Origin of the sequence: Streptomyces sp. R41 (assembly GCF_041053055.1) — a bacterium.
Lineage (GTDB): Bacteria > Actinomycetota > Actinomycetes > Streptomycetales > Streptomycetaceae > Streptomyces.
Window position 1 is genome coordinate 1589151 of the sequence record NZ_CP163443.1, and the last position, 114214, is coordinate 1703364.

Sequence of the window (114214 nt, forward strand, 5' to 3'; positions counted from 1 at the left end):
CCTGCGCATCCTCGCCGGGCTGGACCGCGACATCGAGGGCACCGTCCTCGTCCCGCGGCGCAAGGCCGTCGCGTTCCAGGCGCCCCGGCTCATGCCGTGGAAGAAGGTGTGGCGCAATGTGCTGCTCGGTCTGCCCGGAAAGCCCGAACGCGCCGTCGCCGAACAAGCCTTGACCGAGGTCGGCCTCACCCACCGCTCGGACGCCTGGCCCAAGACGCTCTCCGGGGGTGAGGCCCAACGCGCCTCACTGGCCCGCGCGTTGGTCCGCGAGCCGGATCTGCTGCTGCTCGACGAGCCGTTCGGCGCGCTGGACGCGCTGACCCGGATCAAGGCGCAGCGGCTTGTCGGCGAGCTGTGGCAACGCCGGGGCTGCGCCGTCCTGTTGGTCACGCACGACGTCGAAGAGGCGGTCCTGCTCGCCGACCGCGTCCTCGTGATGGACGACGGCGTCATCGCGTACGAGACGAAGGTCGAGTTGGACAGGCCGCGCGACATCACCGACCCCCGGTTCGCCGCCCTGCGCGCCGGGCTGCTGGAAAGGCTCGGCGTCGACACCGCGGCCGAAGCCGCCTGAAGCCCCGATTCCCCCTCCCAAGCCCTCAGTTCAACCCGAACGAACGGAACCACCATGCGACGACGCCTCGCCCCCGCCGCCCTGCTCCTCCCGCTGGCCCTGCTGCTCACCGCCTGCGGCGGCAACTCGGCGGCCGACACCTCGACGGGCACCGACGGCAAGGGGTCCCTCACGCTCAACGTCGGGGACCAGAAGGGTGGTTCCGAGGCGGTGCTGCGCGCCGCCGGAGAGTTCAAGAACCTCGACTACAAGATCAAGTGGTCGACGTTCACGTCCGGTCCGCCACTTCTGGAGGCCGTCAACGCGAAGGCGGTCGACATCGGCGGCGTCGGCAACACGCCCCCCGTCTTCGCGGCCGGCGCGGGCTCGAAGATCTCCGTGGTGGCCGCCTGGCATGGTACGTCCAAGGGCGAGGCCATCCTCGTACCGAAGAACTCGTCGCTGAGGAAGCCCGAGGAGCTCAAGGGCAAGTCCGTCGCCGTGGCGCAGGGTTCGTCCGCGCACTACCAGCTGATCGCCTCACTCAAGGAGGCCGGGCTCACCCTGAGCGACGTCAAGGTGAAGTATCTGCAGCCAGCCGACGCGCTGGCCGCGTTCACCAGCGGCAAGGTGGACGCGTGGGCGGTGTGGGACCCGTACACCTCGCAGGTGCTTGAGGCCAAGCAGGGCCGGATCCTGGCCGACGGCGACGGCGTGGTCAATGGGCTCAACTTCCAGGTGGCGGCGCCGACCGCCCTCCAGGACAAGAAGAAGGCCGCGGCCATCAAGGACTATCTGGAGCGGCTGCGGCGCGCCCAGGACTGGGTCTACGACCACCCGGAGGCATGGGCCAAGGTGTGGGCGAAGGACACCGGGCTCCCGTACGAGGTGGCGCTGGCCTCGGTGAAGCGCACCAACGCGAGCCGTATCGCGGTCGCGGTCGACAAGCCGCTCATCGCCTCCGAGCAGGCGATCGCGGACAGCTTCACCGGTCTGAAGCTCATCCCCCGCAAGGTCGACTTCGCCGACTTCGTGGACACCCGGTTCAACGGCAGCCTGCCGCCGTCCACGACCACGCCCCGCGTCTTCAAGGAATCCTGATGACCGTCCATCTCCACTGGTTCCTGCCGACCGGCGGCGACGGCCGTACCCTCGTCGACCGGCACGCGTACGCCTCCAACGACGTCGACCGCGCCCGGCCGGTCAACGGGGTCCGCGCGCCCGACATCGAATATCTGGCCCAGATCGCCAAGGCCGCCGAGCAGTTGGGCTTCGAGGCGGTGCTCACTCCTACCGGTACCTGGTGCGAGGACGCCTGGCTGACGACGGTGGCGCTGGCCCAGCACACCGAGCGGCTGAAGTTCCTGGTGGCGTTCCGGCCGGGGGTCATCTCGCCGACGCTCGCGGCGCAGATGGCGGCGACGTACCAGCGCATCACGCGCGGCCGGCTGCTCCTGAACGTCGTCACCGGTGGCGACTCCACGGAGCAGCGGCGCTTCGGCGATCATCTCGGCCACGATCAGCGCTACGCGCGCACCGACGAGTTCCTGTCGGTCGTACGAGGGGTGTGGAGCGGGCAGCCGTACGACTTCGAAGGCGCCCACTACCAGGTCGAGGGCGGGCTGACGGCGTTGCCGCCGGACCCCCTGCCGGAAATCTTCTTCGGCGGTTCGTCGGCGGCCGCGGGGCCGGTCGCGGCCCGGCACGCCGATGTGTATCTGACCTGGGGCGAGCCTCCGGCGCAGGTCAAGGAGAAGATCGGCTGGATCCGCTCGCTCGCCGAGCGCGAGGGGCGGACGGTGCGCTTCGGCATCCGGCTGCACACCCTCTCGCGCGACTCGTCGGCCGAGGCGTGGTCGACGGCGAACCGGCTGCTCGACGACCTGGACACGGACACGATCGCGGCCGCGCAGTCGGCACTCGGGCGCAGCGAGTCGGTGGGCCAGCAGCGCATGCTGGCGCTGCACGGGGGTTCCCGCGACGGGCTGGAGATCTCGCCGAACCTGTGGGCGGGCGTGGGGCTCGTCCGGGGTGGCGCGGGCACCGCCCTCGTGGGCAACCATGCCGAGGTCGCCGACCGGATCGAGGAGTACCACGCCCTGGGTATCGAGCACTTCGTACTCTCCGGGTATCCGCACCTGGAGGAGGCGTACTGGTTCGGGGAGGGCGTGATCCCGGATCTGGCGGCGCGGGGCCTGCTGCCCCGTACGGCCGCGGGAGGTGGCGCGCCCTTGCTGGTCGCGAGTGGCCGCTGACGGAGGTTCGTCGGCCGGCTCACAGCCAGCCACCCTCCGGGAAGATCCCGGACCCCGGTCCGGTTAGCAGATGCGTGAACAACACCGGGGTACGCGCGCGCGAAGTCGATGTCGTCGTCATAGGCGCTGGACAGGCCGGCCTGTCCAGCGCCTATCACCTGCGGCGCACCGGTTTCGAGCCCGAACGGGACTTCGTGGTGCTCGACCACGCGCCGCATCCCGGCGGCGCCTGGCAGTTCCGCTGGCCGTCGTTGACATACGGCAAGGTGCACGGGATGCACTCCCTGCCCGGCATGGAACTGACAGACGTGGACCCGGCGCGTCCGTCCTCCGAGGTCATCGCCGAGTACTTCGACCGGTACGAGCGCACTTTCGACCTGCGCGTACGGCGGCCGGTCGACGTCAAGGCCGTACGGGAGGGTTCCGGTGGACGGCTGCTCGTCGAGACCGACGACGGTATGTGGTCGGCGCGGGCGCTGATCAATGCGACGGGCACCTGGGACCGGCCGTTCTGGCCACGCTATCCGGGCCAGGAGACCTTCCGGGGGCGGCAGTTGCACACGGCGCATTACCCCGGTCCGAAAGAGTTCACCGGTCAGCGGGTGGTCGTCGTCGGCGGTGGCGCGTCCGGCACCCAGCATCTGATGGAGATCGCCCCGTACGCGGCGCAGACGACCTGGGTGACACGGCGCCCGCCCGTCTTCCGCGAGGGTCCCTTCACCGAGGAATTCGGCCGGGCCGCCGTCGCGCTCGTCGAGGAGCGGGTCCGCCAGGGATTGCCGCCCAGGAGTGTCGTCTCGGTGACCGGGCTGCCGCTGAACGACGCGATCCGGCAGGCTCTGGCCGACGGCGTTCTGGACCGCCGGCCGATGTTCGACCGGATCACGCCCGACGGCGTCGAGTGGGACGACGGTCGTCGCGTGGATGCCGACGTCATCCTGTGGGCGACCGGCTTCCGGGCCGCCATCGACCATCTGGCGCCGCTGCGGCTGCGCGAGCCGGGCGGCGGCATCCGCGTCGAGGGGACGCGCGCGGTCGCCGATCCGCGGATCCACCTGGTCGGGTACGGGCCCTCGGCCAGCACCATCGGCGCCAACCGGGCCGGACGCGCGGCGGTACGGGACATCAGGCGGCTGCTGGCGGGAGTACCGGTCACCGTCTGATGCCCCGTACGGCGGCCTGATGCCTCGTACGGCGGCTCAGCCGGTGGGGGTGACCGTGGGGGTGACGGCCGGGGAACCGGCGGGCGAACCGGTGGGGGAACCGGTGGGAGCAGCGCTGTGGGACGCGCTGCTGCGGTTCCGGTTGAACTCGGCGACGTTCCTCTCGTGCTCCTCGTAGCTGGCCGTGAAGCGGGTGTCGCCCGGCTTGACCGTCACGAAGTACAGCCAGTCACCCGGGGGCGGGTTGGTCGCGGCGCGCATCGCGTCCTCGCCGGGGTTGGCGATCGGCGTGGGCGGCAGACCCATGCGCTGGTACGAGTTGTAGGGGTTGTTGAGCGTCGTGTCGTTCCGGGTGGTGTTCAGGGTGGAACGGTTCAGCCCGTAGTTGATGGTGGAGTCCATCTGCAGCGGCATGCCCCGCTCCAGGCGATTGAAGATGACCCGGGCCACCTTGCCCATGTCCGCCTTGGTCGCCGCCTCGGCCTGGACGATGCTCGCGATGGTGACCGCCTGATAGACGTTCATCGCGTTGCGCTGCGCCCCCGCGGCGACCGGAGCCTTGTTGAACCTCTGATTCGCGGTGTCGACCATGAACGACAGCAGCGACTCCGGAGTCGCCTTCTTGTCGATCGGATACGTCGCCGGGAAGAGGTAGCCCTCGGGGTTGCCCTCGGCGTCGTTCGGCAGCTTCAGGTTGGCCTTCCCGAGGGACTTCTTGGTGGTGCCCGCGGGTACCCGGAGGGCCTTGTCGACGGCCTCGTAGACCTGGCCGGACCGCCAGCCCTCCGGGATGACGAGGGACGAGGGGGACGCGTCCCCGCCGCCTCCCATGGTCAGCAGCGGCACCGCCACGGCGGTGGCCGCCACGACGGCTCCGGTCGCGATGAGGGCGACCCGGCCCCGGCGCGTCAGTCGAATCGTGCTCCGTGGCGGAGTGTTCATCTGCATGCGGGCACGTTAACGCGCCAATCCCGTCAAACCCGGCATATCGTCATCTTGTCGGCTCCAGTTGGGCGTCCCGGTGGACGAGGGCGGCATAGCGCCCTTCCAGCTCCAACAGCTCCTCGTGCGTGCCGCGTTCGACCGTGCGGCCGGAGTCGAGGACCACTATCTGGTCGGCGCCCCGAATGGTGGACAGCCGGTGCGCGATGGTGAGCGTGGTGCGGTTGGCCGACAGCGCGTCGATGGCCTGCTGGACGGCGTGCTCCGTGCGGGTGTCCAGGGCGCTCGTCGCCTCGTCGAGGATGAGCACCGGCGGGTCGCGCAGGATCGTGCGGGCTATGGCGAGGCGCTGCTTCTCGCCGCCGGAGAACCGGTGGCCGCGCTCGCCGACGACCGTGTCGTACCCGTCGGGCAGGGACGCGATGTGGTCGTGGATCTGGGCCGCGCGCGCCGCCGCGTGCAGCTCCTCGTCGGAGGCGTCCGGCTTGGCGAAGCGCAGGTTCTCCGCGACCGAGGCGTGGAAGAGGTACGTCTCCTGGGAGACGACGCCGACCGCGCGGGCGAGCGTGTCGAAGTCCAGGTCGCGGACGTCGACGCCGTCCAGCGTGACGCGGCCGCCCGTGACGTCGTACAGCCGGGGCACCAGATAGCTCAGCGTGGACTTGCCGGAGCCGGTCGGGCCGACGACGGCGAGGCTGCCGCCCGCGGGGACGGTGACGTCGATGCCGTCGAGGATCGGGCCGCTCTTGTCGTCGTAGCGGAACTCGACGTCCTCGAAGCGGATCTCGCCCTTGACCTGGTCGAGGTGGACCGGCCGCTCGGGCTCGGTGATGTCGATGGGCAGGTCGAGGTACTCGAAGATGCGCTGGAAGAGCGCGAGCGAGGTCTGGATCTGGACGCCCGTGGAGAGCAGGCTCACCGTCGGCCGGAACAGGCCCTGCTGGAGCGAGACGAAGGCGACGAGTGTGCCGATCGAGATGGCGGAACCGCCCACCTGGAAGGCGATGCCCGCGGCCCAGTAGATGACGGCGGGCATGGCGGCCATGACGATGCCGATGACGGACATGCGCCAGCGCCCCGCCATGTTCGACTTCACTTCGAGGTCGACCAGGCTCTCGGACTCCTCCGCGAAGGACTTCGTGAGCGAGTCGGCGCGGCCCATGGTGCGGCCGAGCAGGATGCCGCTGACGGAGAGCGACTCGGTGACCGTGGCGGCCATCGCGGCCATCTGCTTCTGGCGCTGGGTGGTGATCTTCTTGCGTTCATTGCCGACCCGGCGGCTGATCCACACGAACACCGGCAGCAGGAGCAGCGAGACGGCGGTGAGCCGCCAGTCCAGGGCGACCATCGCGACGATGGTGGCGACCACGCTGGTGAGGTTGGAGACCAGCGAGGTGGCGGTGGAGGTGACGGTCGCCTGCATTCCGCCGATGTCGTTGGCGATGCGCGACTGGACCTCGCCCGTGCGCGTTCTGGTGAAGAAGGCGAGCGACATGCGCTGGAGCCGGCCATAGACGGCGGTACGCAGGTCATGCATGACGCGCTGGCCGACGGTGGTGGAGATGAGGGTCTGCAGCACACCGAAGACGCTGGTGAGGACGGCGCTGAGAATCATGCCGAGCGCGAGCAGGCTCAGCAGGCCGGTACGGCCCTGGGGGATCGCGACGTCCAGGACCTCCTTCAGCAGGAAGGGCGTGGCGACGGAGACGAGGGACGCGGCGCCGACCAGCAGGCCGACGATCACGAGGCGGCCGCGGTAGGGCCGGAAGAGCTTCAGGATGCGGCGCACCTGCCGCGGCTGTTCCGCGTCGGCAGGTGGCGGGGTCCAGGTGGGTTGATCGGGACGCATGGGCTCCTACGGGTTGTGAGAGCGCCTCTCGGGGCGAGAGGCGACGACGACTGACGGAGCATAGCTCATTGTTACCTATACTCACAATGAACAAGGTCCTGATATTGTTCCCACATGACCACCCCCGATGCCGACGGCTTGCTCGCCGAGCAGCTGCTGCGGCTGACCCGCCGTGTGCACCGCATCCAGAAGCGCCATCTGGAGCAGCGCGAGCTGGGCATCACTCCGGCGCAGTCCCGGCTGCTGCGCACCCTCGCGCACTACAGCGCGCCGCCCCGCATGGCCGATCTCGCCGAGCGCCTGGAGGTGGTGCCGCGCGCCGTGACCACCCTGGTCGACGGCCTGGAGGCGAGCGGCAAGGTTCGCCGGGTCCCCGACCCCACCAACCGGCGGGTGATCCGCATCGAGGTCACGGACGAGGGGCGCAAGGCGCTGCGGGAGCTGCGCGGCGCGCGCCGGTCCGCCGCGGAGGAGATCCTGGCTCCATTGACGGACGAGCAGCGCGAGGTGCTCGGCGGGCTGCTGGACACCTTGGTGGACGGCGTACCCAGCGTGGAGCGCGGCTGCTGAAGCGGTAGGGGCCGCTGCTGAAGCGGGCTGCGAAGGAGCGGTGCGCGAGCCGTTGCTGGAGCCGCAGCCGCACACCCTGCGCCCCGCCCGGTGCCCCTAGGCCGCCGCCGACAGGGTTCCCGACGATCGAGCCCAAGGCACGCCCGAGCCCCTGCGCGGCGACCTGATCGCCCTAAGCGCAGGGCATGGGCCGCGAGGTGGTGTTCCGCGCCGCCGGCACCTCGCTCAACGGCCAGGCGCAGGGCGAGGACATCGTCGTCGACGTGCGCGGCCAACGGACCGGCTTCGAGGTCCTCGAGAACAGCGAGCGGGCGGGCATCGCGCCGGGTACTACCGTGGCCCGCGCCCACGCCGCACTGGCCGGGCACGGCGCGCATCGCGCCCGGTACGACCATGGCCCGCGCCCACGCCACACTGGCCCGGCACGGGCGCGTGCTCGGTCCCGACCCGGCGAGCGCGATCGCCCGCACCGTCGGCGGTGCCGTCGCGAACAATGCCTCCGGTATGACGGCGGACACCACCCGCAACGCGTATCGGACCCTGGCCTCGCTCACCTTCGTACTGCCGACCGGCACAGTCGTGGACGGCACCCGGCCGCGGCGCGGACCACAACTGCGCGCTCAGCTGTCGGCGGCGCCGAACCACTTGGGCAGCCGGCTCAGCGGATCCTGAGTCGGCCACCCACAAGGGGGCCGCGTTCGTGCGGTCACGCCCCTTCGACGCGCACCTTTCGGCGAATCGCATGTGCGAGGTGGGGAGGATCACGCGACGGGCCGCGGCTACTACTCCGTACTGCTGGAGTTGGAGCGCGCGACCCGTCCTGGGTACCTCAACCGACCTCGGGCGCGGGCTCCTTGGCCGCCGTCTGGGCGGGTACGTCGACCCGGGCGACCTGAGCGGCCGCGGCGGCCTCGGCCGGCTCGGGCAGAGCAGGCGCCTTCGCCTCCGCCCCTGCCTCCGGCCTGTCCTCGTCCTCCACGAACGCGATCTCCCCGTCCAGCACCTTCTTGGCCCGCTCCGTGTCGAGCGCGCCCTCCCAGCGGGACACCGCGAAGACCGCGACGCAGTTGCCGAGGAGGTTCGTGGCGACGCGCATCGAGTCCATGATCCGGTCGACGCCGAGGAGGAGCGCGACGGCTCCGGCGGGGATGACGCCGAGGGAGGACGCGGTCGCCGACAGCGCGAGGAACGCCGAACCCGGTACGCCCGCCATGCCCTTGCTGGTCAGCATCAGCACCAGTACCACGGTGATCTGCTGGCTCAGACTGAGGTCCACGCCCACGGCTTGGGCGATGAACACTGTGCCGATGGAGAGGTAGATCGAGGCGCCGTCGAGGTTGAAGGAGTAGCCCGTCGGAAGGACCAGCCCGACCGCGTCGTCCCGGGCGCCCGCCTGGCGCAGCTTCTGCATCATGCGGGGCATCACGGTCTCGCTGGACGCGGTGCCGAGGGCGAGCAGCATCTCCCCGCGGGTGTAGCGGACGAACTTCCACAGGCTGAGCCCGGTGACCAGCTTCAGCGCGACGGCGAGCAGCGCGAGGAACAGCAACGCGACCACGTAGCACAGGATGATCAGCTTGCCGTACGTCTTGATCACACCGAGCCCGTACTCGCCGACCAGGTGGACCATCGCGCCGAACACCGCGAGAGGGGCCAGTTTCATGATGAAGCCGACGATCGCGAAGACGACCTCCTGCACCTGCTCGATGGCGGGCAGGATCTTGGGCACCCTGGTACTGCCGAGGTGCAGCAGCGCGGCGCCCGTCAGGCAGGCCAGCACCAGGACTTGGAGCAGCGAGTTCTCGGCGAACGCGCCGACGGCGCTCTGCGGCAGCGCGTCCAGGATGAACTCGCTCGTCGAGGGCAGCGAACCGCCCGCCGTCTTGCTGTCGATCGCCGAGGCGTCGAGCTTCGACGGGTCGACGTTCATGCCCGAGCCCGGGCCGACAACGTTGGCGGCGATCAGACCCAGCAGCAGCGCGGCCGTGGACGCGACCTCGAACCAGATCAGGGCCTTGAGCCCGATCCGCCCGAAGGCCTTCAGATTGCCGGCCTTGGCGATGCCGACGACGACCACGCAGAACACGAGCGGCGCGATCACGGTCTTGATGAGACGCACGAAACCGTCGCCGAGCGGCTGGAAGGTCGTGGCCGTGTCCGGCCACAACCTTCCGACGACGATTCCGAGCACGAGCGCGCAGGCGACCTGCGCGAACAATGAGGTACGCAGTATGCGTGCGACGCGTCGCGGGGACGGTACAGGCGGCGGCACGGGGCACTCCTCCGAAAAGACTTCTGGTATGCGGAAAAGCGCTTCCGCGGCGATCACTATTGAGGAGTTCCCGATGCCGCCGGATACTTCTGTGTCACGCCCATGTAAATCATGGAACAGAGACACCGTCCCCTCTCAGGAGCTTCACCAGTCCTTCTCAGGAGTCTCAGCAGTCGCCACGGTCCTTGGTCAGCACTCCCTGAACGGTGGTCAGACTCCGGTCGTAGCACCCGGCCGAGCCGTACAGCCGGTAGCGCTCGCTCGTCGTACCGACCGCGTGACGCTGGTCGCGCGGCACGTTCGCCGTATACGTCGCGTCGCCCGTGTAGGTGTCGTCGAGCCGTGACCATACGGTGCGTCCCCCGTCGCGCGTCTCCGCGACGGCTGCCCGGTCACCGAGCGTCAGGACGGTCCGCAGTCGGTCGTCCGCGCCGAGCGTCGTCGTTCCGTCCATCGCGTACGTGCGTTGTGTGCGCGTCGTCCTGGCCGGTCCGCGTCCGTCGACGGTGACCGTCTCGTCGTCCGACCAGGTGGCCTTGAGTCCGTCCGTGTTCTCGCCGTCCGTCCAGCGGTGCACGGAGGTGTTCGCCAGCGTGCGGCTGACGGTGGTCTTCACCCGGCCGTGCGAGGTGTCGACGTAACCGGCGACCGTGAGCCGGTGCCCACCCTCGGTGTCGAGACGATTCTCCGAACCCGGCGTGTACGCCGATGAGTTGGCGAGTTCGCCCGCCTTGACCTCGGTCAGCGCACCGCTCACGTGCTCGCGCTTGGCGTCCTGCCAGACGAGGACGTTGACCGGGGTGCTCCAGCCGGTCTGCCCCTCGGGCACACCCACCACGGACACGTCGACCTGGTGCGGACGGCCGTCGTTGAGGAGCCCGGCGAAGGGTGTGAGGTCGTACTCGATGGGCTTGATGTCGAAGGCGCGCGGGCCCGGAATCACGTACCAGAGGAAGGGGTTGGACCAGCCGCCGGTCCAGACGGTCGGGAACGGCTCGGCGATACCGGCGAGTTGGCCGTCGACCTTGATCTGCACCTCGCGGTAGGGGCCTTTGTCCGCCTGGCAGGAGTACGACGCGGAGGTCGGCACCGTCAGATACCAGTACTCCTCGCAGCCGCCGCCGGAGCCGGTCACGTACACCTCGGCGACGATGCGTTCGCTGTTGCGCGGTGTGGTGAGGGTGCCGTTCTGGAGGGTGAGGACGCGGTCGGGGGTCCCCGGTGCCGAGTCGGCGGGCTTCTGCGCGGACTTCGCCTCGGAGTTCACGGCGGGGTTCGCGGCGGGCTTCCCGGCGGGCTTCTCGGCGGCGTAGAAGGTGAGCGTGGCCTTGACGTCGAGGACGCCGGTGTACGTGTCGTCGACGACGTTGCCTATGAGCATCTCGACGTCGCGGCTCCGCCGGAACGTGTCGCTGTAGCGCGTCACGTCCTTCTCGACGGACCACTGAATGCCGTCGGGCGAGGGTTCCGGAGTGGACGTACGGAAGATCTCGACCCCGCCGACGTGCAGATATCCGAGCCGGTCGAACTGCCGCCCCTTGACCTTGCCGTCGAACCGCAGCACGACCTTGCTCCAGCGGTCACCGCAGCCGGTCGGCGGCGTGTAGGTGCCCTTGTACGGCGTGAAGTCGCGGAACTGCGCCTCGGCGACCGTCACTTCGCAGGACTTGGTGTCGGGCTTGCTGATCGGTGGGGCGGCGGTCAGGGGGTCGTGCCAGTCGGTTCCGAACTCGGCGGGCGGGTCCGCGAGTTGGGTGGCCGAGACCGGGTTCGCCCCGAGGAAGGCGCTCGCCACGAGGGTCACCCCGGCGAGCATGGACATGATGAGCCGTCTTTTCATGTGCGGTGTTCTACGGGGCAGTTGGCCCGCCCCGCAATGGGCCGCCCCCCGCAATGAGCCGCCCCGCAATGAGTTACCTGGCGATGGGCCGCCACAGGCGGTGACGCCGGCGCTCGGCGCCGCGCCTCGTAGTGTCGCCGCGTCCACCACGACGACTGGGTGCTGTTTGGGGTTCGGATCTAGGTGGCGTTTCCCGTTCGGTTGGTTTGACCACCTGTTAGCGTGCGCGGATGGAAGACCTGGGACCCGTGGCTTGGCCGCCTGAGCCGATCAGGACCGAGAGGCTCGTGCTCCGTGAGCCCGAGACCCGGGACCGTGCGGCGTTCATCGAGCTGCTCGCCTCGCCAGAGGTGCACACCTACCTAGGCGGCCCCCGGCCGCGTGACGAGCTTGAGCGCGAGATGCCCGGGGCGCCCGAGCGGTGGCCCGGGAGCTTCGTCGTTGATCTCGACGGGTCGATGATCGGCCAGATCCTGCTCAGGAGAGCAACGGGGCACCGTCGCCCGGCTGCCGCGGGGAAGGCCGATCTCGGCTACCTGTTCCTGCCCCGGACGTGGGGATTCGGGTACGCGGCCGAGGCATGCGCGGCGGCGCTCGGCTGGCTCGCCGACGCGCTTCCCGGTGAGCCGGTGGTGCTCACCACCCAGACCGCCAACGTCGGCTCGATGCGTCTCGCAGCGAAGCTAGGGTTCGCTGAGGTAGAGCGGTTCGAGGCCTGGGGCGCCGAGCAGTGGCTCGGCATGTGGTCCCCGGTCACGCCGTCCAGTTGAGTTTGCGACGGAACCGCCGGGGAGTACCCGCCCCTCCACGCGCGAGCGGCCTGCAACCGCGACTTGCCCGCGCGCATGCCGGGCGTCACCTCCAGGGCCTGTCCGACGGATCACGCCGCGGCCGCGGGGGCACCGCAGGCCGCGGCGTGACCGATGAGCCTCGGACGAGCGTCAGAGCGGCTTGATGCGGGCCTTGAGCAGGCAGAACTCATTGCCCTCGGGGTCGGCCAGGACATGCCACTGCTCGTCCCCGGTCTGGCCGATGTCGGCCCGGCGGGCACCGAGCTTCAGGAGGCGTTCGAGCTCGGCGTCCTGGTCGCGGTCGGTGGGGTTGACGTCGATGTGCAGCCGGGACTTCCCCGGCTCCGGCTCGTCCCGGACGCTGAAGAAGATCGTGGGCTGCGGACCGCCGAACCCTTCCGGCGTCCCGATCTCCACGCAGCCCTCCTCGCGGCCGACCACGACGTAGCCCAGGACCTCGCACCAGAACTGCGCCAACAGTTCGGGGTCGCGGCAACCGAGCACAAGCTCACCGATACGACATGCCATAAAGAAACCTGCTCTCAGTCGACGGGCCGCCGGGGCCACGCGCGCAGCTCATGGGCTCTCAGCAGCGAAAACAACTCCGCGACACTACCGGACGAGGCAAGCATGGGAAAGATTTTTTCCGTGCCGAGGGCCTGTCGGGGCGGCCGGGCACGGCAGTTGGCCGGGCGGCCGACGTCGAGCGACCGGACAGGCCCTAGGCGTCCAGATCCGCCTTGTCCCCCATCACCACGACAGGATGCTGATGCGGGTCGAGCGTGCGCAGCAGATACTCCATGGCCGACTTGGACAGACTCACGCACGCCGACGTACCGCTGCCGTGGTCCATGTGCAGCCAGATTCCGCCGCCCTTCGACTGGCCCTCGGGCCGGGTCGGGTCGTTCGGCGCGGTGCCCTTGACGCGGTTGTAGTCGATGGCGATGACGTAGTCGAAGTCGTGCCAGTGGGACTTGGCCCAGTAGTGCGGGGCCTGGAAGGACGCCGACCGGGTGTACGGAAGCCGGGCGCCCGGGTCGGCGAGCACACCGCCCGCGTCGCTGAGCGTGAACACGCCCACGGGGCTGCGGTTGTCGCCCTCGTGGTGATCGTTGGTCCAGCCCTTCTTCCCGTTGTGCGCGGCCCAGCTGCGGGTCTTGTCCCACGTCGAGCCGTTCTTCGTGTACAGGACGACCGTGGACTCCGCGGAGTCCTTGCCCTCCCCGTAGACGGCGACGACCTGGCGGGAGTCGGACGGGATCCGCTGCCGCAACCGGTCGCCGACGTCGGGGATGCGTTTCAGGTCGACGGTACGCGCCGGGGGTTGGTCGGCCTTGCTGCCGGATCCTCCCTCGCCCTTCGCCCCGCTTCCGCCGCCCGAGCCGCCACAGGCCGAAAGGGCGGCGGCAAGGACACCACACGCCGCAGTGGCGAGCCCCGCACGCATCGCACCGTTCTTTCGCATACGGTCCATCGTCGCACCACCCACTTATAGGACTGATCCCCCTCCCCCGCTCCCCGTCCCGTCGCGGGCGGTTGGGCCGGTTCCTTTCCCTGCGGCGGAAAATCGTTTGCTTCCGACCACGCTGCGACGCGAACCTTTCACGGTTTGTTGCCGGCCTTCACGGCCGGCCGGTTGCCGACATCTCGGCTCCCTCCACCCCCTGACACGAGCCACTGGGACGTCATGCAGATTCAAGACCTTCCGTATCCCGACCCGGGTGTGCCGGACGCGCGCTCGGGTCCCCGATTCCTGCGGTGGCTCTTCCGGAACCAGCTCGGCGGGCAGTTCAAGGCCCTCGCCTGGGGCCTGCTGCACTTCGTGGCCGTCTCCGGGCTGCCGTTCTGCGTCGGCCTCGCCATCCAGGCCGTCGTCGACCGCTCCGGCACCCGCCTCGCCCTGACGGGCGGGCTGATGGTGCTCTGCGGCGCCTGCATCGCGCTGGGCGACACCATGCTGCACCGCACCGCGGTCACCAACTGGATCACGGCGGCCGCGCGCGTCCAGCAGCTGCTGGCCCGCAGGACCGCCCAGTTGGGCTCCGCGCTGACACGGCGCGTCGCGGCCGGTGAGGTCGTCGCGGTCTCCACCGGCGACGTCGAGAAGATCGGCTGGTTCGTCGAGGCTGTGTCGCGGTTCGTGGCCGCGGCGCTGACCGTGGTGCTGGTCTGCGTGGGTCTGGTGGTCTACCAGCCGGCGCTCGGCGTGATCGTCGCCGTGGGCGTGCCCGTGCTGGCGCTCGCCGTGCTGCCGCTGCTGCCCCGCGCCACCCGGCGCGCCGACTTCCAGCGCGAGAAGGCCGGACGCGCCACCGAACTGGCCTCGGACACCGTCGCGGGCCTGCGCGTGCTGCGCGGCATCGGCGGCGAGGAACTGTTCCTCGACCGCTACCGCCGCGCCTCCCAGGAGGTCCGCCGGGCGGCCGTGCGCAGCGCCCGGATGTGGTCGCTGATCTCGGCCATCCAGGTGCTGCTCCCCGGTCTGCTGCTGATCGCCGTCATCTGGCACGGCGTGCATCTGGCCCGCGACGGCAGGATCACGGTCGGCGAGCTGGTCACCGTGTACAGCGCGGTCATGCTGCTCACCTATCCGCTGCGGCACTTCGAGGAGATCGCCATGGCGTACTCCTTCTCCCGCCCGTCCGCCAAACGGGCCGCTCGGGTGCTGTCCCTGGAACGGGCCATGGACAGCGACGGATCCCGTTCGGCCGAGGTGCCGGAAGGCGATCTGTACGACCCCGCGACCGGGTTGCTCGCGCCGGCCGGGCGGCTCACCGCCGTGGTGTGCGGCGACCCTGACGCGGCCGGGCTGCTGGCCGAGCGGCTGGGCGGACACCCGTCCGAAGAGGGCACCTCGGTGCTCCTCGGGGGCGTACCGCTGGACGAACTGCCGCAGGACTCCGCCCGCAGCGCCGTCCTCGTCCAGGACAAGGACCCGGTACTGCTGTCCGGCTCGCTGCGCGAGCTTCTCGACGTGCCCGCATCGGGTTCCGTCACTGCCGAGGCCGCACTGGCCGCCGCGCAGTGCGGCGACGTCCTGGACGCGCTCGCTCAGGGGTCACTGGACGCCGAGGACCCGATGGACGCCCGGATCACCGAACGCGGACGCTCCCTGTCGGGCGGCCAGCGCCAGCGTCTCGCGCTGGCCCGGTCGCTGATCACGGACCCCGAGGTGCTCGTCCTGGACGAGCCGACGTCCGCCGTCGACTCGCACACCGAGGCGCGGATCGCCGACGGCGTCCGCGCCCTGCGCGCCGGGCGCACGACGGTGGTCTTCACCTCCTCGCCTCTCCTCCTGGACCACGCGGACCGCGTCGTCCTGGTCCACGAGGGCGAGGTCGCTGCGGTCGGCGTGCACCGCGAACTCGTGCACAGCGAACCGCGGTACCGGGCCGTGGTGACCCGGGAGACGGATGACGAGGCCGCTCTGGGCGACGTACTGGAAGCACTGGAAGAAATCGAGGAAACCGCATGATCGGCGTGGCGCCACCCGCGTACGACCCGGCCGCCCCGACGACGGCGAACACCCTGCCCGTCGGCGCGCCCGCGACCGTACGCGCCTACGTGAGCGAACTGTTCCAACGGCACCGCAAGGCCTTCCTGCTCCTGATCGCCGTCAACACCGTGGCCGTCGTCGCCTCGATGGCCGGGCCCTATCTGCTGGGTTCGGTCGTCGAGCGGGTCTCGGACCACGCCCGGGAGCTTCATCTCGAGCTCACCGTCGCGCTGTTCGTCACCGCGCTCGTCGTCCAGGCCGTGTTCGTACGAGAGGTACGGCTGCGTGGCGCCATGCTCGGCGAGCGGATGCTGGCCGATCTGCGCGAGGACTTCCTCGTACGGTCGGTGGGGTTGCCGCCGGGTGTCCTGGAACGGGCCGGGACGGGCGACCTGTTGTCCCGCATCACGACAGACATCGACCGGCTCGCCAACGCGATGCGTGAGGCCGTGCCGCAGCTGGCCATCGGTGTGGTGTGGGCGGCGCTGCTGCTCGGCGGACTCGCCGTGACCGCGCCGCCGCTCGCGCCCGCCGTACTGGTCGCCGTACCGCTGCTGGTGGTCGGCTGCCGCTGGTACTTCAAGCGGGCGCCGTCGGCGTACCGCTCGGAGGCCGCCGGTTACGCCGCCGTCGCCGCCGTCCTCGCCGAGACGGTCGACGCCGGGCGCACCGTCGAGGCGCACCGCCTGGGCGAACGCCGCATCGCGCTGTCGGACCGCCGGGTCAAGGAGTGGACGGCATGGGAGCGGTACACGCTCTGGCTGCGGTCGGTCCTCTTCCCGGTCATCAACCTCACCCATGTGACGGTGCTGTGCTCGGTCCTCATGATCGGCGGAGTCTTCGTCCTCCAGGGCTGGATCGGCGTGGGCCAGCTGACGACGGGCGCGCTCATCGCCCAGATGCTCGTCGACCCGGTGGGCCTGATCCTGCGCTGGTACGACGAGCTGCAGGTCGCCCAGGTCTCGCTGGCCCGGCTGGTCGGTGTCCGGGACATCGAGCCGGCCGCGGGCGACCCGGGGTTGGCTCCGAACGGGCGCGACGTGCACGCGGACCGGGTGCACTTCGGCTACCGAGCCGGAGTGGACGTGTTGCGCAAGGTCTCCCTGGAGGTCGCGCCGGGCACCCGGCTCGCCCTGGTCGGACCGTCCGGCGCGGGCAAGTCCACGCTCGGCAGGCTACTCGCCGGGATCTACGCGCCCCGGGACGGCCGGATCACGCTCGGCGGCGCCGAACTGTCCAGGATGCCCGCCGAGGAGGTGCGCTCCCACGTGGCCCTGGTCAACCAGGAGCACCACGTCTTCGTGGGCTCCCTGCGCGACAACCTGCTGCTCGCCCGGACGAGCGCCGACGACGCCGAGCTGTGGGCGGCGCTCGGCTCGGTCGACGCGGACGGCTGGGCGCGGGCGCTTGACGAGGGCCTGGACACCGAGGTCGGCTCGGGCGGGCTCGCGCTCACTCCGGCCCAGGCTCAGCAGGTCGCGCTGGCCCGGCTGGTGCTGGCCGACCCGCACACGCTGGTCCTGGACGAGGCGACCTCGCTCCTCGACCCGCGCGCGGCCCGCCATCTGGAGCGCTCGCTGGCCCGTGTCCTCGACGGCCGCACCGTCGTCGCCATCGCGCACCGGCTGCACACCGCGCACGACGCGGATGTCATCGCCGTCGTGGAGAACGGCCGGATCAGCGAGCTGGGCAGCCATGACCAGCTGGTCGCCGCGGACGGCGCGTACGCGGCGCTGTGGCGGTCCTGGCACGGGTGAGCGAGCCGAGCCCGGCGCGGCCCTGTCCAGGGCGGGGGCGCGCCGGCGCCCGTCCCCTTCTGTGGGGGGTCGGGCCGCGTCTTCTGTGGGGGGCCGCTTCGGCGTCCGGTCGTCCCTTCGTGGGCGGGCCGTTCCCATGGTCGGACCATGTGGCGTTGCGCGGTGCCGAAGGGGGGTGGAAGGCTGGAAGTGGACACCGGCTCGGGGGACTCCCGCGAACCACCCGGTTCGCGCGGTGCGACGCCTGTGTCCCGTGGCCCGCGCGCCCGCCGTCGAACGCGGCGGCAGCGGACCCCGCCCGCACCCCCTGGAGGTAGCCGTGGACAGCGCCGACGGATGGGGAGACGACGTCTACCAGCCCGACGGATCCGAGGTACAGGACGACGCGGGGCTGCTCGACGCCGAGGACACGCTGCTCGCCGACGGCGTCGGCGACCCCCTCGACCGGGGTTGGTCGCCGCCTGAGCGGCCGTGGGCGGTGGAGCACACCGGGGTGACCGCTGCGGAGCGCCAGGAGGGCGAGACCCTGGACCAGCGCCTCGCGGAGGAACTTCCCGACATCGCCGAACCCGACGGAGACGGCATCGGCGACTGCCAGGGCACCGATGGCGAACCCCTCGACAACGAGGTGGGCGACCTTCGCTCCGGCCGCCTCGTGGCTCCCGACGAAGGAGCGCACGAGGACGAGGAGAGCGGGCTCATCGCCTCGGACGTGGGCATCGACGGCGCCGCGGCCTCGGCCGAGGAGGCCGCCATGCACATCGTCGACGAGGACTCCCTGTCCGGCTGACCGATCCCGCCACTGCCCATCAAGGAGCCCCCCATGCAGCAGGACAAGCAGCCCGACTACCACCCTGTCGTCTTCCGCGACCGCGCCGCCGGGTACGCGTTCCTCACCCGCTCCACCGCGACGAGCGATCAGACCATCGAATGGGACGACGGCGAGACCTACCCGGTCGTGGACGTCGAGATCTCCTCGGAGAGCCACCCCTTCTACACCGGCAAGGCCCGCACCGTGGACACGGAGGGACGGATCGCGCAGTTCGAGCGGCGATACGGGGGTGGCGGGCAGGGAGCCGGCGGGGGCAACCCGGACTAGGGAGCGGCCGGACGTCCCGTGATGGCCTGCGGCCGCGTCAGGCACACCGCGTACACGACAGGCTACTGCGTGAGACCATGCACCGGGAGGTGTACGTGGTGGCCTGGGGGACTCGGGAGTTGCTCCAAGAGTGGTGGGAGGCGAGCACCTATCCGGTGCGTGTGCGCGAGAACTACCGTCGCTCCGCCGAGAGTTGGCTGATCCACTGCACCGAAGAAGACCTCGCGTGGGACAGGGTCGCGGCTCAGCACATCGCGCTGTGGGCACACCAGCCGGGAGCGCCGCACCGGTCGACCGCTCAGCGGGTCTCCGCGATTCGTTCCTTCTACGCCTACGCCGTACGGCAGAACGCGCTCCCGTACAACCCGGCCGCCCGCGGCCCCAGGCTGACCAGCAACGCACAGCTCACCCCCTCCCGCCTCGACCCCTGGCAGGCCGCGGTTCTGCTCGCCGCCCTCGACGAGCGCCGCCGGACCGACTCACCGCAGCCCCGGCTCGACCGGGTCTGCGGCTACCTGCAGGTCGGCCTGGGCCTACGGTCAGCGGAAATCCTGCGCATCACCCTCGACGACCTCATCACCACCCGTGACATCGCCGACGGCCCCGACACCTTGCGGTTGTACGACGCCGACGGCCGACAGCGCCTCGTACGGCTCCCAGCCCTCATCCGCGACGCCGTCCACTCCTATCTCCCCCACCGGCGTCGTCCTCGCGACACCACCCGCGGTGGCCCGCTCCTCACCAGCCGAGCGGGGATCAAGATCCCTCATCACTATTCGATCGATCTGCTGCGCAACGTGGCCACGGCGAGCGGACTGCTGCACGCCCCTCCCGCCACGGTCCACGTCGTTCGCCCACGAGACCCGTCTCGATCTCGGGCGTCCGACCTCAGATGACCTCGGGCGTTCGGCCTCAGATGACATTGAGCGCAGCCGCGCACCCCACCCCGCCCAGCAGCATGAACACCGGCATCAGCACCTTCAGCTCGACCCAGCTGCCCGCACGGAAGCGCATCGCCTTGGGCGGGCCGATCGGGTACCAGCGCTTGCGGCCGACGGGGATGGGCCACAGGATCGGGCAGCCGGACACCGTCAGCGCGTCCCCGATGTCGTGCACGAGGGCACCCAGGACGATCGGGAGCCCGAGCCACAGGTATTCCTGACCCGGCGCGGTGAACAGCCAGTCCGCACCGTTGCCCGGCTTGTCCAGCACCCCGGCGAGGATCCAGGCGCTGGTCGCGGCCAGCAGCCAGACCAGGATGTCGGCGCTGGAACCACGGGTCGCCCGCCACAGCAGACCCTCGATGGCGAGCACCATGTGGACGAAGAGGATGGCCAGGACCGCCCAGCGGCCGCCCGTGATCGCCACGACCGAGGTGCCCGCGCCGATCATCACCGCCCACAGCCAGGTGTGCGTCAGCGTGCGGTGGCCGCCGGAGCGTCGCGGGTCGCCCGGCTTCTTCGTCCCCTTGTAGACGGCGTACGAGAGCTTGTCGACGATCTCGCACAGGCCCCGTGAGAGCGGTCCGAAGGCGCGCGAGATGGTGGCCGCCTTGTGGTCCAGGTCGGGGGCGAGCGCTGCGCCGGCGCAGATCAGCGCGCCGACCAGGAGGACCGGCCAGGGCATGGTGTGGCCGGCCGCGGCGGCCGCCGCTCCGACGCCGAGCCAGGCCGCGGCTCCCGACAGTGAGTGTGCTGGTCCCATCATGGCCGTTCCCCGCCCCATCCTTCTTGTACCGCTGTCCAGTTACCCGTGCGCGCTGACGCTTCGTCGGCGCCACAGCGTAGCCTCCGTGATCTTCCGACCAGCATCCGATTCCCCCATCGAGCGGGTTGACAGGCAAGATGGGGGCGTGACCCTTATCGATCAGCTGCCGCAGACCGCAGATCCCGACGCCCTCTACGAAGCCTTCGAGTCGTGGACCGGGGAACGCGGTCTCACCCTCTACCCCCATCAGGAGGAGGCGCTGATCGAGGTGGTCTCGGGTGCGAACGTGATCGTCTCGACGCCCACCGGCTCGGGCAAGAGCATGATCGCGGCAGGTGCGCACTTCGCGGCGCTCGCCCGGGACGAGGTCACCTTCTACACGGCACCGATCAAGGCGCTCGTCTCGGAGAAGTTCTTCGAGCTGTGCAAGATCTTCGGCACCGAGAACGTCGGCATGCTGACCGGCGACGCCTCGGTGAACGCGGACGCGCCCGTCATCTGCTGCACCGCCGAGGTGCTGGCGTCCATCGCCCTGCGGGACGGCAAGCACGCCGACGTCGGCCAGGTCGTGATGGACGAGTTCCACTTCTACGCGGAGGCCGACCGCGGCTGGGCCTGGCAGATCCCGATCCTGGAACTGCCGCAGGCGCAGTTCATCCTGATGTCGGCGACACTCGGCGACGTCTCGATGTTCGAGACGGACCTGACCCGGCGTACCGGCCGCCCCACGTCGGTGGTCCGCTCGGCGACCCGGCCCGTGCCTCTCTCCTACGAGTACGTGCTGACTCCGCTCACCGAGACACTCACCGAACTGCTCGCGACCAAGCAGGCTCCCGTCTACATCGTGCACTTCACCCAGGCCCAGGCCGTGGAGCGGGCGCAGGCACTGATGAGCATCAACATGTGCACGCGTGAGGAGAAGGACCAGATCGCCGAGCTGATCGGCAACTTCCGCTTCACCACCAAGTTCGGCCGCAATCTCTCCCGCTACGTGCGCCACGGAATCGGCGTGCACCACGCGGGCATGCTGCCCAAGTACCGCCGGCTGGTGGAGAAACTGGCCCAGGCCGGTCTCCTGAAGGTCATCTGCGGCACGGACACGCTCGGTGTCGGTGTCAACGTCCCCATCCGTACCGTGCTGTTCACGGCACTGGCGAAATACGACGGCAACCGGGTCCGGACGCTGCGTGCTCGCGAGTTCCACCAGATCGCCGGACGCGCCGGGCGAGCCGGATTCGACACGGCCGGCTTCGTCGTGGCTCAGGCGCCCGAGCACGTCATCGAGAACGAGAAGGCTCTTGCCAAGGCGGGCGACGACCCGAAGAAGCGCCGCAAGGTGGTGCGCAAGAAGGCTCCCGAGGGTTTCGTCGGCTGGACGGACAACACCTTCGAGAAGCTCATCGGCTCCGAGCCCGAGCCGCTGACCTCGCGCTTCCGCGTGACGCATACCATGCTGCTGTCGGTCATCGCCCGGCCCGGCAACGCCTTCGAGGCCATGCGGCATCTGCTGGAGGACAACCACGAGCCGCGCAAGCAGCAGCTGCGGCACATCCGGCGGGCGATCGCGATCTACCGCTCGCTTCTCGACGGCGGCATCGTCGAGAAGCTCGACCAGCCGGACGCGACGGGCCGTATCGTGCGCCTCACCGTCGACCTCCAGCAGGACTTCGCGCTCAACCAGCCGCTGTCGACCTTCGCACTCGCCGCGTTCGAGCTCCTGGACCCCGAATCCCCCTCGTACGCCCTCGACATGGTGTCCGTCGTCGAGTCCACGCTGGACGATCCGCGGCAGATCCTCGCGGCCCAGCAGAACAAGGCGCGTGGCGAGGCCGTGGCCGCGATGAAGTCGGACGGCGTCGAGTACGAGGAGCGCATGGAGCGGCTCCAGGACGTGTCGTACCCCAAGCCGCTGGAGGAGCTGCTCTTCCACGCTTACAACACCTACCGCAAGAGCCATCCGTGGGTCGGTGACCATCCGCTGTCCCCGAAGTCCGTGATCCGTGACATGTACGAACGGGCCATGTCCTTCACGGAGTTCGTCTCCTTCTACGAGCTCGCCCGAACTGAGGGCATTGTCCTGCGCTACCTCGCCAGCGCCTACAAGGCCCTTGAGCACACCGTCCCGGACGATCTCAAGTCCGAGGACCTGGAGGACCTGATCGCCTGGCTGGGCGAGATGGTGCGCCAGGTCGACTCCAGCCTCCTGGACGAGTGGGAGCAGCTCGCCAACCCCGAGGAGATGACGGCCGAGGAGGCCCAGGAGAAGGCCGACCAGGTCAAGCCGGTCACCTCGAACGCCCGCGCCTTCCGCGTCCTTGTCCGCAACGCCATGTTCCGACGCGTCGAGCTCGCCGCTCTCGACAACGTCGACGAGCTCGGTGAGATGGATGCCGACGCAGGCTGGGACGCCGACGCCTGGGGCGAGGCGATGGACAAGTACTGGGACGAGTACGAGGACCTCGGCACCGGCCCCGACGCCCGCGGCCCGAAACTGCTGTCGATCGTGGAGGAGCCGCAGAACGGTCTGTGGCGCGTCCGTCAGACCTTCGCCGACCCGAACGGCGACCATGACTGGGGCATCAGCGCGGAGGTCGACCTCGCGGCCTCCGACGCGGAGGGTCGCGCCATCGTCAAGGTCACCGACGTCGGTCAGCTGTGAGCACAGGAGAATCCCACACATGACGAACCCGGCCGAGAGGCTCGTCGACCTGCTCGACCTGGAGCAGATAGAGGTCAACATCTTCCGTGGCCGCAGCCCGCAGGAGTCACTGCAGCGGGTCTTCGGCGGCCAGGTGGCGGGCCAGGCACTGGTCGCCGCCGGGCGCACCACTGAGGGCGACCGCCCGGTGCACTCGCTGCACGCGTACTTCCTGCGCCCGGGCCGACCGGGCGTGCCGATCGTGTACCAGGTCGAACGGGTCCGGGACGGGCGGTCGTTCACCACCCGCCGTGTCACCGCCGTGCAGCAGGGCCGCACGATCTTCAATCTGACCGCCTCCTTTCACAAGCCCGAGGTGGGGAGCTTCGAGCACCAGCTGCCGCCGGCCCGCGAGGTTCCGGACCCGGAGTCGCTGCCGACGGTGACGCAGGAGATCAAGGAACATCTGGGCGCGCTCCCCGAGGCGTTGGAGCGCATGGCACGGCGCCAGCCGTTCGACATCCGCTATGCGGACCGGCTGCGCTGGACCCCCGAGGAGGTCAAGGACGCCGAGCCGCGCAGCGCGGTGTGGATGCGTGCCGTCGGACCGCTGGGCGATGACCCGCTCGTGCACACCTGTGCCCTCACGTACGCGAGCGACATGACCCTCCTGGACGCCGTCCGCATCCCGGTGGAACCGCTGTGGGGTCCGCGGGGCTTCGACATGGCCTCGCTGGACCACGCCATGTGGTTCCACCGGCCGTTCCGCGCGGACGAGTGGTTCCTGTACGACCAGGAGTCCCCGATCGCGACGGGCGGTCGCGGACTGGCCCGCGGGCGCATCTACGACCTGGAGGGACGGCTGCTCGTCTCGGTCGTCCAGGAGGGGCTGTTTCGGGCGCTGTAGGGAAGTGTCCGAGCGTCCCAGGAGGGGCCTTCAGGGCGCTTTGGGGAGGTGCCCGACCATCCCAGTAGGACTCTTCAGGGTGCTGCCGGAAGGCGTCGGGCAGTCAGGCGTTTCTGCGGCGCAGCCACCCGAGCAGCCTTCGTGGCCTCTCGGACTCCTCCATGGTGATCCGATCTTCCCGAGCGGTCGGCCCCGGCCGCGGGACCACTGGTGGTGGCGTCACGAGTGGTGCGGCCACGGACGATGTGGCCACGGAAAGTGAGGCCTTCGGTGTCGGGCGAGGTGCTGGGCGTAGCTCTCGGGCTTCGGCGAGGGCCTGGCCCAAGTCGGCTCGGAGCCAGCTGATCTCATCGGGATCCTCGGCTGTCATGATCCGCGAGACCAGATGCGCGGCGGGAGAGTCCGGCGCGCCGCGGGAGGCCCGCTCGGGCCGGAAGCGGTTCAGGTAGGCACGCTCGTACGGATCCCTGACGATCTCCGCCACCTGAACGGGGTCGAGCAGGGATGCCACGACCGCGGCCCGCGCCCAGGCGTCCTCGGTCTGCCGCAGCAGGAATCCCATGTGCCGTCCCCGCCAGTTGCGCGGGCGCAGGTCCAGGCCGGCCTCCAGCTGGTCGCGGAGTCCCTCGGGCGTCCGGCCGCTCAGCAGCGGTACGTTCTGCTTGTCGGCCGCGAACTGCCGCAGCTCCTCGGCCAGATACAGCCACACCACAGCCCTGTAGCGGTTGAGATAGAACTTCACCGGCACCACCAGGCCCAGTCGCGCGAAGCGCGTGAACCTGGCGGCCGTCACACCCATGAGGGCGGCGCCCTCCGTGGTGCCGACGGCTTTGACGCGCTCCCGCAATGCCTCGGGAAAGCCGTCATCGGAGCGCACCCGGTCGATCTCCGCATGTGTGACGCGACGTCCGCCTCCGCCCTCGTCGGGGACGGTGCGGACGCATCCGAGGTGCAGGGCGAGGTCGAACTCGCCGCGCTTGAGCTCCAGTTCTCGTGCGGCGCGACTGAGCGACGATGTGGCGGACTGTGTAATCGTGTTGCCGGACATGGCGGTTCTCCCCCGTGGAGCGAGTTGCTCGCGCTGGCGTGCGCTTGCTTCGAGAAAAACCGTATCCGGCTCGGCGGACATCGCGGCGAGCCTGTGGATAACTTTGACCGTGGCGACGTATGCGCAGGTCAGAGGTCTACAGCGGGCGCGCTTTCCGGCTGCCGCGCGTCCACGCGGAGGTGCTCGCCGACGCGGTTGACGAGCAGCGTCATCTCATAGGCGACCTGGCCGATGTCGGCCTCCGCGGCGCTGAGGACGCACAGACAGCTGCCGGCGCCCGCGGCGGTGACGAAGAGCACCGCATCGTCGAACTCGACCATCGTCTGGCGCACTTGACCGGCGCCGAAGTGACGGCCGGAGCCCTTGGCAAGACTGTGCAGGCCGGACGAGACCGCGGCGAGGTGTTCGGCATCCTCGCGCCGCAGTCCCGTGCTCGCGCCCGTCACCAGCCCATCGTTCGACAGCACCAACGCGTGCCGTATGTGTTCGACGCGCTCGGTGAGGTCGTCCAGCAGCCAGCCAAGTCCCGTGTTCTGCGCCATGATCCGGTCTCCCCGTGGTGTCCTTCCCCCTGTACGGAGGATCTGACCAGCCAGCCTTCCCCACAGCCGCCGTCCGGGCAAGGAGGATGGGCGGCATGGCAGAGAAGATGACCGACGAGCAATGGCGGGCGTTCGTCTCGCACGGCACCCGCACCGGAAAGCTGTCCACTGTCCGAGCCGACGGCAGTCCGCATGTGACGCCGATCTGGTTTCTGCTGGACGGCGACGACGTGGTCTTCAACACCGCAAAGGAGAGTGTCAAGGGACGGAACCTGGCCCGGGACGGCCGGGTCGCACTGTGCGTGGACGACGACCGGCCGCCCTTCGACTTCGTCGTGCTGGAGGGACGGGCCGAGCTTTCGGAGGACCTCGACGAGTTGCGGCACTGGGCGGCGCGGCTCGGCGCCCGGTACATGGGCGAGGAGCGCGCCGAGGAGTTCGGGAAACGCAACGGGGTTCCCGGTGAACTCCTCGCACGCGTAAGGATCGAGAAGGTCCTGGCCTACGCCTCCGTGGCCCACTGAGAGCATCGGTCCGCACCGGAGCGGCCACGGCCCCCGGTGCGGTCGCTTTTCACATCAGCCGACGGAGTCGAGCAGCCGGGCGGTGTGCACCCGCCCGGCGTACTCGACGAGACGAATCAGCACCTCCTTCCCGGAGTCGCGGTCACGTGCGTCGCAGAGCACCACGGGCGTGCCACGGTCGAGGTCGAGGGCGCGGGACACGTCCTGGGCGCCGTAGGTGCGGGCACCGGCGAAGCAGTTGACGGCCACCACGAACGGGATGTGCCGGTGCTCGAAGTAGTCCACCGCGGGGAAGCAGTCCTCGAGCCGCCGGGTGTCCGCGAGCACGACGGCGCCGAGGGCGCCCTGCGACAGCTCGTCCCACAGGAACCAGAACCGGTCCTGACCCGGGGTTCCGAAGAGGTAGAGCGAGAGGCCGGACCTGATGGTGATGCGTCCGAAGTCCATGGCGACGGTCGTCGTGACCTTCTGGTCCACGCCGTCGGTGTCGTCCACCGACTGACCCGCCTCGCTGAGCAGTTCCTCGGTACGCAGCGGCCGGATCTCACTGACCGCGCCCACCAGGGTGGTCTTGCCCACGCCGAATCCGCCGGCGACCAGTATCTTCAATGCCAGGGCGGTCATCTCGCCACCCGAGGCGTCGGAGTTCTCGGAGACCATCGATCACTTCTCTCGGGAGTGCCGACAACGGTCGACGTCGGTACATCTGCGCGGGGCGTACGTCACTTCTGAGTAGGTGTGCGTCGGTACATCTGTGCGGGAGTGCGAAGTCAGCATCATGGCAACTGCGGCTCCTCTTCGAGGGATTGGACCGCAATCTGACCGTTCTGACCGGCTCGCGCCCATTCGGTGCCCGGATGGGGGCACAAAGAGGTCCAGGACAAGCCGAGGTGGTTCATCTAGAGCGCTCTCAGTCCCTCGATCACCTCGCGGAGAATCCGCTCGTCGGGCAGTTGCGCGGGCGGCACGGGGCGGCTGACGGTCACGCAACCCAGTTCAAGGAGGTCTCCGAGGAGCACCCTGACCACGCCCACCGGCAAGTCGGCGCCCGCGGCCAGTTCGGCCACCGATTGCGTCTCGATACGGCACAGTTCGATCAGCGCCCGGTGTTCCGGACCGAGCGAGGTGTCGTCGTCGACCCCGGGTGCGCCCGTGTCGAGCGTCACCAGGGCGATCAGGTCGAAGCGCACCCCGGTGGGTCCGGGTTTGGTGCGCCCGCCCGTCATCGCGTAGGGGCGGACAAGTGGTCCGGCCTCGTTGTCGTACCACTGACTGCCCGGCGTGTCCTCGGTCATCTGCACCGACCGTCCTCGGTCATCCGGCGGCGGGCGGCTGTGCGCCGACGCGCGGCGGCGTGTAGAGGTGCTCGCCGACGCGCTTGACCAGCAGCGCCATCTCGTATGCCACCAGGCCGATGTCGGCAGTGACGGCGGTGAGGAGGGCGAGGCATGAACCGTCCCCCGCCGCGGCGACGAACAGGAAGCCGTCGTCCATCTCCACCATCGTCTGGCGTACACCACCGGCGCCGAAGTGGCGCCCCGCGCCCTTGGCCAGGCTGTGGAAGCCGGAGGCGACGGCGGCGAGGTGTTCGGCGTCCTCGCGCCTCAGGCCAGTGGACGCGCCCACCGCGAGACCGTCGTTCGACAGCACCACGGCGTGTCGCACTTCGGCCACGCGCAGCACCAAGTCGTCCAGCAGCCAGTCGAGTTCGCCGGACCGCTGGGCGGCCCTCATGCTCGGGTCCTGGATCATGCGGGGTCTCCTTCGCTGCTGTCGCTGCCCGGTTCCGGGTCGGGGGTGGCACCGAGGCCGGGTGATCTGCCGCCGCCGCGTGCCCAGCCGTCGCGGTAGGCCGCCATGCGGTCCCGTACGAGTTCGGGGGTGCGCCGGTCGTCGCTCTGGGGACCCCGCGTTTCGGCCGGCTCTTCGGAGCGCTGTTCGCGCAGTTGGGGTGCGAGGCTCGCCTGCCGTACACGCCGTGGGAGGTCGTCGGAGCCTTCCGAGTCGTCAGGGGGACGGTGCAGCCGCAGCGTGGTGACTCCGGGTGGCGGATTTTCCGATGAGCCGTTCACGGGGACTTCGGGGGCTGCCTGTATCGGGGGCACCAGTGCGGGCCGCTCGGTGATGGCCTGGACGGAGTCCTGTTCCGGGGCGACCGACACGCGCGCGTACTCCCGTTCCGCGGGCCTGTCGGTGTCCGCTCTGCGGGGGGAACGTTCCGCCACGCCCCCGTGCAGCAGGGCCGTGGGCAGCAGAACGACCGCGGTGGTGCCGCCGTAGGGCGAGGTCCGCAGGTGCACCTTGATGCCGTGCCGTGCCGCCAGCCTGCTGACCACGAAGAGGCCGAGTCGGTCGCTGTCGAACAGATCGAGCGCTTCGGACTGCTCGATGCGCCGGTTGGCCTCGGCGAGCGTCTCCTTGCCCATGCCGAGCCCCCGGTCCTCGACCTCGACCGCGTAGCCGTTGCCGACCGGCTCACCGGTGATCCGCACCCGGGTGTGCGGCGGCGAGAACTGTGCGGCGTTCTCGACGATCTCCGCCAGGAGGTGGGTGAGGTCGGCCACCGCGGCACCGGCCACGGAAGCCTCGGGGAGCTGTCGTACCTCCACGCGCGCGTAGTCCTCGACTTCGGAGACGGCCGCGCGGACGACGTTCGTCAGCGAGACCGGCATGCGCCAGGCCCGGCCGGGCGCGGCTCCGGAGAGGATGATCAGGCTCTCCGCGTGGCGCCGCATCCGTGTGGTGAGGTGATCGAGCCGGAACAGGTCGCTCAGCTCGTTCGGATCCTCCGACCTGCGCTCCATGCTGTCCAACAGGCTCAGTTGGCGGTGCACGAGAACCTGGCTGCGGCGGGCGAGATTGACGAAGACCCCGGAGATTCCGCTGGCGAGTTCCGCGCGTTCGACGGCGGCGCGCAGGGCGGCTCGGTGCACGGTGCCGAGGGCCTCCGCGACCTGTCCGGTCTCGTCCTCCGCGGGCGGCCCGGACGGGGCCTCTGCGCGGACGTCGATCTCCTCCCCCGCTCGCAGTTTGCGCATGGCCTGCGGCAGTTTGCGGCGCGCGATCTCCAGGGCACTGTTGCGCAGACTCACCAATTCGACGACGAGGCCGCGTCCGATGCGTACGGAGATGACGAGCGACGCGACGACGGCAGCGAGTCCGAACAGGACCGCGGCACCGGCGGGGGTGAGCAGACCGCGTGTGAACGGGTCGGCCCGGTCCGCGACACCACGGCCCGCGTTCGCCTCGATCGTGCGCATGCCGTCCTGCACGCGCGCGTGGGCCGTGTTCCAGTCGGCCTCCGGCGCCGCGTCGATCGCTTTGCCACCGGGGCGGGAGACGAGCACCTTGTCCTCGACAGCGCGTACGTCGGCGTACGCGCTCCCCTCCACGAGGTCGTTCCAGTCGGCTCGTTCGGGCCCGCGCAGATCCGCGACGGCCGAATCGGTCAAGGTACGGCGGGTGTCGACGGCACCGGTGAACAGCCGCAGCCGCTCACCGTCGAGGCTCCCGGCGAGCCGGGCGCCGGCCAGCACCGCGTCCTCCTGGGCGAGTGCTTCCCCGGCCCGGGAGAATTCGAGCAGCACGCGCGCATCGGAGCCGAGGTCGGCGTCCTGGATGCCGGTGAGCGCGCCGCCCACGCCGAAGGCGGTCGAGATGGTCTTGGTGTACTGCCCGTACGCCTCGTCCCATCCGGTACGGCGGTCCAGCACGCCGGTGCGCACGGAGCGCAGTTGCTCGGCCCCGGTGACGAAGGCGTCGAGGCGCCCGGCCACTCCCGCGGGCAGGTCGGCACCGTCGGCGACGGTGTTGTCGTCGCCCAGTCGCAGCTTCGCCACCGCGCGGTCGGTGCGCCGCGCGAGTGCCTTGAGGCCGTTCGGCTGTTCAGCGGTGGGGTCGGTCGCGTAGCGGACGGCGGCCGCGCGTTCGGCCTGGAGGGCGGCGACGGCCGCGTCGACCGGGGCTCGGACCGTCGAGTCCACGCGCTGCAACTGTCGTAGCCGCGCGACGTCCTGGGCGGTGCTCACCGTGGCGTACGCCCACAGGGCGAGCAAGGAGATGACCGGCACCATCAGCAGGCAGACGATCTTGGCTCGTACGGTGCGGGGCCGGATGCGCCACCGTCCCGCGCGCGTGGGTGCCTCTGGCGCTGTCCCCGCGACGGTCTCCTCGGTATCCGCGCGCTCGTCGGCCGGCGGGCCGGCGTGCGCGCGGCGACCGCGCGCCAAGGGCTGGGGCGGCGGCTCGGCGCCGGCTGTGGGGGTCCTACGGGGTGTACGCATGGCCTCCTCGCTCGGAAAGGTTCGGGGCGTGCCTTCCGGTCCGTCGTGGCTCCGGGCCCGCCGCTAGCGGGCGACGCTCTCGACCGGCCGCTGGGCCGATGCGGATGCTTCGCGTTCGTCGGATGTCGGCGACAGCGCGACGAACGCCGATGTCAGGAAGAGATAGGACCCGAGGCCGACGGCGAGGGGGAAGATGAACTGCATCGCCGTGGCCCCGGGCAGGGCCTGTGCGGTTGGGCTGACGCGCACGCTCACCGCCATCATTCCGGTGTAGTGCATGCTGCTCACCGCGCCGCCCATGACGAGGGAGGCGACGGCGACCGCCACGGGCGACTTGATGTTGAGCGCCGCCCACAGGGCCGCGGTCGCCGCGACCACGGCGATCACGACGGAGAGCCCGACCAGGGCCGGGTCGTAGTGCACCTGGCCGTGCAGCCGCAGCGCGGCCATGCCCAGGTAGTGCATGCTCGCGACGCCGAGGCCGGTGGTGAGCCCGCCCAGGACGAGCGCACGGCCCCGGTCGCGGCCGTAGCCGACGGCGAAGACGCCCGCGCCGACGACGACCATGGCGACGAGCAGACTGAGGATGGTCAACGGCACGTTGTAGCGCATCTCTGTACCGGTGACGCTGAAGCCGAGCATCGCCACGAAGTGCATGGTCCAGATGCCGGTGCCGATCGCGGAGGCCGCGGTGAGGAGCCAGTTGCGGCGCGACCGCCCGGTGGCGCCGAGCGCGCGGACCGTGCAGCGCAGCCCCAGGGCGGCGCCTATACAGGCCATCACGTACGACAGCACGGGGGTCAGCCAGCCGAAGGCGGCGTGGTCCAGGTGTCCCATGGCCCAGGGACGCTAGTCCGGGCAGGGGCGCACAAAGGGGGCGCATTTCGAAAGCTGTTGGAATATGACAAAGAGATGTACCTGAACGATCGCGTCCCGCTCGAACGTGTGCGCCGCGACGTCCTTCGTGTCGGTGAGGGATCATGCGGAGCATGAGCGACGACCACACACACGTCCAGGAGTTCTTCACGGCCCGCGCGGCGGACTGGGACGAGCGGTTCCCCGACGACGGACCGGCATACGCGGCAGCGGTCGCCGAGCTCGGTCTGCGCGAGGGCGACCGCGTGCTCGACGCGGGGTGCGGCACCGGCCGCGCCCTGCCGCCGCTGCGAGCGGCCGTGGGGGCCTCCGGAGTGGTCGTCGGGGCCGATCTGACCCCGGCCATGCTGGAGGCCGCCGTACGGGCCGGACGGGACCGGGACGGGCAGTTGCTGCTCGCCGACGTCGCCGGGCTTCCGTTTCGCGCGGAGTCGCTGGACGCGGTGTTCGCGGCGGGCCTCATCGCGCACCTGCCGAACCCGGCGGAGAACCTCGGGGAGTTGGCACGCGTGGTGCGGCCGGGCGGCACCCTCGCGCTCTTCCACCCGATCGGCCGAGCGGCGCTCGCGGCCCGGCAGGGCCGGCAGATCACCCCCGACGACCTGCGCGCGGAGGCCAACCTCCGCCCCCTGCTCGCCGGTTCAGGCTGGGACATGACGTCGTACGTCGACGAGGACGCCCGCTTCCTCGCACTGGCCGTACGCCGCGGCTGACGCGTCAGCCGCTTCCTCCGCGGGTGAGGCGCCAGCCCTTTGCGGCGCGGCTGGGGCGTCAGCCCCTCCCGGTGTAGCTGGGGCTTCAGCCCATTCCGGCGATCTCCGCCGCGAAGGCGTCGGGGTTGTCGAACATGACGTTGTGTCCGGCCCCAGGCACGGTCACGACACGCACTCCGGCGGCCTCCAGACCTTCCCTGCCCGAAAGTTCACCGCTCAGCTCACCCTGAAGGTAGACGCGGTCCGCCGTCAGCTCTTCGAGCATCCGGCGCATCGTGGGGTTCGTGCCGCGCCTGAGCCCCGTCGCTGTGCGGTGCAGGGCGCGCGGATCGGCGAGTCGCATGGTGGCCGCCCAGGAGGGACCGACCTTCTCCAGCACGCGCGCATGGCCGCCGTTGTCGACGTAGTCGTCCTCCTCGTAGGAGGCGATGCCGCTGCTGCCCGCGGCGAGTGGGGGGTACGGGTCGAGGTTGGCCTCCGTCAGGACCAGCCGTGAGACGAGTTCGGGACGCCGGTGGGCGAGCACGATGGCGACGGCGCCGCCCATGCTGTGCGCGACCAGCTCCGCGCCGGTGAGGTGGGCCGCGTCCAGGGCCACCGCCAACGCGTCCGCGTGGTCTTCCAGGGTGTAGCCGAAGTCCACGGGCCGGTCGCTGATGCCGTGACCGGGCAGGTCGACGAACAGCGTGCGGCGGCCCGCCAGTTCGGGCCGGGCCGCGATATGGGCGTGGTAGACCGTCGAGGCCGAACCCAGGCCGTGCACGTACACGCGCGCCGGTTCGGCGCCCGGCGCCTCCGTCCAGCGGATCTGGCTTCCCTTGCCGTCGAACTCGGCCTGCTGCATCACGCACTCCCCTGTGTCGCTTCGTGGATCTTCACGTCTCCAGGACAATACATCGGAACCGATGTATAGAGGAAGCGATGTACAGCGAGAGTGCGGCAGAATGTGGGCATGCTGGAGCTGGCCATCCTCGGTTTTCTGTACGACGCCCCGCTGCACGGCTACGAGCTGCGCAAGCGCATCAGCGCGCTGACCGGGCATGTGAAGCCCGTCGCGGAGAGCACGCTGTATCCCGCGATCAAGCGGCTGGAGAAGGCGGACCTGCTGGCGCGGGCGACCCAGCCCGGTTCAGTGGCCGCCCCCCGTCATGTCCTCACACTCACCGAGGAAGGCAGAAGCGAGCTGCGCCGCCGGCTCGCGGAACCGGTACTGCGCGACATCACCGACGAGAACCGCTGGTTCACGGTGCTCGCCTTCCTCAGACACCTGGAGGCCCCGGGGGTACAGGCCGCTGTACTGCGGCGCAGGCTCGCCTTCCTGGAGGAGCCCGCGAGCTTCTTCTACGACGGTGACCGACCGCTGCGCGCCGAGGAACTGGACGACCCCTTCCGGCGGGGCATCCTCACCATCGCGCGGGCCACGAGCCGCGCCGAACTGGCATGGCTGCGGGCCACGATCGACTCACTCGACGCGGGTGGCCGGTGAGACAGGGCAGCCCCGCACCCCGGGCACCGGACAGGTGCCCAGCTCTGCGACGCGGTAGCCGTCCGGGTAGCCCTTGATCTCCCAGTTCTGCCTCGCGAAGTGCGGGGCACGGCGCGGCGGCATCAGTCGGACCAGCCGGCCACGTGCCCGCACCGCACGGCGGACCAGCGCGCGTGTGGTCGCGCCCGGGGACTCGTACCGGAACGCTTGCAGCAGCGATTCGTCGAGCAGGGCCAGGGTCGAGGCACGCAGCAGCGGTGCGAGCGGACGCGGGTACCAGGAGGCCATCAGGTCCAGCGTCGCGTCGGAGACCCGGCGTGCACCCTCGTCCCACCCGAAATGGGCCTCTTCGTAGGCGTCGAGACAGGCCTCGAACTCCTCGTAGGTCTCAGGAACGTCCTTGATGCCCATGTGCCGCCCCAGGGTGCGGTAATGCACAGTGGACGCGACGATCTCGTGGCGCGAGAGCCTGCGCCATCCGTAGGCCTCGATCCACCGCTTGGGCATCACCACGAAGGTGCAGAGCACGTAACGCATGTCTTCGTTGCTGATGTCGTAGCTGCGGTGCATCTGGTTGATGCGGCGGATCGCCGTACGGCTCTCCTCCGCGTCGAAGCCGTGCTCGACGATGGCGTCGAGGAGCAGCGCCGTGTCGTCGTAGCGCTTCTGTGTGCGGTCCGTGAGTTCCGCCGTCTCGGCGAGGAGCCCACCGATGCTGGGGACTGCGTAGGTGCGATAGAGGGCCAGTTCCAGGGCGCGGGTGAAGTCCCAGGGGAATTCGTACGCGGAGGTGAGCCGGTAGATATCCGACGCCTCCTTCTCCGGGTCCATTCGCCGGATCTGTTCGAGCCGCTCGTACCGCTTCACCGGGCTGTCCCCCTTCTGTCGCCGCGACTCCAACTCTACGTTGAGTAGCAGCAGATGAACGATCAGCGATGACCATCGCACAGGGGGAAGGTGGCCCGATGTCCGACGTGTTCGGCAGACTCCGCAAGAAGTGGCGCAAGAAGACGGCCGAGCGGTCCGAGGAGCGGCGGCCCGTGGCGCCGCGGCCGGAGAAGCGTGCGCACAACCTGTTCGAGGCGGCCGCGGCTTATGTGTCGGCGTGCGCCGAGGACGACCAGGACCAGATCGACGAGGCAGCGGCCTGGGTGTCGCCGGAGGCGCTGTCGTTCGGGGTGAACGAGCTCGCTTGCCGGGCCGTGATAGCCCTGGCGCGGGAACGTGACGAGTCGCCTCAGACGGTGGCCCGCACACTGCTCGGACTGCCTGTGGCCTGACCCTGCGGGCCGGAACGGTCGTTTCGCCCCTGTCCAGCCGGATAACTGCAGCTCCGCGTGTGCTTCGGGCCCGTGACAAGCGCCTTCCGGTCGCATTATGGTGCGCCGACGAACGTAGCAATGGGGAGGCTGGGATGGCCGGGACGGACGATGGCGCCGTCGCCACCGGGGACGACGACGCACTGGACGACGACGCGCTGTATGTGCTGACGGCGGTGCTGCTGACACCAGCGAAGTTCCCCAGCGTGCTGGGAGACGACTACCCGGAGGCGTGCACGGCGCTCGGCCTCGCGCCTCTCGCCGACGGATACGGTCTCGTGCTCGGCCAGGACGGCGAGGGCGCGCGATGGACGGTCGTCGTCGACGACGTCTCGCTGGTCGCCGTCGCGATCGCGTCCTGGGACTGCGGAATGGAGCACGACCTGTCGCCGGACGAGCGCACGGTCGTCTCCGCGCTGCCCGGCTGGCCTCTCGAGGTCGCCGTCTCGGCACCCGGAGTGCCGGCCCCGCACGACCCCGCGCCCGAGCTCACGGAGCAGCCGCCGCTCAGCCCGCCGGACACCACCACTTGGGGTCCGGCCCAACGGCGGCTCGGCGCCGACGAGATCGCGCTGCAGTGGGCGATCTGGCGGGAGCAGATCGACGACGCCGATTTCGTGACGCCGGAGGGCGAGGCCCAGCCCGAGGTGGCCCGGGCCGAGGGCGCGGCCCAGGAGGAGAGCGGCGACGGTGAGGCGCGCAGCGGTGTCCGCCGGGTGCTCGCGGAGGCCCGCTCCTATGTGGACACGCCGCCTCCGCTCGGCCGTGTCCGCTCGTCCTTCGCCACGGGCGACGCCCGGACCCTGCGGGCCGATGGACCCGGCTGGTCCTTGGTCGCGAGGACCGACGACATCGCGTTCGTCCTTCTCGACGAGGAGCCCGGAGAGGTCCTGCCCGTCGGTCGCGGACCGGAACTGCCCGGCCTCCTGGAGGCCCTCGACAAGATGGCGGTACGCCCGAGCTGAGGTGCCGTGCCGCGCGGAACTCGGCGGCATGGCCCCCATCGACCGTTCTCGTCAGGGGCTCGCGTCCGGGTCGAAGACAAGGACCCGCCATCGCGATGTCGTGGTCCTCGTGCGCACACAGGGCGGCGAGTTCCGCCCGCTAGGGGTCGCCCCAAGCCAGTGGAGATCGCCGAGCTCGGTTGATCCACCCAGCGTCGCATCGCCGCTCGCGGACCGTACCGATGGCACGTCCGCGAGCGGCGATGCGATCAAAACGGGCGCGCTGGACAGAGCCGCACCAGGGCGGTGGCTCCTCAGCGGCCGAGCTCCTTGCGCGTGACGCGGCGCAGCCTGCGCCGCTGCGAGGGGTCCAGCGCAAGGTATGCGGCCGCCGGGACTCCCAGCACGATCAAGAAGGCGGCCCACCAGGGCAACCAGATCAGCAGGATGAGCCCGACCGCCACACCTCCCGCAGCGATCTTCGCGTTCTTCGACATGTGCGTCGCCTCCTTCGCGGCTGCTGCCGCTCTCTGTCCTGAGAACGGGTCCCTGCCTCCCACGGTTCCGGACCGCGCCCCTGATACGTCCCTGAGCCGCGCCCCCTACTCAACCCTGAGAGGCTCCCCGACCTCATGCATGTGGCGGAGGGCCTGCCGGTAGGAGTCGACGAGCCCGGTCTCCGTGTAGGAGATACCCAACTCCTGGCAGTGCGCCCGTACCAGGGGCTGGGCAAGTCGCAGATGGGGGCGGGGCATGCTGGGGAACAAATGGTGCTCGATCTGGTAGTTCAGACCACCGAGGAACCAGTCCGTCAGAACAGCTCCCCGGACATTGCGCGAGGTGAGCACTTGGCGACGCAGATGCCCCCATCGCTCGCCGTCCGGGTCGGGCATTTCCATGCCCTTGTGGTTGGGCGCGAAGGCCATGCCCAGGTGCAGGCCGAACAGCGCCTGGTGGAGGGCGGCGAAGGCCAAGGCTTTGCCGAGGGGCATGGAGGTGAGCAGCAGGGTCGCGTACGCGACGACGTGGGCGACCAGCAGCAGGGCCTCCACGGACCGCTCACGCAGCGGCTGCCGGCGAAGATCTTGGAAGCCGTGGACCTTGAGGGCGACGCCTTCGAGGAGGGTGAGCGGGAAGAAGAGCCAGGCCTGGTTCCGGGTGAGCCGGCGCCGGAAGCCGGATCGGTCCTTGGCCTGTTCACTCGTGAACACCAGGACGTCGGCGACGACGTCGGGGTCCTTGTCGATGTGGTTCGGGTTGGCGTGGTGGCGATTGTGCTTGTCGTTCCACCACGAATAGCTCATCCCCAGGAGCAGGTTGCCGTGGATAACGCCGATCAGGCGGCTGACGGTCTTGTTGCCGGTGATCTGGGAGTGGCCCGCGTCGTGGCCTATGAACGCCGTTCGGGCGGCGAGGACGGCGAGCACCGGAGCGAGGAGCAGCGTCCACCAGGAGTTGCCGATCAGGGTGACGCCGGTCACGACAGCGGCCAGGGCCAGCGCGTTCGCAGCGACCTCGCGCGCGTACCAGCCGTGGCGCCGCTTGAGGAGTCCCCGGTCCTTGACGGTGCGCAGGAGAGGCGCGAACTCGCTTCCGGGGGTCTGCCCGACGCTCGCCCCTGAAGGGTGTTCCGCGAGGACTGCGGCGGTCTGGGGCATGGCGGGTCTCCGGTCTCTCAGGGAACGTGCTGACCTGATGAAACGTACGAATCAGTGACCTTCGGCGACCATGGCGCCACCACCCGTGTCTGTTCGGGGGCCTCCCGGCGCACCGTAGGGGTGTTGGCCACACCCTGTGCGAGGTGACCCGCGTCATGGTTCGGCCGCGCCCGCTCGTCCTCCGGAGTGCTGTAGCCTCGGCGGCCCGGCCTCCAGTAGTCAAATTTGAGGAATGCGTCATCGCTGTGCAGAGGATTCCCGCGGCAACCCCCGCCGAGATCTCCGAACTGGCCCGCTGCTGTGCCGTGTTCGTGCCCGCCGATCCCTCCCGTACCGGCTGCGTCGCGTTCTGGCGCCCCGAAGGCGACTCCCCTCCCCCGGTGGCGTCCGGCTCTGCTGAGGAGTTGACTGTCGCGCTGCCCGCGGACGAGGGCGTCGAGCTCGTGACCGTGCCCGCCGTGCTGCTTCCTGTACGGGCCGCTCTCCCGGTCCTCACACGCGCGCGTGCCGCCCCGCAGGTTCACCGGGCGACCGCGTTCTGGGGCGCGGCCGCCGTGCTCGCCCTCCAGTTCGCCGCGCGCGGACTACTGCTGCCGGGGCTGTCGGCGAGCGACCACGACACGTGGCGGACGGGTCCGTTGCGCGCGCAGGACCTGGAGCGGATCCGTGAGCTGGCGGCCGCGATGCCTCCCCACGCGCACGCGATGCCGGTGGACGGCGCCGAACCGCCACGGCTGCCGGAGCCCGAGCCGTTGCTGCGCGCCTTCCTGGACGCGGTCGCCGACGCGTTGCCCCGCTCACCCGCGGCGGCGCTCGCTGCGGGCGGTCCGTCCTTCGCGGCGCCGGAGCCCCAGCACATGCCCGAGCAGCGCGCCTGGACCACAGATGTCGCCGCCGTGCACGACGCGGACGTACGGATCTCCCTGCGCGTCGAGGTGCCGGGGCTGGCATCGGCGGTTTCGGACGAGACACGGCTGCCGTTCCGCGCGGTGCTGCAACTGCACAGCGTGAGCGATCCGGCCCTGGTCGCGGATGCCTCCGCCGTCTGGGCCGGATCCTCGAGCTTCGGCCCGCGTGCGCGGATGGACGCCTTGCTCGCGCTGCGCCGCGCGGCCCGGGCCTGGGCCCCGCTGACTCCCCTGCTCGCCGCAGCCGTGCCGGACGCCGTCGAGCTCGCCGACGAGGAAGTGGCCGAGCTCCTCGGCGAAGCCGCGCGCACGCTGGCGTTCGCCGGTGTCGACGTGCACTGGCCGAAGGAGCTGGCACGGAAGTTGACGGCACGGGCAGTCATCGGCCCGCCGGACGAGGAAGAGGGTCCTGGCAAGCCCTCGTCGGACGCGCCCTCGTTCCTGTCCGCGGACGCGCTGCTTGCCTTCAACTGGTGGTTCGCGCTGGGCGATCAGCAGCTCACCCGCCAGGAGCTGGACCTGCTGGCCGAGGCGAACCGGCCTATGGTCCGGCTGCGCGACCAATGGGTCCTCGTCGACCCGCGGGAGGTGAAGCGCGCCCAGGCACAGCAGGACCGCAAGGTCACGCCCGTCGACGCGCTGAGCGCCGCGCTGACGGGCTCAACGGAGGTCGACGGCCGCCGGGTCGAGGTACGTCCCACGGGCTGGCTGGCGGCCCTGCGGGAGCGGCTGGCGGACCCGGAGGGGCAGGAGCCGGTCGGGCAGCCCGCCGCGCTCCACGCGACGCTGCGGGACTACCAGGCGCGGGGCCTCAACTGGCTGGCCCGCATGACCTCTTTGGGACTGGGCGGCTGTCTGGCCGACGACATGGGCCTGGGCAAGACGATCACGCTGATCGCCCTGCATCTGCACCGGCAGACCGACCAGTCCGCCGCGGGCCCCACGCTCGTGGTCTGCCCGGCCTCCCTGATGGGCAACTGGCAGCGCGAGATCGAGAAGTTCGCTCCCGGCACCCCCGTACGCCGCTTCCACGGCTCGCGGCGCAGCCTGGAGGACGTGGCCGGCTGCGAGTTCGTGCTCACGACGTACGGCACGATGCGGCTCGACGCGCCGCGGCTCGACGAGATGGCATGGGGCATGGTGGTCGCGGACGAGGCCCAGCACGTGAAGAACCCCTACTCGGCGACGGCGCGGGCGCTGCGCACCATCGGCGCACGCGCGCGCGTGGCGCTCACCGGCACCCCGGTGGAGAACAACCTCTCGGAGCTGTGGGCGATCCTCGACTGGACGACACCGGGTCTGCTCGGCAGGCTCGGCACGTTCCGCACCCGCTACGCGCAAGCCGTCGAGGGCGGCCAGGATCCCGCGGCGGCCGAGCGGCTCGCCCAGCTCGTACGACCGTTCCTGCTGCGCCGCCGCAAGTCGGATCCGGGCATCGCGCCCGAGCTGCCGCCGAAGACGGAGACCGACCGTGCCGTGTCGCTGACCAAGGAGCAAGCGGGCCTTTACGAGGCCATGGTGCGCGAGACCCTCACGGAGATCTCGGGCGCGGACAGCATGGCGCGGCGCGGCCTGATCGTGAAACTGCTCACCGGGCTGAAGCAGATCTGCAACCACCCGGCTCAGTTCCTCAAGGAGGACCGGCCGAAGATCCCGGGCCGGTCCGGGAAGCTGGAGCTGCTGGACGAACTGCTCGATACGATCCTCTCCGAGGGAGCGAGCGTTCTGGTCTTCACGCAGTACGTGCGGATGGCGCGCCTCATCGAGCGTCACCTGGCGGCACGCGGCGTGTCGACGCAGTTCCTGCACGGAGGGACGCCCATCAACCAGCGCGAGGCGATGGTGCAGCGCTTCCAGGAGGGCGAAATCCCCGTCTTCTTGCTGTCGTTGAAGGCCGCGGGCACGGGACTGAACCTGACACGGGCCGAACACGTCGTGCACTACGACCGCTGGTGGAATCCGGCCGTCGAGGCACAGGCCACGGACCGCGCGTACCGCATCGGGCAGAGCCGGCCCGTCCAGGTGCATCGGCTCATCGCCGAGGGGACCATCGAGGACCGTATCGCCGACATGCTGCGGCGCAAGCAGCAGTTGGCCGACGCCGTCCTGGGCGCCGGTGAGGCGGCGCTCACGGAGCTGACCGACGCGGAACTGGCCGACCTGGTGGAGCTTCGAGGGGGCGCACGATGACGGATCGCAACGAGGAGCGTACGTTCGCCGCGCTGCCGTCCGCGCGCGGGCGGGGCTTCGCGCAGACGTGGTGGGGCCAGGCCTGGCTGAAGGCCCTGGAGGACGCGGCGTTGGACTCCGAGCAGGTGAAGACGGGCCGCGGGCTGGCGCGCGCCGGGGCGGTGGGCGCCGTGTCGGTCCGTCCGGGGCGCATCACGGCCGTCGTCCAGGACCACGACCGCACCGCACACCGGGCGGATGTCCTGCTTCAGGAGCTGTCCGGGGAGCAGTGGGACCGCTTCCTCAACATGGCCGTAGAGCGCGCGGGGCACATCGCGGCGCTGCTCGACCGCGACATGCCGCCGCATCTTGTCGAGGACGCGGCGGCCGCCGGAGTCGAACTCCTGCCGGGACTCGGCGATCTGGAGGCGGAGTGCGACTGCGGTGCCTGGGACCACTGTGGACACACGGCCGCGCTCTGCTACCAGATGGCGCGGTTGCTGGACGAGGATCCGTTCGTGCTGCTGTTGATGCGGGGGCGCGGCGAACGCCGCCTGATGGATGAGCTCCAGGAGCGCACCAGCGCGCCCGTGCGGGAGTCGCCGGTCACCAGCCGGGAAGGCGTGGACGCGGCCGCGGCGTACGCCGCCGGGGACATCCTGCCGCCGCTACCAGCTCTTCCCGAACTGCCCGCCGAGCCCGGGCAGCCCCCCTCCCTGGACATGGAGACCACGCCCGCGCCAGGAGTCGACCCGGCCGCGGTGGAGTTCCTCGCGGCCGCCGCCACGGGCGAGGCGTACCGGCTGCTCGCCGAGGCACTCGGTTCCGGACACGGACAGCGGGCGGTCGAGACTGAGTTGTCACTGGGCCAGGACGCGGTCCGGCTGGCCGCGGGCGGCGCGGAGCAGGCGATCACCCGGCGGCTCGCCGAGGGTTCGGGACGCGATCGCGAGGAGCTGCAACTCGCCATACGGGCCTGGCGGTACGGGGGCGTGGCAGCGCTGTCCGTCCTCGAGGACGAGTGGGCCGTGGAGGCGGAATCGCTGGCACGCGCGCGTGCGGCGCTGGAGTCCGCCTGGGACGAGGACGAGCGGCCACGGCTGCGCGCCACACGCAATCGCTGGACGGCGGTCGGCGCGTCCACTCAGCTGCGTCTGGGGCGCGACGACCGGTGGTGGCCGTATCGCATGGAGCAGGGCCGCTGGGCCCCGGCCGGACCGGCGGTGAGGGATCCGGCAACGGCACTCGCCACGGCGGAAGGAAACCCGATGAATGGTTGACGCCCACAGTTCACCTCCAGGTCGCACGACGTTCGGTGCCGGGGCCAACTCTGGCCGCTGTCAACGAACTTGTGCCCCAGGAGGCCCGATGTCCCCGCATGCTGTCGGCCGGCGCCGTGTCCACCGATCCGTCGCCGCGGGTGTGCCGCTCGCCGTGCTGGCCGCCCTCGTGGTGTCCGGCACCGCGAGCGCGGCGGGCGACCCGTCGCAGCCGCGCGTGACGCGCACCGCGACGCTCGCCGACATCCCGCTTGGTGTGTTCAGCAACGCACTGCTGCCGGGGACGGTGGCCGACGACCGGGGCGTGGACCTCGGCGGAATCGGCAGTGACATCTATCCGGCCGGGCGCAAGGGCGAGTTCTGGACGGTCACCGACCGCGGGCCAAACGGCCAGATCAAGGTGGACGGCAAGAAGCGGCGGACCTTCCCGGTGCCGGGCTTCGACCCGGCGATCGTGAAGATCCGGGTGTCCGGTGACACGGTGCAGGTCCTCGAAGCGATACCGATCACCACATCCTCGGGGAAGCCCGTCACCGGGCTGCCCAACCAGGCGGGGCGCGACGAAGCGCCGTACTCCTATGACGCGCAGACCCCGCTCACGTACAACGCGAACGGTGTGGACACCGAGGGCATCGTGCGGGCCGAGGACGGCACCTTCTGGCTTGTCGACGAGTACGGTCCTTCGCTGATCCATGTCTCCGCGCGCGGGAAGGTGCTCACGCGGTATGTGCCCAAGGGGCTGAACCTGACGGGGACGGACTACCCGGTGGTCGAGGCGCTGCCAGCCATCCTGCTGCACCGGAAGATCAACCGTGGTTTCGAAGGGCTCACCCAACTCCCGGGCGGCGACCTGGTGATGGCCCTGCAGAGCCCGCTCTCGCTGCCGGACGGGGACGCGGGAGACGCCTCGCGCACGACGCGGCTGCTGCGCTTCTCGCCCAAGAAACGGGCCGTGACGGCCGAGTACGCGTACCGCTTCGACCCGGTGAACGTGGTCGACCCCAGCGAGGACGACACATCCGAGCTGAAGATCTCCTCCGTGGTGGCCGTCGGCCATGACCGGTTGCTCGTCGAGGAGCGCACCGACAAGGCCGCCCGCCTGCAGCTGGTGAAGCTCACGCGTGACGCGGACATCCTCGGCGACGCGTGGGACACCGACACGACGTCCCCCTCTCTGGAACAGGTCGACGACCCGGCAGCTGTCGGCGTTCCGGTCCTGCGCAAGCGCCTGGTCGTGGACCTTGGAACGGTCGAAGGGGTGCCCGGCAAGATCGAGGGCGTCGCGCGCGTGGACCACGACACGCTCGCCCTCATCAACGACAACGACTTCGGGATGACCGACGGGGCCGGCGCGTTCGACGCGCAGGGCCGACTGGTGGACAGCGGGATCGAGACGACGGTCACGTACGTGCGGCTGCCGCGCGGGATCTGACCTCGGGGACTCTTCATACGGCACGCGCGCGTGGGCGATGAACGGCGGTCACGCGCGCGTGGCGCTCACGTCAGTGGCTTGGTCAGCTTGTGGGTGCCCTTGCCGATGTCCGCCGCCAGGCTGCAGGCGACGTTGTCGATGCCGATCTTGTAGCCGCTGGAGTCCGGGTACTGCACCAGGGTGCCGCGCACGGTACCCGCGGGCTGCCTGGCCGCCTTGCGGTCCAGCGTCGATTCGCACAGCGCCGACGCGGCCTTCTTGAGGGCGGCGTCGGTCGAGTAACTGCCGTTGAGTTCGGCCACCTTCACCACTTCGGCGTCGTGCGGCTTGGTGCACGAGCGCTTGGCGGCCTGCCCGGGCAGGCTGTCGAACGTGTCGAAACAGTCGCCCTTCTTCAGCATGTAGTACGGCACTTCGTCGTTCGCGAGGGTCGGGAAGAGCGATTCGAGGTCACTCGGTACCACTCCGCTGGGTACCTCCGAGGGCAGTGTCGGCACGACGCTGGGCACCTCTGAAGGCAGGGACGGCAGTTCGGAGGGAATGCTCAGCGAGGGGCTGGGCGAGCGGCGCGTGCTCTCGGTGGGTGACTTCTTGTCCTGTTTGCCGTCACCGCCGAAGACCACCACGGCCACGGCAACGATGGCTCCTACGGCCACGATCACGGCGAGCACGAGGAACAGGGGGTTGCGGCGCCGCCCTCCGCCTCGATGGCCACCGGGCCCACCGGGCGATCCAGGAGGAGGCGGCGGCTGCCAGCCCCCGCCGCCCTGTCCGGGAGGCCAACCACCGCCCTGCGACGGCGGTCCGTAGCCGCCAGGAGGTGGACCATAGCCGCCGGCTGGAGGTCCGTAGCCTCCGGACGGAGGGCCAAAACCACCACCTCCAGGAGGCGGCGTGTCTCCCGGCGGCCGAGGGGGCTGGGGCGGTACGGGCGGCATGGCCATACCGTCAAGAGTCGCCTCGAACCGGTCAAGACGCGACCCCCGCGCGGAAGTTGATACGGACCCATGCCATGGATCGCACGATTCCGGAGAATTCCGCGCAGAGATCCGCAGAACGAGACCGTGAGGCCCGGACCCCCCGGAAGGCGGGTCCGGGCCTCACGAATCCGCCGGGCAGCAGGGCCGCACCACCGCCAGAAGACAGTTCCGCACGCCCGAGCGGACGCGATCAGCCCCGCGCACCGAGCAGGTGGTCCATCGCCAGCTGGTCCAGGCGCTCGAAGGCCATCCCGCGCGCGGCGGCCGCCTCCACATCGAAGTCCTCGAAGGCCGCGCGGTCGGCGAGCAGCCCCTTCAGTCCGTCCGCAGCCGTGGGCTGCGCCAGCTCGTCCAGGCGCGAGGCACGCAGTGCCTCCTGGACCTCGGGGTCGGCACGGAAGGCCGAGGAACGCTCGCGCAGGATCAGGTAGTTGCGCATGCATCCGGCCGCCGACGCCCACACTCCGTCGAGGTCCTCGGTCCGCGGCGGCTTGAAGTCGAAGTGCTTGGGCCCCTCGTAACCGGCGCTCTCCAGGAGGTCGACCAGCCAGAACGCGGAGCGCAGATCACCCGCTCCGAAGCGGAGGTCCTGGTCGTACTTGATGCCGGACTGGCCGTTGAGGTCGATGTGGAACAGCTTGCCCGCCCACAGGGCCTGCGCGATGCCGTGCGGGAAGTTCAGTCCGGCCATCTGCTCGTGGCCCACCTCGGGGTTGACGCCGTACAGCTCCGGGCGCTCCAGGCGCTCGATGAACGCGAGGGCGTGGCCGACGGTGGGCAGCAGGATGTCGCCCCGCGGCTCGTTCGGCTTCGGCTCGATCGCGAACTTCAGGTCGTAGCCCTGGGAGGTCACATACTCACCGAGGAGGTCGAAGGCCTCCTTCATGCGGTCGAGGGCCACGCGTACGTCCTTGGCGGCGCCGGACTCAGCACCCTCCCGGCCGCCCCAGGCGACGTACGTCTGGGCGCCCAGCTCGACGGCCAGGTCGACGTTGCGGATCGTCTTGCGCAGCGCGTAGCGGCGGACGTCACGGTCGTTCGCGGTGAACGCGCCGTCCTTGAAGACGGGGTGCGTGAACAGGTTGGTGGTGGCCATCGGCACCTTCAGACCCGTCGCGTCCAGGGCCTGCCTGAACCGCTTGATGTGCGACTCGCGCTCGCTGTCCGAGGATCCGAAGGGGATCAGGTCGTCGTCGTGGAAGGTCACTCCGTAGGCGCCGAGCTCGGCCAGACGCTGCACCGATTCGACCGGGTCCAGGGCGCGCCGGGTGGCGTCGCCGAACGGGTCCCTTCCCTGCCAGCCGACGGTCCACAGGCCGAAGGTGAACCTGTCCTCGGGGGTGGGCTGGTAGTTCATGCCGCGGCTCCTTGCTAGCTCCGACTATTTCGTCATGGCGATTAACAAATTAGTATGCGAAGGCATCTCTGGGAAGAGACGAAGTGCGAAACCCGGGTCACGCTGGTCCTGGGTACCTCAAAAACAGGCCGATCCCGCGGAGCCGCGGAAGAGGGAGAGCCCGATGTCAGCAGCCGAGGGTCCGCTCGTCGTCGGGGTGGACACATCCACCCAGTCCACCAAGGTCCTGGTCGTCGACGCGTCGACCGGACAGGTTGTGGCGAGCGGACAGGCACCGCACACCGTCTCCACGGGGGCGGGCCGCGAGAGCGACCCGCGGCAGTGGTGGGACGCGCTCTGCGAGGCCCTGCACCAGTGCGGGGACGCGGCACGCGAGGCCGCGGCGGTGTCGATCGGCGGTCAGCAGCACGGGCTCGTCACCCTCGACGCCCAGGGCGATCCCGTACGCCCTGCCCTGCTGTGGAACGACGTGCGCTCGGCGCCCCAGGCGCGTCGGCTCGTCGAGGAGCTGGGCGGTCCGAAGGCCTGGGCCGAACGGACCGGAAGTGTGCCCGGCCCCTCGTTCACGGTCACGAAATGGGCCTGGCTGGCCGAGAACGAGCCGGACGCCGTCCGTGCGACCGCGGCCGTACGACTCCCCCACGACTACCTCACCGAACGGCTCACCGGACAGGGCACGACCGACCGCGGTGATGCCTCCGGTACGGGCTGGTGGGCGTCCGGGACCGAGACGTACGACGAAGAGGTCCTCGCCCACGTCGGCCTCGACCCGGCGCTGCTCCCGCACATCGTCCGGCCCGGTGAGGTGGCCGGAACCGTGCACGCCCGCGGTGGGCTGCCGTTCTCCCGGGGCACACTGGTCGCCGCGGGCACCGGCGACAACGCGGCCGCCGCGCTCGGCCTGGGGCTGCGCCCCGGCACCCCGGTACTGAGCCTCGGCACTTCCGGCACGGTGTACGCCGTTTCGACGCGGCGCCCCGCCGACCCGACCGGCACCGTGGCGGGCTTCGCCGACGCGCGTGGCGACTGGCTCCCGCTGGCCTGCACACTGAACTGCACCCTGGCTGTCGACCGCGTCGCCGCACTGCTGGGCCTCGACCGCGAGGCCGTCGAGCCGGGCGCGGGCGTGACGCTGCTCCCCTACCTGGACGGTGAGCGCACGCCGAACCTGCCGCACGCCTCCGGACTGCTGCACGGGCTCAGGCACGACACGACGGGCGGGCAGCTGCTCCAGGCGGCGTACGACGGCGCGGTCCACTCGTTGCTGGGCGCTCTCGACCTGGTGCTCGACGAGGACGCCGACCGCTCCGCTCCGCTGCTGCTGATCGGCGGCGGCGCGCGAGGAACGGCCTGGCAGGACACGGTTCGCCGGCTGTCGGGGCGGCCCGTTCAGGTGCCCGAGGCCAAGGAACTGGTCGCGCTGGGGGCCGCCGCACAGGCCGCGGGCCTGCTGACCGGCGAGGACCCGGCCGCGGTCGCCCGGCGCTGGAACACCGCCAGCGGGCCCGTGCTCGACGCCGTGGAGCGGGACGAGGGGACGCTCGCGAGGATCGCCGGGGTACTCTCCGACGCGGCCCCGCTGCTGGAGCCGGAGCCGAACCGGAACTGACCGGACACCGACAAGGACCGCCCCGAGGGGACCGTCCGGACGAGGACTGACGGAGGCATGACCGCACCGCTGCACGAGGTTCATCCGACCGGTTCCGGCCGTCGGCTGCCCGACACCCAGCAGGGCATGCGTCGCCGCAACCTATCCCGGGTGATGCACACCGTCTGCGCCGACGGACCGCTGTCGCGCGCCGCCGTCGCCTCGCGCATCGGCCTGACCCGGGCGGCCGTGTCGACGCTGGTGGACGAGCTGATCCGTTCCGGGCTCCTCGAAGAGCTGGGCCCCGAGCGGCCCGGCCGAGTGGGGCGGCCGGGCTCGGCCCTCGCCGTCAGCGGGCACGGTCCCGCGGGGATCGGGGCGGAGGTGGGCGTCGACCATCTCGCGGTGTGTGCGGTCGATCTACGTGGTGAGGTGCGGGCCCGGGCCGTGCGGCACGGCACGAACCGCGGGCGGCCGCCCGAGCCGGTGATCCAGGAACTGACGACGCTGATACGTCAGGTGATCGCCGAGGCGGAGCAGGAGGGGCTGTGGCCCGCGGGCCTCGCGGTCGCCGTGCCCGGTCTGGTGGCCCGTGACGCCCGGACCGTGGTCCGCGCCCCCAACCTCGACTGGCACGACACGGACCTCGGCGCGCTGCTGCCCGGGGAGCTGCCGCTGACCGTGGACAACGAGGCCAACTTCGGCGGTCTCGCGGAACTCTGGCTCGGCGAGGCGACGCCGCATGACTTTCTGCATGTGTCGGCGGAGATCGGCATCGGTGCGGCGGTGCTCGTGGACGGTCGATTGCTGCGCGGAACGCGCGGCTTCGCGGGCGAGTTGGGGCATGTGCCGATCCATCCGGAAGGGCCGGAGTGCCCGTGCGGTGGACGCGGGTGCCTCGAACAGTACGCGGGTGAGGAAGCCGTCCTGCGCGCGGCCGGTCTGGAGCCGGGGGAGGACCGGGTCGGGCTGCTGGCCGAGCGCGCCGCCGAGGGAGACGCGGAGGTACGGCGTGCCCTGCGCGAGGCCGGAACCGCGCTCGGCATCGCGCTGACCGGGGCGGTCAATCTGCTGGACCCGGAGACTGTCGTGCTGGGCGGAGCGCTGTCCGGTCTCGCGCCATGGCTGCTGCCATCGCTGGAAGGCGAGTTGGCACGTCGCACAGCGGGTCCGGCCTGTGCCGTGTCCGTCTCGCGGCTCGGTCCCGAGGGGCCGCTGCTGGGCGCGGCGCACTCGGTGGTGCGGGCGGTGCTCGACGATCCGGCCGGGGTGGCGGCTCGGGCGTAGCGAGCGGGACGGGCACACCACGCGGCGGGCGCAGCGGGCAGCCGGGCGCAGAAAGCGGCGTACGGGGAGAGGCGAGGGACGCCCCGCCGGGCACCAATTCCCCCTTTCGGGTGGCCGAGTTGTCCACAGTCCCGGGCTTGTCCACCGACTCACGCCTCGCTCTTCCTGCCCAACCGGCAAGCGCCGTACCGTAATTCACGCGAGGCGCAGCCGTCGGACCGATGACTGCGTGTCCGGGCGAATCGGGGGGGGTCACATGTCGGGGGAGACGGTTCCAGGACTGCGGCGCGAGGCGATCGGGCTGCGCGAGGTGCTGTTCCAGAGCATCACGGCCATGGCGCCGGCCGCGGCGGTCGCCGCGTCCATTCCGTCGGGCGCTGCCTTCGCGGGCGGCAGTCTGCCGTTGTCCGTGCTGATCGCCCTGGTGGCGTGTCTGTTCACCGCGTCGTGCGTGGCCGAGCTGGCACGGCAGCTGCCCGCCGCGGGATCGGTGGCCACGTACGCGGCACAGGGACTCCACCCGGCCGTCGGATTCCTCGTGGGCTGGGGCTATGTGTTCGTCGAGGCGCTGGTGCCGCCGCTGCTGCTCCTGCAGCTCGGGTTCACCACGGCGGGCACGCTGCACCAGGAGTGGTCGTCGTATCCGGACGACCTGTGGTGGCCTTGGTCACTCGCCGGCGCGGCGGTGATCGCTCTGGCGGGCTACTTCGGAGTGCGCGCCTCGGCCCGCTTCGGAACCGTCCTCGGAGTGTTCGAGGTGCTGGTCTTCGTGGTCTTCGCGGTATGGCTGATCGTCAAGGCGGGCGGTGACAACACATTGTCGGTGTTCGGCACGTCGCACACGGCCGAGGGATTCCACGGCATCAGCGGCGTGTTCGCGGGATCGGTGTACACGGTGCTCGCCTTCGCCGGGTTCGAGGCGGCGGCGCCGCTCGCGGAGGAGACAAAGGATCCGCGCCGCACGATGCACCGGGCCGTCCTCGGCGCGGCGCTCGCGATCGGCCTCGTCTACGTCCTGACGACCTACGCCATGGCCGTGTACTTCGGACCTGACCGCTTCGCCGGGTTCGGGGCCTCCGGCGCCGCGTCCTGGGAGGGCGTGGCCCGCACTTCGTTCGGCCTGTTCTGGGTGCTGGTGTTCCTCGCGGTGGTCAACTCGACGATCGCGAACGCCAACGCCTGCGCCAATGTCTCCACGCGAACCGCCTTCGCCCTGGGGCGGATCCGGGTGTTCCCACAGCTCTTCGCGCGCGTGCACCCCAGGCACCGCTCCCCCGTCGCCGGAGTCGCCGTGCAGTGCGCCGTGGCGCTCGCGGCCATGCTGGGGCTCGGCTTTTACTACGACCCCGTGACCGCGTTCCTCCTGCTCGCGACAGTGATCGTCACGGTGGTGATCGGCGTTTACATCGTGGTGAATCTCGCTTGTGCGGGCTACTTCCTGCGCCGCAGGCGGGAATTGCTCAAACCGGTGCGGCATCTGCTGTTCCCGCTGCTCGGCATCGTCGCCTTCGTTCCCGCGCTGCTGACCGCGGCGGGCCTGCCGGTCTTCGACTTCGTATCCGAGCTGACCGCGCCCGTCTCATACGCGGGACCGGTCGTCGGTGCCTGGATGATCGCGGGGGTCGTGGTATTGATCGTCCTGGTGCGCCGTCACCCCGGGCGCATAGCCGAGACCGCCCGTGTCCATCTCGACGAGACCTCCACCCCCGACCCCCGGCAGAGCGGAGCTGTGCAGTCATGAGCGACCCCCGGATCCTGACCGTGCGGCCCGCGCCGGGCGAGTACGCCTGGACGTTCGGCGGCGCGCCGCCCGTGGCGCGTATCGCGCCCGGCACGGTCCTGGATCTCTACACCGAGGACTGCTTCGCCGGACGGGTGCGCTCCGAGAAGGACCTGGTGTCCGACGTGTGCGAGTTTCCGTTCCTGAACCCGCAGACGGGTCCCTTCCATGTGGAGGGAGCCGAGCCGGGCGACACGGTCGCGGTCCACTTCGTGTCGATAGAACCGGCCCGCGACTGGGCGGCATCGACGACGGTTCCCCTCTTCGGTGCGCTCACTTCCACGCACACCACGGCCACGCTGCAGCCACCACTGCCGGAGACCGTGTGGATCTGGCAGCTCGACCGGGAGCGGCGCACGGCACTGTTCAGCGCGCGAGACAGTGACATCCGGATCGAGCTGCCGATGGATCCGATGCATGGAACCGTCGGCGTGGCGCCCGCGAACCTGGAGGTGCGCTCCGCGCTGGTGCCCGACGCACACGGCGGGAACATGGACACCCCGGAGATGCGGGCCGGCGTGACCTGCTACCTCGGAGTGAACGTCGAGGGTGCCCTGTTGAGCCTCGGTGACGGGCACGCACGGCAGGGCGAGGGCGAGACCTGCGGAGTCGCCGTCGAGTGCGCGATGAACACGGTGGTGATCGTCGAACTGCTCAAGGGAGTGGCCACCCCCTGGCCGCGCATCGAGTCCGACACGCACATCATCTCGACCGGCTCGGCACGCCCCTTGGAGGACGCGTTCCGGATATCCCAGCTCGACCTGGTGCAGTGGCTGGTGCGTGACTACGGGTTCAGCGAGTTGGACGCGTACCAGTTCGCGACCCAGGCGGTCGAGTCGCCGCTCGCCAACGTCTGCGACACCAACTACACATGTGTCGCCAAGCTCCGCAAGGAATGGCTGCCCGCACGGGAGACACATCGCGGACTGCACGCACAGATGCGCGACACAGCGGCGGTACTCCGACGCTGAGCCGGCGTCGTCACCCCCCACCATCGAAAGGCAGACACTCCATGGAACGGGCCGGATCGTTCCCGAGCCGGCGGCGGCTGCTGAAGGGCGCAGCCCTCGCCGCCCTCCCCTACTCGTTACTCCCCAACACCCGGGCCGGCGCAGAGGCTGCGTCGGTGGACTACCCGGGCGCCGAATGGACACAGGCGAGCGCGTCCAACTACACGGCGTCCAACCGGCCGACGGACTATCCGCTCGACTACGTGATCATCCATGTCACCCAGGCGACCTACCCCGACACCCTGTCCGTCTTCCAGAACCCGAAGAAGGAGGTGTCCGCCCACTACCTCGTGCGATCGGCCGACGGACATGTCGCGCAGTGCGTCAAAGAGCACGACATCGCCTGGCACGCGGGGAACTGGGACTACAACACGCGCAGCATCGGCATCGAGCACGAGGGCTGGGTGGACCGGCCCGCCTACTTCACCAACGCCCTGTACGAGGAGTCGGCCAGGCTCACGGCCGCGATCTGCACCAGATACAGCATCCCCAAAGACCGCGCCCACATCCTCGGCCATTACGAGGTACCGGGTACCGACCACACCGACCCGGGGCCGAACTGGGACTGGACGCGCTACATAAGGCTCGTCAACTTCGCCTGATCCAAGGGATCGAAGGCCTCGGGAGTGTCCGGAAGGCGTCGGTGATGTGGGCGGCGGGTGCGGAGCACGGTCACACAGCTTGTCCGCGCCCGCACCGGAAGTGACGATGGTCCCAGCCGCATCGCCTTCCGGGAGGCCGAATTGAGCGATCCATGGGTGGCCCTGGAACCGGGGACCGATCCCGTCGAGCGGGTGCGGATCCTGCGCCGCGCCCACGAGGCGTTCACCGAGGCGGGCACGGTGCCGCGGCCGGTGCGTTCCGTGGTGGCCGACTCGTGGCGGCGTTCGGCGCGGGCCGGTGTCGTACCGGACGGCACCGCGAGTGTGGAGCTCATGGACGGGGATCTCGGCTCATATCGGGCGGAGCATCCGCTGGCCCGGGTGATGCCGCTGTTCCGCGAACTCATGGGGACGTTCGCGGCGGACGGGGAGCACCTCCTTGCGGTGTGCGACGCGCAGGGTCGGCTGCTGTGGGTCGAGGGCCATCCAGCCACGCGGCGGCAGGCGGGGCGGATGAACTTCGTGCCGGGTGCGCGGTGGTCGGAGACGGCGGTGGGTACGAACGCGCCGGGTACGGCCGTTGCCGTCGACCGGCCGGTGCAGGTGTTCGCGGCGGAGCACTTCATCCGGCGAGTCCAGCCCTGGACGTGCGCGGCGGCGCCGGTGCACGACCCACGCACCGGGCGGGTGCTCGGTGCGGTGGACATCACCGGTGGGGACGGTCTCGCGCATCCGCACAGTCTCGGCTTCGTGCAGGCGGTGGCGCGCGCCGCGGAGTCCCAACTGGCATTGCTCACACCGCCGAAGGCCATGACGGACACCGTCGAACTGACCGCGCTGGGCCGCGACGAGGCGCAACTGCTCGCGGGCGGCCGGAAGATCAGGCTCAGCCGCAGGCACAGCGAGATCCTGGTGCTGCTGGCTCGGCACCCGGAAGGTCTGACGGGCGACGAGTTGTTGTGCGCGCTGTACGAGGACGAGTCGGTGACGCCGGTGACGCTGCGCGCCGAACTGGCACGGCTGCGCCGGGTCCTCGGGCCGGGCCTGCTGGGTTCGCGGCCCTATCGGCTGACGGCGCCGGTCGAGTCCGATGTCGCGGTGGTGGAGCGGCGGCTCGGCACCGGGGCGGTCACCGGGGCCGCTGCGGTGTACGCCGGTCCGCTGCTGCCGGGTTCGGGTGCCCCAGCAGTGGTGCGGCTGCGGCACAGGCTGGCGGACGGGCTGCGTACGGCGCTCATCGCCCGTCGTGACCCCGATTTGCTGGCCGACTGGGCCCGCGCACCCTGGGGCGAGGACGACCTCGACGTTTGGCGGGCGCTGGCCGCCGTGCGGCCGACGGCGGCCGTGCGGGCGCGACTGGAGGCGTTGGAGTCCGAGCTGTCGGCGCCTCCGGGCCGGCTGCGTCCCGCACCGCGCGGGCGGGAGCGACCGGCGCGACCCTGACGGGCGCGCCCAAGGCCCCCGTCCAAGCCACCGGCTCGGGCACCGGCACCGGCACCGGCCACCGCACCACCGGCGTGGCCGAACGAACCGGGTGCCGGGCACCGCACAATGTGCGAGGCGCCGCACGAGTGCCAGGTGCCGCGCGGTGTGAGCGCCGCACGGCTGCCAGGCATCGCGCAACGTCCTTGCAACGTCCGTGCTCCTAGCCTCGCGGCGAGAGCTGCCCAACGGCGGGCAGCGCTTCTCCGGGAGGCAGACCAGCATGACCCGTTACGCGGCGCCCGGCACCGAGGGCGCGATCGTCTCCTACCAGGCGCGTTATGACCACTTCATCGGCGGAGAGTACGTACCGCCGGCTCGCGGACAGTACTTCGAGAACCCGAGTCCGGTGAACGGGCAGCCGTTCACGGAGGTCGCGCGGGGCACCGCCGAGGACGTGGAGCGCGCGCTGGACGCGGCGCACGCGGCGGCGCCCGGCTGGGGGCGCACGTCCGTGACCGCGCGCGCCGACATCCTGCTCAAGATCGCTGATCGGATGGAGGCGAACCTGGAGAAGCTGGCGGTCGCCGAGAGCTGGGAGAACGGCAAGCCCGTGCGCGAGACCCTGGCGGCCGACATCCCGCTCGCGATCGACCACTTCCGCTACTTCGCGGGAGCGATCCGCGCCCAGGAGGGTTCGCTCGGCGAGGTCGACGACGACACCGTCGCGTACCACTTCCACGAGCCGCTCGGCGTGGTCGCGCAGATCATTCCGTGGAACTTCCCCATCCTGATGGCGGTCTGGAAGCTCGCCCCGGCGCTTGCCGCGGGCAACGCGGTCGTCATCAAGCCCGCCGAGCAGACCCCGGCCTCCATCCACTACTGGATGAGCCTGATCGCGGATCTGCTGCCCCCGGGTGTCGTGAACATCGTCAACGGCTTCGGCGTGGAGGCGGGAAAGCCCCTCGCGTCCAGCCCCCGGGTGGCGAAGGTCGCGTTCACGGGCGAGACGACGACGGGGCGGCTGATCATGCAGTACGCCTCCGAGAACATCAAGCCGGTCACGCTGGAGCTCGGCGGCAAGTCCCCGAACATCTTCTTCGACGACGTGTGGGCGGCCGACGACGACTTCCGCGACAAGGCGCTCGAAGGCTTCACGATGTTCGCGCTCAACCAGGGCGAGGTGTGCACGTGCCCGTCCCGCGCGCTGATCCAGCGCGGCCACTACCGCGAGTTCCTGGAAGCGGCGGTCGCCCGCACCGAACTCATCAAGCCCGGCCATCCCCTCGACACCGACACGATGATCGGCGCCCAGGCCTCCAACGACCAGTTGGAGAAGATCCTCTCCTACCTGGACATCGGCCGGCAGGAGGGGGCCAAGGTCCTCACCGGGGGTGAACGCATCGAGCACGACGGTGAGTTGAAGGGTGGCTACTACGTCCAGCCGACGATCTTCGAGGGCGACAACCGTATGCGGATCTTCCAGGAGGAGATCTTCGGACCGGTCGTTTCGGTCACGTCGTTCGACGACTTCGACGATGCCATCAAGATCGCGAACGACACGCTGTACGGGCTCGGGGCGGGCGTGTGGACGCGGGACATCAACACCGCCTACCGGGCGGGCCGCGCGATCCAGGCCGGCCGTGTCTGGACGAACTGCTACCACGCGTACCCGGCGCACGCCGCGTTCGGCGGATACAAGCAGTCCGGGATCGGCCGCGAGAACCACAAGATGATGCTGGAGCACTACCAACAGACGAAGAACATTCTTTGTTCTTACAGCCCTCAGAAACTCGGCTTCTTCTAGAGCCTCAAGTGGGTTGCCTGGAGGCACTGTTGCCCTCCAGGCAACCCAGTACGACACTCCCTTGCCTCGCTTCGTGCGCGCGGCCACTGCGAAGCACCGTTCGTCGGGGGTCCATCCCTGTGCGTACAGGGATGGACCCCCGTCCCTCGCCAAGGACGGCTCGTGTCCGAAGCTGCTCCGCGTGAGTGGGGGGTGAAACTGCGGGTCCGAGCCGGTCGGCCAGCAGCCGCGGCGCGCCACCCTGCTGCGCCAACAGGGCCTCCAGGCGGGCCAGCCCCGTTTCCGCGGGGGCCTCCACCCGGTCCTGTTGCCAGCCGGACAGCCGCTCCCATCCTCCCGGCCCAAGGGTCGGGGAGCCAGCTCGGAGCAGGCAGGGCTCCCCGGTGCGGGCCTATCGGCGGTTGTCGTCGATGAGTTCGAGGTTGCGGGTGTACTAGGGTGTCGGATTTCTCCCGGTTCCGGATCAGGGTGCCCTGCTCCACAGTAGAGGGTGCTACGGCGTTGGCGATCTTCCGCCGCTGCACAGGCAGACCCTCGCTGCGCCTGGTCGAGTATCTGCCCGACGGGACCTACTTGGGGAATATGAATCTGGGCGGGCAATAAGACGCGCATCCTGGAGGGGTGCTCGTCCGGTGATCGAGTACCGCGTCGACGGTGGCGACGTAGTCAGGCGGTTGACTGACCTGCTGGCCCCGCAGGCTTCTCGGGCCGCGGAGTTGGCGGGGCTCTACCAAGCGAGGTGGGAGGCGCAGTCGGCGTTCCGGCAGATCAAGACTTTCCAGCGTGGGCCGGTTGAGGTCCTGTGCTCGGGAGACCTGAATCTGGGCGGCAGGAGCTCTGGGCGCACCTGGTCGTGCGCCACTGCTTCACGGGGGTCATCGTGTGTCTGGCCGACGACGTGGAGTCTACGGTGGGGTCTTGCCATCCCTCAGAGAACCCTTCGCCCCAAGGGGCCGCACCCATGAACGCCCGTCCGGCCAGTCCGAGGACGACCGGATACAGTGCGCGAGACGGCAGCCTGGTCAGAGAGGGGAAGCGTGACCGACACCAGCGACACCCGACCCGCCGACAGTGAAGCGCAAGCGCCGCGGCAGAACAGACTGCACCGCCTGATGCGCTACATCCCCCTGATCGCCCCCGTCCTGCTGTGGGCCGTGCCCTGCTGGGTGCTCCTGCACAGCGGCCAGCACTGGCCGCTGCCCGTCACGCTCGCCGGCACCGCCCTGTTCGCCCTCGGCCTCGTCGGTATGCCGCTCGCGATGGTGCGCGGCCACGGCCGGCGCCAGCAGGACCGGGCGGCGATCGTCGGTGACACCCTGCTGGGCACCAGTTGGGTTCTGTTCACCTGGTCCATTCTGCTCGGCCTCCCATTGCGGCTCGTACTGACCGTGGCCGGCGTCGACGAGAGTCAGGACCGGGCTCGAATTGTCACTTGGGCCGTCCTCGGCATAACCGCCGTACTACTCGCCTGGGGGTACGCCGAAGCCCGCCGCGTGCCACGCGTGCGCCGACTCGACGTGCAGCTCCCACGGCTGGGTGCCGGGTTGGACGGCATCCGCGTCGTCCTCATCACCGACACCCACTACGGTCCCCTCGATCGCACTCGCTGGTCGGCGCGGGTATGCGAGACGGTGAACACCCTGGAAGCCGACCTGGTCTGCCACACCGGTGACATCGCGGACGGCACGGCCGAACGCCGCCGCGCCCAGGCCGCCCCACTCGGAACCGTGCGGGCCACCCGGGCCCGGGTCTACGTCACCGGCAACCACGAGTACTTCAGCGAGGCCCAGGGCTGGGTCGACCTGATGGACGAGCTGGGCTGGGAGCCGCTGCGCAACCGCCATCTGCTGCTCGAACGCGGAGGCGACACCCTCGTGGTCGCCGGCGTGGATGACGTCACCGCCGAGTCCTCCGGCCTGGCAGGCCACCGCGCCCACCTCGCCGGAGCCTTGAACGGCGCCGACCCCGACCTACCCGTCCTGCTCTTGGCACACCAGCCCAAGTTCATCGACCGGGCGGCAGCCGGCGGCATCGACCTCCAGCTCTCCGGCCACACCCACGGCGGCCAGATCTGGCCCTTCCATCACCTGGTCCGCATCGACCAGCCCGCCCTCGCCGGCCTCAGCCACCACGGCCCCCGCACCCTCCTCTACACCAGCCGCGGCACCGGCTTCTGGGGCCCGCCGTTCCGCGTCTTCGCCCCCAGCGAGATCACCCTGCTCGTGCTCCGCTCCCCGCACCTGCCCACCTCGATGTAGCACTCGACGGGCCGACACATCCGCTTGGAGCAGTCCACGAGCCGAGGGATGCGGCGTCGACAGATGACCAGGCCCGTCTCGCTGAGGACAAGATCCGGACCGTTCCCGGGCCGACGGCTCCAACGAGCCATACGTGGCCACGTTTTACGCAGGTCAGCGACGCGTGACGCCTATACCGCCAGCAGACGAAGAATCTGCTGGTGTCGTACTCGGCGCAGAAGCTCGGGTTCTTCTAGAGGGCCCAAGTCGGTTACCTGGAGAGAACTATGGCTCTCCAGGCAGCCTCAGAGCGAAATCACCATCCTTGACCGTCCAAACGGGTATGGGCTGCTCGTTCGGCCTCGTTGCCCGCTTTATCTCCGCTATTTCCTTCCGGAGTTGTTTTGGCACTGCTCGCGCGACCGGATTGTTGGTTAGGGTGACAAGGAGAGGCTGATCCCGATGCCCTTGACCAGGGCGATAGCCAGGCTGGCGAGTTCGGGGCTGCACAGAATGGGTCGGACACGACGGGGGGCTCGCGTTGGATCGCCTGGCCGGAGCGGAGCTGGAAGTCGGCCAAGACCAGTTCGTGCTTCACGGGCTTGTCATCTTGCTCGGTCCAGCCGCGCAGCCCATACAGGCTGACGATCCCGGCCATGTCGGCGGGTGGCAGCGGGCAGTAAGCCGTGGCGTGCCCGGACTTCCGGGAACCGGAGCCGTCAGGAAACAACACCCCACAGTCGTGGGGCGCGGTCACCGGCTCCACCGACACGGTCAGCGTCTTGTTGCGGTCCCGCGGCGCCGGCAGGGCGGCGACGTAATCCCGCACCGCCCGACGCTGGGCACCGCAGACGCGGTGGGCGTGTGACCGGCCGGCCCCCACCCGCGGTGCTGCCCCCATCGCTGCGCGTGCGACTCGGGCTGATCGCGGCCCTCGCCGCGCTGGTGGTCGTCGTGCTCGGGGTCCTGTACGCCGGCCACAGCGAGCCCGGCAGGGTGGACAGGTGGATCATCCAGCCGACGGCGGACAGTGTGCGGCCGCCGTGGCGGCGCGTCGCTCTGGCCCTGGACTTCTTGGGGGAGCCCGCCGGATCGGCGATGTTGGTCGTGGCCGCCGTGGGCGGCTGCCTGCTGCTTCGGCGTCCTCGCGCAGCGGTGCTCATCGTTGCCGGGGTCGGCATGAGCGTGGGGACGGCGACACTGCTCAAGTCGCTGGTGGGACGCACCATCCACGGTGACGGCAACCTGTCCTATCCGAGCGGGCACACCGCCTTCTTCACCGCGCTCGCCCTCATGGCGGCGTTGCTCGCGACTGGCCGGCTCGGCCTCGGCAGGACGGCCGGCACGTCACTCGTGTTCGCCGCGGCGCTGGTTGCCGGCGCCGCGATGGGATGGGCGCAGGTCGCCCTGGGCGCGCACTACCCGACCGATGTCCTCGGCGGCTGGTGCACCGCGCTGGCGGTGATACCGGCGACCGCGTGGCTGGTCGACCGGATGGCTGACCGGCTGGCCGATCGGATGGCCGACGCCGGTCGACGGGAGCATCGCTGACGTCACGTCACGCCAAGCGGCGGAATACGGGCTTCACCGGTCGTCCGCCCAGCCAGGGGGTGGGGTCACCGGCGTCCAGTGCCTTCCGGTATACCGCACATGCCTGGGCCACCACGTCGACGGTGCGGTCGATGTCCGCGTCGTCGAGCGCGCTGCTCACCACGAACGACGGGGCCAGCACTCCGCCCGCGAGGAGCCGGCGCAGGAACAGGGTGCGGTACTGCTGCGACGGCTGCCGGTTCTCGTCCAGGGTGGCGAAGACCAGGTTGCTGGCCCGGCCCCGGACGACGATGTGGTCGCCGACGCCCATGCCGGCCGCAGCGTCGCGGACACCGGCGGCCAGCCGCTCGCCGAGGGCGTGCAGCCGCGCGGTGACGCCCTCCTCGACGTAGGTGCTTTGCACGGCCATCGCGGCTGCCAGGGAATGCGTTTCCGCACCGTGCGTGGTGGACAGCAGGAACACCCGGTCGCCGGAGTGACGCAGCCCGCCCCGCTCCATCAGCTCGCGGCGCCCGGCCAGCGCGGAGACGGCGAACCCGTTGCCCAGCGCCTTGCCGAACGTGGAGAGGTCGGGGACGACGCCGTACAGGCCCTGGGCGCCCGCCTCGGACCAGCGCAGGCCGGTGATCATCTCATCGAAGATCAGTACGCAGCCGTGCCGGTCGGCCAGTTCGCGCAGGCCGGCGAGGTATCCGGGAGGCGGCTCGGTGTGGCCGGCAGGTTCGAGAATCAGGCAGGCGACCTCGTCCTGGTACCGGGTGAGCAGCTCCTCCGTGGCGGCCAGGTCCCCGTAAGGGAACGCCACGGTGAGCTCGGTGGTCGCCGCCGGAATACCGGCGGCCATCGGCGTGGTGCCGATGAACCAGTCGTCGACGGAGAAGAACGGATGGTCGGCGCAGATGGCCACCCGCGGGCGCCCGGTGACGGCACGGGCGAGTCGCACCGCGGCGGTGGTGACGTCGGAGCCGTTCTTCGCGAACTTCACCATCTCCGCGGTCGGCACCGTGGCCAGGAAGCGTTCCGCGGCCTCGACCTCCACGATGGACGGCCGAACGAAGTTGCTGCCGCGGTCGATTTCCCTGCGCACCGCTTCGTTCACGCGTGGGTGGGCGTGGCCGAGGCTGACCGATCGCAGGCCGGAGCCGTACTCGATGTAGCGGTTGCCGTCGATGTCCCACACGTGGGCACCGCGGCCGTGGCTGATGACCGGGGCCAAGTTCTCGGGGTACTGGTCGTCGCCCTTGGCGTAGGTGTGCGCACCCCCGGGGATCATGGCGTGCAGCCGCTCGTTCGCCGTCCGCGACCGGGGCAGGAGGAACTCTTCGGTGTCCACGCTGACTTCAGCTCTCTTTCTGCTTCAGGACCTGGGCGAGGCTCGGCGCCTCCCGGTCCCGCTGGGACATCGATGCGACCGGCAGCGGCCAGGGAATGGCGAGCTCCGGGTCGTCGAAGCGAATCGTCAGGTCCTCGGCCGGATCGTGCGGGCGGTCGATCCGGTACGAGGTGTCGGCGGTCTCGGTCAGCGCCTGGAAGCCGTGCGCGCACCCCGCCGGGATGTACAGGGTCGTCTGTGTCTCGCCGGACAGCTCGAAGGAGGCCACGTTGCGGTACGTCGGCGAGTCCGGCCGCAGGTCCACGACGACGTCGAAGATCTTCCCGTACGAGCACCGCACCAGCTTGGCCTCGCCCAAGCCGGAGCGCAGGTGCAGGCCGCGCAGCACGCCCCGGACCGAGCGAGAGACGCTGTCCTGGACGAAGGCGTCCGGGTCGAGGCCCACCGAGCGGACCACGTCGGCGTCGAAGGTGCGGCAGAAGAAGCCGCGCTCGTCGGCGTACGGCGTCGGTTCGAAGAGATACGCGCCGGCGATCTCCGGGACTTCGGTCGCTTTCATGGAGCCTTCCGCGAGGTGGGGGCGTGGTCGGCCGCAGGGAACAGGGCCGTGGTCAAGGAGTTGAACTGGTGGTCAAGTCGGCGGGCGGCGGCCTGGTTCCGCTCGGTGAGGGTCTGCCGCAGCTCGGCCGATCGCTTCTCCAGCGCCCGGAACTGCTCGAGCAGCCGGTCGGCGTCGACCTCGCGCGCCGGATGGCAGTACGCGCCGAGGCCCATCTCCGTCATGAGCGCGTCGCTTTTGGCCGCGTAACAGAGAGCGAGCACCGGCGTACCGGTCTTCAGCGCGCAGATCAGGTTGTGGTACCGGATCGCCACCACGGTGTCGGCAGCCGCCATCTCCTTCATCAGGTCGGCCAGTGAGGACGGCTCGGCAGCGGTGACCAGCGGCGAGTCCACCGCGTCGAGGATCGCGGCGACCACCGACGCGTCGCATTCGTCGCCGGTGAGCAGCCGGACCGGCCTGCCCTCCTCGACCAGCGTGCGGACGAACCGGATCGTCCCGTCGAGGTAGCGCCGGTATATCTCCTCGGCCCGGGCGCGGTCGTCGTTGCCGCCGTGGAAGTCCATGACGCCGACGCAGACCGTGCCGGGCGAGTCCGAGGGGGCGCTCGCCCGCGGCGTCGGCAGGGAGAAGGCGAGGTCCGGGTAGACCTCGTCGCGCGCGGTGTCCACGCCCATCGCCCGCATCGCGTCGCGGGACTGGGCGTCCCGGTACGACCGGTACGCGGCCAGCCGCGCCGACCAGCGCACCAGGGCCCGGGTCGGCCGGTTGCCGATCGTCGCGGCGCCGACGCTGACCAGCGCGACCCGGGTGCCGAACAGCCGGCCGGATGCGCAGAGCAGGAACAGCGAGTACGGGAAACCCCACGGCCGCAGCGGCAGCGTGGCCTCCAGGACGCCCATGCCCGGCACGATCACCACGTCGTGCCGGCGCACCCAGGCGGCGGTGCGGAAGACGTCGACGAGTTTGCCCAGACCCTTCGCCGCGACCGCGCCCGCACGCGACGCGGTCCGGTACTCCCCGCGGTACCAGTGGAGCCGCGTCGCGGGGATCCCGAACCGGGTCGTCACGGCCTCGGGCCCGCCGCACAGCGCGTCCACGACCGCCTCCCGGTGCTCGGCGCGCAGGTAGCCGAGGACGGCCTCGAGCGACCCGTCGTTGCCGAGGTTGCCGGAGCCGAGCAGGCCGAACACCCCGACGCGCACCGGAGTTTCGTCCGCGGACGTCATGCCTGCCTCCCCTCACGGCCGGCGACGAGGGCGTCGACGGAGACCGTGAGCAGGGCCGGGTCGACCGGGGCGCGGTCCTCGACCCGCTCGCCGGCGCCCGGCCGGACCCGGCTGGTCATCCACGAGGCCAGGTGGCGATAGCACGCGCGCCGGTCGGCCGGGGACAACGGCGCCCGCCGGATCGCCGAGGCGAAGCCCCAGATGTACTCGGCGAGCAGCCGGGGCGTCGGGTGCAGCCGGCCTGCCCGGCGCGGGTCCAGGTTGACGCACCGGGAGCGCTTGGAAGGGTTCGCCCGCTCGGCGCGGGTGGGGTGGTCGCGGCGGAAGTACAGGAGTTCCGGCACCTGGTGGAAGCGCCCGTGCAGTGCGATCTCGGCGACGAACGTGCGGTCCGCGTGGTGGTAGCTGTCCATCGGCTTCACCCGGCGCAGCGCGTCGGCCCGGATCACCCCGTAGAAGTCGTCACCGCCGGGCTCGAACAGCATGCTGCGGAAGCGCTCCGGCGGGTGCGGCGAGTCGGTGGCGAGCGTGTACTCGTACGGGACCGTCACCTGGCCGTCGCCGTCGATGACCGCCTGGTCGGCGTGCGCGAGGATCACGTCCGGCCGCTCGTCCAGCGCCTCAACGCAGCGCTGCAGCAGGTCGCGGGCGTAAAGGTCGTCGTGCGAGGCCCACTTGAACAGCTCGCCGCGGGACTCGGCGAACACATGGTTGTGGTTCGGCGTGGCGCCGATGTTGCGGGGCAGCCGGAGGTACCGGATGCGCGAGTCCCGCGCGGCGTACTTGCGGCAGATCTCCTGGGTCCCGTCGGTCGAGGCGTTGTCGGAGATGACCAGCTCGAAGTCCTCGTAGGTCTGGCCGAGCAGGGCGTCGAGCGACTCGGCCAGGTACTCCTCGCCGTTGTACACGGGCAGGCCGATGCTCAGCCTGGGTTGGGCGGTCATGAGGTCCTCACTTCGGGGATGGAGTTCTGGCGGTGCTCGCCCAGGGCGGACCGCAGTTGCAGCCACCACACGGCCGAGCCGCTGACGGTCGCGGCGGCGACGCCCCAGGCCGAGCCGACCGTGCCGGCCATGACCGCCCCGCCGAGCCCGCCGCCGACGTAGCAGGCGGAGGCGAACAGCTGGCAGCGCAGGCTGCGTCGGGCCGCGCCGAGCGCGCGCAGCCCGGCCGCCGCGCCGGTGCCGAGGCCCGCGCCCGCGACGCCGAGGGTGATCGGCACGATGAGCTGTGCGGAGGAGTGCCAGACGTCGCCGAGGGCGAGTTCGCCGAGCCGGTCCGGCATCAGCAGCAGCGCCGCGCCCCACAGCAGCGCGGCACCGGCCTGCCCGCCACCGAGGAGGAGACAGAACCTGCCGAGGCGGTGCGGGGCCTGCCGCAGCACGCGTGCCGCTTCCGGGACCGTGACCAGCGAGAGACCCATGAGTACGGCGAGGAAGGGACCCATCAGGAGCTCGGCGCCCCGCACCGCACCCACCGCACCGAGCCCGACGATCGCGCCGAGCCCGTAGGCCCGCAGCTGGCTCGCGCCGCTGAGGCTGACGTTCTCGACCAGGTACCGGTAGCCGAGATCGCGCTGCTCGCGAAGCCACCCGCGCGCCTCGGTCACCCGGGGCCCGATGTCGGACTGGAAGTAGCCGTACGCAGCGGCCACCGTGGCGGACGCGCCCCAGGCGAGCACGAAAGCGGCCACGCTGCCCACACGGGCCGCCACGACCATGGCGGGTATGAGCGCGATGCCCCACACGACGTCGTTGACGAACGCCTTGCGCCCGGTGCCGGCGGCGAAGAACGCAAACCGCCAGGCGTCCTGGAGCAGCAGCCCCGGCAACATGACGCCAAGGGCGGCGAACGCGGGCCCCACGCGGCCGCCGAGGCCGAGCCCGGCCACCACGGACACCGCGCCGAGGGCGGTACCAACGCCGAGCGCGGTACCCGTCGACCGGACCACAGCCCCGCGCCAGGACGCGTCCGGCACGCCGCTGAAGCGCACCACGAGCGGGTCGGTGGCAAGGCCGCGGGAGACGTTGAGCACCACGCCGTAGGTCACCCAGGCCAGGCTGAACACGCCGAACGCGGTCACCCCCAGCGAGCGGGCCACGTAGATGCCCACCGCGAAGTTGCTGATGCTGGAGGCCGCCTGGTCGGCCAGTCCCCAGGACAGCCGGCCGACGAGGGCCCGCTTGGCGGACCCGGCCGGTGGCGCCGTTGTCTGCGGATTCTCCCCCTCGGTGGTCATCGGCGTCATGCCTTGATCAGGCCGGCGCCGTGCAGGGCGTCGGCCGCGACGGCCACGGTGTCGAACGGCAGCCCGGACCGCTCGGCGACGTCCAGCAGACTGTGCTCGCCGTCGGAGAGGTTGAGCACCCAGAGCATGGCCATCTGGGCCTGCTTGGTGTCGCTGCGGCCGCCGAGCGCGTCGTACAACCCGCGTCGGCCCAGCTGTGGTTCGCCGTAGGGGCTGAGGTTGAGGTACCGCCGGTTGCGGTCGAGCACGGCGAACGCCTCGCGGCAGACTGCAAGGGTGTCCGCCATCGCCTCCGGGAAGACGAAGTCCGGGTTGTCCGCCGAGGTGTGGTACTCGGGGTAGCCGGCGTACGGGGTCCGGCTGAGCGAGCCCACGCCGAGATTGAACCCGGGCGAGCAGTACTGCCGCTCGTCGTAGCCGTACGGGGTGAACTCGTCGACGTGGTGCGGGCGTTCGGATGCGGTCAGCACATGCCGCATCACCCGGTCGATCTCCGCGTCGCCGCGTCTGCTCTGCTTGTACGTCAACTGGCCCCGGTCCCCGGCGCAGGCGAGCACGAGGCCGTGCTTGACCCGGTCCACCCGCTCCGCGTTGCGGGCCAGCCAGGTGATCGCCCCGATGGTGCCGGGCGCGTAGATGAACCGGTAGGTGTAGTACGGCGTCTCCTGTGCCAGCGCCCGGGCCAGGAACGTCGCCACCGCGATGCCTGCCAGGTTGTCGTTGGCCAGCGACGGGTGGCAGACGTGGCAGGAGACGATCACCTCGTCGGGGACCTGCCCGGGGACGACATGCTCGGCGTAGGTGAGGTGGCCGTCTTCGAGCGTGGAGTCGATGCGTACCTCGTAGTCGCCGTCCGGCAGCGCGTCCAGGGTCTCCTGGGCCAGGCAGAATCCCCATTCCGGCTTGTAGTAGCTGGTGCGGTACGGCACCCAACTCGGGTGGTCCGGAAGGGTGTGCAGGTGCGTGCGCAGCTCGGCCAGCGGCATGGTCGCCGACACCGGCACGCTGTAGCCGAGCACGTGCAGGCTGGACGCGGCGAAGTCGACGACCCGGTTGCCGGCGGTGTCGGCGATGTAGGCGTCGCGGATGTTCCACTCCTGCGGCACCGTCCAGTCGAGCACCTGCGTCCCGGTCGGCACCTCGTGCACCTGCAGCGGGACGTACTCGCCGACGATCTCCAGGGTGGCGCGCACACCGTCGCCGGTGATGCTCCGGCACAGCGGGTACAGCCGCTCCACCAGGGCGTGCATCTCTTCGCCGACTGCGGTCATCGGCGCCACCGCAGGGTGTCGTCGACGGTGCCGGCGTCGGACGCCGCGCTCAGCACGGCGAGGCGGGTGAAGCGTCGCTCGAAGTCCTCCCGGGTCAGGTCGAACTTCCGGTAGGCGTCGGCGAGTTCGAGCGCGCCCTGCTTCACCGTCCACTCGCAGTCGAAGCCAGGAATTGCGGCGCGGAACCGGGAGAAGTCCACCCGGTACGACCGCGGATCGGCACCGTTCTCGCCGGTGATCCTCACCTTCGCGCCGGTCACCGCTTCGGCGACCTGTTCGGCGATCTCGGCGACCGTGACGTTGTTGGTCTCGCTGCCGATGTTGAACGCCCGGTCGTGCACCGCTTCCTGCGGCGCGGTCAGCGCGGCCGTGAAGGCCCTTGCGATGTCGGCGGCGTGCACCAGCGGGCGCCAGGGGGTGCCGTCGGAGAGCACCAGCACCTCGCCGGACAGGAGGGCGTGGCCCACCAGGTTGTTCAGCACGATGTCGGCGCGCAGCCGGGGCGAATAGCCGAAAGCGGTGGCGTTGCGCATGAACACCGGGGTGAAGTCGTCGTCGGCCAGCGCGTGCAGGTCGTCCTCCACCCGCACCTTGGACTCCGCGTACGGCGTCACCGGGCGCAGCGGGGCGTCCTCGGTCACCAGGTCGTCGCCGCCTGCGGCGCCGTAGACCGAGCAGGTGGACGCGTACAGGAAGCGCCGCACTCCGGCGTCGCGGGCCAGCCGGGCCAGCCGTACGGACGCGTGGTGGTTGATGTCGTAGGTGAGTTCCGGCGCCAGCGATCCCAGCGGGTCGTTGGAGAGCGCGGCCAGGTGGATCACGGCGTCCACCCCCGCCACGTGTTCGGCCGTGACGTCGCGCAGGTCCACCCGGTGCCCCGACGGGTCCGCGGGCGCCGGGCCGAGGACGCAGTCGGCGAACAGGCCGGCGTCGAGGCCGACGACCTCGTGTCCGGCGGCCGCGAGGACCGGGGCCATCACGGTGCCCAGGTAGCCCTGGTGTCCGGTCAGCAGTACGCGCAAAGTTCAGTCCCCCAGATTGAGCGTGAGTTTGGTGACGGCGAACGCCTCGGCGTAGCGCGCGTGGCATTCGATACCGCGGATCCGGGCAAGGCCGAGGAATGCCTCCCGGTCGTACCAGGGCCGGTGCCGCTGCGAGGGGTAGTGCTCCTGCAACAGCCGCACCTTCAGTTCGGCGATCTCGGGCGACAGCGGCTGGTACGCCGCCGGTCGGCCGAGATCGCCGTCCCACTTGACGATCTCGTAGCCGAGCACGAGGTGGTCGCGGAACGCGGTGGGCAGCAGCTGCGCCAGGCCGCGGTGATCCTGGTGCGCGTCGTCGGTACGCGGGGCGAGGACCAGGTCCGGCTCGGTCTGCAGACGCAGCTCCTCGACCGCGGCCTTGGCCTCCTCCCAGTGCGCGGGCATCCGTCCGTCCGGCAGCTTGAGCACGGTCAGCCGCAGGTCGGCGCCCGGGCAGAAGGCGGCGAGCGCGGCCCGCTCCTCCTGCTCCCGCTCGCTGCCACCGCCGGAGAGCACCAGCGCGTCGACCCGGGTGCCCGGGTGCGCGAGGCACATCGTCAGCAGCGTGCCGCCGGCGCCGATGGCGATGTCGTCGCAGTGCGCCCCTACCGCGACGATCCGGTCCAGGCGCCCGGCCCCGAGCCGGATCACGCTCTCGCTCCGGCACTCGCGCCGTCGTGTTCCCACACGGCCCACGGACGGTCGCCCCGGGCGTAGGCGTCGTCGAGCGCGGCCCGCTCCTTCACGGTGTCGGTCGGCTTCCAGAAGCCGCGGTGCTGGTGCGCCACCAGCCGTCCACGCTTGGCCAGTTGGGCGCAGCCGTCGGCGACCAGGTCCCCGTTCTCCGGTATGTGGTCGAAGACCTCCTGGCGAAGCACGAAGTAGCCGCCGTTCTCCCACAGCGGCATATCGCTCACCGCGGTGATGCCCCCCACCAGGCCGTCCTCGCCGAGGTCCACGCAGTGGAACGAGGACTGCGGCGGCACCACCATCATCGACGCCCCGGCGTCGCGCCGGGCGAAGTTCTCGATCATCTCCGGCAGCGGGGCATCGGTGAGCACGTCGGCGTAGTTGGCGAGGAACATCTCGTCGCCGTCCAGGTGGTGCCGCACCCGGCGCAGCCGCTCCCCGATCGGTGACTCGATGCCAGTCTGCGCGAACGTGATCGTCCAGTCCGCGATGTCGGTGGACAGCAGCTCGGTCCGCCCGCCCCGCAGCACGAAGTCGTTGGACGTCGTCTCCTCGTAGTTGAGGAAGAAATCCTTGATGTGATGCGCCCCGTACCCGAGACACAGGATGAACTCCGTGTGCCCGAAGTGCGCGTAGTAGCGCATGACGTGCCAGATCAGCGGGCGCGGCCCGACCATCGCCATCGGCTTGGGCACGTCGTCGGAGGTTCCGTTGCGCATGCGCATCCCGTAACCGCCGCAGAACAGAACGACCTTCATGCTGTGACCTTTCCAGACGCGACCTCGACAATGCTCAGTTCCGGGATGGGAAAGACCAGCCGACCGCCCCAGTCGTGCACGAAGGACAGCTGCTCGACCAGCTCGGCCCGCAGGTTCCACGGGAGGACGAGGACGTAGTCCGGCTTGTCGGCGGCTATCTGCTCGGGCGGCAGGATCGGGATGCGCGTGCCCGGGGTGAACCTGCCGTGCTTGTACGGGTTGCGGTCGACCGTGTACGCGAGCAGGTCGGGCCGGATGCCGCAGTGGTTGAGCAGGGTGTTGCCCTTGCCCGGGGCGCCGTAGCCGACGACCGTCTCACCGCGCTCGGCCGCGTCGATGAGGAACCGCAGGAGGTCCCGGCGCACCTTGGCCACCCGAGCGGAGAACTCGGTGTACCCGGACAGCTCCTGCAGCCCGGCGGCCTTCTCCCGGGCCAGCACGTCGGCCACCCGCTGCGACGGCTCCCCCGCCACCTCGGCCGGCCGGGCCCACAGCCGGATGGAGCCGCCGTGCGTAGGCAGCAGCTCGACGTCCACGAGCGCGAGTCCGCCGCTCGCAAGGGCTCGGATCGCGGACGCGACCGTGTAGTACTGGAAGTGCTCGTGGTAGATCGTGTCGTACTGGTTCTCCTCGATCAGGGTCAGCAGGTGCTGCACCTCGATGGAGACCCAGCCGTCGTCGGCGACCAGGGCGCGCAGCCCCTGGGTGAACCCGACCACGTCGGGGATGTGCGCGTACACGTTGTTGGCCACGACCAGGTCCGCGGGGCCCTGCTCGGCGCGGACGGCCGAGCCGGTGTCCGGGTCCAGGAACTCCGTGAGCGTGGGCACACCCGCGTCCCGCGCCGCGGCGCCGACGTTCACGGACGGCTCGATGCCGAGGCAGCGGATCCCGCGGTCCACCACATGCCTCAGCAGGTACCCGTCGTTGCTCGCGACCTCGACCACGAAGGCGTCCGGGCCGAGGGCAAGACGCTCTACGGCGTCGGCGACGAACGTGCGCGCGTGCTCCACCCAGGAGGTCGAGTACGAGGAGAAGTACGCGTACTCCTTGAACGTCTCCTCCGGCGTGATCAGCGGAGGGATCTGCGCCAGCCAGCAGTCGGTGCAGACCCGCAGGTGCAGCGGGTACGCGGGCTCCGGTTGATCCAGTTGGTCCGCGGCGAGAAAGCTCTCACATGGTGGCGTCGCCCCAAGGTCGACGACGCTCGCCATCGCTTCCGAGCCGCACAGTCGGCATCGTGTCATCTGCTGTCCCCATCCCCCCTGCTCGCGCGGGTGTCCCCACCGCGAGCCAGTGCTGACCGACCCGCGATCGCGGTGCGGTACTCCTCCACCAGGCGCTCAAGGCCGACGGCCGGGCTGAACCCCTGCTCGTAACGGCGCCGGGCCGCCTGGCCCATCTCCCGGTTGCGGGCCGGCTCGGCCGCGATCCGGCGTATGCAGGACGCGAGCGAGGCGGACTCGCCCGGCCGGTGCAGCAGTCCGGTCACCCCGTCCTCGACGAGTTCGACGAAGGCGCCGTGACCGGCGGCGACGGTCGGGACCCCCGCCGCCATCGCCTCCACGACCACCAGGCCGAACGCCTCCAGCCAGGTCGAGGGAGCCACCACGGCGACCGACCGCGCGACGGCCTTTTGGCACTCCGCCCCGTCGTACAGGCCGACGTAGCGCACGTCGTCCCGGCCCGCAGCCCAGGCGGTCACCTCTCGCTCCAGCGGCCCCGCGCCGGCGATCACGAGCGGTACGCCCACGCCCCCGCTCGCTGCGATCTCGTCCCACGCGGCCATGAGCAGCCGTACGCCCTTGGCCTCCGCGAGCCGGCCGAGATAGAGCAGATGCTCACCGGTGCCCTCTCGGCAAGTGCCCGGGTCGGGCACGAAGTTGTGCTTCACCGCAAGGCGCTCGGCGGGCATACCGGCCCGCACCAGGACGTCGCGCTGCGCCGCGGAGATGCAGAAGAACCGCTCCACGCCGGACCACCACCGCCGCCGGTTGACCGACAGGCTGACCGCGAGGGGCACCGTCGCCAGGCGGGAGTTGCGGTAACAGCCGTGCCGGACGGCGGGCAGCGGCGTCGACCCGACGCACTCGGTGCACGGCCGGCCGTCCCGTTGCAGCGTGCCGGGCGGGCAGACCTGGGTGTAGTTGTGCAGCGTGGCGACGGCGGGCACGCCGGCGTCGGCGCAGGCGGCGAGGACCGCGGGCGACAGGAGCGGGAAGACGTTGTGGACGTGCACCACGTCCGGCCGTTCGGTGCGAAGGCGGGCGGCCAGTTCCGTGCGAACCGCCGGGTTCCACGGCACGAGCAGCGGCACCGCGACCTTGCCGAGCAACGACCGGTCGGCGATGGTGTCGCTGCGCCGCTCGAACACCTCGACCCGGTGGCCGGCCGCGAGCAGCAGCTCCACCTCCTGGTCGACGACCTTGTTCTCCCCGCTCGGCTGCGCCGAGTTGTAGCGGTTGTGCACCACGAGGACGTGCATGCTCAGGTCACCTCCGATCTACGGGCCCAGCGCGGGATGTGTCGTCGAGGGACTTCGGGCATCGAGAGGGGAGCGGCCTCGGCGGGTGCCGCAAGGAGCGAGGCTGCCAGGGCCAGATGCAGCAGATACGGCGAGGCGTCGCCAAGACCGGCCTCGGTGTACGACGCGATCGCGCAGTAGCTGATCAGGAAGATCGCGCAGGCCCTCTGCAGCGACGGTGGCCGCAGCAACGCGACGCCGCCCAGCACGATGATGATCCCCGCGACGAGGGTGACGCCGATCAGACCCTGCTCGTTGTAGACGGCCAGCCAGCTGTTGTCGATCGGCAGCCCGCCGAACGACTTGTCGCCCAGGCCCACGCCGAACAGCTGCTCCGAGGTCGACCGGGGCGCTGCCAGCAGGGCGTCCCAGACCTTGGCCCGACCGGTGAGGCTGGAGAAGTTCTCCTTGCTCTGCCCGCGCAGGAACCACGACTGCAGCGCGGAGGCGAACCCCACCGCGGCCACCACGGCGATCAGCACCGCCCAGGTGAAGAACCGGCGGGCTGCCGCGGTGGTCAGGATGAGCGAGCCGATCGCCAACGCCAGCCCGATGAACAGGCCGAGCGTGGCCGTCCGGGTATGGGTCAGCGCGAGCAGCACGAATGACGGCACGATGACCACCGCGGCGCTGACCCGGTCGGTCCGGCGGCCCAGGACGAGCAGCACGGTGAGCCCGATGATCACCGCGGCGTACTGCCCGATCTGCGGCGGGGTGAGCGGCCACAACGCGCCGACAAGGCGTCCGCCGTAGAGGTCGGGCAGGGCCGCGCCCGGTGAGACGACCAGGCCGGCGGCCACCGATCCGAGCACCGCGAAGTACATCCGGATGTGGTGCCGGACGAACGTCAGGCTGCCGTCCCACCAGCGGCTGAGCAGCCACAGCGTGCCGACGAAGAGAGCCAGCCGGAAGCAGCGGAACAGCGCGCCGAACCCGGACTCCAGGTTCGCGCTGGAGATCACGCTCGCCACCAGCAGCAGGGTGAGCAGGAACACGTAGGCGCTGGCCCGGATGCGCAGTCGGAGATTGACCGTGAGCGCCAGCGCGAACGCGGCGACCAGCGCGCCCATGGTGACCATCTGGATGAGGGAGCGGGGCAGCGGGACGATGGTCTTCGCCCCGGCGGAGCCGAGCGTGTTGAGGACCAGCAGTCCCCAGACGATCCCGACGATCCTCGGTGTGCCGGCAGGGCGCGGTTCGGCGCCGGGCTGCGTGGCCGCCGTGTCCGGTCCGCCCGGCAGCCCATCGCGCGTCAGGTCCCCGCCCATCTCAACCACCGGCCCGTGGGTCGAGGGTGCTGCCCGCGTCCTGCTGGTACGGCGTGCTCTGCCACTGCCCGAAGTCGAGCACCCGGCTCTGGTCTTCGGCGACGAACTCCCACGGTCCGACGTAATCGTTGTCGTGCCAGCGGTTGTGCTGCTTGGTGGTGATCGCGTCAGCCACCCGCTCGCCCTTGTACGGCGACCAGTCCGGATAGGTTCCGTAATTAGCAAGGAGCGCCATTCGGTCGCACTTCTGCGTGCACTTGACGACGGACTTGTCCAGCACGAAGCGGTTGTCGTGGATGTCCACCCGCTGGGTCTTCCACCGGCAGTCGGCGTAGAGCGGTGCCTTGGCGATCGCCGGCTTCGCGCAGCGGTGGGTGTCCCCCACCAGCAAGGTGCAGTCACCGGACGAGGTGTTGGCCGGGCTGTTGCAGAACCGGTCGGCGTTTTCCCACAGGGTGATCCCGGACCAGTTGTTCTCCAGCACGTTCCGGTAGATCTCGATCTTGTTGGTGCGGGCCCGGATCCGTGGTTCGCCGCCGGACTCGGACAGGTAGATGGTCGCGTACGGGAAGGTGTCGCCGCGGTCGCCCTCCCTGCGGCCCTCGACCCAGTTGTTCCGCCGGAAAGTGTTGTTCCGGATGACCGCGTTGTAACTGGTCTCGTAGATCAGCGCGGCACCGTCGTTGGCCTCGAGCACGTTGTTCTCGATGCGGAAGTCGTTGTTGTTGGTGTCCGCCCACAACCCGGTTCCGCGGTTGTCGTGCACCCAGTTGCCGCGCACGTCGGCGCCGTTGACGGCCCAGAACTTGATGCCTCCGGTGCAGCCGCAACCCTTTCGCCGCCGCTCCCAGTCGCCGGTGTTGTTGCCCACGATCTCGTTGCCCTCGACCACCAGGCCGCTGATCCGGCCGTTGGCCTTGTACGCGTTCATGCCGTACTGACCGTTGTCGCGCAGGCAGCTGGCGCGGACCTGCTGGCGGGCACCGGCCATCAGCCCGGCGCCGGAGTTGTTCTGGATCGTCGCGTGCTCGATCACCCACCCGTCGCCCGAGTCATGGTTGACCACGCCCTCGTCCGGCGGCGCGACGAAACCCTGCACGGTCAGGTAGCGGATGGTGACGTTGCGGGCGGTACCGCCGAACGCGTACTGGTTGATCTTCCGGCCGTCGAGCACCGCGCCCGGCGCACCGAGGTAGCGGTCCCCCTTCTTGGGGATGACCTGGGCGTAGCGGTCTCGCTCGAGCGTGTGCTTGCCCGGTCGAAGCCAGAACGTGGTGTTCGGGGGGCTGCTCTTGGTCTTCGCTGCCAGGTCACCGACCACCTTGGGGTCGACGGTCACCGCGCCCGCCGGTGCCTTCGCCGGCCCGGCCGCGGGCTTGGCGCACACCCGGGCCACGGATCGGTCCGCGGACGTGGCGGACGTGGTGGCCGCGGCCTTCGGCTCCGCCCCGGCGCCCGACGCGCTGTCACAGCCGGTCGCCAGCAGGGCCAGCGCCAGCGGTGCCGCCGCCAACGCCCAGTGCCGCCTCTTGATCCCCACGCGCCCCCCTAGCCGCGGAACCTGAGCACGGTGGTGAAGCCCTCCGTGCCGTCGGTGAAGCCGGTGCCGACCAGCGTTGTGGCGGGTTCCTTGCGCCCGAAACCGGCGGAGTACCAGCCCAGCGGCGGATCGGTCTCGCCGCGATGCGCCCGCCAGGACAGCTGCCCGGGCAGGTCGAGCACCGCGGAGCAGTCCTCGCCGTCCCGCGTCCAGGTGAGCTCGGCCCGGTTCTCCACCAGGTCCGCGGTGATCGCCGGGCCGAGGTGGAACACCAGACGCACGGCACCGCCCGGGCCGCGCACCTCGTCGACCACCCTCAACTCCCGGCTCACGGCCGTCAGTTCCACCCGGCGGCGGTGCACCGAGCCTTGGTAACCGTCGTGCTCCGCACTCCAGCGGGCCGTCCCCCCATCGGAGGCGCCGGACGTGTCCGCGACCAGTACGCGGCTGCGGGCATGCCGGGTCCACAGGAACGGGCCGCCGGAGACGGACTGGTCACCGCCGTCCAGTTGCAGCGTGTTGTGGCCGAGCGTCGACCGGAAGTACTGCCGCCACTCGGGCTGCCCGTGGTAGCAGTACGTCCCCGGGTCGGCGAGCACGTCGACCCCGTCGTGCCGGACCTCCACGGACAGCGCGTCCGCGTGGGCGTGCGCGGCGATGGACAGGAAGCCGTGCGGACCACCGTCGCAGCGGCACCAGATCTCCCCCGGGCCGCGCAGGATGGTCATGCCCGCGTCGGCGAAGTGGCCCGGTCGGCTTGCCGGGCGGGCCACGGCCGGTGCGGTTCCATTGTTCGAGTACGGCTTGATGAGCGCGGCCAGCAGCGGGGTGCGCACATCGGTTCCGGTCACCGACGGCCACCAGGCGAGCCGGCCGAACACGGCCTCCCCGGTGGACAGCAGCGAGCCCCAGCGATCGGTGCCCGCGCCGTCCACGACCAGACCGTGCCCGTCGTCCGCGTCGCCCTGGCGCGGCGGCCGCAGCCGGTTGTCCACGACGGCCGCGAGCGCGTCGGTCATCCGCAGCAGCACCAGGCGGACGGTCGCGGGGACGGGCACGCCCGCGGCGTCCGCCTCGGCCACCGCGGCCAGACCGAGCTCCAGCACCAGGCCGTGGTACTCGGAGGCCAGCTCACGGTTGAGACCGGAGAGGAAGGTATTGCCGCGCAGATGCCGCTCGAGCGACCGCAGGGCGTCGGCCCGCCAACGCGCCGAGGAGGTGAACCAGTCGAACGCGCAGGCCGCGGCGAACTGCCCGGCGGTCTCGGCGATGACGTGGTTGTTCGCCGAAGACCCCCGGCTGGGAAAGGCGGCCAGCCAGCGCTGGTGGTGCCAGATCTGGTTCAGCGCCACCGGGTTGCCCTCGAACAGCTCGGTCGCGCCCGGCCAGCCGTCGAGCAGCCGGCGGATCCACACCCAGGAGAGCAGCCGGATGCCCAGCTCGATGCCGCTGATCCAGTGCACTCCGCGCAGCGGTGGGTTGGCCGCCCACCACGACCGCAGGTGCTCGGCGACCCGCTCGGCGTACCGCTCGTCCCCGGTGATCGCGTAGGCGGCGGCGAGCACGGTGAGGTACTGGTGCCGGGACAGCTCCCAGATCTGCTTGATGTCCCCGACCGCGTCCTCGTTCCGGTACGGCACGTCGAAGGCGTAGCCCCACGGAGCCCGGCGCCCGGTCTTCGGGTCGCACCACCAGTCCGGGTCGGTCAGGTCGTCGCGGACCACCCCGAAGAACTCGGCGTGCCCGTACATCAGCCGGTCCGCCTCGGCGATGAGACGTTTCGCGGCGTCCGGTGGCACTGCGGCGATCGTCCCCGCGGGCAGGACCGCGGTGAACCGGGCGCCGGTCACGCTCGGGCAGGCCGGCGGCGCCGACCGCCACCGCCGCCTGCGCACCACGTCGCCCACCCGGCCCGCGACCTCCTGCGGTCCCATCCGGGACAGCCGCCGCAGGTACCAGCCCGCGCTCATGGTCATCGCGCCCGCTCCAACGTCACCGGCGCGCCGCAGGCCAGACCGGTCTGCACGGCGAGGGTGGCCGAGGTGGTGGCGACCAGCGACTCCAGCGGCACCGGCATCGGCCCGCCGGTCCGCACGGCCTTGATGAACGCGGCCAGCTCGGCGTTCTGGCCCTTGTCCCGGGCCTTGGGCAGCCGCGAACTGACCCACTTCTTGGGGCCGTACACCGAGGCACGGACGAAGTCGTCCAGTCGCAGCACCTTGCCGTCCGCGACCAGGTCCAGCGTCTCCTTGGGGAAGCCGGGCGCGCCGGTGGTGACGTAGCTGATGGTGGCGGTGGACCCGTCCGGGTAGCGCAGTACGACCTGCAGGTCGTCGTTGCCGGACGGGGCGACCGCGTACACCGAGACCGGGTCGGCGTCGAGCAGCCAGCTCGCGGTGTCGATGAAGTGCCCGCCCTCGCCGACGAACCGTGAGCCCTCGCTGCCCTGTTGGAGGTACCAGCTGCCGTGCTGCAGTTGGCCCGCGTTGACGAGGTAGCGCAGGCTCGCCGGGCCGGTCCGGGCGCCGAACCGCTTCCTGGCGTCCTGCAGCAGCGGCGCGAACCGGCGGTTGAAGCCCACCTGCAGCCGGTCGTTGCCGGACTCCTCCACCGCCGCGAGTACGCCGGCCAGCTCGTCCTCGGTGAGGGCCAGGGGCTTCTCCACGAACACGGTCTTGCCCGCAAGGAGTGCTCTTCGGGTCAGTTCGGCGTGCGAGCTGTGCCGGGTGACCACGAACACCGCGTCGATGGACTTGTCGCCGAGCACGGCGTCGAGATCGGTGGTCGCCTCGGCGAAGCCGAACTTCCGCTGCGCGTTGGCCGCGGACAGCGCCGTCGTGGTGACCACTGTCGACAGCTCGACGCCCTCGCGCTGTGCCAGGTGCGGCAGCAGCATCGACGTCGCATAGTTTCCCGCGCCGACGAACGCGAGGCGCACCGGTGTCTTGGCGGCCCGGGCCGGCGTGGACACTCCGCCGCTGGGTCGCTTCACCGCGGGCACGGCCACCGCCGGGGCCCCCGCTTCCTCCGCTTCCCCCGCGTGTTCGGGGTACCGGAACAGCACGGCCACGGCCTTCAGGTCGCCGTCCTTCAGGCGCTGGTACGTCTCGACCGCGTCATCGAAGTCGGCGATGTGGGAGACCAAGGGCTCCACGTCGACGGCGCCGCGGGCGACGAGGTCGAGGAAGCACGCCAGGTTGCGGCGCTCGGTCCAGCGCACGTAGCCGATCGGGTAGTCCCGGCCCTCGAGCTCGTACTCCGGGTCGTAGCGCCCGGGGCCGTAACTGCGGGAGAACCGGACGTCGAGCTCCTTCTCGTAGTACGCGTTCCACGGCAGGTCCAGGCGGCACTTGCCGATGTCGACGACCCGGCCGCGGTCCCGGCAGAGTCGGGCGGCCAGCTCGACGGGCTGGTTGCTGCCGCCGCCCGCGGCCAGGTACACCTGGTCCACGCCGTGACCGTCGGTGAGTTCGGCGACGGCGGCTTCCACGGCCGGGGACGCGGGATCGCCGCAGGCCGCGGCGCCCAGGCGCTCGGCGAGTTCGCAGCGCACCGCGTCGGGGTCGGCCCCGACGACGCGGACTCCCGAGGCGACGAGCAGCTGCACCACCAGCTGCCCGATCAGGCCGAGGCCGATGACCAGCGCCACCTCGCCGAGCTGTGGCTCGCCTTGGCGGACGCCCTGCATCGCGATCGACCCGACGGTGCCGAAGGCCGCGTGCCGCGGCGCGAGGCCGTCCGGCACCGGGGCGTAGAGGTTCTTCGGCACCCAGTTGAGCTCGGCATGCAGCGCGTGCTCGTTGCCTGCGCAGGCCACGAGGTCGCCGACCTTCACATCGTCGATCCCGGCGCCGACCTGTTCGACGACCCCGCACAGCGAGTAGCCGAGCGGCGTGTAGGAGTCCAGCTTGCCCATCACCTTGCGGTAGGTGGCGGGCACCCCGTTGGTGGCCACGCTCTGCATGACCTTGGCCACCTGGTCCGGCCGTGAGCGGGCCTTGCCCAGCATCGACATGCCGGCCTCGGACACCTTCATGAGCTCGGTCCCGGTGGAGATCAGCGAGAAGGCACTGCGGACCAGCACGCCGCCCGGCTTGCACCCCGGCACCGGAACGTCGAGCACCGCCAGCTCGCCGCTCTTGTAGTTCTGTACAACCTGTTTCACCGAAGTCCCCTTGTTTCTACGCCGTCTTCTACGCCGCCGAGCAAGCGCTCCGGCCGGACCCGGAGGTCGCGTCGCGGTACCAGTACTCGAGGGTCAGCACATGCCAGAGATGCTTGGAGAAGTCCTGCTGCCCCGCGGCGTCCTCGGCGACCATGCGCGCCAGCGCGTCGCGGCGCAGGAACCCGGAATTGACGAGCACGCCGTCGTTCACCACCTCGCGCACCAGCGGTGCCAGGTCCCGGCTCATCCAGGCGCGCAGCGGGGCGCTGAACAGGCCCTTGGGCCGGTACACGATCTCCCGGGGCAGGATCGAGGTGGCCGCCTCCTTGAGGACGGCCTTGCCCTGCCGTCCGGCGATCTTGCGATCGCCGGGGACGGCGAACGCCGCCTTGACCACCTCGATGTCCACGTACGGCACCCGTACCTCGGTCGAGGCGGCCATGCTGGAGCGGTCCGTGTACGTGAGGTTCAGGCCCGGAAGGAACATCCGGGTGTCGGTCAGGCACATGCGGTTGACGAAGTCGTCGAGGTCGTTGTCCTGGTAGACGTCCGCATGTTCGGTCAGCACGTCGTCGACCGTCCCGGCCAGGTCCGGATCGAGAAGGGCGAGCAACTCGTCCTGGTCGTACATGGTGTAGCTGCGCCGGAACGCGGTCTCCTCCGGCAGATCGGCGAAGGAGAGGAACCGCTTGGCGAAGCGCACCGACCGGTACCCCCGGCGGGACGTGGCGACCGGCAGCCGGTCCACGGCCCCGGACACCCCGCGGCGCAGGGGGCGCGGGACGCGCTGGTAGCGCAGCGCGAGCAGGTTGGCCAGGTGCTTGCGGTAACCGGCGAACAGCTCGTCGGCACCCATCCCCGAGAGCATCACCTTGACCCCGGCCTCCCGGGCGGCCGAGCAGATCAGGTACGTGTTGATCGCGGCGGGGTCGCCGATCGGCTCGTCCAGGTGGTACGTCATCTGCGGCAGCAGGTCGAGCACGTTCGGGGCGATCTCGATCTCGTGCAGGTCGACGCCGAACCGCTCGGCCACCTGCCGGGCATAGCGCAGGTCGTCCGGCATCGCCTCGAACTTGGCGTCCTCGGCGCGGAAGCCGATCGTGTAGGCGGAGATCCCGGGTTGGTGGCGGGCCGCGAGCGCGGTCAGATAGCTGGAGTCGAGGCCGCCGGAGAGGAAGGTCGCCACGGGTACGTCGGAGAGCAGGTGGCGCCGCGTCGACTCCTCGACGATGGCGGCCAGGTCCGGCTGCTCTCCTGCCCGGGCCCGATCCCGACCCTCGGCGGCGACATCCCGGAGATTCCAGTACCGGCCGCGCTCCACCCGGCCGTCGGGCCGGATCCGCAGCCAGCTCCCCGGCGGCAACTTCTCCGCTTCGCGGAACGCGCAGCGCGAGTCCGGCACCCAGTAGTACAGCAGCGAGGCCACCAGCGCCGCGTGGTCCACCTCCAGCGACCCACCGGTCGCGGCGGCGAGCGCCTTGAGCTCGGAGGCGAACACCAGGCCCTCGCCGCGCCTGAGCAGGAACAGCGGCTTGATCCCCAACTGGTCGCGGGCGAGCACCAGTTCACCGGTTCGCTCGTCGAAGATCCCGAACGCGAACATGCCGCGCAGCCGGGACAGGCAGTCCGTGCCCCAGCGCCGCCAGGCCTCGAGCAGCACCTCGGTGTCGGAGGTGCCGCGGAAGCGCACCCCGGTGGCTGCCAGCTCGGCACGCAGCTCGGGCGCGTTGTACAACTCGCCGTTGTACGTCAGGGCGAGGCCGTCCGAGACCATCGGCTGGGCGCCGGTCTCGGACAGGTCGATGATGGCCAGCCGGCGGTGCCCGAGCTGCACTTCGCCGTCACCCACGGGGTGGCCGTAGCGGCCCGCACCGTCCGGGCCGCGGTGGGCGAGGATGGCGGTGAGCCGGTCGGTCACGGCCTTTCCGTCCGGCCATCGGTAAGTGCCTGCGATGCCACACATTTCCTACCGCGCCTCCTGGTCGTTGTCCGGACCCTGTGCGGCCCACACCGGCAGCCGTTCCGTCCGCCGCCCGCCCGTCCGGTTCTGCCGAGCCGGTATCTCGCTGCGGCCGCGCAGCGCGGTGTGCAGCCCGTCCCACAGCGTGCCGTCGGTCCGGTCACGCGGATCGGGGTCGATCAGCACCACACCGATCACCGGAATGCGCTGGTCCGCGAGCTGCCGCGCCACGGTGTGCAGCCATGCGGCGCTGCCGTGCCCGGCACGCACGACGAGCACGGTCTGGGTGCCGAGGTACTGGAGGTCGGTCCACGCCGTGCCGGGCGCCACCGAGCCGACGCCGATCAGGCGCTCCTGAGGCGACACGGCCGCGGCACGCTCGCCGCTGACCACGGTCGGGTCACCTGACTTCGGGCGGCGCTTGGCGAGCTGCGGGCCGGGCAGACCGTCGATGACGACCACCGGCCCCTGCGCCGCCACTGCCCGGGCGAGGTCCAGGGCGATCACGCTCGTGCTGCGTGCACAGCCCAGTTCCAGCAGCGACACCGGTTCCGCGGAGCCGCGCACGGTGCGGGCGAGGCTCGTGGTGAGGCGTTCGCGTGCCACCCGGGTCCGTCGGCGCTGCCACAGCCTGCCCGACCGGCGGGGCAACTCCGCGATGACCGAGGCGCCGAGGTTCGCCGCGATGTCCCGGCGCAGCACGGGGCGGTCAGCCACCACCACACCCACCGCGGCCAGCGCGAGCCCGACGAACAGTCCGAGGACAAGTCCGATCACGGCGTTGGTGACGGCGGCCTTGGGCAGGGAGTGCCGCACCGCGCGCGGGGCGTCCACGATCTGCGTGCCGGCGATGAGCTGGGGCGTGCCGATGCGCGCCTCCTCGGCGCGCTGGCTGAAATCGGCGACCCGCGAAGTGAGCTCGGCCCGGCGGGCGAAGAGCGACTCCATGCTCGCCGACGCTTTCGGGTCGCTGTCCGGCGATCGGCCGCCGATCTGCTTGTTGACCCCGGCAAGCTCCTCCTGCATGCGGTCACGCTGGGCGAGCAGGCCCTTGGCCTCGGCGTCCGCGATGTCCCGTACCCGCTTCGCATGGTCCGCGACGAACGCATCGGCCAGTGCCTTGGCCCGGGCCACCGCTTCCGCGTCGGTGTCACCAGTCACATCGATCTGGAGCACGTTGTTGGACAATCCGGTGCCCCGGTAGTCCCGCATGAAGTCCTCCGGTTTTTCCGGGGACTTGAGGGACCGCAGGGCCTGGTCGGCGATCCGCGTGGTCCCCAGCAGCTGGACGTCGGTGCGGATCAGCGTTCCGGTGTCGTTCGGCTGGTCCTCCTGATGCGCGACCAGCACCTTGGTCACCGCGGCCGGCGCCGGCGGCAGCAGGACCGCCACCGCCGCGCCGATCAGCAGTCCGAGCAGCGCCATGGCGCACCAGAGACGGCGGCGCCTGCGGACCGCGACCACCAGCGCCTGCAGGTCGATGAGCGGAGTGGCGGCCGACGACTCCGAAGTCGTGCTCGTCGTCACGCTGAACCTCCCGTGGCATGGCCGCGAACCGCGAACGTCAAAGTGGCGTCGTCCAAAGGACGGTCGGCAGTCCGCGTCGGACCGGTGCGGACCATGCCGGCGACGACGATGCCGACGACGTCATGCCTGCCGTCCGCACACGCCTCGGCGATGCCGGCGAGCTCCTCCGCGGTCCAGCTGCCCGCGCTCAGGACGACCAGGGCACCGGACTCCGTGCCGCGGTCCGGCACGATCGGCCGGTCCACCGAAACCTCCACCACCCGCAGCAGCGGATCGCCCTTGGCCTCGGCGACGAGCTGCCCGGCGGCCCGTCGAGCGACCTCGTCGCCTTCCGGTACGACAACCAGCAGGCGCCGGGGGGTCGGCAGCTGTTCCCGGAGGCGAGCGCACACCCGCCGGTAACGGATCCGCCTGTCGGCCTCGTCGCCGGACCTCTGCGGGGTCGGTATGTCCCACCGGGTGTCGACGCCGAGAAGTCGGCGGATCCGGGCCCGTGGGCCAGGGCTTTCCGGTCGGAGCGCGCGCCGTTCACCAGGCACGTCGACGGTGCCGAGGAGCGCCGAGCCCAGCGCCGCGGCGATCTCCGGTTCGGTGCGCAGCCGGCGACTCACCCGTGCGGCGGCGAGATGGCCGATGACCGCGAGCAGGAAGAACAGCAGGGCCCCGCCGACGATGAGCTGCATCCTCGTCGGCGCTGCCGCGCCGGTCGGCCGGGGCGCCGGCCCCATGACGACCATGCTGGCCTTGTTGGTCGCCGGGTCGGCCTCCTCCAGCTTCTTCATGGCGTCCTGCAGCTCGGTGCGCAGCTTCTCGAGCTCGGTGCGGGCCTGCACGCTCTCCACGGTCTGCCCCGGATCGGCCGCATTGGCCAGGTCGGTGATGCGGCGGTTGGTCTCCGCCACCTTCTTCCGCAGCGCCTCGGTCCCCGTAGCCACTTCGGAGTCGGCACTGCCGCCTGCGATCCGCGCGGCGAAGGTGACGAATTGCTGGGCCACCTGGTCGGAGAGCCGCTGCGCACGCTCCGGGCTGTCGGCCGTACCCGAGATCTTGATGATGTTCCCGTCGGCCGCCTTGGCGCTCACCTGATCCCGCAGTTCGACGCCGCTGACGCCCTTCCAGCCGAGCGTGGCGGCCGCGCGGTCGACCACCGCCGAACTGGTCGCGATGTCCACCTGAGTCAGCAGTTCGCGCTCCTCCCACAGCCCCGGCAGCAGTACCGATGCCGACGCCGTGTACCGCGGCGGAAACACCAGCACCGAGCTGCCGTAGCCGACGAGCGCACCCACCACGGCGAGTACGGCGAGAAGCCGCCACCGCCGACGGAGAATCCGTCCGATCGTGACCAGACGGATCGTGTCTTCACTCAATGGAGCGGCCTCTTCCCCGTGCGGACCGGCCCGCCCGCCGACACCGGAGCACGGTCCCGGCAGGCAGCGGCGTATGCGGCGAGCAGCGACGCTTGCGAGTTCCGCCAGGAGAGCTGCCCGCCGATCCGCTCCTGGCCGATCTTGCCCATCCGGGCCCGCTTCTCCGGATCGTCGAGAAGCACCGTGATGAGCTTGGCGAATTCCGCCTCGTCGTTGGCAGGCGCGTAGAGGGCGGCGTCACCGGCGGAAACCCGTGCCTCCCGGAGCTCGAACGAGACGATCGGCCGACCCATCGCCATGTACTCCAGGACCTTGTTCATGGTCGACACGTCGTTGAGCGGATTGCGCGGGTCGGGCGAGAGGCACACGTCGGCGGTGGACAGGTAGCGCACCAGGTCGGCGTCCGGAACGCGCCCGGTGAACTGAACCTGCTCGGAGAGCCCGAGCCGCCGGGACAGTTCCACCATCGCGTCGAAGGCGTCGCCGGCGCCGACGAACACCGCATGCCAGTCGCTCCGCCCGAACTCGTCACGCAGCTTCGCTAGGGCCCGCAGGGCGTAGTCGACACCGTCCTGAGGCCCCATGACGCCGAGGTAGCACAGCAGATGAGGCTTGCCGCGCTTCAACTCCGGCTCGGGCGGCACCGGTTGGAACCGGTCGATCTGGGGTGCGCTGCGCACCACGAAAACGTCCGCCGGCCGCTTGCCGCCACGCCGCAGCGCGACGTCCCGGTAGCTCTCGTTCGTGGCGAGCACGATGTCCGCGGCCCGGTAGGTCCGCCGCTCCAGCGCGCACACGGCGCGGTAGAGCAGATCCTCACCGCGGTCGAACCGGGAGAGGTACAGCTCGGGTACCAGGTCGTGCTGGTCGAAGACGAACCGCGCGCCGCGCCGCTTCAGCCACAGCGCCGGCAGGAACAGCAGGTCGGGCGGGTTGCAGGCGTGGACCACGTCGACCGGGCCGACCTTGCGGGCCAGCCGGACCGTGTGCCACAACGCCGATCCGTATTCCCGCAGGTAGCCGGCCGGCCCTCCGGTGGCCGCGCGCAACGGGTAGCGGTGAATCCGCACCCCGTCGATCACCGCCTCCGGCTCCGTGTCCCGCTTCTCCCCCCGGGGACAGATGACGTGCACCTCCCAGCCCGCGTCGCGCAGCGTCGTGCACTCCTGCCACACCCGCCGGTCGAACGGCACCGACAGGTTCTCCACCAGGATCAGCGCGCGTCGGTTCGTCCCGTCGCCGCTGATTGCGTCACCAAGCAAGGCCCATGTACCCCGGTTCTATCCGGCGCGCCTCGGCGTCGGGAAGGCGGATGAGGTCGACGATCACCGGGCCGCCGCCATGGGGCAGCGCCGAAACGACGGCCGGATCTCTGGTCCCGACCAGGCACACCTCGGCGTGCTCGAGCACCTCGTCGACGGAGTCCGCGAGCAGCTGCGCGAGATGCGGCAGCCGGCTCTCGATGTACTCACGGTTCGCGCCGATCAGCCGGGAGAGGCTCACATTGGCGTCGTAGATCTTGAGGTCGTAACCCTTGCCGAAGAGCCTCTCCGCCAGCTCGACGAGCGGGCTCTCGCGGAGGTCGTCGGTGCCGGGTTTGAAGGACAGCCCGAACAGGCCCACCCGGCGCTTGCCGGTGCGCTCGACCAGGTCCACCGCGCGCTGCAGATGGTCGGAGTTGGAGGCCAGCACGTGGGAGAGGATGGGCACCGAGACGTCGGCCCGCTGCGCCGCGTGGACCAGGCTGCGCAGGTCCTTGGGCAGGCAGGAGCCGCCGAAGGCGAAGCCCGGCCGCAGGTAGGCGGGGCTGATGTTCAGCTTGCGGTCGGCCAGGAACACGTCCATCACCTGGTGCGAGTCCACGCCGAGCGCCTGGCACACCGCGCCCAGCTCGTTCGCGAAGCCGATCTTGAGGCCGTGGAACGCGTTGTCCGCATATTTGATCGCCTCGGCGGTCGGGACCGGCACCCGGAACACCTCACCGGGCAGCCCCTCGTACAGCGCCGCCACCGTGTCGCCGCTCGCCGGATCGAGCTCGCCGATCACGGTCTTGGGCGGGTCGAAGAAGTCCCGCACGCTCGTGCCCTCGCGCAGGAACTCCGGGTTGACCGCGACCCCGAAGTCCGCCCCGGCCGTGCCGCCGACATACTTCTCCAGGATCGGTACCAGCAGGTTCAGGCAGGTGCCCGGGAGCATGGTGCTGCGGAACACGACGGTGTGCCGCCCGCCCCGTTCGGCCAGCGCGGCGCCGATCTGCTCGGTGACCCGCTCCAAGTACGTAGTGCACAGGCTGCCGTTGGGCTCCGACGGCGTGCCCACGCAGACCAGCGACACCTCACTGCCCATGATCGCCTCGCGGACGTCGCCGGTGGCGCGGAGCGCTCCGGTCCGCACGACCTCGGCGATGAGCTCGCCGATCCGTTCCTCGACCACCGGGGCCTTGCCGTCGTTGACCAGGTCGACCTTCGCCTGGTTCACGTCCACCCCGATGACCTCGTGACCAAGGCTCGCCAGGCACGCGGCCGACACGCAGCCCACGTAGCCGAGCCCCAAGACGCTGACTCTCATGACTCGTTCCTCCCCCAAGGCAGGCCCTTCCGGCCTGCGGTCCGTGCGCCGACCAAACGACGCCCCCCGCGCATCAGTAGGCCCCCTGCCCGTGGAGCACCGCACGCAGCGTCTTCCACAAGATCACTGTGTCGAGGGCGAGCGACCAGTCCTCCACGTACCGCAGGTCGAGGCGGACCGCCTCCTCCCACGGCAGATCGCTGCGCCCGCTGATCTGCCACAGGCCGGTGAGCCCGGGCTTGACCAGCAGCCGCCGCCGGATGTCCGGGCCGTACGCGGCGGACTCCTCCGGTAGCGGAGGCCGCGGACCGACGAGCGACATCGAGCCGGTGAGCACGTTGAAAAGCTGCGGGAGCTCGTCGATCGAGTACCGGCGCAGCACTGCTCCCACCCGGGTCACCCGCGGATCCCGGCGGAGCTTGAACAGCAGCCCTGCACCCTCGTTGCGGTCGGCCAGCTCGGTACGGGCCCCGTGAGCCCCGGCGACCATGGTGCGGAACTTGAGAATGGTGAACTCACGGCCGTCCTTGCCGACCCTGCGCTGGCGGTAGAACGCCCCACCCCGGCTGTCCACCAGCACGAGCAGCCCGACGAGGACCATCAGCGGCGCGAAGAGCATCAGCAGGATCGCCGCGCCCATCCGGTCGACGACCCCTTTGATCGCCCGGCGGCCCCCGGTGAAGGTCGGCATGCTGACCCGCAGCAGCGGGATCCCGAGCACCGCGTCGACGTGCAGCCGCGGGCCGGCCACCTCCATCAGCACGGGGGCCACGATCATCTCGGCGTCGCTGCCTTCGAGGTTCCAAGCCAGCCGCTGCAGCCGGTCCGGTGACCAGTGCGGGTCCGGTGTGACCGCGACGACGCGGTAGCCGTCGTGGCGAACGTGCTTGGCAACGTCCGCCAGTTGGCCGACGACCGGCACTCCGTCCAGTTCTTGATCACCGTCGAGCCCGAGACCATCCGCCGTGCACACCCCGTCCACCCGCCAGCCGAGATGCGGGAACTTGCGGGTTCGGGTGATCAGATCGCGCACGGTGTCCGGGCTCCCGGCAGCGAGCACCGGTCTCAGGCACCGTCCTTCCTTGCGCTGTTTGTGCAGCCAGAGGCGCAGCAGATACCGCGTGGGCATGGTGATGAGCGCGATCGCGGGGATCGCGACGAAGATCCAGAGCTTGATGTTGCGCGAGGTGAGGGCGATCCCGCCGAGCGCCAGTACGACGGTCGCCATGAACAGTGAGCGTCCGAGCCGGCGGAATTCCTCGGCGCCCTGGCCGAGCGCGGCCGGAGCCCACGACCGGCTCACCGCAAGCGCTCCCAGCACCAGCAGCTCGGTGCCGAATGCGAGAATTCCCCACTTCTCATGCCAGTTGGCCGCGTCCCGGGCCCCGAAGAAGTCGCCGATCGCCGCCACCACCAAGGCGGTGGCCACGGTGTCGCTGATGATCACGGTACGGCGGTACCGCTGCTCCCAGTCGGTCGCCGGCTGGCTGATCGCCCCGTTCGCCAGACGCCCGCGCGCCGACGGAAAAGGGCCGACTATTCCCCCTTGCCGCACAGAACCCCCCAAGGTCCCCAGTGGTTCGACGTGTTCGCCTACCACTGTTTCGCCCCCTGCAGGAGGCCCCCGCCCCCCGCACTGGTCCTCCCCTCGGGAGGCCCCCGCCTCCCGGCACGCTGTTCCCCCCTCGGGAAGCCCCGCCCCCCGCGTATGACATCCCGGCTATTTCAGAGCTACGTGAACAACCCACCCTGGCGGCAGCAGACTCGCATGTCCTGCCCGCCTCTCAAGGTGCGCGGGAAGCCGTGGAAACCTCGGATGCTCCCCGCACCCAAAGCCCCTCTCGGCTCCAAGAATTGATCACCCCCACGTCCGGCTCCGGAGGCTCAGCTACCGGCCGTCCGTAGCAGCGGACCCATAGAACACCATTTGTCGGCTCGTGTCCCAGCATGTGAAGCACGGTCAATCTAGACCATCGCGGCCCGTCTGGAGAGAGGGATGTGTGGAATTTGTGCCTACGATTTGAAGCTGGGTCCACAGATCGGCGACCGCCTGCGGGTGCCTTGGCGACGGAGGAGCACCCTGTGACCTGTGATGACGGGAGTTTCTCCGGGCTGCCGCACCGGCAACCCCGAGGCGTCCCGGCACTGCCAACTGGGTCACGCTCAGGGCATGTTCGGCGGATTTTGGTCGGTGAGCACGGGGCGGCGGTTGCGGGTGTGGGCGATCGACGGCACGTGGGAACGGACCTTCACCGCTCTGCTCGCGCAGGCAGACGCCGAGGGCGACCTCGATGGGTCGTCACCGTGGACTCCACGATCGTGCGCACTCACCAGCACGCCGGCCGCACCACCACTCCCTCGGAAGCTCTCGCGGCGAACGGACCACGAAGATCCACCTGGTGACCGACGGCCGCTACCGCCCGCCGGCCGAAAAGGCATACTCCTCGCGAGCCATCCGAACTCACCTCAGCAGGCGCGCCATTCGTGCAGTGGTACCCCAACCGGCCGATCAGATTCTCCACACGCAAACGCCGTGGCAGATCCAGTGGCCGGCCACCGGCCTTCGACCGTGAGGTCTGCAAGCAGCGCAATACGGTCGAGCGGAGCATCAACAAGCTCAAGCAGTCACGCGTCCCCCTGGGGCACGTCACACCAAGATCCGGACCAGACGCGGACCAACTCGGTTTCACCGTGGGCGATTCTGCCCATTTCCGCGGCTCGGAATCGAGTGAGGCCGTGTGCCACAAGCAGACGAACAACCTCCTGATGTCGTAATCGCCGAAGAAGCAGGGCTTCTTCTAGACACAGAAAAAGGGCTCCTGACCAGGGAAGACGCCGGTCAGGCGCCCTTTGCGACGCGCAGCTGAGCGGCAAGTCGATAGGTAGTTCCCATCCCGATAGCCCCCACCGGTACCCCAAGGTTGACCCGCCGCTCCGGGGCATTTCCGGGCCGGGGCAACCCGAATGCTCCAGCAGCGGTTCGTGTCCCGAGGTGATGCTTGCGGTTTCCTCGTATGGCGGGGATGGCTGAAGTCAGTTGCCGGGCTGTGGAGTTGGAGTCGTTTTCGCGCGGTTGGCGGGCCGGTTCGTCGGGCGGATCCGGGCCTTGGCGGACCGGGAGTCGTATCTGCCGACGCTTCCCACGCCGTCACCGTGTCCCACCCCCACGCCGTCACCAAGCTCAAGGAACAGGTGTTCGCGGCAGCCGTGCGCCGACGCACCCGACCGCCCGTATTGCAGCGAGGATGAGCTGCAATCCGCTTTGAACGCGAAGGAGGGTTCGTCAGGGCGGCGACGAGACACGCTCCGGAGAGCCACTGCCGCTCAGTACAGAGCAGCGACGGCCGTTCGGCACAGCACGTCCTCTGCCCGATCCCACGACCAGCCGTTGTCGACCACCAGGGTGCGCCAGCCGGTGGGGCCGAACCAGAACCACAGCAGATCCGCCGTCTCCTCCACCGAGTACGAAGGTGGCGATGCCAGGGTGTGCAGGTGACGGGCGGCGGCGCGGAGGGCGTCGCGGTAGGCCTCGGTGGCCCGCTCCCACAGCGCCTCGCCGGTCTCGTGAACGGGCAGCGCCTTGCGGATGGCCTCGTGCACCGTGAACTGGCCCTCGTTACCCATGCGCGTGCCATGGGCCAGCGCCTTGAGGACCGTCTCGGGTGTGCGCAAGGCGAGTATCTGCCGCATGGCCTGCTCGTGGCCGGAGTTCAGCGCCCGGGTCAGCCGATGCGCCGTGCGACTGCCTCCGGCGAGCGCGGCATGCGGCAGACCCGGGCGCTGAACTCCGGCCGTCGACGATGCCCGCCGTATGCAACGCTCTCGCAACCTCGCACGATGTCCACTGAGCCACCGGACCGACGACGGCCCGGTGACCAAGGACCGGCTTGCTTGGGGTGGTAGGCGTGAACGAGGAAGTCCCGCGCGTGGAACTGACCCCCGCGGCCGCCGACCTGCTCCGGCGCCTGCGGGCGGTCCACGGACCGCTGATGTTCCACCAGTCCGGCGGCTGCTGTGACGGCAGCGCGCCCATGTGCTACCCCGAGGGCGAGTTCCGCACCGGCGGCTCCGACGTACTGCTCGCCGAGCTGGCGGTCGAGGGGGTCGAGGAACCGGTGACGTTCTGGATGTCGAAGAGTCAGTACGAGGTGTGGAGCCACACCCGGCTGATCGTCGATGTCGTGCCGGGCCGCGGCAGCGGCTTCTCTCTCGAGGCACCCGAAGGAGTGCGTTTTCTCATCCGTTCGCGCGTTGTCGGTGTCTAGCCACCGACACGGTCACTGTCATCTGGTGCACTCCCCTTGAGTCCTGGGAGAGTTGACGAGACATCAGGGGGCACGGTGACACGTCACAACGGACGTTTCAGAACGGCACTGACAGTTGTCGCGGCATGGAGTGCGCTGGCCGGTACCGCCCTGGTGGGGGCGGCACCGGCCAGCGGCGCGGAGGGGGCCACGGGCACTGCCGTCGCCCCCGGCGTCGAGTACACACAGTTGGACATCCCGGCCGCCAAGGGTGTGGCGCACGCACATGTGCTGAGCGTCGATCTGCGCAATCCTCGGGTGCGGGTCGACCTTCTGTATCCCGGAGCCGTGGCGTCCCGGGCGCCCGTCTCCCAGCTGGCCGACACCCGGGGCGCCGTCGCGGGTGTCAACGGCGACTTCTTCAACATCACGGAGACCCAGCATCCGGGGGTCGAGGCGACGGGCGCGACGGTGGGCCCGGCGATCGCGAGCGGACACGAGCTCAAGGCGGCGGTGCCGAACGGCCAGCGCTTCGGGCCCGCCCTGCCGCCCGGCACGACCACCGAGGACGTGCTCGGCGTGGGCGTCGACCGCAGGGCCCGGCTGGACAGCGTGGCCCTCGAAGGCTCCGTACGCAGTGACGAGGGGCGGTGGCCTCTCGGCGGGCTCAATCAGTACGCGCTGCCGGAGGGTTCGATCGGCGCGTTCACCTCGGACTGGGGCAGCGTCTCCCGGGTGCGCGCCACCTGCGGCACGGACATCAACCGGGGCGCGCCGTGCAGTACCGACACGTACGAGGTGACGGTCGAGCACGGTCGGGTCGTGTCGGCGGCCAACACACCCGGCAGCGGCCCCATCGCTGCCGGCACCACGGTGCTGGTGGGCCGCGAGGCAGGCGCCCAGCAGTTGCGGAAGCTGCCGGTGGGCGAGCCCGTCGCGGTGCGGCACCGTCTGGTGGCGGAGTCCAGCAGGATCCCGTATCGCTTCGCGCTCGGCGGCTACCCGATGCTCGTCGACGGCTCGCCGCTCCCCGGCCTGGACAACACGACTTCGGCCGTACGGACCGCCGTGGGCATCTCGCACGGCGGACGCCGCCTGCTCCTTCTCGCCCTCGACGGCGCGCCCGAGTTCCGTAGCGGACTCACCATCGCCGAAGTGACGGAGGCCATGCGGAAGTTGGGCGCGGACGATGCCTTCAGCCTCGACGGCGGGGGCTCCACCACGATGGTCGCCCGAGAGCCGGGGGCGGCCGCCGTCAGCGTTCTCAACCACCCCAGCGGGGGCGCCGAACGCCCCGTCCCGAACGGCATCGGCGTGTTCTCACGACCGTGACGACCCGGCATGTCGCATGACGGCCTCGCACGTCACGGCCGCAGGCTGCTCACGATGTTCGCCGTCGCGGTGAGCCCTTCGTGGATGGTCGGCGCCATGCTCGTGCTCGCCAGATAGAAGCCGAGCAGTACGCAGACCAAGGCGTGCGAGATCTTCAATGCGCCGTTGCGCAGGAAGACCACCGCCAGGATCAGGAGCAACAGCACCACAGAGATGGAAATGGCCATCGTCAACCTCCTCCGCCACGCCCACGTCGCGGCTTTCGGCCGCAAGTGTCGCGTAGCGGAGGGTTCGTCCGGGCGGCTGACGTGTCCTCCGAACGTGTGATGTCTTCGCCGGCTAGTACGTCCGTTCGTGGGCGTCGAGGAACGCTTCTAGGCCCGCGAGGTCGTCGGTGTTCAGGTAGTCGACGTCGGCGGCGAGCAGTTCGCCCCACAGTGCGTCACGGGCCGGGCCCGCCACATCGGGCGTCGCCCAGAACCGGACCTTCTGGCGGCGCGTGTGGGCCGCGGCGATGATGCCGCGCAGCTTCTCGCGTTCGGCGTCGGGGAACGGGCCGTCGCCCAGCCAGGTGAAGTTGAGCGTCCAGTTGTCGGAGATCAGCGGGACGAAGGAGGCGGGTGCCGCGCTGCCGAGGTCGGCGAGCCGGCCGTCGTAGAAGGCGCGACGTACGCTCTGCGCCTCCATGGGCGTACGGGCGGCCCGGTCACCCGAGATCACGGCCGTGACCGGGCCGGGGTACACACGACCGTGGGCGTACGTCGTGAACAGGTGCCGGTAGCGGCGCAGATGGCGGTCGAGTTCGAGGTAGGTCGACGAGCCCTCGGTCTTGATGTCGATCAGGAGTTGCAGCGGCGTGCGGTAACCCCGGTACACCGCACCGTGGTTGGCCTTGACGCGGGCGGCGAGGGGTTCGAGGTAGAGGGATTCGAGGGTGCGGGTCGGGTCGAGTTCGACGGGGTCGTGGGCGACGAGGAGCTGATCGCCGACCAGGTAGATGTCGGCCTCGACGCTGCCGAAGCGGTGGTCGAGGGCGTCGAACAGGGGGCGCGGGTGCTCGTAGTCGTTGTGCGCGTGGGCGCGCCACAGCGGGCGCGGGCCGTGCTTCTGCTCGTTCGCCCGCGCGTAGGTGGCGGGCAGCGCGACGGAGCCCGCGAGGGCGGCGCCGAGGGTGGTGAGGGCTCTGCGGCGGGTGGTAAGGGCCATGCTCTGCCTCCCTGGAAGTGCCGTACGGAAACCTCAGCGAGTATGCGTTCCGAATGGGCCCAAGGAGCAGTGGCGTGCGGGGAGTTGGCCGGACTGCCGCTGTGCGTTCACTTCGTCGGAGCAGCGCGCACGGAAAAGCCCGCCCCGGTTGGGGCGGGCTTATCACGGGTGTGCGTCAGCAGTTGTTGCGTCAGCGGGTGTTGGTCAGCGGGTGTTGCGTCAGGGCGCCTGGAGGTCGACCAGTTTGGCCAGCGCCTCGCGGTGGGCGCCCGCCGTGCCGTACGCGATCGAGTCCGCCTTCGCCCGCTTCAGGTACAGGTGCACGGGGTGCTCCCAGGTCATGCCGATCCCGGCGTGCAACTGGAGCGCCTCCTCGGCGGCATGGACGGCGACCGGTGCCGCGTACGCCTGGGCGACGGCGACCGCCACGTCGACGTCCTCGCCGCCGGTGGCGAGCGCGTCGGCCGCATTGCGGGCCGCGGCACGCGTGTTGACGACCTCCAGCCACAGCTGGGCCAGCCGGTGCTTGAGCGCCTGGAAGCCGCCGACGGGTCGGTTGAACTGCTTGCGCTCCTTCAGATAGCGGACCGTTTCCGTCAATGACCAGTCGGCGAGGCCGAGTTGCTCGGAAGACAGGAGGCCGGCACCGGCGCGCAGGGCACGTCGTACGGCCGCAGAGGCGTCGGAGGTCACCAGCAGCGCACGCGCCCCGTCGAAGGTGACCTTCGCGACCGGCCGGGTCAGGTCCAGGGACACCTGCGGAGTGATCGTCACCGCATCCGCGTTCACCGCGTACAGCGCGCCGTCCTCCGCCGGAACCAGCAGCACATCGGCGGCCGCCGCGTCCGCGATCCCGGTCAACTCCCCGTGCAGGGAACCGTTTTCATGGCGTACGGCTTTGAACACCACGCCAGGAGCCGTCGCGAAGGAGACGGCGAGCACCCCGATCGTACGGCCGGAGGCAAGCCCCGTCAGCAGCTGGGCGGCCGCCTCGCCCTCGCAGGCCAGCAGCGCCTCCGTAGCGACGACGGCGCTCGTCAGATACGGCACGGGAGCGACCGCGCGCCCCAGCTCCTCCAGGACCACGGCGACTTCGCGGTGGGAGGCGCCCTGGCCGCCCAGCGACTCGGGCACGAGCAGACCCGCCAGGCCCATCCCGTCCGAGAGTGCCTTCCACAGCGCGGGGTCGTGCGCTGTGCCGGATTCCGTGCGGGCGATGACGCCCGGCGCGTCGCAGTGGTCGGTGAGGAGGTCGCGGACGGCGGCGCGCAGCGCCTCTTCCTCCTCCGAGTAGAGCAGATCGGTCATCGAGCCAGGTCCTTCCAGGCGACGTCCTTGTCGGTGCGCGGCTCGGACGGCAGTCCCAGGACGCGTTCGGCGACGATGTTGAGCAGGATCTCGCTGGTCCCGCCCTCGATGCTGTTGCCCTTGGAACGGAGGTAGCGGTAGCCGGCGTCGCGGCCGGTGAAGTCGACCAGTTCCGGCCGGCGCATCGTCCAGTCCTCGTACAGCAGGCCCTCCTCACCGAGGAGTTCGACCTCCAGGCCGCTGATCTCCTGGTTGAGACGGGCGAAGGCGAGCTTCATGCCGGCGCCCTCGGGGCCGGGCTGGCCGACAGCGAGCTGCTGGCGCAGGCGTTCGCCGGTGAGCCGGGCGACCTCGGCCTCGACCCACAGCTTGAGCAGGCGCTGATGCAGGTCGTGCGTGCGCAGCTCCGGGCGCTCGCGCCAGGTCTTCGAGACCGGGCCGATCATGCCGCCCTCACGGGGCAGCCGCATGCCGCCGATGGCGACGCGTTCGTTGTTCAGCGTGGTCTGCGCGACCCGCCAGCCGTCGCCGACCTCGCCGAGGCGCTGGGAGTCGGGGACGCGGACGTCGGTGAGGAAGACCTCGTTGAACTCGGCCTCGCCGGTGATCTGCCGCAGCGGGCGGACCTCGACGCCGGGGTCGGTCATGTCGCAGATGAAGTACGTGATGCCGGCGTGCTTGGGCACGTCCGGGTCGGTGCGGGCGATGAGGATGGCCCAGCGGGCGAGGTGGGCGCTGGACGTCCACACCTTCTGCCCGTTGACCACCCAGTCGTCGCCCTCCCGCACGGCGCGGGTGCCGAGCGCGGCCAGGTCGGAGCCGGCGCCCGGCTCGCTGAACAGCTGGCACCAGACCTCCTCGCCCGTCCACAGGGGCCTGAGGTACCGCTGCTGCTGCTCCTCGGTGCCATAGCGCAGGATCGTCGGCGCGGCCATGCCGAGGCCGATGCCGATGCGCCGCGGGTCGTTGTCGGGCGCGCCCGCGGCCTCCAGCTCGGCGTCCACGACGGCCTGGAGGGTGCGCGGGGCGCCGAGTCCGCCGAGGCCTTCGGGGTAGTGCACCCAGGCGAGGCCCGCGTCGAAACGGGCCTTCAGGAAGTCCACCCGCTCGGTCGTCGCCGGCGGATGTGCCGCAAGCAACTCCTGTGTGCGGCGGCGCAGTTCAGCGGAGTCGGTCATGCGGCTGCTCCGTTCTCGAGGGAGGGCACCACGGCGACACGCCCCGTGGTGACACCGTCGGCGACCCGCTGCACGGCCGCCGCGGCACCGCTCAGCGGCACCCGCTCGCTCACCAGCGGCTTGATCGCACCCCGCGCGGCCAGTTCGGTGAGCCGCTCGTGGCAGTGCTGGACCAGCTTCGGGTTCTTGGTGTTGTACAGGCCCCAGTGCAGGCCGAGGATCGAGTAGTTCTTCACGAGGGCGTGGTTCAGCGCCGGGCTGGGGATCGTTCCGCTCGCGAAGCCCACGACGACGATCCGGCCCTCGAAGGCGACGACCTTGGCGGACTGGGCGTATGCCGCGCCGCCGACCGGGTCGTAGATCACGTCGGCGCCCCGGCCGCCGGTCGCCTCCTTCACCGCGGCGACGACGTCCTGCGTACGCCGGTCGATGACGACGTCGCAGCCCAGCTCCCGTGCCACGGCTGCCTTGTCGGCCCCGCCGACCACGCCGATGACGTTCGCGCCGGCCGCCTTTCCGAGCTGCACGGCCGCGCTGCCGACCCCTCCGGCGGCAGCGTGGACGAGCAGCGTCTCGCCGGCTTCCAGCCCGGCGCGCCGGTGCAGACCGAACCACCCCGTCTGGTAGCCGATGTGCAGGGCGGCCGCCTCGGCGTCGTCGAGGGCGTCGGGCGCGGGCAGCAGCGCTGCGGCGTCCGCGACGGCGTACTCGGCGAATCCGCCGGACGGCAGCGCGGGATTGGCGAGCACACGGCGCCCGTCCTCGGTCTCGCCGCAGATCTCCACGCCGGGCGTGAACGGCAGCGGGGGCCTGACCTGGTAGTGCCCCCGGCACATCAGCGCGTCCGGGAAGTTGATGTTCGCCGCGCGCACCTTGAGCAGGACCTGGCCCTCGCCGGGCTGCGGACGCTCCACTTCCTGGAGCTGCATCACCTCACTCGGCTCGCCGAGCTCGTGCACTTGCCATGCCTGCATGCGGGGCCTCCACGGGACTGCTCTGTCTGATCGGGCTCGACCGCATACTAAGCGGTCGCTTGCCCATCAGGGAACAGTCGCGTCCGTCACGCGACGACCGGGCCCCCTACGACCGGGCGGGGCGGGCCCGCACATGCATCCGCTCCCCCTGCGGCCCGAACAGGCTCAGAAACTCCACAGGCCCCTCCCCCGTCGACCCGAACCAGTGCGGTACGCGGGTGTCGAACTCGGCGGCCTCCCCGGGACCGAGCACCACGTCATGCTCGCCGAGCACGAGCCGCAGCCGCCCGGAGAGCACGTAGAGCCACTCGTAGCCCTCGTGTGTGCGCGGTTCCGGTTCCATCGACCGCTGGGGTTCGAGCACCTTGAACGCCTGGAGTCCGCCGGGCTGCCGGGTGAGCGGCCAGTGCGTACGGCCGTGCATCACGATCGGCTTGGACCGCACCCGCGGATCACCCACCTCAGGCGCCCCGACCAGCTCGTCGAGAGGCACTCGGTGGGCGCGGGCGATCGGCAGCAGCAGCTCCAGGCTGGGTTTGCGCAGCCCGGACTCCAGACGCGACAGCGTGCTCACGGAGATGCCGGTCGCCTCGGACAACCCCGCGAGCGTGGCGCCCCGCTCCTTCCGGATCCGCCGCAGTCGCGGCCCGACCTCGGCCAGCACCTCGTCCGTCTGGCTCGTCTCCGCGTCATCACTCATGGCAATATTGCAGAATCAGCAAAGCCATTTGTCAATTCGGCCGCGGTCGGGCGACCTTCTCCGTGGAGGTGGTCACCATGACCGAGACATACGAAGCGGTAGTCATCGGCGGCGGCGCGGCGGGGCTGTCTGCCGCGCTCGTGCTGGGGCGCGCCCGGCGCCGCACGCTCGTCGTCGACGCGGGCGAACCGCGCAACGCGCCCGCCGCGCACATGCAGGGCTATCTGACCCGGGACGGCATGCCGCCCGCCGAGTTCCTCGCCGAGGGACGGCGCGAGATCGAGGGGTACGGGGTCGAGCTCGTCCGGGACCGCGCGGTGGACGTCGTCCGTGACGACGCCGGGGAGTTCGACGTCGCCTTGGCGACCGGGCCCACGGTGCACGCGCGCCGGCTGGTCGTCACCACCGGCCTGGCCGACGAGCTGCCGTCGGTACCCGGCGTCGCCGAGCGCTTCGGACGGGACGTCGTGCACTGCCCGTACTGCCACGGCTGGGAGGTCCGCGACGAGGCCTTCGGCGTGCTGGCCACTACGCCGATGAGCGTGCACCAGGCGCTGATGGTGAGCCAGTGGTCGAAGGACGTGACGCTGTTCCTGCACACGGTCGGCGAGGACGAGCTGTCGGACGAGGATCGACGCAGGCTCGCCGCGGCCGGTGTCGCCGTCGTGCCCGGCGAGGTCGCGGGACTGGTGGTCGACGGCGACCGGCTGACCGGCGTGCGCCTGGCGGACGGCACGGCACACGACCGCTCGGTGCTGTTCGTCGCGCCCCGCGCCGTCCCGCGCACCGGCCTGTTCGAGCGGCTGGGCGCCGAGCTGCGGGAGACGCCGTTCGGCACGTATCCCGTGGTCGACGAGACGGGACTGACGACCGTGCCCGGCGTCTGGGCGGCGGGAAACGCGATCGGCTTCGCGGAGCAGGTCGTGAACGCGGCGAGCGGCGGATACCGGGCCGCGGCAACGCTCAACGGAGAGCTGCTGCTCGCGGACCTCGACGCCGCCGTCGAGCGGGGGCAGAACTAGGGCCTGTCTCCGCGTCTCCGCGTCTCCGCGTCTCCGACATGATCCGCGGGACAGGCCCTGGACCCCCGCCGTATCTGTACGCGCGTGGAGCCGGACCGTGCCTGTACGAATCTGGCCCCGGTCCGGGCCCGTACGGCTGTGAACCCGGTCCGCGCGCGTACGGCTGTGGACCCGACCGAGCCCGTACGGGTGAGCCCCTGAAACCGTGCCCGTACGGGTGTGGACCCGGCGTCCGCGTTGCACCATGGCTGCATGCTGCTGAGCCGGCTCGCTCATGTGTCCCAGGAGGTCGCCGCCACCTCGGCGCGATCCCGGAAGATCGCGTTGCTCGCCGAGCTGTTCCGGGACGCGGAGGCGGACGACGTGCCGATCGTCATCCCGTATCTGGCGGGCCGCCTGCCACAGGGGCGGCTCGGCATCGGCTGGAAGATCCTCAGCCGGCCGGTCCCTCCGGCGCCGGAGCCTTCCCTCACGGTGCGGGAGGTGGACGCCCGGCTGTCGGAACTGGGCACGGTCACCGGCGCCGGCTCGCAGGCCGAACGGGCGCGCCTGGTGGGCGAGTTGATGGCGGCGGCCACCGAGGACGAGCAGCGCTTGCTGTTCGGGCTGATCAGCGGCGAGGTACGGCAGGGCGCACTGGACGCGGTCGCCGTCGAGGGTCTCGCCGAGGCCACCGGCGCGCCCGGCGCGGACGTACGACGAGCGGTGATGCTCGCCGGCTCGCTGCAGACGGTGGCACAGGCACTGCTGTCCCACGGCCCGCAGGCGCTCGACGACTTCCGGCTCACCATCGGCCGACCGGTGCTGCCGATGCTGGCGCACACGGCGGGGTCCGTCTCCGAAGCGGTCGAGAAGCTGGGCGCGTGCGCCGTCGAGGAGAAGCTCGACGGCATCCGCGTACAAGTCCACCGCGACGGCGACGACGTACGGATCTACACCCGCACCCTCGACGACATCACCGACCGTCTGCCCGAACTCACGTCCGCGGCGATGGAGTTGAAGGGCGAGCGATTCATCCTGGACGGCGAGGTGATCGCGCTGGACGAGGACGGGCGGCCGCGCTCCTTCCAGGAGACGGCCGGGCGCGTGGGCTCGCGCGTGGACGTGGCGACGGCCGCGAAGACCGTGCCCGTCTCCCCCGTCTTCTTCGACGCGCTGTCCGTCGACGGCCAGGATCTGCTCGATCTGCCGTTCACCGAGCGGCACGCGGAGCTGGCGCGGCTGGTCCCCGAGCCGATGCGGGTGCGGCGCACGCTCGTGGACGGCCCCACGGACCTCACCGCGGCGGAGCGGTTCCTCGCCGACACCCTGAAACGCGGCCACGAAGGCGTCGTGGTCAAGGCCCTCGACGCCCCCTACAGCGCGGGCCGGCGCGGCGCCTCCTGGCTGAAGGTCAAGCCCGTGCACACCCTAGACCTGGTGGTCCTGGCGGCCGAGTGGGGTCACGGGAGGCGCACCGGCAAGCTGTCCAACCTGCACCTCGGCGCGCGCAACGCGGACGGGTCCTTCGCGATGCTCGGCAAGACGTTCAAGGGCATGACCGACGCGATGCTCACCTGGCAGACCGAGCGTCTCCAGGAGCTCGCCGTCGAGGACAACGGCTACGTGGTGACCGTACGACCGGAACTCGTCGTCGAGATCGCGTACGACGGTCTGCAGAAATCCACCCGCTACCCGGCCGGCGTCACTCTCCGCTTCGCCCGTGTCGTGCGCTACCGCGAGGACAAGACCCCGGCCGAGGCCGACACCGTCGCAACACTGCTCGCCGCGCACCCGGAGGTCACCCCGTGAGCGGGAAGCGGAGCGCCGGGATGTTGTTGTTCCGGCACACCGACCGCGGTCTGGAGGTGTTGCTCGGCCATATGGGTGGGCCGTTCTTCGCGCGGCGCGACGCCGGGGCCTGGACCGTGCCCAAGGGCGAGTACGAGCCCGACGAGGCCGCCTGGGACGCGGCACGCCGCGAGTTCCAGGAGGAACTGGGGCTGCCGCCGCCCGAGGGCGAGGCCGTCCCGCTGGGCGAGGTCACACAGACCAACGGCAAGGTCGTCACGGCCTGGGCGGTCGAGGCCGATCTCGACCCGGCGACCGTCGTCCCCGGCACCTTCGAGATGGAGTGGCCGCCGAAATCGGGACGGCGGCAGGAGTTCCCCGAGCTGGACCGGGTGGAGTGGTTCGACCTGGACCGCGCCCGGGCGGTGATCGTGAAGGCGCAGGCGGAGTTTCTCGACCGGCTCGCGGAGCACTCGGGCTGAGACATCGGGCCGCGGGTCCGGGGCACCCGCCCGAGCGCCTCGTCCCACGAGGGACAGCCTTCCGCGTTGCGCCGCACCGCGCCGCGCGGGAGGGTCGAAGCACAGCCCGTATACAGGAGGTCGGCCATGCCTATCGCAACGGTGAACCCGGCGAACGGCGAGACGCTCAAGACGTACGACGCCCTGGGCGCCGAAGAGATCGAGCGCAGGCTCGCGGCCGCCGAAGCCGCGTTCCGTACCCATCGCACCACGTCCTTCGCCGAGCGGGCGCGGCTGCTGCACAGGGCCGCCGACCTGCTCGACGAGGAGCAGCAGGACATCGGCCGGGTGATGACCACGGAGATGGGCAAGCCTGTCAAGCAGGCGCGTGCGGAGGCAGCCAAATGCGCGAAGGCGATGCGCTGGTACGCCGACCACGCCCAGGGGCTGCTCGCCGACGAGGAGCCGGCCGACTCCGACGTCAAGGACTCCGGTGCCTCCCGCGTCCTCGTGCGCTACCGGCCGCTGGGCCCGGTGCTGGCCGTCATGCCGTGGAACTTCCCGCTGTGGCAGGTGATCCGGTTCGCCGCGCCCGCGCTGATGGCGGGCAACGTAGGCCTGCTCAAGCACGCCTCGAACGTGCCGCAGACCGCCCTCTACCTGGAGGAACTGTTCCGCCGGGCGGGCTTCCCCGAGGGCTGCTTCCAGACGCTGCTGATCGGCTCGGGCGCCGTCGAGGACGTCCTGCGCGACCCGCGCGTCAAGGCGGCCACGCTCACGGGGAGTGAACCGGCGGGCCGGGCGGTCGCCTCGGTCGCCGGGGACGAGGTCAAGAAGACGGTCCTGGAGCTGGGCGGCAGCGACCCCTTCGTCGTCATGCCGTCCGCCGACCTCGACCGGGCCGCGAAGATCGCCGTGACGGCGCGTGTACAGAACAACGGGCAGTCGTGCATCGCCGCCAAGCGGTTCATCGTGCACACCGACGTGTTCGACGCCTTCACCGAGCGGTTCACGGCGGGCATGCGGGCCCTGAAGGTGGGCGACCCGCTGGACGAGGAGACGGACATCGGTCCGCTCTCCACCGAGCAGGGCCGCAGCGACCTTCAGGAGCTGGTCGACGACGCGGTGGAGAGCGGCGCGACCGTCCTGTGCGGCGGCGAACGCCCCGAAGGCTTCCGGGACCGCGGCTGGTACTACGCGCCGACCATCCTGACCGACATCACCCCCGAGATGCGCATCCACCAGGAGGAGGCCTTCGGGCCCGTCGCCACGCTCTACCGCGCGGCCGACCTGGACGCGGCGGTGGCCCTCGCCAACGACACCCCGTTCGGGCTCAGTTCGAACGTCTGGACGCGCGACGGGACCGACGTGGACCGGTTCGTCCGTGATCTGGAGGCGGGCGGCGTGTACGTCAACGGGATGACGGCGTCCCACCCGGCGTTCCCGTTCGGCGGGGTGAAGCGATCCGGCTACGGGCGTGAGCTGTCGGAGCACGGAATCCGCGAGTTCTGCAACATCACCACCGTATGGCACGGAGCGTGAGCGTTCCGCAGCTACGATCCCCTCTGTGAACCGCGAAGTGACCCTGCCTCTGATCGTCGACGACCGCGGCACGTTGCAGGTGGCGGCCGCCGACGTCAGCAAGCTGCTGCGCACGGTGGGCGGCCGGTGGCTGCATCTGGTGGAGGCCGGCCAGGACGGGCTCGACGAGGACACGGTGGCGGCGCTCACGATCGAACTCGCCAAGCTCGCCGACCGCATCGACGTGGCCTGCATCGCGCACAGCAGTGGGACGACGGCCGACTGACCATGCGTCAGGGCTTCCCCGCAGACCTGTTCACGGCGGGTCCGGTCGCTCTCTACGCCACCCGCTGGTCGAGCTCCCACAGGGCGTGCCAGAACTTCGCCTCGTAGGCCTGGAGCAGCCGCCCGTAGCGGAGCACCGCGTCTTGCGAAATCTGTCCGGTGTCGATTCCCGCCTGCACCGCTGCCTGCGCCTTCAGCTCCAGGTCCGGCGCGGGCTCGGCGAAGAAGTCGAAGAAGGCGCAGGCCTCGTCGGCGAAGCCGTAGTGGCGGCGCAGGGACTGGGCGATCGTCGCGCAATAGCCGCCCCATGCCGCGAAGTTGGCGCTGAGCGCGAGCACGACGTCGGCCGGTGAACCGTTCAGGGCGAGCCAGGCGACGTATGCGGGATAGGTCTGGCAGTCCTCGAGCGGTTCGTACGCGGCCGCCCATGCCTCGTCGGCCCCGACCGCGGCGGCGTACGCACCGAGCCGATCCTGGGCCAGGGCTTCACCCTCCGCGAGCATTTCGAAGAAGGCGGCGCTCTCCGGCGCGGCTGCCGCGGCCTCGGTGCCGGCCGCGGACCGTTCGGCCAGACGCAGGAACGCCCGGCGGTCCGCGGCGATCACATGGCGCTGCTCGAGGGCGAGTGCGGCGAGGGTCGAGCGCCGCGCCGCGCCCCGGGCGATCAGGGGCAGAAGCCTGTTGGCGTGCGGGTCCGGGGCGAGTTTCCCGGTCGTGCTCTCCAGCAGTTCCCTGGCCGTCCGCGTCATCGCTGCTCCTTCGGTTCGACGGTCCCGGGGCCCTTTCCACCAGGGTCCCACGCCATCCCAAAGTTCCCCGGAATGGAGTAATCCGACGCGATATCCGAGCGCAGCCGGGTGATCGTGGGTGGACCACCGGAGGACGAAGAGTTCCCCGGAAGGCGGAAAGAAGGCGTGCTCCATGGCGACTTTGTGCAGACCCTCGGTCTCGGTTCCGGAACATGTCATCACGATGGAGGAGACGCTGGAGCTGTGCCGCTCCCGTCACGCCGACCACCCACAATTGCCTCTGGCGCTGCGCCTGATCGAGAACACGGGCGTCGCCACCCGGCACATCGTGCAGCCCATCGAGGAGACACTGAAGCACCCGGGCTTCGAGGAGCGGAACAAGGTCTACGAGAGCGAGGCCAAGGCCCGCGTCCCCGCGGTGGTGCAGCGGGCGCTGGACGACGCCGAGCTGCTCACCACCGACATCGACGTGATCATCTACGTGTCGTGCACCGGGTTCATGATGCCCTCGCTCACTGCCTGGCTGATCAACTCGATGGACTTCGGCAGTGACACCCGGCAGATACCCATAGCCCAGCTGGGCTGCGCGGCCGGCGGTGCCGCGATCAACCGGGCACACGACTTCTGCAAGGCGTACCCGGACGCCAACGCTCTCATCGTGGCCTGCGAGTTCTGCTCGCTCTGCTACCAGCCGACCGACCTCGGTGTCGGCTCGCTGCTCTCCAACGGACTCTTCGGCGACGGCATCGCCGCCGCGGTCGTCCGCGGCAAGGGCGGCACCGGCATCAAGCTGGAGCGCAACGGCTCGTACCTGATCCCCAAGACCGAAGAGTGGATCATGTACGACGTCCGGGCCACGGGCTTCCACTTCCTGCTCGACAAACGGGTGCCCGGGACGATGGAACCCCTCGCCCCCGCGCTCCACGCCCTCGCGCGGCAGCACGGCTGGGACGCCTCCGACCTGGACTTCTACATCATCCACGCGGGCGGCCCCAGGATCCTCGACGACCTCAGCAAGTACCTCGAAGTACCGCCCGAGGCCTTCCGGTTCAGCCGGGCCACCCTCACCGAGTACGGCAACATCGCCAGCGCCGTCGTTCTGGACGCGCTGCGCCGGCTGTTCGAGGAGGGCGGCGCCGAGCACGCCGCGCGCGGACTGCTCGCGGGATTCGGCCCCGGCATCACCGCCGAGATGGCGCTGGGCAGCTGGCACGACGCGAGCGACGAGACGGTGTGACGGGCATGAGCGAAGACACCATCGCCGAAGCACTGCCACCCGTCCGCCCCTGGCCGGCCCTCGACCTGACCGGCGTGGACTTCGACCCGGTCCTCACCGAGCTCATGCGGGAGGGCCCGGTCACCCGGATCCACCTGTCCAACGGCGAGGGCTGGGCGTGGCTGGTGACGCGGTACGACGACGTGCGCATGGTGGCCAACGACGCCCGGTTCAGCCGTGAGGCGGTCATGGACCGGGAGGTCACCCGGCTCGCCCCGCACTTCATCCCGGACCGCGGCGCGGTGGGCTTCCTGGATCCGCCCGACCACACCCGGCTGCGCCGGGCGGTGGCCGCCGCCTTCACGGCGCGCGGCGTGGAGCGGGTGCGGGAGAAGTCCCGGCGAATGCTCGACGAGCTGGTGGACGAGCTGCTCCAGGACGGGCCGCCCGCCGACCTCACCGCGACGGTCCTGAGCCCCTTCCCCATCGCGGTCATCTGCGAGCTGATGGGCGTTCCTGCCACCGACCGGCAGGCCATGCACACCTGGACCCAGCTGATCCTGTCCTCCTCGCACGGTGCGGAAGTCAGCGAGAGGGCCAAGAACGAGATGAGCGCGTACTTCGCGAAGCTCATCGGCGATCGGCGCGACAGCACCGGCGAGTACGTCACCTCGCTGCTGGGCGCCGCCGTGGGCCAAGGCGAGATCGCACCGGAGGAGGCCGTCGGGTTCGCCGTCCTCCTCCAGATCGGCGGCGAGGCGGTCACCAACAACAGCGGCCAGCTGTTCTACATCCTGCTGGCCCGCCCGGACCTGGCCGAACGGCTGCGGGCCGAGCCGGAGATCCGCCCCCGGGCCATCGACGAGCTGCTCCGCTACATCCCGCACCGCAACGCGGTCGGGCTGTCGCGGATCGCGATGGAGGACGTGGAGATCAGAGGCGTACGGATCCGGGCGGGCGACGCGATCTACGTGTCGTACCTGGCCGCGAACCGCGACCCGGACGTCTTCCCGGACCCGGAGACCATCGACTTCACACGCACCCCCAATCCGCACGTGGCGTTCGGCTCCGGCCCGCACTACTGCCCGGGCGGGATGCTGGCCAGGTTGGAGTCCGAGCTCATGGTCGACGCGCTGCTCGACCGGATGCCGGGGCTGCGGCTCGCCGTACCGCCGGATCAAGTTCCCTTCAGGAAGGGCGCGTTGATCCGTGGCCCCGAGGCCCTGCCCGTGACGTGGTGAGCGGCCGATGACCACGACCGAAGGGCTGCTCGTGCCGCCGGGGCACGGCCGCGTCGTGCAGACGCCCGCGCAACACGTGACGTTCAAGGTGACCGGCTCGCACTCGCGCACGGCGTCCACCTTCGAGGTGCTCGTGCCGCCCGGCTTCGACGTCGGCGCCCATGTGCACACGCGCAGCGAGGAGCTGTTCTACGTGCTCGAAGGCGAACTGGACGTGCTCGCCTTCGAGCCGCGCGTACGGACCCCCGACCACTGGCAGAAGTGGGAGTCCAGCTCGGGCAGCCGGGTGGTGCGGGCAACCCCCGGCACGGTCATCGTCGTACCCCCGGGCTGCCCGCACGCCTTCTCCAACCCCACGGAGACCCAGGCCAAGATGTTCTTCCAGGCGTCACCGCCCCCGGACCACGAGCGGTACTTCGAGGAACTCCTGGAGATCCTCGGGTCGGGGGGGCCGCCCGACCATGCGGCGATCGAGGAGCTGAGGGCCAGGTACGACATCGAGCAACTCACGCCACTCAAACACCGATGAGGTGAAGCGCCCTTCAGGGCACGAGGCTGTGACATTGTGCGGCTCCGCCGCGTGGGCGCCACCGGCCACATACGGCCCGCAGCCCGCGTGGGACCTCTACCGGATGGGCATCCCGGACAACGTCCGCGCGATCACCAGTCGCTGAACCTCGCTCGTCCCCTCAAAGATCGTGTAGATGGCCGCATCCCGGTGCATCCGCTCCACGGGGTACTCCCGGGTGTACCCGTTGCCACCGAGGATCTGGATCGCCTGCGCGGTCACCTTCTTCGCCGTCTCACTGGCGAACAACTTCGACATGGACCCCTCGGCCGCGGTGAACGGCTTGCCGTTGACCGCCATCCAGGAGGCGCGCCACACGAGCAACCGCGCCGCGTCGATCGACGTCCGCATGTCGGCGAGCTGGAACGCGACACCCTGGTTGTCGATGATCGGCCGCCCGAACTGCTCACGCGTCTTCGCGTAGTCGAGGGCAACCTCGTACGCGGCCCGAGCGGTACCCACCGCCATGGCACCCACCGCCGGGCGGCTCGCCTCGAACGTCGCCATCGCGGCGTTCTTCACGCGCTCGCCGCCCGCCTTGGCGCGCTCACGGGCACGGGCCAGGCGCTCGTCGAGCTTCTCCTTGCCGCCGAGAAGGCAGGAGCCGGGGATGCGGACGTTCTCCAGGACGACCTCGGCGGTGTGCGAGGCGCGGATGCCGTGCTTCTTGAACTTCTGACCCTGCGAGAGGCCCGGCGTGTTCGGCGGGACGATGAAGGAGGCGTGGCCCTTGGAACCCAGTTCGGCATCGACCACGGCCACGACCACGTGGACGTTGGCTATGCCGCCGTTGGTCGCCCAGGTCTTCGTGCCGTTCAGGACCCACTCGTCCTTGGCCTCGTCGTAGACGGCACGCGTGCGCATGGAGGCGACGTCGGAACCGGCGTCGGGCTCGGAGGAGCAGAAGGCCGCGACCTTGACATCGTTGGCATCGCCGTACATCTGGGGGATCCAGGTGCCGATCTGTTCCTCGGTGCCGTTGGCGAGGACGCCCACGGCGGCGAGGCCGGTGCCGACGATGGAGAGGGCGATGCCCGCGTCACCCCAGAACAGCTCCTCCATGGCCATCGGTATGCCGAGGCCGGTGGGGTCGAAGTACTGCTGGGCGTAGAAGTCCAGGGAGTAGATGCCGACCTTCGCGGCCTCCTGGATGACCGGCCAGGGAGTCTCTTCGCGCTCGTCCCATTCGGCGGCCGCGGGGCGGATCACATCGGCGGCGAAGCCGTGCAGCCAGTCCCGGACCTCCTTCTGTTCGTCGTTGAGCTCCATGGTGAACTCGGCCATGTCCCCTCCAGCGCTGCACTAAAGTGTTACTTGCGGTAACTGGAGTGTGTTACCGACCAGTAGGAAAAGTCAACTCCCGAGCCGCGCTCGGCAGCCCGTTCGATACCCATACGCCGATGAGTGTTAGTTTGCGCAGGCGTCACCGAATCACCACGGGTGGGGAGAGCACATGGACACCACACAGCGGACCGATCAGCAGAGGTCCGCCGACCGCCGCCGACGCGAGCTGCTGGAAGCCGCCGACCGGGTGGTGCTCCGCGACGGCCCCGGGGCCTCGATGAACGCCATCGCCGCCGAGGCGGGCATCACCAAGCCGATCCTGTACCGCCACTTCGGCGACAAGGGCGGACTCTACGCCGCGCTCGCCAAGCGGCACACCGACGCCCTCCTCGGAGCGCTGCGGGCCGCGCTGGACGCGCCGGCCGAGCGCCGGGAGCGGGTCGAGTCGACGCTCGATACGTATCTGGCGGCCATTGAGGCACGCCCACAGGTCTACAGGTTCCTCATGCATCCGGCGGAGGGCGGCCAGCCGGGCGACCAGGGCTTCGACGTGGGCAAGCACTCCGCGCCGTTGCTGCGACGCATGGGCGAGGAGCTCGCCGAGGTCATCGAGGAGCGCGTCGACCTCGGCCCCGGCAGCCAGCAGCTCGCCCGGGTGTGGGGCCACGGGATCGTCGGCATGATGCATGCCGCCGGGGACTGGTGGCTCGGCGAACGGCCGTGCTCTCGGGCCGAGTTGGTACGGAGTCTGGCTGATCTGCTGTGGGGTCGCCTGGCCGCGGCGGGGGACAAGATCGGCGGGCCGGGGTTCTGACCCCGGGCAACGGGGGCGCGGGGCCGTGTCATCATGCGGCTCCGCCGCGCGGGCGCGACCAGCCACAACCGGCCCGCGGCCGACCGACAAGGCTGAGCGCCCCGAAAGGGGCGCGGGGCCACGTCATCATCCGGCTCCGTCGCGCGGGCGCGACCAGCCACCGACGGCCCGCGGCCGACAGACAAAGCTCAGCGGCTCCAAGACGCCCGCGCCGCCTGGCGCATGACCCGGCGGCGGCGCCAGCCACGCAGCCGGTCCACGTACACCCCACCGTCGAGGTGATCGCACTCGTGCTGCAGGCACCGCGCGAACCAGCCGGTGCCATGCACGCTCACCGGCTCACCGGTCACGGTGAACCCCTCGACGACCGCGTGGTCGTACCGCTCGGTGCCCGCCTCCAGGCCGGGCAGCGACAGACAACCCTCCGGCCCGCGCAGCACCACACCGTCCGCCTCGACAAGGCGTGGGTTCACCACATGTCCCACATGGCGGACATCCTCGTCGTCGGGGCAGTCGTACACGAAGACCCGGACGGACTCACCGACCTGGTTGGCCGCGAGGCCAACACCCTCCGCGGCGTACATCGTCGCGAACATGTCCTCGACGAGCGCGGCGAGTTGGGGGCCGAACTCCGTGACTTCTTCACACGGGGCGTGCAGGACGGGGTCGCCGAGCAGGGTGAGGGGCCGGACGCGCCCGTGGGTGCCCGGGATGGAGCCGTGTCGCATGGCGGCAAGGGTACGGTCCTTGATGGCGCGCGCATGTCGCGCGGGCACCGTGGTGGTGCCGCGATTCGGGCGCGTGAGTGGATCTCGATAGGCTGAGGCCCACACGGTGCCGGGGGCAGAGGCGCGGCGCGTACGCAAGGAGGATCGAGAAACGATGTCAGGCAACTCGGACCCGCTGACGCCGCGGGCCAAGCTGGCCGTGACGGCGGGCAAGGCGGCAGCGGCCGTCTCGCGTGCCGCCGGACGCGGCAGCGGATCGGTGATCGGCGGCCGGGTGGCACTCAAGCTCGACCCCGACCTGCTGGCCCGGCTGGCCACACACCTGGACGTGATCCTGGTCTCGGCCACCAACGGCAAGACCACCACCACCCGTCTGATCGCGGAGGCGCTGCGCGCCGCGGGCCCGGTCGTGTCGAACGCGCTGGGCGCGAACATGCCGGCTGGTATCACCTCGGCGCTCGCGGGTGGTTCGGACGCCAAGTACGCGGTCATCGAGGTCGACGAGAAGTACCTCTCCGGTGTCGCACGCGACACCGACCCCAAGTGCATCGCCCTGCTCAACCTCTCCCGCGACCAGCTCGACCGGGCCGCCGAGACCCGGATGATGGCCGAGCACTGGCGCGAGGGCCTGGCCGGTTCCAAGGCCGTCGTGGTCGCCAACGCCGATGACCCGCTGGTCGTGTGGGCCGCGTCCTCCTCGCCGAACGTCATGTGGGTGGCTGCCGGTCAGATGTGGAAGGACGACGCCTGGTCCTGCCCGTCCTGCGGCGGTGTGATGCAGCGCCCCGGCGACGACTGGTTCTGCGGCGAGTGCGGCTTCCGCCGTCCGACGCCGACCTGGGCACTGTCCGGCGACCACGTCCTCGACCCGCACGGCTCGGCGTGGCCGATCCACCTGCAGCTGCCGGGCCGCGCCAACAAGGCGAACGCCGCCTCGTCGGCCGCCGTCGCCGCGGTCTTCGGCGTGCCCCCGCAGGTCGCCCTGGAGCGCATGTACCAGGTGCAGGCCGTGGCCGGGCGCTACGACGTGGTGCAGTTCATGCAGCGCGACCTGCGTCTGCTGCTCGCCAAGAACCCGGCGGGCTGGCTGGAGACGTTCTCCCTGATCGACCCGCCGCCGACCCCGGTCATCCTCTCGGTGAACGCGCGCGGCGCCGACGGCACGGACACCTCCTGGCTGTGGGACGTCGACTACACGCGCCTGACCGGACACCCGATCTTCGTTCTCGGCGACCGGAAGCTGGACCTGGCCGTGCGCCTGGAGGTCGCGAACCAGCAGTTCCAGGTCTGCGAGAACCTCGACCAGGCCGTGCAGATGGCACCGCCCGGACGCATCGAGGTCATCGCGAACTACACCGCTTTCCAGGATCTGCGGCGTCGTGTCGGCAACTGAGCCACGGAGGACGAAGAAGATGAGTGACAACAGCCTGCGTCTGGTGTGGATCTACCCTGACCTGCTGAGCACCTACGGCGACCAGGGCAACGCGCTCGTCGTGGAGCGCCGGGCCCGCCAGCGCGGCCTCGACGTGGCCCGCCTCGACGTGCGCAGCGACCAGCCGATCCCGACCTCCGGCGACATCTACCTGATCGGCGGCGGCGAGGACCGGCCGCAGCGGCTCGCCGCGGAGCGCCTGCGCCGCGACGGCGGTCTGCACCGCGCGGTCGGCAACGGCGCGATCGTCTTCTCGGTCTGCGCCGGCTACCAGATCCTCGGCCACGAGTTCGTCAACGACCTCGGCCAGCGCGAGCCCGGCCTCGGCCTGCTCGACGTGGTCTCGGTGCGCGGCGAGGGCGAGCGGTGCGTCGGCGACGTCCTCGCGGACATCGACCCGCGCCTCGGCCTGCCCCAGCTGACCGGCTTCGAGAACCACCAGGGCGTCACCCGCCTCGGCCCCACCGCCCGCCCGTTCGCGAACGTGCGGCTCGGCAAGGGCAACGGCACGGGCGACGGCACCGAGGGCGCGTACAACGACACGGTCTTCGGTACGTACATGCACGGGCCCGTCCTCGCCCGCAACCCGCAGATCGCGGACCTGCTGCTGAAGCTGGCGCTCGACGTGAACGCGCTGCCGCCGATCGACGACCGGTGGTACGAGGCGCTGCGCAACGAGCGCATCGCGGCTGCGCAGCAGCCTGCGTAGACACAGCCGCGCAGCAGCCTGCGCAAACACCGCCGCACCGCAGCCTGTCTGACCGGCTGGAGATCCGCGCGACCCGCTTGAGAAACGGTTCCGCAGGGCGCGGGCGGGAGCCCGTCTGACAGGGCCTCCGCTCACGTGTGCGGGCGCGTCCAGCAGGCGGACGCACGATGCGAACCCGCCCCCTACCGCCGGTAGGGTGGCGGGGTCCAGCCGGACAGCGTGGTCCGGTCTCCGGCCCACGTTGAGAAGGTATTTCGGGCTATGCGCATTGGTGTCCTCACGTCCGGCGGCGACTGCCCCGGCCTGAACGCCGTCATCCGGTCCGTCGTGCACCGTGCCGTCGTCGACCACGGCGACGAGGTCATCGGCTTCCGGGACGGCTGGAAGGGCCTTCTGGAGTGCGACTACCTCAAGCTCGACCTCGACGCGGTGGGCGGCATCCTGGCCCGCGGCGGCACCATCCTCGGCTCCTCCCGGGTCCAGCCCTCGCACCTGCGGGACGGTGTGGAACGGGTCAAGGGCCATGTCGAGGAGCTCGGCCTGGACGCGATCATCCCGATCGGCGGTGAGGGCACGCTGAAGGCGGCCCGGCTGATGTCCGACAGCGGCCTGCCCATCGTGGGGGTGCCCAAGACCATCGACAACGACATCGCGGTCACGGACGTCACTTTCGGCTTCGACACGGCCGTCGGCGTGGCGACCGAGGCGCTGGACCGGCTGAAGACCACCGCCGAGTCCCACCAGCGTGTCCTGGTCGTGGAGGTCATGGGCCGCCACACCGGCTGGATCGCGCTGCACTCCGGCATGGCGGCCGGCGCCCACGCCATCGTCGTACCGGAACGGCCCTTCGACATCGAGGAGTTGGCCACCAAGGTCGGCGAGCGCTTCGAGGCGGGCAAGCGGTTCGCCATCGTCGTGGCCGCCGAGGGCGCCAAGCCTCGCGCCGGCACGATGGAGTTCGACGAGGGTGGCAAGGACATCTACGGCCACGAGCGTTTCGCCGGGATCGCGCGGCAGCTGTCGATCGAGCTGGAAGAGCGGCTCGGCAAGGAGGCCCGTCCGGTGATCCTCGGGCACGTTCAGCGGGGCGGTACGCCGACCGCGTACGACCGTGTTCTCGCGACCCGGTTCGGCTGGCACGCCGTGGAGGCCGTGCACCGCGGGGAGTTCGGCATGATGACCGCGCTGCGCGGCACGGACATCGTCATGGTCTCGCTCGCCGAGGCCGTCGAGACGCTGAAGACGGTTCCGGACGAGCGGTACGCCGAGGCGGAGTGCGTGCTCTGACGCATACGTAGCTGGAACTGCCCCCGGTCGCAGCCGCGACCGGGGGCAGTTCTACTCTGGTGCGGACAGACAGCGCACAACCCTCCCCCAGTGCCTTAAAAGGGCCTGGGGAGGTACCCCAGAATCAGGAGCCGGCGGATGGATCACAGCGGGCACGGCATGACCATGGATCTGCCGCCGTTCACGCTGGGGCGGGGGCTCGAATGGTCCGCGGACCCGTTCTTCCTCGTCGCCTGCCTGGTGGGGCTCGGCCTGTACGGCTGGGGGGTCGTGCGGCTCGCGCGGCGCGGCGACAAGTGGTCGTGGGGACGGACCGCCGCCTTCGTCGTCGGTGTGCTGACCGTGATGCTCGTGATGTGCACCAAGCTGAACGACTACGGCATGGTCATGTTTAGCGTGCACATGGTGCAGCACATGGTGATCAGCATGCTGTCGCCGATCCTGATCCTGCTCGGGGCGCCGATCACACTGGCGCTGCGGGCGCTGCCGGTCGCGGCGAAGCGGGGCGACAAGGGGCCGCGTGAGCTGCTGCTGATGTTCCTGCACAGCCGCTACATGCGGATCATCACGCACCCCGCCTTCACCATTCCGCTGTTCATCGCGAGCCTGTACGCGCTGTACTTCTCGCCGATCTTCGACTTCCTGATGGGCTCGAAGGCGGGCCACATCACGATGATGTGCCACTTCCTCGCCGTCGGCCTGGTCTTCTTCTGGCCGATCATGGGCGTCGACCCGGGTCCGCACCGCCCCGGCTATCTCCTGCGGATGCTGGAGCTGTTCGCGGGTATGCCGTTCCACGCGTTCTTCGGCATCGCACTGATGATGGCGTCCGCTCCGATGGTCGAGACGTACAAGAACCCGCCCGCCTCGCTCGGCATCGACGCGCTCGCCGACCAGACCGCGGCGGGCGGCATCGCCTGGGCGTTCAGCGAGATCCCCTCCGTCCTCGTGCTGATCGCGCTGCTGTTCCAGTGGTACGGCTCAGAGCAGCGGCAGGCCAAGCGCACGGACCGGGCGGCGGACCGTGACGGCGACAAGGAACTCGAGGCGTACAACGCCTATCTGGCCTCACTCAACACACGCGGTCGCTGAATTAACTTTTCTATTCTCGTTGCGTGAAAGGCGTCGCCATTCAGTAGCATGGAATGCGAAGCCCTACGTCCGGTCTTCCGGCGCGCAGGGTCCACGGGGGAAACCGCAGGGGGAGCGGTCATGACATTTCGTGCGTCCATGCAAAGGGCTGGGATATCAACGGCCCGCAGGATCGCTCTACTGCTGGTTTCCGTGCTGATAGTCAGCGGATGCAGCAAATCCGATCAGTTGTTCGTAGTGCGTGCCGTCGCCGCGGGGATTTCGCAGGCCGATCCCTTCTTCAAGGAGGACGGCAAGCTCGGCAGGGACACCCGCGTCCCCGAGGCACGGCCGGCAGGCGGGGTGCAGGCCAGCAACAGTCCGGGGCTGTACGGGGGCACACCGGGCGGCGGGAACGGCCCGGCCGGGGACGGCACGGGCGGGAACAGCACGGGCGGGGACAACGGTTCGCCAGGACAGGATGAGGGCGGTGGGGCCACCGGTGAGTTCGGCGGGTCGACCAAGCCCGGCACCTGCGTCGTGGCGAAGCTGAAGAAATTCCTCACCGCTCCGGAGAACTCCGCGAAGGCACGGGAATGGGCACGCATCCTCCATATCAGCACCGCCGAGATCCCGAATTACATCGATCAACTCACACCCGTCGTGTTGCGCCACGACACTCTGGTGACGAATCACGAGTACAAGCACGGCAAGGCCGTCCCCTTCGACGCCTTGTTGCAGGCAGGAATCGCGATTCTGGTCGATAAGCAGGGACTGCCCGCCGTGAAGTGCTCCTGCGGGAATCCGCTGCGCCCTTCCCAGGTGAACATCAAAAAGACCTCGGTGCAGTTCAAGGACGGAAACAAGAAGTGGTCCGGATATCAGCAGGACCACATCGTGATCGTCGAGCCGCCGCCCGGGAACCCTGAGATCGACCGGCTCCAGCTCATCGACGTCAACGACCCCGATCGCGGGATCGCCCGCGAGCTGGGCGTCGACGGTGACGACACGTCCTTCGACCCGCACGCGCAGCAGACCGTTCCGGCCGTCACCGGCATGACGTTCGCCGAGGCGGCGCGGAACCTCACCGGCGCCGGGCTGGCCCTGGCCTACGACGGCGACTCCCTGCCGCCGGACGACGCCCAGGTCACCGCCTCCCAGCCCGTCCAGGGCAGCACGCTGGAGTGGGGCGCCTCCGTGACGCTGTTCGTGCAGTCCGACGACGACGACGGCGGCGGGCAGAGCACTCCCCAGGAATCCGGTGGGACGACCAAGGGTCCGGACGAGTCGAGCACCGGACCGGATGAATCCACGACCGGTCCCGGCGAGTCGAGCACCGGACCGGATGAATCCACCACCGGTCCCGGGGAGTCCAGCAGCGGACCGGGCGAGTCCAGCACCGGCCCCGGCACGACATCACCGACCACGCCCACGACCCCGACCACCGGCGGGACGGACTCGCCACCGGTGTCGGGCAGTACCCCGGCGAACACGCCGACGGGCGATTCGTCCACCCCCTCGGAGTCCGTCTCGACCGGCCCCACCTCCACCGAGCCGACGACCAGCGGCGCGCCGGGGTCGAGCGACTCCTCCTCGGTCGACCCCGGCGTCAGCGACTCCGCACCCGGTGCCCCCTCCTCCGCGACCGACGCGACCGACTCCGGTGGGCTCACCGGAGGCACGTCCTGATCCGCGTACGAACCAGCGCAGAACCCGGGGAGCAACGGGATGGCACCAGGATCACCGCAATCGGGAGTGGGCCGGATCATCGCCGGCCGGTATCGGCTGCTGGACCAGGTCGGCTCGGGTGGGATGGGCCATGTGTGGCTCGCCCACGACCAGCGGCTCGACTGCGATGTCGCGCTCAAGGAGATCAGGTTCCGCAACTTGCCGGAAGGCAATGAGGAGCACGAGTCCCGCATCGCGCGTGCCCGCGCCGAGGCTCGGCACGCGGCGGTGCTGCGCGGGCACCCGCACGTGGTGACCGTGCACGACGTCCTGGAGCACGAGGGCCTGCCATGGATCGTGATGGAGTACGTGGCGGGCGCGGAGGATCTGCGCGCCTGGCTCGCCCGGCGCGGTCCGCTGGCCCCCGCCGAATGTGCTCGTATCGGCCTCGCGGTCCTTGACGCCCTGACCGCCGGGCACGAGCGCGGCATCATGCACCGGGATGTCAAACCGGCCAACATCCTGCTCGCTCCGGACCGCACGGGCACGCCGGGCGCCCGGATCCTGCTCACCGACTACGGCATCTCCGTCCAGCCGGACTCCCCCGAGACCCGCTGGACCAGGACGTCCATCCTGGTGGGCACGGCCGGTTATCTGGCGCCGGAGCGGGCCACGGGCGGGCCACCGACCGCGGCGGCCGACCTGTTCTCGCTGGGCTGCACCCTGTATTTCGGCGTGGAGGGCCACGGGCCGTTCGACCGCGACACCGATCTCG

General features: G+C 70.5%; 99 protein-coding genes and 2 pseudogenes (2 of these 101 only partly in view). 49 read left to right on the forward strand and 52 right to left on the reverse strand.

Annotated features, from left to right (window positions below; all coding sequences use genetic code 11):
- From AB5J53_RS07530 to AB5J53_RS07545, 4 genes are all read left to right on the forward strand, one after another.
- Nucleotides 1-574: the 3' portion of an ABC transporter ATP-binding protein gene (locus AB5J53_RS07530; protein ID WP_369244825.1), read on the forward strand. It extends 188 nt beyond the left edge of the window; the window shows 574 of its 762 coding nt (coding positions 189-762); the start codon falls outside the window, past its left edge; its stop codon occupies nt 572-574.
- A 54-nt stretch (nt 575-628) separates the two neighbouring features.
- Complete coding sequence (locus AB5J53_RS07535; RefSeq protein ID WP_369244826.1) at nt 629-1654, forward strand: ABC transporter substrate-binding protein; 1026 nt, start codon at nt 629-631, stop codon at nt 1652-1654.
- Nucleotides 1654-2808 (forward strand): LLM class flavin-dependent oxidoreductase, encoded by a 1155-nt coding sequence (locus AB5J53_RS07540; RefSeq protein ID WP_369244827.1) that lies wholly within the window; start codon nt 1654-1656, stop codon nt 2806-2808. Before AB5J53_RS07535 ends, AB5J53_RS07540 begins: the two co-directional genes overlap by 1 nt.
- 74 nt (nt 2809-2882) lie before the next feature.
- Nucleotides 2883-3971 (forward strand): NAD(P)-binding domain-containing protein, encoded by a 1089-nt coding sequence (locus AB5J53_RS07545; RefSeq protein ID WP_369244828.1) that lies wholly within the window; start codon nt 2883-2885, stop codon nt 3969-3971.
- Nucleotides 3972-4007: 36 nt separating this feature from the next.
- On the opposite strand, the gene mltG is transcribed toward AB5J53_RS07545, so the two are convergent.
- Both mltG and AB5J53_RS07555 read right to left on the reverse strand, forming a co-directional pair.
- Nucleotides 4008-4919: an endolytic transglycosylase MltG gene (mltG, locus tag AB5J53_RS07550; protein ID WP_369244829.1), complete on the reverse strand. Its 912-nt coding sequence runs from the start codon at nt 4917-4919 to the stop codon at nt 4008-4010.
- Nucleotides 4920-4962: 43 nt separating this feature from the next.
- The gene (locus AB5J53_RS07555; protein WP_369244830.1) at nt 4963-6762 is read right to left on the reverse strand and encodes an ABC transporter ATP-binding protein; all 1800 of its coding nucleotides are present in this window, start codon (nt 6760-6762) and stop codon (nt 4963-4965) included.
- Between the two features lie 114 nt (nt 6763-6876).
- On the opposite strand from AB5J53_RS07555, the gene AB5J53_RS07560 reads away from it, so the two are divergent.
- Both AB5J53_RS07560 and AB5J53_RS07565 read left to right on the forward strand, forming a co-directional pair.
- Nucleotides 6877-7332 carry a MarR family winged helix-turn-helix transcriptional regulator gene (locus AB5J53_RS07560; RefSeq protein ID WP_369244831.1) on the forward strand — a complete coding sequence of 152 codons (456 nt, stop codon included), beginning with the start codon at nt 6877-6879 and terminating at the stop codon, nt 7330-7332.
- A gap of 40 nt (nt 7333-7372) precedes the next feature.
- Nucleotides 7373-7917, forward strand: a pseudogene (locus AB5J53_RS07565) (FAD-dependent oxidoreductase); the annotation flags it as partial.
- A gap of 244 nt (nt 7918-8161) precedes the next feature.
- Here AB5J53_RS07565 and AB5J53_RS07570 read toward each other — a convergent pair.
- Nucleotides 8162-9604, reverse strand: a complete 1443-nt coding sequence (locus AB5J53_RS07570) for a cation:dicarboxylase symporter family transporter (protein WP_369244832.1) — start codon at nt 9602-9604, stop codon at nt 8162-8164.
- A gap of 166 nt (nt 9605-9770) precedes the next feature.
- Nucleotides 9771-11444 carry a peptide-N4-asparagine amidase gene (locus AB5J53_RS07575; protein ID WP_369244833.1) on the reverse strand — a complete coding sequence of 558 codons (1674 nt, stop codon included), beginning with the start codon at nt 11442-11444 and terminating at the stop codon, nt 9771-9773.
- A 230-nt stretch (nt 11445-11674) separates the two neighbouring features.
- Here AB5J53_RS07575 and AB5J53_RS07580 point away from each other — a divergent pair, with 230 nt between their 5' ends.
- The gene (locus AB5J53_RS07580; protein ID WP_369244834.1) at nt 11675-12214 is read left to right on the forward strand and encodes a GNAT family N-acetyltransferase; all 540 of its coding nucleotides are present in this window, start codon (nt 11675-11677) and stop codon (nt 12212-12214) included.
- Between the two features lie 171 nt (nt 12215-12385).
- Here the strand turns inward: AB5J53_RS07580 and AB5J53_RS07585 are convergent, their stop codons facing one another.
- Both AB5J53_RS07585 and AB5J53_RS07590 read right to left on the reverse strand, forming a co-directional pair.
- The gene (locus AB5J53_RS07585; protein WP_054228059.1) at nt 12386-12763 is read right to left on the reverse strand and encodes a VOC family protein; all 378 of its coding nucleotides are present in this window, start codon (nt 12761-12763) and stop codon (nt 12386-12388) included.
- A 193-nt stretch (nt 12764-12956) separates the two neighbouring features.
- On the reverse strand, nt 12957-13700 hold the full coding sequence (locus AB5J53_RS07590; protein ID WP_369244835.1) for a L,D-transpeptidase family protein: 744 nt from the start codon (nt 13698-13700) through the stop codon (nt 12957-12959).
- A 222-nt stretch (nt 13701-13922) separates the two neighbouring features.
- Here AB5J53_RS07590 and AB5J53_RS07595 point away from each other — a divergent pair, with 222 nt between their 5' ends.
- The 5 genes from AB5J53_RS07595 (at nt 13923) to AB5J53_RS07615 (ending at nt 19483) form a co-directional block, all read left to right on the forward strand.
- Nucleotides 13923-15710 carry an ABC transporter transmembrane domain-containing protein gene (locus tag AB5J53_RS07595; RefSeq protein ID WP_369244836.1) on the forward strand — a complete coding sequence of 596 codons (1788 nt, stop codon included), beginning with the start codon at nt 13923-13925 and terminating at the stop codon, nt 15708-15710.
- The gene (locus AB5J53_RS07600; RefSeq protein ID WP_369244837.1) at nt 15707-17488 is read left to right on the forward strand and encodes an ABC transporter ATP-binding protein; all 1782 of its coding nucleotides are present in this window, start codon (nt 15707-15709) and stop codon (nt 17486-17488) included. Before AB5J53_RS07595 ends, AB5J53_RS07600 begins: the two co-directional genes overlap by 4 nt.
- Before the next feature lie 319 nt (nt 17489-17807).
- A complete protein-coding gene (locus AB5J53_RS07605; protein ID WP_369244838.1) occupies nt 17808-18278 on the forward strand; it encodes a DUF5709 domain-containing protein in 471 nt (156 codons plus the stop codon).
- Between the two features lie 33 nt (nt 18279-18311).
- Nucleotides 18312-18587, forward strand: a complete 276-nt coding sequence (locus AB5J53_RS07610) for a type B 50S ribosomal protein L31 (protein ID WP_369244839.1) — start codon at nt 18312-18314, stop codon at nt 18585-18587.
- A gap of 77 nt (nt 18588-18664) precedes the next feature.
- A complete protein-coding gene (locus AB5J53_RS07615; RefSeq protein WP_369244840.1) occupies nt 18665-19483 on the forward strand; it encodes a site-specific integrase in 819 nt (272 codons plus the stop codon).
- 16 nt (nt 19484-19499) lie between these two features.
- Here the strand turns inward: AB5J53_RS07615 and AB5J53_RS07620 are convergent, their stop codons facing one another.
- Nucleotides 19500-20294 carry a metal-dependent hydrolase gene (locus tag AB5J53_RS07620; RefSeq protein WP_369244841.1) on the reverse strand — a complete coding sequence of 265 codons (795 nt, stop codon included), beginning with the start codon at nt 20292-20294 and terminating at the stop codon, nt 19500-19502.
- Nucleotides 20295-20439: 145 nt separating this feature from the next.
- Between AB5J53_RS07620 and AB5J53_RS07625 the strand changes: the two genes are divergently transcribed.
- Nucleotides 20440-22953: a DEAD/DEAH box helicase gene (locus AB5J53_RS07625; protein ID WP_369244842.1), complete on the forward strand. Its 2514-nt coding sequence runs from the start codon at nt 20440-20442 to the stop codon at nt 22951-22953.
- A 19-nt stretch (nt 22954-22972) separates the two neighbouring features.
- Entirely contained in the window at nt 22973-23839 is an 867-nt protein-coding gene (locus AB5J53_RS07630) for an acyl-CoA thioesterase (protein ID WP_369244843.1), read from the forward strand.
- Nucleotides 23840-23942: 103 nt separating this feature from the next.
- Here AB5J53_RS07630 and AB5J53_RS07635 read toward each other — a convergent pair whose 3' ends face one another.
- Both AB5J53_RS07635 and AB5J53_RS07640 read right to left on the reverse strand, forming a co-directional pair.
- Nucleotides 23943-24887: a DUF6397 family protein gene (locus AB5J53_RS07635; RefSeq protein ID WP_369244844.1), complete on the reverse strand. Its 945-nt coding sequence runs from the start codon at nt 24885-24887 to the stop codon at nt 23943-23945.
- 128 nt (nt 24888-25015) lie between these two features.
- On the reverse strand, nt 25016-25429 hold the full coding sequence (locus AB5J53_RS07640) for a roadblock/LC7 domain-containing protein (RefSeq protein WP_369244845.1): 414 nt from the start codon (nt 25427-25429) through the stop codon (nt 25016-25018).
- A 95-nt stretch (nt 25430-25524) separates the two neighbouring features.
- Between AB5J53_RS07640 and AB5J53_RS07645 the strand changes: the two genes are divergently transcribed.
- Nucleotides 25525-25953: a PPOX class F420-dependent oxidoreductase gene (locus AB5J53_RS07645; protein ID WP_369244846.1), complete on the forward strand. Its 429-nt coding sequence runs from the start codon at nt 25525-25527 to the stop codon at nt 25951-25953.
- Nucleotides 25954-26007: 54 nt separating this feature from the next.
- On the opposite strand, the gene AB5J53_RS07650 is transcribed toward AB5J53_RS07645, so the two are convergent.
- From AB5J53_RS07650 to AB5J53_RS07670, 5 genes are all read right to left on the reverse strand, one after another.
- Entirely contained in the window at nt 26008-26613 is a 606-nt protein-coding gene (locus AB5J53_RS07650; RefSeq protein ID WP_369244847.1) for an ATP/GTP-binding protein, read from the reverse strand.
- Nucleotides 26614-26852: 239 nt separating this feature from the next.
- Nucleotides 26853-27248 carry a DUF742 domain-containing protein gene (locus tag AB5J53_RS07655; RefSeq protein ID WP_369244848.1) on the reverse strand — a complete coding sequence of 132 codons (396 nt, stop codon included), beginning with the start codon at nt 27246-27248 and terminating at the stop codon, nt 26853-26855.
- 19 nt (nt 27249-27267) lie between these two features.
- Nucleotides 27268-27705: a roadblock/LC7 domain-containing protein gene (locus AB5J53_RS07660; RefSeq protein ID WP_099503431.1), complete on the reverse strand. Its 438-nt coding sequence runs from the start codon at nt 27703-27705 to the stop codon at nt 27268-27270.
- On the reverse strand, nt 27702-30236 hold the full coding sequence (locus AB5J53_RS07665) for a nitrate- and nitrite sensing domain-containing protein (protein ID WP_369244849.1): 2535 nt from the start codon (nt 30234-30236) through the stop codon (nt 27702-27704). Before AB5J53_RS07665 ends, AB5J53_RS07660 begins: the two co-directional genes overlap by 4 nt.
- Before the next feature lie 63 nt (nt 30237-30299).
- A complete protein-coding gene (locus tag AB5J53_RS07670; protein ID WP_369244850.1) occupies nt 30300-31073 on the reverse strand; it encodes an MHYT domain-containing protein in 774 nt (257 codons plus the stop codon).
- 152 nt (nt 31074-31225) lie between these two features.
- Here AB5J53_RS07670 and AB5J53_RS07675 point away from each other — a divergent pair, with 152 nt between their 5' ends.
- A complete protein-coding gene (locus AB5J53_RS07675; RefSeq protein ID WP_369244851.1) occupies nt 31226-31825 on the forward strand; it encodes a methyltransferase domain-containing protein in 600 nt (199 codons plus the stop codon).
- Nucleotides 31826-31910: 85 nt separating this feature from the next.
- Here the strand turns inward: AB5J53_RS07675 and AB5J53_RS07680 are convergent, their stop codons facing one another.
- Nucleotides 31911-32669: an alpha/beta fold hydrolase gene (locus tag AB5J53_RS07680; RefSeq protein ID WP_369244852.1), complete on the reverse strand. Its 759-nt coding sequence runs from the start codon at nt 32667-32669 to the stop codon at nt 31911-31913.
- Nucleotides 32670-32777: 108 nt separating this feature from the next.
- On the opposite strand from AB5J53_RS07680, the gene AB5J53_RS07685 reads away from it, so the two are divergent.
- Nucleotides 32778-33311: a PadR family transcriptional regulator gene (locus AB5J53_RS07685; protein ID WP_369244853.1), complete on the forward strand. Its 534-nt coding sequence runs from the start codon at nt 32778-32780 to the stop codon at nt 33309-33311.
- Here the strand turns inward: AB5J53_RS07685 and AB5J53_RS07690 are convergent.
- On the reverse strand, nt 33288-34178 hold the full coding sequence (locus AB5J53_RS07690; RefSeq protein ID WP_369244854.1) for an oxygenase MpaB family protein: 891 nt from the start codon (nt 34176-34178) through the stop codon (nt 33288-33290). The genes AB5J53_RS07685 and AB5J53_RS07690 overlap by 24 nt on opposite strands.
- A 107-nt stretch (nt 34179-34285) precedes the next feature.
- On the opposite strand from AB5J53_RS07690, the gene AB5J53_RS07695 reads away from it, so the two are divergent.
- Both AB5J53_RS07695 and AB5J53_RS07700 read left to right on the forward strand, forming a co-directional pair.
- A complete protein-coding gene (locus AB5J53_RS07695) occupies nt 34286-34591 on the forward strand; it encodes a hypothetical protein (RefSeq protein ID WP_369252104.1) in 306 nt (101 codons plus the stop codon).
- Between the two features lie 134 nt (nt 34592-34725).
- Nucleotides 34726-35595, forward strand: coding sequence for a hypothetical protein (locus tag AB5J53_RS07700; protein ID WP_369244855.1), 870 nt, complete (start codon nt 34726-34728; stop codon nt 35593-35595).
- Between the two features lie 293 nt (nt 35596-35888).
- On the opposite strand, the gene AB5J53_RS07705 is transcribed toward AB5J53_RS07700, so the two are convergent.
- Both AB5J53_RS07705 and AB5J53_RS07710 read right to left on the reverse strand, forming a co-directional pair.
- Nucleotides 35889-36071, reverse strand: coding sequence for a hypothetical protein (locus AB5J53_RS07705; RefSeq protein WP_151473737.1), 183 nt, complete (start codon nt 36069-36071; stop codon nt 35889-35891).
- Between the two features lie 105 nt (nt 36072-36176).
- The gene (locus tag AB5J53_RS07710) at nt 36177-37232 is read right to left on the reverse strand and encodes an acyl-CoA desaturase (protein ID WP_369244856.1); all 1056 of its coding nucleotides are present in this window, start codon (nt 37230-37232) and stop codon (nt 36177-36179) included.
- A gap of 245 nt (nt 37233-37477) precedes the next feature.
- On the opposite strand from AB5J53_RS07710, the gene AB5J53_RS07715 reads away from it, so the two are divergent.
- The 3 genes from AB5J53_RS07715 to AB5J53_RS07725 all read left to right on the forward strand — a co-directional run bounded on the left by AB5J53_RS07715 (nt 37478) and on the right by AB5J53_RS07725 (nt 43021).
- On the forward strand, nt 37478-40330 hold the full coding sequence (locus tag AB5J53_RS07715) for an SNF2-related protein (protein ID WP_369244857.1): 2853 nt from the start codon (nt 37478-37480) through the stop codon (nt 40328-40330).
- The gene (locus AB5J53_RS07720) at nt 40327-41589 is read left to right on the forward strand and encodes an SWF or SNF family helicase (protein WP_369244858.1); all 1263 of its coding nucleotides are present in this window, start codon (nt 40327-40329) and stop codon (nt 41587-41589) included. The genes AB5J53_RS07715 and AB5J53_RS07720 overlap by 4 nt, the downstream gene beginning before the upstream one ends.
- Before the next feature lie 88 nt (nt 41590-41677).
- Complete coding sequence (locus AB5J53_RS07725; protein WP_369244859.1) at nt 41678-43021, forward strand: esterase-like activity of phytase family protein; 1344 nt, start codon at nt 41678-41680, stop codon at nt 43019-43021.
- A gap of 65 nt (nt 43022-43086) precedes the next feature.
- Here AB5J53_RS07725 and AB5J53_RS07730 read toward each other — a convergent pair whose 3' ends face one another.
- Both AB5J53_RS07730 and xylA read right to left on the reverse strand, forming a co-directional pair.
- Nucleotides 43087-43692 (reverse strand): hypothetical protein, encoded by a 606-nt coding sequence (locus AB5J53_RS07730; RefSeq protein ID WP_369244860.1) that lies wholly within the window; start codon nt 43690-43692, stop codon nt 43087-43089.
- A 499-nt stretch (nt 43693-44191) separates the two neighbouring features.
- A complete protein-coding gene (gene xylA, locus AB5J53_RS07735) occupies nt 44192-45358 on the reverse strand; it encodes a xylose isomerase (RefSeq protein ID WP_369244861.1) in 1167 nt (388 codons plus the stop codon).
- A gap of 163 nt (nt 45359-45521) precedes the next feature.
- On the opposite strand from xylA, the gene xylB reads away from it, so the two are divergent.
- From xylB to AB5J53_RS07775, 8 genes are all read left to right on the forward strand, one after another.
- Nucleotides 45522-46967 carry a xylulokinase gene (gene xylB / locus AB5J53_RS07740; RefSeq protein ID WP_369244862.1) on the forward strand — a complete coding sequence of 482 codons (1446 nt, stop codon included), beginning with the start codon at nt 45522-45524 and terminating at the stop codon, nt 46965-46967.
- 57 nt (nt 46968-47024) lie between these two features.
- Nucleotides 47025-48233 (forward strand): ROK family protein, encoded by a 1209-nt coding sequence (locus AB5J53_RS07745; protein ID WP_369244863.1) that lies wholly within the window; start codon nt 47025-47027, stop codon nt 48231-48233.
- A gap of 256 nt (nt 48234-48489) precedes the next feature.
- On the forward strand, nt 48490-49974 hold the full coding sequence (locus AB5J53_RS07750) for an APC family permease (protein WP_369244864.1): 1485 nt from the start codon (nt 48490-48492) through the stop codon (nt 49972-49974).
- Entirely contained in the window at nt 49971-50984 is a 1014-nt protein-coding gene (locus tag AB5J53_RS07755; RefSeq protein ID WP_369244865.1) for an acetamidase/formamidase family protein, read from the forward strand. Before AB5J53_RS07750 ends, AB5J53_RS07755 begins: the two co-directional genes overlap by 4 nt.
- Nucleotides 50985-51025: 41 nt before the next feature.
- Nucleotides 51026-51625 carry an N-acetylmuramoyl-L-alanine amidase gene (locus AB5J53_RS07760; protein WP_369244866.1) on the forward strand — a complete coding sequence of 200 codons (600 nt, stop codon included), beginning with the start codon at nt 51026-51028 and terminating at the stop codon, nt 51623-51625.
- A gap of 141 nt (nt 51626-51766) precedes the next feature.
- Nucleotides 51767-53068: a GAF domain-containing protein gene (locus AB5J53_RS07765; RefSeq protein ID WP_369244867.1), complete on the forward strand. Its 1302-nt coding sequence runs from the start codon at nt 51767-51769 to the stop codon at nt 53066-53068.
- A gap of 262 nt (nt 53069-53330) precedes the next feature.
- A complete protein-coding gene (locus tag AB5J53_RS07770; RefSeq protein WP_369244868.1) occupies nt 53331-54854 on the forward strand; it encodes an aldehyde dehydrogenase family protein in 1524 nt (507 codons plus the stop codon).
- Nucleotides 54855-55891: 1037 nt separating this feature from the next.
- Nucleotides 55892-57112 (forward strand): metallophosphoesterase, encoded by a 1221-nt coding sequence (locus AB5J53_RS07775; RefSeq protein ID WP_369244869.1) that lies wholly within the window; start codon nt 55892-55894, stop codon nt 57110-57112.
- Nucleotides 57113-57407: 295 nt separating this feature from the next.
- Here the strand turns inward: AB5J53_RS07775 and AB5J53_RS07780 are convergent, their stop codons facing one another.
- Nucleotides 57408-57920 (reverse strand): hypothetical protein, encoded by a 513-nt coding sequence (locus tag AB5J53_RS07780; RefSeq protein WP_369244870.1) that lies wholly within the window; start codon nt 57918-57920, stop codon nt 57408-57410.
- Nucleotides 57921-57955: 35 nt separating this feature from the next.
- On the opposite strand from AB5J53_RS07780, the gene AB5J53_RS07785 reads away from it, so the two are divergent.
- Entirely contained in the window at nt 57956-58642 is a 687-nt protein-coding gene (locus AB5J53_RS07785) for a phosphatase PAP2 family protein (RefSeq protein WP_369244871.1), read from the forward strand.
- A gap of 7 nt (nt 58643-58649) precedes the next feature.
- On the opposite strand, the gene AB5J53_RS07790 is transcribed toward AB5J53_RS07785, so the two are convergent.
- The 21 genes from AB5J53_RS07790 to AB5J53_RS07890 all read right to left on the reverse strand — a co-directional run bounded on the left by AB5J53_RS07790 (nt 58650) and on the right by AB5J53_RS07890 (nt 86226).
- Nucleotides 58650-59975: a glutamate-1-semialdehyde 2,1-aminomutase gene (locus AB5J53_RS07790; protein ID WP_369244872.1), complete on the reverse strand. Its 1326-nt coding sequence runs from the start codon at nt 59973-59975 to the stop codon at nt 58650-58652.
- A gap of 7 nt (nt 59976-59982) precedes the next feature.
- Nucleotides 59983-60534: a dTDP-4-dehydrorhamnose 3,5-epimerase gene (rfbC, locus tag AB5J53_RS07795; RefSeq protein WP_369244873.1), complete on the reverse strand. Its 552-nt coding sequence runs from the start codon at nt 60532-60534 to the stop codon at nt 59983-59985.
- Nucleotides 60531-61763, reverse strand: coding sequence for a polysaccharide pyruvyl transferase family protein (locus AB5J53_RS07800; RefSeq protein WP_369244874.1), 1233 nt, complete (start codon nt 61761-61763; stop codon nt 60531-60533). Before AB5J53_RS07800 ends, rfbC begins: the two co-directional genes overlap by 4 nt.
- The gene (locus AB5J53_RS07805) at nt 61760-62707 is read right to left on the reverse strand and encodes a glycosyltransferase family 2 protein (RefSeq protein WP_369244875.1); all 948 of its coding nucleotides are present in this window, start codon (nt 62705-62707) and stop codon (nt 61760-61762) included. Before AB5J53_RS07805 ends, AB5J53_RS07800 begins: the two co-directional genes overlap by 4 nt.
- The gene (locus AB5J53_RS07810; protein WP_369244876.1) at nt 62704-64011 is read right to left on the reverse strand and encodes a hypothetical protein; all 1308 of its coding nucleotides are present in this window, start codon (nt 64009-64011) and stop codon (nt 62704-62706) included. Before AB5J53_RS07810 ends, AB5J53_RS07805 begins: the two co-directional genes overlap by 4 nt.
- Nucleotides 64008-65291 (reverse strand): DUF4910 domain-containing protein, encoded by a 1284-nt coding sequence (locus AB5J53_RS07815; RefSeq protein ID WP_369244877.1) that lies wholly within the window; start codon nt 65289-65291, stop codon nt 64008-64010. The genes AB5J53_RS07810 and AB5J53_RS07815 overlap by 4 nt, the downstream gene beginning before the upstream one ends.
- On the reverse strand, nt 65279-66304 hold the full coding sequence (locus AB5J53_RS07820; protein ID WP_369244878.1) for an NAD-dependent epimerase/dehydratase family protein: 1026 nt from the start codon (nt 66302-66304) through the stop codon (nt 65279-65281). The genes AB5J53_RS07815 and AB5J53_RS07820 overlap by 13 nt, the downstream gene beginning before the upstream one ends.
- Nucleotides 66305-66307: 3 nt before the next feature.
- Nucleotides 66308-66955: a PIG-L deacetylase family protein gene (locus AB5J53_RS07825; protein ID WP_369244879.1), complete on the reverse strand. Its 648-nt coding sequence runs from the start codon at nt 66953-66955 to the stop codon at nt 66308-66310.
- Nucleotides 66952-67752: a glucose-1-phosphate cytidylyltransferase gene (locus tag AB5J53_RS07830; protein ID WP_369244880.1), complete on the reverse strand. Its 801-nt coding sequence runs from the start codon at nt 67750-67752 to the stop codon at nt 66952-66954. Before AB5J53_RS07830 ends, AB5J53_RS07825 begins: the two co-directional genes overlap by 4 nt.
- Complete coding sequence (locus tag AB5J53_RS07835; protein WP_369244881.1) at nt 67749-68999, reverse strand: class I SAM-dependent methyltransferase; 1251 nt, start codon at nt 68997-68999, stop codon at nt 67749-67751. The genes AB5J53_RS07830 and AB5J53_RS07835 overlap by 4 nt, the downstream gene beginning before the upstream one ends.
- Entirely contained in the window at nt 68996-70237 is a 1242-nt protein-coding gene (locus tag AB5J53_RS07840; RefSeq protein ID WP_369244882.1) for a glycosyltransferase, read from the reverse strand. The genes AB5J53_RS07835 and AB5J53_RS07840 overlap by 4 nt, the downstream gene beginning before the upstream one ends.
- A 2-nt stretch (nt 70238-70239) precedes the next feature.
- Nucleotides 70240-71544, reverse strand: coding sequence for an O-antigen ligase domain-containing protein (locus tag AB5J53_RS07845; protein WP_369244883.1), 1305 nt, complete (start codon nt 71542-71544; stop codon nt 70240-70242).
- Between the two features lies 1 nt (nt 71545).
- Nucleotides 71546-73084 carry a right-handed parallel beta-helix repeat-containing protein gene (locus tag AB5J53_RS07850; protein ID WP_369244884.1) on the reverse strand — a complete coding sequence of 513 codons (1539 nt, stop codon included), beginning with the start codon at nt 73082-73084 and terminating at the stop codon, nt 71546-71548.
- Between the two features lie 8 nt (nt 73085-73092).
- Nucleotides 73093-75060 (reverse strand): alginate lyase family protein, encoded by a 1968-nt coding sequence (locus AB5J53_RS07855; protein ID WP_369244885.1) that lies wholly within the window; start codon nt 75058-75060, stop codon nt 73093-73095.
- Nucleotides 75057-77249, reverse strand: coding sequence for a bi-domain-containing oxidoreductase (locus AB5J53_RS07860; RefSeq protein WP_369244886.1), 2193 nt, complete (start codon nt 77247-77249; stop codon nt 75057-75059). Before AB5J53_RS07860 ends, AB5J53_RS07855 begins: the two co-directional genes overlap by 4 nt.
- A gap of 28 nt (nt 77250-77277) precedes the next feature.
- The gene (asnB, locus tag AB5J53_RS07865; RefSeq protein ID WP_369244887.1) at nt 77278-79212 is read right to left on the reverse strand and encodes an asparagine synthase (glutamine-hydrolyzing); all 1935 of its coding nucleotides are present in this window, start codon (nt 79210-79212) and stop codon (nt 77278-77280) included.
- Between the two features lie 3 nt (nt 79213-79215).
- Nucleotides 79216-80736, reverse strand: coding sequence for a Wzz/FepE/Etk N-terminal domain-containing protein (locus AB5J53_RS07870; protein ID WP_369244888.1), 1521 nt, complete (start codon nt 80734-80736; stop codon nt 79216-79218).
- Nucleotides 80733-82103, reverse strand: a complete 1371-nt coding sequence (locus AB5J53_RS07875) for a Wzz/FepE/Etk N-terminal domain-containing protein (RefSeq protein WP_369244889.1) — start codon at nt 82101-82103, stop codon at nt 80733-80735. The genes AB5J53_RS07870 and AB5J53_RS07875 overlap by 4 nt, the downstream gene beginning before the upstream one ends.
- Entirely contained in the window at nt 82100-83365 is a 1266-nt protein-coding gene (locus tag AB5J53_RS07880) for a glycosyltransferase family 4 protein (RefSeq protein ID WP_369244890.1), read from the reverse strand. Before AB5J53_RS07880 ends, AB5J53_RS07875 begins: the two co-directional genes overlap by 4 nt.
- Nucleotides 83355-84671 (reverse strand): nucleotide sugar dehydrogenase, encoded by a 1317-nt coding sequence (locus AB5J53_RS07885; RefSeq protein ID WP_369244891.1) that lies wholly within the window; start codon nt 84669-84671, stop codon nt 83355-83357. Before AB5J53_RS07885 ends, AB5J53_RS07880 begins: the two co-directional genes overlap by 11 nt.
- 73 nt (nt 84672-84744) lie before the next feature.
- Nucleotides 84745-86226, reverse strand: coding sequence for a sugar transferase (locus AB5J53_RS07890; protein WP_369244892.1), 1482 nt, complete (start codon nt 86224-86226; stop codon nt 84745-84747).
- A 737-nt stretch (nt 86227-86963) separates the two neighbouring features.
- On the opposite strand from AB5J53_RS07890, the pseudogene AB5J53_RS07895 reads away from it, so the two are divergent.
- Nucleotides 86964-87296 (forward strand): annotated as a pseudogene (locus AB5J53_RS07895) (IS5/IS1182 family transposase); the annotation flags it as partial.
- Nucleotides 87297-87995: 699 nt separating this feature from the next.
- On the opposite strand, the gene AB5J53_RS07900 reads toward AB5J53_RS07895, so the two are convergent.
- A complete protein-coding gene (locus tag AB5J53_RS07900; RefSeq protein WP_369244893.1) occupies nt 87996-88361 on the reverse strand; it encodes a TetR/AcrR family transcriptional regulator in 366 nt (121 codons plus the stop codon).
- Nucleotides 88362-88576: 215 nt separating this feature from the next.
- Between AB5J53_RS07900 and AB5J53_RS07905 the strand changes: the two genes are divergently transcribed.
- Both AB5J53_RS07905 and AB5J53_RS07910 read left to right on the forward strand, forming a co-directional pair.
- Complete coding sequence (locus tag AB5J53_RS07905) at nt 88577-88936, forward strand: DUF779 domain-containing protein (protein WP_369244894.1); 360 nt, start codon at nt 88577-88579, stop codon at nt 88934-88936.
- A 75-nt stretch (nt 88937-89011) separates the two neighbouring features.
- Nucleotides 89012-90247 carry a phosphodiester glycosidase family protein gene (locus tag AB5J53_RS07910; RefSeq protein WP_369244895.1) on the forward strand — a complete coding sequence of 412 codons (1236 nt, stop codon included), beginning with the start codon at nt 89012-89014 and terminating at the stop codon, nt 90245-90247.
- Nucleotides 90248-90279: 32 nt separating this feature from the next.
- On the opposite strand, the gene AB5J53_RS07915 is transcribed toward AB5J53_RS07910, so the two are convergent.
- From AB5J53_RS07915 to AB5J53_RS07940, 6 genes are all read right to left on the reverse strand, one after another.
- Entirely contained in the window at nt 90280-90474 is a 195-nt protein-coding gene (locus AB5J53_RS07915; RefSeq protein WP_369244896.1) for a hypothetical protein, read from the reverse strand.
- Between the two features lie 112 nt (nt 90475-90586).
- The gene (locus AB5J53_RS07920; protein WP_369244897.1) at nt 90587-91453 is read right to left on the reverse strand and encodes a phosphatidylinositol-specific phospholipase C/glycerophosphodiester phosphodiesterase family protein; all 867 of its coding nucleotides are present in this window, start codon (nt 91451-91453) and stop codon (nt 90587-90589) included.
- A gap of 219 nt (nt 91454-91672) precedes the next feature.
- Nucleotides 91673-92761: an acyl-CoA dehydrogenase family protein gene (locus tag AB5J53_RS07925; RefSeq protein WP_369244898.1), complete on the reverse strand. Its 1089-nt coding sequence runs from the start codon at nt 92759-92761 to the stop codon at nt 91673-91675.
- Nucleotides 92758-93939, reverse strand: a complete 1182-nt coding sequence (locus AB5J53_RS07930; RefSeq protein ID WP_369244899.1) for an acyl-CoA dehydrogenase family protein — start codon at nt 93937-93939, stop codon at nt 92758-92760. Before AB5J53_RS07930 ends, AB5J53_RS07925 begins: the two co-directional genes overlap by 4 nt.
- A complete protein-coding gene (locus AB5J53_RS07935) occupies nt 93936-94913 on the reverse strand; it encodes an NADPH:quinone oxidoreductase family protein (RefSeq protein ID WP_369244900.1) in 978 nt (325 codons plus the stop codon). The genes AB5J53_RS07930 and AB5J53_RS07935 overlap by 4 nt, the downstream gene beginning before the upstream one ends.
- A 106-nt stretch (nt 94914-95019) precedes the next feature.
- Complete coding sequence (locus AB5J53_RS07940) at nt 95020-95613, reverse strand: helix-turn-helix domain-containing protein (RefSeq protein ID WP_369244901.1); 594 nt, start codon at nt 95611-95613, stop codon at nt 95020-95022.
- A 77-nt stretch (nt 95614-95690) separates the two neighbouring features.
- On the opposite strand from AB5J53_RS07940, the gene AB5J53_RS07945 reads away from it, so the two are divergent.
- From AB5J53_RS07945 to AB5J53_RS07965, 5 genes are all read left to right on the forward strand, one after another.
- Nucleotides 95691-96635 (forward strand): NAD(P)/FAD-dependent oxidoreductase, encoded by a 945-nt coding sequence (locus AB5J53_RS07945; RefSeq protein ID WP_369244902.1) that lies wholly within the window; start codon nt 95691-95693, stop codon nt 96633-96635.
- A gap of 252 nt (nt 96636-96887) precedes the next feature.
- Nucleotides 96888-98426, forward strand: coding sequence for an ATP-dependent DNA ligase (locus AB5J53_RS07950; RefSeq protein ID WP_369244903.1), 1539 nt, complete (start codon nt 96888-96890; stop codon nt 98424-98426).
- Between the two features lie 20 nt (nt 98427-98446).
- Nucleotides 98447-98887, forward strand: a complete 441-nt coding sequence (locus AB5J53_RS07955; protein ID WP_369252106.1) for an NUDIX domain-containing protein — start codon at nt 98447-98449, stop codon at nt 98885-98887.
- Between the two features lie 126 nt (nt 98888-99013).
- A complete protein-coding gene (locus AB5J53_RS07960; RefSeq protein ID WP_369244904.1) occupies nt 99014-100408 on the forward strand; it encodes an NADP-dependent succinic semialdehyde dehydrogenase in 1395 nt (464 codons plus the stop codon).
- Nucleotides 100409-100433: 25 nt separating this feature from the next.
- Nucleotides 100434-100673: a DUF6213 family protein gene (locus AB5J53_RS07965; RefSeq protein WP_362014975.1), complete on the forward strand. Its 240-nt coding sequence runs from the start codon at nt 100434-100436 to the stop codon at nt 100671-100673.
- Nucleotides 100674-100725: 52 nt separating this feature from the next.
- Here AB5J53_RS07965 and AB5J53_RS07970 read toward each other — a convergent pair whose 3' ends face one another.
- Nucleotides 100726-101421: a transcriptional regulator gene (locus tag AB5J53_RS07970; protein WP_369244905.1), complete on the reverse strand. Its 696-nt coding sequence runs from the start codon at nt 101419-101421 to the stop codon at nt 100726-100728.
- A 172-nt stretch (nt 101422-101593) separates the two neighbouring features.
- Between AB5J53_RS07970 and AB5J53_RS07975 the strand changes: the two genes are divergently transcribed.
- The 3 genes from AB5J53_RS07975 to AB5J53_RS07985 are packed head-to-tail and all read left to right on the forward strand — an operon-like array spanning nt 101594 to nt 104407.
- Entirely contained in the window at nt 101594-102658 is a 1065-nt protein-coding gene (locus AB5J53_RS07975; protein ID WP_369244906.1) for a type III polyketide synthase, read from the forward strand.
- Nucleotides 102659-102663: 5 nt separating this feature from the next.
- Nucleotides 102664-103878 (forward strand): cytochrome P450, encoded by a 1215-nt coding sequence (locus AB5J53_RS07980; protein ID WP_369244907.1) that lies wholly within the window; start codon nt 102664-102666, stop codon nt 103876-103878.
- A 7-nt stretch (nt 103879-103885) separates the two neighbouring features.
- The gene (locus AB5J53_RS07985; protein WP_369244908.1) at nt 103886-104407 is read left to right on the forward strand and encodes a cupin domain-containing protein; all 522 of its coding nucleotides are present in this window, start codon (nt 103886-103888) and stop codon (nt 104405-104407) included.
- 96 nt (nt 104408-104503) lie between these two features.
- Here AB5J53_RS07985 and AB5J53_RS07990 read toward each other — a convergent pair whose 3' ends face one another.
- The gene (locus tag AB5J53_RS07990; protein WP_369244909.1) at nt 104504-105730 is read right to left on the reverse strand and encodes an acyl-CoA dehydrogenase family protein; all 1227 of its coding nucleotides are present in this window, start codon (nt 105728-105730) and stop codon (nt 104504-104506) included.
- A gap of 169 nt (nt 105731-105899) precedes the next feature.
- On the opposite strand from AB5J53_RS07990, the gene AB5J53_RS07995 reads away from it, so the two are divergent.
- Nucleotides 105900-106544, forward strand: coding sequence for a TetR family transcriptional regulator (locus tag AB5J53_RS07995; protein WP_369244910.1), 645 nt, complete (start codon nt 105900-105902; stop codon nt 106542-106544).
- A gap of 188 nt (nt 106545-106732) precedes the next feature.
- Here the strand turns inward: AB5J53_RS07995 and def are convergent, their stop codons facing one another.
- A complete protein-coding gene (gene def, locus AB5J53_RS08000; RefSeq protein WP_369244911.1) occupies nt 106733-107272 on the reverse strand; it encodes a peptide deformylase in 540 nt (179 codons plus the stop codon).
- A 154-nt stretch (nt 107273-107426) separates the two neighbouring features.
- On the opposite strand from def, the gene AB5J53_RS08005 reads away from it, so the two are divergent.
- From AB5J53_RS08005 to AB5J53_RS08030, 6 genes are all read left to right on the forward strand, one after another.
- Entirely contained in the window at nt 107427-108665 is a 1239-nt protein-coding gene (locus AB5J53_RS08005; protein ID WP_369244912.1) for a MurT ligase domain-containing protein, read from the forward strand.
- A gap of 19 nt (nt 108666-108684) precedes the next feature.
- Nucleotides 108685-109413 (forward strand): type 1 glutamine amidotransferase, encoded by a 729-nt coding sequence (locus AB5J53_RS08010; RefSeq protein WP_369244913.1) that lies wholly within the window; start codon nt 108685-108687, stop codon nt 109411-109413.
- Nucleotides 109414-109674: 261 nt separating this feature from the next.
- On the forward strand, nt 109675-110700 hold the full coding sequence (locus AB5J53_RS08015; RefSeq protein WP_369244914.1) for a 6-phosphofructokinase: 1026 nt from the start codon (nt 109675-109677) through the stop codon (nt 110698-110700).
- Between the two features lie 138 nt (nt 110701-110838).
- Entirely contained in the window at nt 110839-111792 is a 954-nt protein-coding gene (locus AB5J53_RS08020; protein WP_369244915.1) for a cytochrome c oxidase assembly protein, read from the forward strand.
- Between the two features lie 237 nt (nt 111793-112029).
- On the forward strand, nt 112030-113460 hold the full coding sequence (locus tag AB5J53_RS08025; RefSeq protein WP_369252108.1) for a DUF6777 domain-containing protein: 1431 nt from the start codon (nt 112030-112032) through the stop codon (nt 113458-113460).
- A gap of 39 nt (nt 113461-113499) precedes the next feature.
- A protein-coding gene (locus AB5J53_RS08030; protein WP_369244916.1) for a serine/threonine-protein kinase crosses the window boundary here: on the forward strand, nt 113500-114214 show its start. 1349 nt of this gene lie beyond the right edge of the window; the window shows 715 of its 2064 coding nt (coding positions 1-715); the start codon lies at nt 113500-113502; its stop codon lies off the right edge, out of view.

Excerpts from the sequence above, each read along its gene's own strand:
- AB5J53_RS07535 (WP_369244826.1), top strand. The coding sequence starts at position 629 with ATGCGACGACGCCTCGCCCCCGCCGCCCTGCTCCTCCCGCTGGCCCTG.
- AB5J53_RS07540 (WP_369244827.1), top strand. The coding sequence starts at position 1,654 with ATGACCGTCCATCTCCACTGGTTCCTGCCGACCGGCGGCGACGGCCGT.
- mltG (WP_369244829.1), bottom strand. The coding sequence starts at position 4,919 with ATGCAGATGAACACTCCGCCACGGAGCACGATTCGACTGACGCGCCGG.
- AB5J53_RS07555 (WP_369244830.1), bottom strand. The coding sequence starts at position 6,762 with ATGCGTCCCGATCAACCCACCTGGACCCCGCCACCTGCCGACGCGGAA.
- AB5J53_RS07560 (WP_369244831.1), top strand. The coding sequence starts at position 6,877 with ATGACCACCCCCGATGCCGACGGCTTGCTCGCCGAGCAGCTGCTGCGG.
- AB5J53_RS07575 (WP_369244833.1), bottom strand. The coding sequence starts at position 11,444 with ATGAAAAGACGGCTCATCATGTCCATGCTCGCCGGGGTGACCCTCGTG.
- AB5J53_RS07580 (WP_369244834.1), top strand. The coding sequence starts at position 11,675 with ATGGAAGACCTGGGACCCGTGGCTTGGCCGCCTGAGCCGATCAGGACC.
- AB5J53_RS07585 (WP_054228059.1), bottom strand. The coding sequence starts at position 12,763 with ATGGCATGTCGTATCGGTGAGCTTGTGCTCGGTTGCCGCGACCCCGAA.
- AB5J53_RS07590 (WP_369244835.1), bottom strand. The coding sequence starts at position 13,700 with ATGCGAAAGAACGGTGCGATGCGTGCGGGGCTCGCCACTGCGGCGTGT.
- AB5J53_RS07595 (WP_369244836.1), top strand. The coding sequence starts at position 13,923 with ATGCAGATTCAAGACCTTCCGTATCCCGACCCGGGTGTGCCGGACGCG.
- AB5J53_RS07600 (WP_369244837.1), top strand. The coding sequence starts at position 15,707 with ATGATCGGCGTGGCGCCACCCGCGTACGACCCGGCCGCCCCGACGACG.
- AB5J53_RS07610 (WP_369244839.1), top strand. The coding sequence starts at position 18,312 with ATGCAGCAGGACAAGCAGCCCGACTACCACCCTGTCGTCTTCCGCGAC.
- AB5J53_RS07615 (WP_369244840.1), top strand. The coding sequence starts at position 18,665 with ATGCACCGGGAGGTGTACGTGGTGGCCTGGGGGACTCGGGAGTTGCTC.
- AB5J53_RS07620 (WP_369244841.1), bottom strand. The coding sequence starts at position 20,294 with ATGATGGGACCAGCACACTCACTGTCGGGAGCCGCGGCCTGGCTCGGC.
- AB5J53_RS07630 (WP_369244843.1), top strand. The coding sequence starts at position 22,973 with ATGACGAACCCGGCCGAGAGGCTCGTCGACCTGCTCGACCTGGAGCAG.
- AB5J53_RS07635 (WP_369244844.1), bottom strand. The coding sequence starts at position 24,887 with ATGTCCGGCAACACGATTACACAGTCCGCCACATCGTCGCTCAGTCGC.
- AB5J53_RS07640 (WP_369244845.1), bottom strand. The coding sequence starts at position 25,429 with ATGGCGCAGAACACGGGACTTGGCTGGCTGCTGGACGACCTCACCGAG.
- AB5J53_RS07645 (WP_369244846.1), top strand. The coding sequence starts at position 25,525 with ATGGCAGAGAAGATGACCGACGAGCAATGGCGGGCGTTCGTCTCGCAC.
- AB5J53_RS07650 (WP_369244847.1), bottom strand. The coding sequence starts at position 26,613 with ATGGTCTCCGAGAACTCCGACGCCTCGGGTGGCGAGATGACCGCCCTG.
- AB5J53_RS07655 (WP_369244848.1), bottom strand. The coding sequence starts at position 27,248 with ATGACCGAGGACACGCCGGGCAGTCAGTGGTACGACAACGAGGCCGGA.
- AB5J53_RS07660 (WP_099503431.1), bottom strand. The coding sequence starts at position 27,705 with ATGATCCAGGACCCGAGCATGAGGGCCGCCCAGCGGTCCGGCGAACTC.
- AB5J53_RS07665 (WP_369244849.1), bottom strand. The coding sequence starts at position 30,236 with ATGCGTACACCCCGTAGGACCCCCACAGCCGGCGCCGAGCCGCCGCCC.
- AB5J53_RS07670 (WP_369244850.1), bottom strand. The coding sequence starts at position 31,073 with ATGGGACACCTGGACCACGCCGCCTTCGGCTGGCTGACCCCCGTGCTG.
- AB5J53_RS07675 (WP_369244851.1), top strand. The coding sequence starts at position 31,226 with ATGAGCGACGACCACACACACGTCCAGGAGTTCTTCACGGCCCGCGCG.
- AB5J53_RS07680 (WP_369244852.1), bottom strand. The coding sequence starts at position 32,669 with ATGCAGCAGGCCGAGTTCGACGGCAAGGGAAGCCAGATCCGCTGGACG.
- AB5J53_RS07685 (WP_369244853.1), top strand. The coding sequence starts at position 32,778 with ATGCTGGAGCTGGCCATCCTCGGTTTTCTGTACGACGCCCCGCTGCAC.
- AB5J53_RS07700 (WP_369244855.1), top strand. The coding sequence starts at position 34,726 with ATGGCCGGGACGGACGATGGCGCCGTCGCCACCGGGGACGACGACGCA.
- AB5J53_RS07705 (WP_151473737.1), bottom strand. The coding sequence starts at position 36,071 with ATGTCGAAGAACGCGAAGATCGCTGCGGGAGGTGTGGCGGTCGGGCTC.
- AB5J53_RS07710 (WP_369244856.1), bottom strand. The coding sequence starts at position 37,232 with ATGCCCCAGACCGCCGCAGTCCTCGCGGAACACCCTTCAGGGGCGAGC.
- AB5J53_RS07720 (WP_369244858.1), top strand. The coding sequence starts at position 40,327 with ATGACGGATCGCAACGAGGAGCGTACGTTCGCCGCGCTGCCGTCCGCG.
- AB5J53_RS07725 (WP_369244859.1), top strand. The coding sequence starts at position 41,678 with ATGTCCCCGCATGCTGTCGGCCGGCGCCGTGTCCACCGATCCGTCGCC.
- xylA (WP_369244861.1), bottom strand. The coding sequence starts at position 45,358 with ATGAACTACCAGCCCACCCCCGAGGACAGGTTCACCTTCGGCCTGTGG.
- xylB (WP_369244862.1), top strand. The coding sequence starts at position 45,522 with ATGTCAGCAGCCGAGGGTCCGCTCGTCGTCGGGGTGGACACATCCACC.
- AB5J53_RS07745 (WP_369244863.1), top strand. The coding sequence starts at position 47,025 with ATGACCGCACCGCTGCACGAGGTTCATCCGACCGGTTCCGGCCGTCGG.
- AB5J53_RS07750 (WP_369244864.1), top strand. The coding sequence starts at position 48,490 with ATGTCGGGGGAGACGGTTCCAGGACTGCGGCGCGAGGCGATCGGGCTG.
- AB5J53_RS07755 (WP_369244865.1), top strand. The coding sequence starts at position 49,971 with ATGAGCGACCCCCGGATCCTGACCGTGCGGCCCGCGCCGGGCGAGTAC.
- AB5J53_RS07760 (WP_369244866.1), top strand. The coding sequence starts at position 51,026 with ATGGAACGGGCCGGATCGTTCCCGAGCCGGCGGCGGCTGCTGAAGGGC.
- AB5J53_RS07770 (WP_369244868.1), top strand. The coding sequence starts at position 53,331 with ATGACCCGTTACGCGGCGCCCGGCACCGAGGGCGCGATCGTCTCCTAC.
- rfbC (WP_369244873.1), bottom strand. The coding sequence starts at position 60,534 with ATGAAAGCGACCGAAGTCCCGGAGATCGCCGGCGCGTATCTCTTCGAA.
- AB5J53_RS07800 (WP_369244874.1), bottom strand. The coding sequence starts at position 61,763 with ATGACGTCCGCGGACGAAACTCCGGTGCGCGTCGGGGTGTTCGGCCTG.
- AB5J53_RS07805 (WP_369244875.1), bottom strand. The coding sequence starts at position 62,707 with ATGACCGCCCAACCCAGGCTGAGCATCGGCCTGCCCGTGTACAACGGC.
- AB5J53_RS07810 (WP_369244876.1), bottom strand. The coding sequence starts at position 64,011 with ATGACGCCGATGACCACCGAGGGGGAGAATCCGCAGACAACGGCGCCA.
- AB5J53_RS07830 (WP_369244880.1), bottom strand. The coding sequence starts at position 67,752 with ATGAAGGTCGTTCTGTTCTGCGGCGGTTACGGGATGCGCATGCGCAAC.
- AB5J53_RS07835 (WP_369244881.1), bottom strand. The coding sequence starts at position 68,999 with ATGACACGATGCCGACTGTGCGGCTCGGAAGCGATGGCGAGCGTCGTC.
- AB5J53_RS07840 (WP_369244882.1), bottom strand. The coding sequence starts at position 70,237 with ATGCACGTCCTCGTGGTGCACAACCGCTACAACTCGGCGCAGCCGAGC.
- AB5J53_RS07845 (WP_369244883.1), bottom strand. The coding sequence starts at position 71,544 with ATGGGCGGGGACCTGACGCGCGATGGGCTGCCGGGCGGACCGGACACG.
- AB5J53_RS07855 (WP_369244885.1), bottom strand. The coding sequence starts at position 75,060 with ATGACCATGAGCGCGGGCTGGTACCTGCGGCGGCTGTCCCGGATGGGA.
- asnB (WP_369244887.1), bottom strand. The coding sequence starts at position 79,212 with ATGTGTGGCATCGCAGGCACTTACCGATGGCCGGACGGAAAGGCCGTG.
- AB5J53_RS07885 (WP_369244891.1), bottom strand. The coding sequence starts at position 84,671 with ATGAGAGTCAGCGTCTTGGGGCTCGGCTACGTGGGCTGCGTGTCGGCC.
- AB5J53_RS07900 (WP_369244893.1), bottom strand. The coding sequence starts at position 88,361 with ATGCGGCAGATACTCGCCTTGCGCACACCCGAGACGGTCCTCAAGGCG.
- AB5J53_RS07915 (WP_369244896.1), bottom strand. The coding sequence starts at position 90,474 with ATGGCCATTTCCATCTCTGTGGTGCTGTTGCTCCTGATCCTGGCGGTG.
- AB5J53_RS07920 (WP_369244897.1), bottom strand. The coding sequence starts at position 91,453 with ATGGCCCTTACCACCCGCCGCAGAGCCCTCACCACCCTCGGCGCCGCC.
- AB5J53_RS07925 (WP_369244898.1), bottom strand. The coding sequence starts at position 92,761 with ATGACCGATCTGCTCTACTCGGAGGAGGAAGAGGCGCTGCGCGCCGCC.
- AB5J53_RS07930 (WP_369244899.1), bottom strand. The coding sequence starts at position 93,939 with ATGACCGACTCCGCTGAACTGCGCCGCCGCACACAGGAGTTGCTTGCG.
- AB5J53_RS07935 (WP_369244900.1), bottom strand. The coding sequence starts at position 94,913 with ATGCAGGCATGGCAAGTGCACGAGCTCGGCGAGCCGAGTGAGGTGATG.
- AB5J53_RS07940 (WP_369244901.1), bottom strand. The coding sequence starts at position 95,613 with ATGAGTGATGACGCGGAGACGAGCCAGACGGACGAGGTGCTGGCCGAG.
- AB5J53_RS07945 (WP_369244902.1), top strand. The coding sequence starts at position 95,691 with ATGACCGAGACATACGAAGCGGTAGTCATCGGCGGCGGCGCGGCGGGG.
- AB5J53_RS07950 (WP_369244903.1), top strand. The coding sequence starts at position 96,888 with ATGCTGCTGAGCCGGCTCGCTCATGTGTCCCAGGAGGTCGCCGCCACC.
- AB5J53_RS07955 (WP_369252106.1), top strand. The coding sequence starts at position 98,447 with ATGTTGTTGTTCCGGCACACCGACCGCGGTCTGGAGGTGTTGCTCGGC.
- AB5J53_RS07960 (WP_369244904.1), top strand. The coding sequence starts at position 99,014 with ATGCCTATCGCAACGGTGAACCCGGCGAACGGCGAGACGCTCAAGACG.
- AB5J53_RS07970 (WP_369244905.1), bottom strand. The coding sequence starts at position 101,421 with ATGACGCGGACGGCCAGGGAACTGCTGGAGAGCACGACCGGGAAACTC.
- AB5J53_RS07975 (WP_369244906.1), top strand. The coding sequence starts at position 101,594 with ATGGCGACTTTGTGCAGACCCTCGGTCTCGGTTCCGGAACATGTCATC.
- AB5J53_RS07980 (WP_369244907.1), top strand. The coding sequence starts at position 102,664 with ATGAGCGAAGACACCATCGCCGAAGCACTGCCACCCGTCCGCCCCTGG.
- AB5J53_RS07985 (WP_369244908.1), top strand. The coding sequence starts at position 103,886 with ATGACCACGACCGAAGGGCTGCTCGTGCCGCCGGGGCACGGCCGCGTC.
- AB5J53_RS07990 (WP_369244909.1), bottom strand. The coding sequence starts at position 105,730 with ATGGCCGAGTTCACCATGGAGCTCAACGACGAACAGAAGGAGGTCCGG.
- AB5J53_RS07995 (WP_369244910.1), top strand. The coding sequence starts at position 105,900 with ATGGACACCACACAGCGGACCGATCAGCAGAGGTCCGCCGACCGCCGC.
- def (WP_369244911.1), bottom strand. The coding sequence starts at position 107,272 with ATGCGACACGGCTCCATCCCGGGCACCCACGGGCGCGTCCGGCCCCTC.
- AB5J53_RS08005 (WP_369244912.1), top strand. The coding sequence starts at position 107,427 with ATGTCAGGCAACTCGGACCCGCTGACGCCGCGGGCCAAGCTGGCCGTG.
- AB5J53_RS08010 (WP_369244913.1), top strand. The coding sequence starts at position 108,685 with ATGAGTGACAACAGCCTGCGTCTGGTGTGGATCTACCCTGACCTGCTG.
- AB5J53_RS08015 (WP_369244914.1), top strand. The coding sequence starts at position 109,675 with ATGCGCATTGGTGTCCTCACGTCCGGCGGCGACTGCCCCGGCCTGAAC.
- AB5J53_RS08020 (WP_369244915.1), top strand. The coding sequence starts at position 110,839 with ATGGATCACAGCGGGCACGGCATGACCATGGATCTGCCGCCGTTCACG.